This window comes from Flavobacterium sp. 20NA77.7 (genome assembly GCF_031326205.1).
Taxonomy (GTDB): Bacteria; Bacteroidota; Bacteroidia; order Flavobacteriales; family Flavobacteriaceae; genus Flavobacterium; species Flavobacterium nakdongensis.
On the sequence record NZ_CP133721.1, the window covers coordinates 1,441,791 to 1,557,133 of the forward strand.

At 31.8% G+C, this 115,343-nt stretch carries 111 protein-coding genes and 2 tRNA genes (2 of these 113 cut by a window edge); 48 read left to right on the forward strand and 65 right to left on the reverse strand.

The window, feature by feature from the left end; translation table 11 throughout:
• The 3 genes from RF683_RS06395 to RF683_RS06405 form a co-directional block, all read left to right on the forward strand.
• Positions 1 to 196, forward strand: partial view of a hypothetical protein gene (locus RF683_RS06395; RefSeq protein ID WP_309531507.1) — the 3' portion only. It extends 350 nt beyond the left edge of the window; 196 of the gene's 546 nt are visible here — the last part of the coding sequence; its start codon lies beyond the left edge, outside the window; the stop codon is at positions 194 to 196.
• A 443-nt stretch (positions 197 to 639) separates the two neighbouring features.
• Positions 640 to 1,161: a hypothetical protein gene (locus RF683_RS06400; RefSeq protein WP_309531508.1), complete on the forward strand. Its 522-nt coding sequence runs from the start codon at positions 640 to 642 to the stop codon at positions 1,159 to 1,161.
• A gap of 6 nt (positions 1,162 to 1,167) precedes the next feature.
• The gene (locus tag RF683_RS06405) at positions 1,168 to 1,623 is read left to right on the forward strand and encodes a hypothetical protein (RefSeq protein ID WP_309531509.1); all 456 of its coding nucleotides are present in this window, start codon (positions 1,168 to 1,170) and stop codon (positions 1,621 to 1,623) included.
• A 14-nt stretch (positions 1,624 to 1,637) separates the two neighbouring features.
• Here RF683_RS06405 and RF683_RS06410 read toward each other — a convergent pair whose 3' ends face one another.
• The 6 genes from RF683_RS06410 to RF683_RS06435 form a co-directional block, all read right to left on the reverse strand.
• Positions 1,638 to 2,645, reverse strand: coding sequence for a DUF6588 family protein (locus RF683_RS06410; RefSeq protein ID WP_309531510.1), 1,008 nt, complete (start codon positions 2,643 to 2,645; stop codon positions 1,638 to 1,640).
• A gap of 3 nt (positions 2,646 to 2,648) precedes the next feature.
• Entirely contained in the window at positions 2,649 to 4,589 is a 1,941-nt protein-coding gene (gene gyrB / locus RF683_RS06415; protein ID WP_309531511.1) for a DNA topoisomerase (ATP-hydrolyzing) subunit B, read from the reverse strand.
• 164 nt (positions 4,590 to 4,753) lie between these two features.
• Positions 4,754 to 5,218, reverse strand: a complete 465-nt coding sequence (locus RF683_RS06420; RefSeq protein ID WP_309531512.1) for a hypothetical protein — start codon at positions 5,216 to 5,218, stop codon at positions 4,754 to 4,756.
• Entirely contained in the window at positions 5,208 to 6,245 is a 1,038-nt protein-coding gene (locus tag RF683_RS06425) for a carboxypeptidase-like regulatory domain-containing protein (protein WP_309531513.1), read from the reverse strand. The genes RF683_RS06420 and RF683_RS06425 overlap by 11 nt, the downstream gene beginning before the upstream one ends.
• Before the next feature lie 4 nt (positions 6,246 to 6,249).
• On the reverse strand, positions 6,250 to 7,995 hold the full coding sequence (locus RF683_RS06430) for a TonB-dependent receptor (protein ID WP_309531514.1): 1,746 nt from the start codon (positions 7,993 to 7,995) through the stop codon (positions 6,250 to 6,252).
• 47 nt (positions 7,996 to 8,042) lie between these two features.
• Positions 8,043 to 11,057, reverse strand: coding sequence for a tetratricopeptide repeat protein (locus RF683_RS06435; RefSeq protein ID WP_309531515.1), 3,015 nt, complete (start codon positions 11,055 to 11,057; stop codon positions 8,043 to 8,045).
• 157 nt (positions 11,058 to 11,214) lie between these two features.
• Between RF683_RS06435 and RF683_RS06440 the strand changes: the two genes are divergently transcribed.
• The 6 genes from RF683_RS06440 (at position 11,215) to RF683_RS06465 (ending at position 17,748) form a co-directional block, all read left to right on the forward strand.
• Positions 11,215 to 11,898, forward strand: coding sequence for a cell division ATP-binding protein FtsE (locus tag RF683_RS06440; protein ID WP_309531516.1), 684 nt, complete (start codon positions 11,215 to 11,217; stop codon positions 11,896 to 11,898).
• 47 nt (positions 11,899 to 11,945) lie between these two features.
• A complete protein-coding gene (locus RF683_RS06445; protein ID WP_309531517.1) occupies positions 11,946 to 12,470 on the forward strand; it encodes a DUF4199 domain-containing protein in 525 nt (174 codons plus the stop codon).
• The gene (locus RF683_RS06450) at positions 12,470 to 13,423 is read left to right on the forward strand and encodes a glycosyltransferase family 2 protein (RefSeq protein WP_309531518.1); all 954 of its coding nucleotides are present in this window, start codon (positions 12,470 to 12,472) and stop codon (positions 13,421 to 13,423) included. Before RF683_RS06445 ends, RF683_RS06450 begins: the two co-directional genes overlap by 1 nt.
• Positions 13,424 to 13,484: 61 nt before the next feature.
• The gene (locus RF683_RS06455; RefSeq protein ID WP_309531519.1) at positions 13,485 to 15,212 is read left to right on the forward strand and encodes a phospho-sugar mutase; all 1,728 of its coding nucleotides are present in this window, start codon (positions 13,485 to 13,487) and stop codon (positions 15,210 to 15,212) included.
• Positions 15,212 to 17,041 carry an ABC transporter ATP-binding protein gene (locus tag RF683_RS06460; RefSeq protein ID WP_309531520.1) on the forward strand — a complete coding sequence of 610 codons (1,830 nt, stop codon included), beginning with the start codon at positions 15,212 to 15,214 and terminating at the stop codon, positions 17,039 to 17,041. Before RF683_RS06455 ends, RF683_RS06460 begins: the two co-directional genes overlap by 1 nt.
• A 5-nt stretch (positions 17,042 to 17,046) precedes the next feature.
• Positions 17,047 to 17,748, forward strand: a complete 702-nt coding sequence (locus RF683_RS06465) for a hypothetical protein (protein WP_309531521.1) — start codon at positions 17,047 to 17,049, stop codon at positions 17,746 to 17,748.
• A 30-nt stretch (positions 17,749 to 17,778) separates the two neighbouring features.
• Here the strand turns inward: RF683_RS06465 and RF683_RS06470 are convergent, their stop codons facing one another.
• The 3 genes from RF683_RS06470 to RF683_RS06480 all read right to left on the reverse strand — a co-directional run bounded on the left by RF683_RS06470 (position 17,779) and on the right by RF683_RS06480 (position 22,764).
• Positions 17,779 to 18,468, reverse strand: coding sequence for a hypothetical protein (locus RF683_RS06470; RefSeq protein ID WP_309531522.1), 690 nt, complete (start codon positions 18,466 to 18,468; stop codon positions 17,779 to 17,781).
• 137 nt (positions 18,469 to 18,605) lie between these two features.
• Positions 18,606 to 21,074, reverse strand: a complete 2,469-nt coding sequence (locus RF683_RS06475) for a TonB-dependent receptor (protein ID WP_309531523.1) — start codon at positions 21,072 to 21,074, stop codon at positions 18,606 to 18,608.
• Positions 21,075 to 21,078: 4 nt separating this feature from the next.
• Complete coding sequence (locus RF683_RS06480; RefSeq protein ID WP_309531525.1) at positions 21,079 to 22,764, reverse strand: M23 family metallopeptidase; 1,686 nt, start codon at positions 22,762 to 22,764, stop codon at positions 21,079 to 21,081.
• Between the two features lie 246 nt (positions 22,765 to 23,010).
• Here RF683_RS06480 and RF683_RS06485 point away from each other — a divergent pair, with 246 nt between their 5' ends.
• The gene (locus RF683_RS06485; protein ID WP_309531526.1) at positions 23,011 to 23,673 is read left to right on the forward strand and encodes a hypothetical protein; all 663 of its coding nucleotides are present in this window, start codon (positions 23,011 to 23,013) and stop codon (positions 23,671 to 23,673) included.
• A gap of 37 nt (positions 23,674 to 23,710) precedes the next feature.
• Here RF683_RS06485 and RF683_RS06490 read toward each other — a convergent pair whose 3' ends face one another.
• From RF683_RS06490 to RF683_RS06505, 4 genes are read right to left on the reverse strand one after another with little or no spacing between them, the layout of a single operon-like run.
• On the reverse strand, positions 23,711 to 25,180 hold the full coding sequence (locus tag RF683_RS06490; RefSeq protein WP_309531527.1) for a lipopolysaccharide biosynthesis protein: 1,470 nt from the start codon (positions 25,178 to 25,180) through the stop codon (positions 23,711 to 23,713).
• Between the two features lie 19 nt (positions 25,181 to 25,199).
• Positions 25,200 to 26,492, reverse strand: a complete 1,293-nt coding sequence (locus RF683_RS06495; protein ID WP_309531528.1) for a glycosyltransferase family 4 protein — start codon at positions 26,490 to 26,492, stop codon at positions 25,200 to 25,202.
• Positions 26,493 to 26,494: 2 nt separating this feature from the next.
• Positions 26,495 to 28,924: a YfhO family protein gene (locus RF683_RS06500; protein WP_309531530.1), complete on the reverse strand. Its 2,430-nt coding sequence runs from the start codon at positions 28,922 to 28,924 to the stop codon at positions 26,495 to 26,497.
• Between the two features lie 15 nt (positions 28,925 to 28,939).
• Entirely contained in the window at positions 28,940 to 29,185 is a 246-nt protein-coding gene (locus tag RF683_RS06505) for a DUF4834 domain-containing protein (protein ID WP_298656289.1), read from the reverse strand.
• A gap of 93 nt (positions 29,186 to 29,278) precedes the next feature.
• On the opposite strand from RF683_RS06505, the gene RF683_RS06510 reads away from it, so the two are divergent.
• The 3 genes from RF683_RS06510 to RF683_RS06520 are packed head-to-tail and all read left to right on the forward strand — an operon-like array spanning position 29,279 to position 31,691.
• Positions 29,279 to 30,238, forward strand: a complete 960-nt coding sequence (locus tag RF683_RS06510) for a transporter (RefSeq protein ID WP_309531531.1) — start codon at positions 29,279 to 29,281, stop codon at positions 30,236 to 30,238.
• The gene (locus tag RF683_RS06515) at positions 30,238 to 31,356 is read left to right on the forward strand and encodes a GTP cyclohydrolase (RefSeq protein ID WP_309531532.1); all 1,119 of its coding nucleotides are present in this window, start codon (positions 30,238 to 30,240) and stop codon (positions 31,354 to 31,356) included. The genes RF683_RS06510 and RF683_RS06515 overlap by 1 nt, the downstream gene beginning before the upstream one ends.
• Positions 31,357 to 31,367: 11 nt before the next feature.
• Positions 31,368 to 31,691 (forward strand): YbaB/EbfC family nucleoid-associated protein, encoded by a 324-nt coding sequence (locus RF683_RS06520; protein ID WP_309531533.1) that lies wholly within the window; start codon positions 31,368 to 31,370, stop codon positions 31,689 to 31,691.
• Between the two features lie 32 nt (positions 31,692 to 31,723).
• Here the strand turns inward: RF683_RS06520 and RF683_RS06525 are convergent, their stop codons facing one another.
• From RF683_RS06525 to RF683_RS06585, 13 genes are all read right to left on the reverse strand, one after another.
• A complete protein-coding gene (locus RF683_RS06525; RefSeq protein WP_298656301.1) occupies positions 31,724 to 32,422 on the reverse strand; it encodes a response regulator transcription factor in 699 nt (232 codons plus the stop codon).
• Positions 32,423 to 32,424: 2 nt separating this feature from the next.
• Positions 32,425 to 34,008 (reverse strand): sensor histidine kinase, encoded by a 1,584-nt coding sequence (locus RF683_RS06530; RefSeq protein ID WP_309531534.1) that lies wholly within the window; start codon positions 34,006 to 34,008, stop codon positions 32,425 to 32,427.
• Positions 34,009 to 34,067: 59 nt separating this feature from the next.
• Positions 34,068 to 34,667 (reverse strand): dephospho-CoA kinase, encoded by a 600-nt coding sequence (coaE, locus tag RF683_RS06535; protein ID WP_309531535.1) that lies wholly within the window; start codon positions 34,665 to 34,667, stop codon positions 34,068 to 34,070.
• Position 34,668: 1 nt separating this feature from the next.
• Positions 34,669 to 35,664 (reverse strand): glycosyltransferase family 2 protein, encoded by a 996-nt coding sequence (locus RF683_RS06540; protein WP_309531536.1) that lies wholly within the window; start codon positions 35,662 to 35,664, stop codon positions 34,669 to 34,671.
• An 81-nt stretch (positions 35,665 to 35,745) separates the two neighbouring features.
• Positions 35,746 to 39,681 (reverse strand): fibronectin type III domain-containing protein, encoded by a 3,936-nt coding sequence (locus RF683_RS06545; RefSeq protein WP_309531537.1) that lies wholly within the window; start codon positions 39,679 to 39,681, stop codon positions 35,746 to 35,748.
• Positions 39,682 to 39,821: 140 nt separating this feature from the next.
• Entirely contained in the window at positions 39,822 to 41,009 is a 1,188-nt protein-coding gene (fabV, locus tag RF683_RS06550) for an enoyl-ACP reductase FabV (protein ID WP_309531538.1), read from the reverse strand.
• Positions 41,010 to 41,054: 45 nt separating this feature from the next.
• Positions 41,055 to 42,707 carry a DNA repair protein RecN gene (recN, locus tag RF683_RS06555; protein WP_309531539.1) on the reverse strand — a complete coding sequence of 551 codons (1,653 nt, stop codon included), beginning with the start codon at positions 42,705 to 42,707 and terminating at the stop codon, positions 41,055 to 41,057.
• Between the two features lie 3 nt (positions 42,708 to 42,710).
• Positions 42,711 to 43,595, reverse strand: a complete 885-nt coding sequence (gene porD / locus RF683_RS06560; protein ID WP_309531540.1) for a type IX secretion system protein PorD — start codon at positions 43,593 to 43,595, stop codon at positions 42,711 to 42,713.
• On the reverse strand, positions 43,585 to 44,805 hold the full coding sequence (gene coaBC / locus RF683_RS06565; protein WP_309531541.1) for a bifunctional phosphopantothenoylcysteine decarboxylase/phosphopantothenate--cysteine ligase CoaBC: 1,221 nt from the start codon (positions 44,803 to 44,805) through the stop codon (positions 43,585 to 43,587). Before coaBC ends, porD begins: the two co-directional genes overlap by 11 nt.
• A 15-nt stretch (positions 44,806 to 44,820) precedes the next feature.
• A complete protein-coding gene (locus RF683_RS06570; protein WP_298660612.1) occupies positions 44,821 to 45,135 on the reverse strand; it encodes a DNA-directed RNA polymerase subunit omega in 315 nt (104 codons plus the stop codon).
• Between the two features lie 8 nt (positions 45,136 to 45,143).
• Positions 45,144 to 45,950: an outer membrane protein assembly factor BamD gene (locus tag RF683_RS06575; RefSeq protein WP_309531542.1), complete on the reverse strand. Its 807-nt coding sequence runs from the start codon at positions 45,948 to 45,950 to the stop codon at positions 45,144 to 45,146.
• A gap of 89 nt (positions 45,951 to 46,039) precedes the next feature.
• Positions 46,040 to 46,918, reverse strand: a complete 879-nt coding sequence (gene dapA, locus RF683_RS06580) for a 4-hydroxy-tetrahydrodipicolinate synthase (protein ID WP_309531543.1) — start codon at positions 46,916 to 46,918, stop codon at positions 46,040 to 46,042.
• 2 nt (positions 46,919 to 46,920) lie between these two features.
• Positions 46,921 to 47,439, reverse strand: a complete 519-nt coding sequence (locus tag RF683_RS06585; RefSeq protein ID WP_309531544.1) for a DUF6913 domain-containing protein — start codon at positions 47,437 to 47,439, stop codon at positions 46,921 to 46,923.
• Between the two features lie 47 nt (positions 47,440 to 47,486).
• Here RF683_RS06585 and RF683_RS06590 point away from each other — a divergent pair, with 47 nt between their 5' ends.
• Positions 47,487 to 48,269 (forward strand): 5'-nucleotidase, encoded by a 783-nt coding sequence (locus RF683_RS06590; protein WP_309531545.1) that lies wholly within the window; start codon positions 47,487 to 47,489, stop codon positions 48,267 to 48,269.
• Positions 48,270 to 48,289: 20 nt separating this feature from the next.
• Complete coding sequence (locus RF683_RS06595; protein ID WP_309531546.1) at positions 48,290 to 49,204, forward strand: bifunctional metallophosphatase/5'-nucleotidase; 915 nt, start codon at positions 48,290 to 48,292, stop codon at positions 49,202 to 49,204.
• 1 nt (position 49,205) lies between these two features.
• On the opposite strand, the gene RF683_RS06600 is transcribed toward RF683_RS06595, so the two are convergent.
• The 6 genes from RF683_RS06600 to rpsF form a co-directional block, all read right to left on the reverse strand.
• Entirely contained in the window at positions 49,206 to 49,889 is a 684-nt protein-coding gene (locus RF683_RS06600) for a hypothetical protein (protein WP_309531547.1), read from the reverse strand.
• On the reverse strand, positions 49,882 to 51,873 hold the full coding sequence (gene ligA / locus RF683_RS06605) for an NAD-dependent DNA ligase LigA (RefSeq protein ID WP_309531548.1): 1,992 nt from the start codon (positions 51,871 to 51,873) through the stop codon (positions 49,882 to 49,884). Before ligA ends, RF683_RS06600 begins: the two co-directional genes overlap by 8 nt.
• 3 nt (positions 51,874 to 51,876) lie before the next feature.
• On the reverse strand, positions 51,877 to 52,353 hold the full coding sequence (locus RF683_RS06610; RefSeq protein ID WP_309531549.1) for a DUF6495 family protein: 477 nt from the start codon (positions 52,351 to 52,353) through the stop codon (positions 51,877 to 51,879).
• 79 nt (positions 52,354 to 52,432) lie between these two features.
• Positions 52,433 to 52,876 (reverse strand): 50S ribosomal protein L9, encoded by a 444-nt coding sequence (gene rplI / locus RF683_RS06615; protein ID WP_298654943.1) that lies wholly within the window; start codon positions 52,874 to 52,876, stop codon positions 52,433 to 52,435.
• A 62-nt stretch (positions 52,877 to 52,938) separates the two neighbouring features.
• On the reverse strand, positions 52,939 to 53,235 hold the full coding sequence (gene rpsR / locus RF683_RS06620; RefSeq protein WP_041252071.1) for a 30S ribosomal protein S18: 297 nt from the start codon (positions 53,233 to 53,235) through the stop codon (positions 52,939 to 52,941).
• Complete coding sequence (gene rpsF / locus RF683_RS06625; protein WP_298654940.1) at positions 53,235 to 53,576, reverse strand: 30S ribosomal protein S6; 342 nt, start codon at positions 53,574 to 53,576, stop codon at positions 53,235 to 53,237. The genes rpsR and rpsF overlap by 1 nt, the downstream gene beginning before the upstream one ends.
• Before the next feature lie 156 nt (positions 53,577 to 53,732).
• Between rpsF and RF683_RS06630 the strand changes: the two genes are divergently transcribed.
• Positions 53,733 to 54,431 (forward strand): LytR/AlgR family response regulator transcription factor, encoded by a 699-nt coding sequence (locus tag RF683_RS06630; RefSeq protein WP_309531550.1) that lies wholly within the window; start codon positions 53,733 to 53,735, stop codon positions 54,429 to 54,431.
• Here RF683_RS06630 and priA read toward each other — a convergent pair.
• The 11 genes from priA to trxB form a co-directional block, all read right to left on the reverse strand.
• Positions 54,428 to 56,866, reverse strand: coding sequence for a replication restart helicase PriA (priA, locus tag RF683_RS06635; RefSeq protein WP_309531551.1), 2,439 nt, complete (start codon positions 56,864 to 56,866; stop codon positions 54,428 to 54,430). The genes RF683_RS06630 and priA overlap by 4 nt on opposite strands.
• Before the next feature lie 45 nt (positions 56,867 to 56,911).
• Positions 56,912 to 57,907 carry an NAD(P)H-dependent glycerol-3-phosphate dehydrogenase gene (locus RF683_RS06640; protein WP_309531552.1) on the reverse strand — a complete coding sequence of 332 codons (996 nt, stop codon included), beginning with the start codon at positions 57,905 to 57,907 and terminating at the stop codon, positions 56,912 to 56,914.
• 249 nt (positions 57,908 to 58,156) lie between these two features.
• On the reverse strand, positions 58,157 to 59,323 hold the full coding sequence (locus RF683_RS06645; RefSeq protein ID WP_309531553.1) for an iron-containing alcohol dehydrogenase: 1,167 nt from the start codon (positions 59,321 to 59,323) through the stop codon (positions 58,157 to 58,159).
• A 71-nt stretch (positions 59,324 to 59,394) separates the two neighbouring features.
• Positions 59,395 to 59,976, reverse strand: coding sequence for a nicotinate (nicotinamide) nucleotide adenylyltransferase (gene nadD, locus RF683_RS06650; RefSeq protein WP_309531554.1), 582 nt, complete (start codon positions 59,974 to 59,976; stop codon positions 59,395 to 59,397).
• A 25-nt stretch (positions 59,977 to 60,001) separates the two neighbouring features.
• Positions 60,002 to 60,373: a four helix bundle protein gene (locus tag RF683_RS06655; protein WP_309531555.1), complete on the reverse strand. Its 372-nt coding sequence runs from the start codon at positions 60,371 to 60,373 to the stop codon at positions 60,002 to 60,004.
• A gap of 31 nt (positions 60,374 to 60,404) precedes the next feature.
• Positions 60,405 to 60,980: a guanylate kinase gene (gmk, locus tag RF683_RS06660; RefSeq protein WP_309531556.1), complete on the reverse strand. Its 576-nt coding sequence runs from the start codon at positions 60,978 to 60,980 to the stop codon at positions 60,405 to 60,407.
• Between the two features lie 78 nt (positions 60,981 to 61,058).
• A complete protein-coding gene (locus RF683_RS06665) occupies positions 61,059 to 61,919 on the reverse strand; it encodes a YicC/YloC family endoribonuclease (protein ID WP_309531557.1) in 861 nt (286 codons plus the stop codon).
• Positions 61,920 to 62,012: 93 nt separating this feature from the next.
• Positions 62,013 to 62,906, reverse strand: a complete 894-nt coding sequence (locus RF683_RS06670) for a DMT family transporter (protein WP_309531558.1) — start codon at positions 62,904 to 62,906, stop codon at positions 62,013 to 62,015.
• Positions 62,899 to 63,255: an arsenate reductase family protein gene (locus RF683_RS06675; RefSeq protein WP_309531559.1), complete on the reverse strand. Its 357-nt coding sequence runs from the start codon at positions 63,253 to 63,255 to the stop codon at positions 62,899 to 62,901. Before RF683_RS06675 ends, RF683_RS06670 begins: the two co-directional genes overlap by 8 nt.
• 19 nt (positions 63,256 to 63,274) lie before the next feature.
• Entirely contained in the window at positions 63,275 to 64,027 is a 753-nt protein-coding gene (locus tag RF683_RS06680) for a DUF3298 domain-containing protein (RefSeq protein WP_309531560.1), read from the reverse strand.
• Between the two features lie 87 nt (positions 64,028 to 64,114).
• Positions 64,115 to 65,059, reverse strand: a complete 945-nt coding sequence (trxB, locus tag RF683_RS06685) for a thioredoxin-disulfide reductase (RefSeq protein ID WP_309531561.1) — start codon at positions 65,057 to 65,059, stop codon at positions 64,115 to 64,117.
• A gap of 193 nt (positions 65,060 to 65,252) precedes the next feature.
• On the opposite strand from trxB, the gene RF683_RS06690 reads away from it, so the two are divergent.
• From RF683_RS06690 to RF683_RS06750, 13 genes are all read left to right on the forward strand, one after another.
• Positions 65,253 to 65,804, forward strand: a complete 552-nt coding sequence (locus tag RF683_RS06690; protein ID WP_309531562.1) for an IS1096 element passenger TnpR family protein — start codon at positions 65,253 to 65,255, stop codon at positions 65,802 to 65,804.
• Positions 65,805 to 65,816: 12 nt separating this feature from the next.
• Positions 65,817 to 66,875: a nucleoid-associated protein gene (locus RF683_RS06695; RefSeq protein ID WP_309531563.1), complete on the forward strand. Its 1,059-nt coding sequence runs from the start codon at positions 65,817 to 65,819 to the stop codon at positions 66,873 to 66,875.
• A gap of 108 nt (positions 66,876 to 66,983) precedes the next feature.
• Positions 66,984 to 68,246 carry an NRAMP family divalent metal transporter gene (locus RF683_RS06700; protein WP_309531564.1) on the forward strand — a complete coding sequence of 421 codons (1,263 nt, stop codon included), beginning with the start codon at positions 66,984 to 66,986 and terminating at the stop codon, positions 68,244 to 68,246.
• A 105-nt stretch (positions 68,247 to 68,351) separates the two neighbouring features.
• Positions 68,352 to 69,071, forward strand: coding sequence for an SDR family NAD(P)-dependent oxidoreductase (locus RF683_RS06705; RefSeq protein ID WP_309531565.1), 720 nt, complete (start codon positions 68,352 to 68,354; stop codon positions 69,069 to 69,071).
• Positions 69,072 to 69,133: 62 nt separating this feature from the next.
• Positions 69,134 to 70,024 carry an ABC transporter ATP-binding protein gene (locus RF683_RS06710; RefSeq protein WP_309531566.1) on the forward strand — a complete coding sequence of 297 codons (891 nt, stop codon included), beginning with the start codon at positions 69,134 to 69,136 and terminating at the stop codon, positions 70,022 to 70,024.
• A 20-nt stretch (positions 70,025 to 70,044) separates the two neighbouring features.
• Positions 70,045 to 70,881 carry an ABC transporter permease gene (locus tag RF683_RS06715; RefSeq protein ID WP_309531567.1) on the forward strand — a complete coding sequence of 279 codons (837 nt, stop codon included), beginning with the start codon at positions 70,045 to 70,047 and terminating at the stop codon, positions 70,879 to 70,881.
• A 15-nt stretch (positions 70,882 to 70,896) separates the two neighbouring features.
• Positions 70,897 to 72,891, forward strand: a complete 1,995-nt coding sequence (locus RF683_RS06720; RefSeq protein ID WP_309531568.1) for a choice-of-anchor L domain-containing protein — start codon at positions 70,897 to 70,899, stop codon at positions 72,889 to 72,891.
• Between the two features lie 12 nt (positions 72,892 to 72,903).
• On the forward strand, positions 72,904 to 73,272 hold the full coding sequence (crcB, locus tag RF683_RS06725; RefSeq protein WP_309531569.1) for a fluoride efflux transporter CrcB: 369 nt from the start codon (positions 72,904 to 72,906) through the stop codon (positions 73,270 to 73,272).
• Positions 73,272 to 74,285: a DHH family phosphoesterase gene (locus RF683_RS06730; protein ID WP_309531570.1), complete on the forward strand. Its 1,014-nt coding sequence runs from the start codon at positions 73,272 to 73,274 to the stop codon at positions 74,283 to 74,285. The genes crcB and RF683_RS06730 overlap by 1 nt, the downstream gene beginning before the upstream one ends.
• Before the next feature lie 2 nt (positions 74,286 to 74,287).
• Positions 74,288 to 74,839 carry a gliding motility-associated peptidyl-prolyl isomerase GldI gene (gene gldI, locus RF683_RS06735; protein ID WP_309531571.1) on the forward strand — a complete coding sequence of 184 codons (552 nt, stop codon included), beginning with the start codon at positions 74,288 to 74,290 and terminating at the stop codon, positions 74,837 to 74,839.
• Between the two features lie 4 nt (positions 74,840 to 74,843).
• Positions 74,844 to 75,938, forward strand: a complete 1,095-nt coding sequence (locus RF683_RS06740) for a peptidylprolyl isomerase (RefSeq protein WP_309531572.1) — start codon at positions 74,844 to 74,846, stop codon at positions 75,936 to 75,938.
• Positions 75,939 to 75,950: 12 nt separating this feature from the next.
• Positions 75,951 to 76,985 (forward strand): peptidylprolyl isomerase, encoded by a 1,035-nt coding sequence (locus tag RF683_RS06745; RefSeq protein ID WP_309531573.1) that lies wholly within the window; start codon positions 75,951 to 75,953, stop codon positions 76,983 to 76,985.
• Between the two features lie 454 nt (positions 76,986 to 77,439).
• Positions 77,440 to 77,976: a hypothetical protein gene (locus RF683_RS06750; protein ID WP_309531574.1), complete on the forward strand. Its 537-nt coding sequence runs from the start codon at positions 77,440 to 77,442 to the stop codon at positions 77,974 to 77,976.
• Between the two features lie 117 nt (positions 77,977 to 78,093).
• Here RF683_RS06750 and RF683_RS06755 read toward each other — a convergent pair whose 3' ends face one another.
• Positions 78,094 to 78,345 (reverse strand): hypothetical protein, encoded by a 252-nt coding sequence (locus RF683_RS06755; protein WP_309531575.1) that lies wholly within the window; start codon positions 78,343 to 78,345, stop codon positions 78,094 to 78,096.
• 153 nt (positions 78,346 to 78,498) lie between these two features.
• On the opposite strand from RF683_RS06755, the gene RF683_RS06760 reads away from it, so the two are divergent.
• Positions 78,499 to 79,020 carry a hypothetical protein gene (locus RF683_RS06760; protein ID WP_309531576.1) on the forward strand — a complete coding sequence of 174 codons (522 nt, stop codon included), beginning with the start codon at positions 78,499 to 78,501 and terminating at the stop codon, positions 79,018 to 79,020.
• A 194-nt stretch (positions 79,021 to 79,214) separates the two neighbouring features.
• On the opposite strand, the gene RF683_RS06765 is transcribed toward RF683_RS06760, so the two are convergent.
• The 4 genes from RF683_RS06765 to corA form a co-directional block, all read right to left on the reverse strand.
• Positions 79,215 to 79,829: an arsenate-mycothiol transferase ArsC gene (locus RF683_RS06765; RefSeq protein WP_309531577.1), complete on the reverse strand. Its 615-nt coding sequence runs from the start codon at positions 79,827 to 79,829 to the stop codon at positions 79,215 to 79,217.
• A 25-nt stretch (positions 79,830 to 79,854) separates the two neighbouring features.
• A complete protein-coding gene (locus RF683_RS06770; RefSeq protein ID WP_309531578.1) occupies positions 79,855 to 80,331 on the reverse strand; it encodes a DUF6428 family protein in 477 nt (158 codons plus the stop codon).
• A 152-nt stretch (positions 80,332 to 80,483) separates the two neighbouring features.
• Complete coding sequence (locus RF683_RS06775; protein ID WP_309531579.1) at positions 80,484 to 80,807, reverse strand: ArsR/SmtB family transcription factor; 324 nt, start codon at positions 80,805 to 80,807, stop codon at positions 80,484 to 80,486.
• Positions 80,808 to 80,877: 70 nt separating this feature from the next.
• The gene (corA, locus tag RF683_RS06780) at positions 80,878 to 81,948 is read right to left on the reverse strand and encodes a magnesium/cobalt transporter CorA (protein ID WP_309531580.1); all 1,071 of its coding nucleotides are present in this window, start codon (positions 81,946 to 81,948) and stop codon (positions 80,878 to 80,880) included.
• 93 nt (positions 81,949 to 82,041) lie between these two features.
• Here corA and hutI point away from each other — a divergent pair, with 93 nt between their 5' ends.
• The gene (gene hutI / locus RF683_RS06785; protein ID WP_309531581.1) at positions 82,042 to 83,283 is read left to right on the forward strand and encodes an imidazolonepropionase; all 1,242 of its coding nucleotides are present in this window, start codon (positions 82,042 to 82,044) and stop codon (positions 83,281 to 83,283) included.
• A gap of 67 nt (positions 83,284 to 83,350) precedes the next feature.
• Here hutI and RF683_RS06790 read toward each other — a convergent pair whose 3' ends face one another.
• The 4 genes from RF683_RS06790 to RF683_RS06805 all read right to left on the reverse strand — a co-directional run bounded on the left by RF683_RS06790 (position 83,351) and on the right by RF683_RS06805 (position 89,589).
• The gene (locus tag RF683_RS06790; RefSeq protein WP_309531582.1) at positions 83,351 to 85,024 is read right to left on the reverse strand and encodes an RluA family pseudouridine synthase; all 1,674 of its coding nucleotides are present in this window, start codon (positions 85,022 to 85,024) and stop codon (positions 83,351 to 83,353) included.
• An 87-nt stretch (positions 85,025 to 85,111) separates the two neighbouring features.
• Positions 85,112 to 87,283: a S9 family peptidase gene (locus RF683_RS06795; protein WP_309531583.1), complete on the reverse strand. Its 2,172-nt coding sequence runs from the start codon at positions 87,281 to 87,283 to the stop codon at positions 85,112 to 85,114.
• 101 nt (positions 87,284 to 87,384) lie between these two features.
• The gene (locus RF683_RS06800; RefSeq protein ID WP_309531584.1) at positions 87,385 to 88,308 is read right to left on the reverse strand and encodes a T9SS type A sorting domain-containing protein; all 924 of its coding nucleotides are present in this window, start codon (positions 88,306 to 88,308) and stop codon (positions 87,385 to 87,387) included.
• Positions 88,309 to 88,386: 78 nt separating this feature from the next.
• Positions 88,387 to 89,589 carry an aminotransferase class I/II-fold pyridoxal phosphate-dependent enzyme gene (locus RF683_RS06805; RefSeq protein WP_309531585.1) on the reverse strand — a complete coding sequence of 401 codons (1,203 nt, stop codon included), beginning with the start codon at positions 89,587 to 89,589 and terminating at the stop codon, positions 88,387 to 88,389.
• 172 nt (positions 89,590 to 89,761) lie between these two features.
• On the opposite strand from RF683_RS06805, the gene RF683_RS06810 reads away from it, so the two are divergent.
• The 7 genes from RF683_RS06810 (at position 89,762) to RF683_RS10290 (ending at position 94,584) form a co-directional block, all read left to right on the forward strand.
• On the forward strand, positions 89,762 to 90,220 hold the full coding sequence (locus RF683_RS06810) for an Lrp/AsnC family transcriptional regulator (protein ID WP_309531586.1): 459 nt from the start codon (positions 89,762 to 89,764) through the stop codon (positions 90,218 to 90,220).
• A gap of 103 nt (positions 90,221 to 90,323) precedes the next feature.
• A complete protein-coding gene (lpdA, locus tag RF683_RS06815; RefSeq protein WP_309531587.1) occupies positions 90,324 to 91,727 on the forward strand; it encodes a dihydrolipoyl dehydrogenase in 1,404 nt (467 codons plus the stop codon).
• A gap of 23 nt (positions 91,728 to 91,750) precedes the next feature.
• The gene (locus RF683_RS06820; protein ID WP_309531588.1) at positions 91,751 to 92,218 is read left to right on the forward strand and encodes a PEGA domain-containing protein; all 468 of its coding nucleotides are present in this window, start codon (positions 91,751 to 91,753) and stop codon (positions 92,216 to 92,218) included.
• Between the two features lie 124 nt (positions 92,219 to 92,342).
• Positions 92,343 to 93,701 (forward strand): 30S ribosomal protein S6--L-glutamate ligase, encoded by a 1,359-nt coding sequence (rimK, locus tag RF683_RS06825; protein ID WP_309531589.1) that lies wholly within the window; start codon positions 92,343 to 92,345, stop codon positions 93,699 to 93,701.
• A gap of 3 nt (positions 93,702 to 93,704) precedes the next feature.
• Complete coding sequence (locus tag RF683_RS06830; RefSeq protein ID WP_309531590.1) at positions 93,705 to 94,214, forward strand: DUF421 domain-containing protein; 510 nt, start codon at positions 93,705 to 93,707, stop codon at positions 94,212 to 94,214.
• A complete protein-coding gene (locus RF683_RS06835) occupies positions 94,214 to 94,396 on the forward strand; it encodes a GldL-related protein (RefSeq protein WP_309531591.1) in 183 nt (60 codons plus the stop codon). Before RF683_RS06830 ends, RF683_RS06835 begins: the two co-directional genes overlap by 1 nt.
• Positions 94,397 to 94,446: 50 nt before the next feature.
• A complete protein-coding gene (locus tag RF683_RS10290) occupies positions 94,447 to 94,584 on the forward strand; it encodes a DUF1272 domain-containing protein (RefSeq protein ID WP_408733698.1) in 138 nt (45 codons plus the stop codon).
• A gap of 93 nt (positions 94,585 to 94,677) precedes the next feature.
• Here the strand turns inward: RF683_RS10290 and hutH are convergent, their stop codons facing one another.
• On the reverse strand, positions 94,678 to 96,180 hold the full coding sequence (hutH, locus tag RF683_RS06840) for a histidine ammonia-lyase (protein WP_309531592.1): 1,503 nt from the start codon (positions 96,178 to 96,180) through the stop codon (positions 94,678 to 94,680).
• A gap of 184 nt (positions 96,181 to 96,364) precedes the next feature.
• Between hutH and RF683_RS06845 the strand changes: the two genes are divergently transcribed.
• The 4 genes from RF683_RS06845 to RF683_RS06860 all read left to right on the forward strand — a co-directional run bounded on the left by RF683_RS06845 (position 96,365) and on the right by RF683_RS06860 (position 99,102).
• Positions 96,365 to 96,766: a hypothetical protein gene (locus RF683_RS06845; RefSeq protein WP_309531593.1), complete on the forward strand. Its 402-nt coding sequence runs from the start codon at positions 96,365 to 96,367 to the stop codon at positions 96,764 to 96,766.
• Positions 96,767 to 96,833: 67 nt separating this feature from the next.
• Positions 96,834 to 97,337, forward strand: coding sequence for a hypothetical protein (locus tag RF683_RS06850; RefSeq protein WP_309531594.1), 504 nt, complete (start codon positions 96,834 to 96,836; stop codon positions 97,335 to 97,337).
• Between the two features lie 126 nt (positions 97,338 to 97,463).
• Positions 97,464 to 98,546, forward strand: a complete 1,083-nt coding sequence (gene gcvT, locus RF683_RS06855; RefSeq protein ID WP_309531595.1) for a glycine cleavage system aminomethyltransferase GcvT — start codon at positions 97,464 to 97,466, stop codon at positions 98,544 to 98,546.
• Positions 98,547 to 98,565: 19 nt separating this feature from the next.
• Positions 98,566 to 99,102, forward strand: coding sequence for a DUF3575 domain-containing protein (locus RF683_RS06860; protein WP_309531596.1), 537 nt, complete (start codon positions 98,566 to 98,568; stop codon positions 99,100 to 99,102).
• A 51-nt stretch (positions 99,103 to 99,153) separates the two neighbouring features.
• Here RF683_RS06860 and RF683_RS06865 read toward each other — a convergent pair whose 3' ends face one another.
• From RF683_RS06865 to proS, 6 genes are all read right to left on the reverse strand, one after another.
• Positions 99,154 to 99,591, reverse strand: coding sequence for a hypothetical protein (locus RF683_RS06865; protein WP_309531597.1), 438 nt, complete (start codon positions 99,589 to 99,591; stop codon positions 99,154 to 99,156).
• Positions 99,592 to 99,669: 78 nt separating this feature from the next.
• Positions 99,670 to 101,469 (reverse strand): translational GTPase TypA, encoded by a 1,800-nt coding sequence (gene typA / locus RF683_RS06870; RefSeq protein WP_309531598.1) that lies wholly within the window; start codon positions 101,467 to 101,469, stop codon positions 99,670 to 99,672.
• 77 nt (positions 101,470 to 101,546) lie between these two features.
• The gene (gene rpsT / locus RF683_RS06875) at positions 101,547 to 101,798 is read right to left on the reverse strand and encodes a 30S ribosomal protein S20 (RefSeq protein ID WP_309531599.1); all 252 of its coding nucleotides are present in this window, start codon (positions 101,796 to 101,798) and stop codon (positions 101,547 to 101,549) included.
• A 153-nt stretch (positions 101,799 to 101,951) separates the two neighbouring features.
• Positions 101,952 to 102,023 (reverse strand) — tRNA-Glu (locus tag RF683_RS06880).
• Between the two features lie 21 nt (positions 102,024 to 102,044).
• Positions 102,045 to 102,116 (reverse strand) — tRNA-Glu (locus RF683_RS06885).
• Positions 102,117 to 102,392: 276 nt separating this feature from the next.
• Positions 102,393 to 103,871, reverse strand: a complete 1,479-nt coding sequence (gene proS / locus RF683_RS06890) for a proline--tRNA ligase (protein ID WP_309531600.1) — start codon at positions 103,869 to 103,871, stop codon at positions 102,393 to 102,395.
• 96 nt (positions 103,872 to 103,967) lie between these two features.
• Between proS and RF683_RS06895 the strand changes: the two genes are divergently transcribed.
• The 5 genes from RF683_RS06895 (at position 103,968) to RF683_RS06915 (ending at position 109,620) form a co-directional block, all read left to right on the forward strand.
• Positions 103,968 to 105,008 carry a hypothetical protein gene (locus tag RF683_RS06895; protein ID WP_309531601.1) on the forward strand — a complete coding sequence of 347 codons (1,041 nt, stop codon included), beginning with the start codon at positions 103,968 to 103,970 and terminating at the stop codon, positions 105,006 to 105,008.
• A 36-nt stretch (positions 105,009 to 105,044) separates the two neighbouring features.
• Positions 105,045 to 106,583, forward strand: coding sequence for an OmpP1/FadL family transporter (locus RF683_RS06900; RefSeq protein WP_309531602.1), 1,539 nt, complete (start codon positions 105,045 to 105,047; stop codon positions 106,581 to 106,583).
• 250 nt (positions 106,584 to 106,833) lie between these two features.
• On the forward strand, positions 106,834 to 108,144 hold the full coding sequence (rimO, locus tag RF683_RS06905; protein WP_309531603.1) for a 30S ribosomal protein S12 methylthiotransferase RimO: 1,311 nt from the start codon (positions 106,834 to 106,836) through the stop codon (positions 108,142 to 108,144).
• Positions 108,145 to 108,286: 142 nt separating this feature from the next.
• Entirely contained in the window at positions 108,287 to 108,523 is a 237-nt protein-coding gene (locus tag RF683_RS06910; protein ID WP_309531604.1) for a YdcH family protein, read from the forward strand.
• Between the two features lie 95 nt (positions 108,524 to 108,618).
• Positions 108,619 to 109,620: an FAD:protein FMN transferase gene (locus tag RF683_RS06915; RefSeq protein ID WP_309531605.1), complete on the forward strand. Its 1,002-nt coding sequence runs from the start codon at positions 108,619 to 108,621 to the stop codon at positions 109,618 to 109,620.
• A gap of 5 nt (positions 109,621 to 109,625) precedes the next feature.
• Here RF683_RS06915 and RF683_RS06920 read toward each other — a convergent pair whose 3' ends face one another.
• Genes RF683_RS06920 through RF683_RS06940 form a run of 5 tightly spaced genes read right to left on the reverse strand, consistent with a single transcriptional unit; the run spans position 109,626 to position 112,659 of the window.
• The gene (locus RF683_RS06920; protein ID WP_309531606.1) at positions 109,626 to 110,471 is read right to left on the reverse strand and encodes a T9SS type A sorting domain-containing protein; all 846 of its coding nucleotides are present in this window, start codon (positions 110,469 to 110,471) and stop codon (positions 109,626 to 109,628) included.
• A gap of 9 nt (positions 110,472 to 110,480) precedes the next feature.
• A complete protein-coding gene (locus RF683_RS06925; protein ID WP_309531607.1) occupies positions 110,481 to 111,011 on the reverse strand; it encodes a YceI family protein in 531 nt (176 codons plus the stop codon).
• Positions 111,012 to 111,016: 5 nt separating this feature from the next.
• Positions 111,017 to 111,373: a cytochrome c3 family protein gene (locus tag RF683_RS06930; protein ID WP_309531608.1), complete on the reverse strand. Its 357-nt coding sequence runs from the start codon at positions 111,371 to 111,373 to the stop codon at positions 111,017 to 111,019.
• 10 nt (positions 111,374 to 111,383) lie between these two features.
• Complete coding sequence (locus tag RF683_RS06935; protein WP_309531609.1) at positions 111,384 to 112,253, reverse strand: DUF5777 family beta-barrel protein; 870 nt, start codon at positions 112,251 to 112,253, stop codon at positions 111,384 to 111,386.
• Between the two features lie 13 nt (positions 112,254 to 112,266).
• Positions 112,267 to 112,659 (reverse strand): OB-fold protein, encoded by a 393-nt coding sequence (locus RF683_RS06940; RefSeq protein WP_309531610.1) that lies wholly within the window; start codon positions 112,657 to 112,659, stop codon positions 112,267 to 112,269.
• 110 nt (positions 112,660 to 112,769) lie between these two features.
• On the opposite strand from RF683_RS06940, the gene RF683_RS06945 reads away from it, so the two are divergent.
• Positions 112,770 to 113,246 (forward strand): GyrI-like domain-containing protein, encoded by a 477-nt coding sequence (locus RF683_RS06945; protein ID WP_309531611.1) that lies wholly within the window; start codon positions 112,770 to 112,772, stop codon positions 113,244 to 113,246.
• On the opposite strand, the gene RF683_RS06950 is transcribed toward RF683_RS06945, so the two are convergent.
• A protein-coding gene (locus RF683_RS06950) for a B12-binding domain-containing radical SAM protein (protein WP_309531612.1) crosses the window boundary here: on the reverse strand, positions 113,247 to 115,343 show its 3' portion. Its footprint extends 96 nt past the window's final position; 2,097 of the gene's 2,193 nt are visible here — the last part of the coding sequence; the start codon falls outside the window, past its right edge; the stop codon is at positions 113,247 to 113,249.

The following is a 115,343-nucleotide window of genomic DNA, read 5'->3' on the forward strand; positions in this document are numbered from 1 at the left end:
CGAGTTCAAAGACTTTGTAAACTTCTTTGACTGCTGGTATGAAAACGAAGTAACAATTGGTAATAACAAATTTCACAAAGGGACAAATCTATTGGGAAAACCGCATAACATTCCTGTGACATTTGACAAAGAAGCAATTATCAAAGACAATATTGGACAACTTGACTTAGACAACGAAGGAGAAAAAAGTGAATAACGGTACGAATAACATATTGACACTGGGAAGTATTACTACCGCTAACAACCATAACTGTTGCACAACTATCGTTTTCTCAAAACAAAGTACTTAAAAAAAACTGTGGTGTATTTTTTTCTTGCATGAATTAATTTACAAAATATTCTTCAACTATGCATTTTTTTTGTATATTTGAGTTAAGCAACAAGCACAATAATTTTGCGTAAGCAAAAACTAATAAAAAAAGGTGATGCTATATATGAACACTAAAAAATAAATTTTACATATATGAAATCGCCATTAACAATTAGTTTGTTGCAAACAAACATAAATGAAGATAAAGCGCAACCATATGACCAATAAAAAACAAATATTATCTACATATGAAAAAGACATATTTAATTTTAACATTACTTATATCAATTTATAGTTTTGGACAATTGAAATCCGAAAAATTAAATGGATTGAAAATAGCAGAAAACGCAATTAATACAGAAAATGATACAATTATAAAAATCGTATATGTAAATGAAATTAAAAGCAATAAAAAAGCAGCCATTTTCATAAACGAATTACTTGTAAACGAAACTATTCTTAAAACAATAAATCCAAATGACATTGAAAGTGTAAATGTTGAAAAAAATGATTTTGAAATTGAAAATATAAAATATTACGGTAAAATAAAAGTTATTACTAAAAACAAATATAATCCTAAACTTATTTCATTGAACAAATTGAAAAGTAAGTATGTAAAAACGAGAATGGATGATGTAATTTTTAAAATAGACAACGAAATTATAACTGCTGATTATGACAAATATGTAGTTGATGAAAACTACATATTGAAATTAGTAGTTGAAAATTACGAAAAAGAAAAATTGAAAATAAGTTTTATAACTATTATCACAAAAACAGAAGATAATATAAAAAAATCAAAAGAAATTATTCTTCGTGGAAGCGATGAAATAAATATAAATAACAAGTAAACTAATATGAGGCTTCTAATTTCTTTTTTTATTCTTTTCTTTTCTTCAATAAGTGCACAAGAAAATAAAATTAATTATATCCATTTTAAATACGACATTTCAAATGTATTATTTTCAGATGTAGAAATATTTATTGGTGAATCAAACCAACAAAAAAATTATTACAATGTCATAGTAAAGCATTATAAATTTACAAATCAAGTTGAGGAAAAATTAACCATAAATTCTGATGAGTTTAATAAAATACTTACCCAATTTAAAAAAATAAAAAATGATGATTTAATAAATACTTTTGAATCGGGATTAGACGGAGCGGAGACCTCAATTGAGGTAGGTACACTACTTTATAATTCTATAAAATACAAAGTGTGGGGATTAAATAAAAAAGGTTCGAAAGAATTTATTAAAACGGTTCAAATGTTATTAAAAATTGCTAATATAAAAATAGAGGCCTTAAATTAATGAACGAATACAACCTAATTAATCTTATACTGCACACCCATATTTCCATTAATAAACTTACCAAAAGCAAGTGAGGTTAAAATGGAAAATTTGCCCAGTTTATAATTTGCGGCTAGTTCGCCAACATAGTTGTTTTTTCTTTTTTCAATCGTATCTAATAATCTATTCACGATGTCTTGAATTGGGATTGTGTCTTCAATGGCCCCTTTTTCACCAGAAACTTTATAATCAAACGTACTTGAATTGCATATAAAACTACCAATAACTTCTACTTTTTTAAATTGTTTAGAAGCTGAAAATTGAAAATGAAACGTATCTACTAAATTGGTTAACTGGTTCATTCCTAAATTACCAAAAGAAGAATTAATATCTAAAAAGCCAAAACTAATTTCCTCTTTAGAATAAAAGGAAGAAACGGCTAAAAAGATATTCTTCTTTTCTAGCTTAGGAAAATATTGACTTAAATTATGTTTTAAACCAAAACCATATACCTGATAATCGCCATGTTTTAATTTTGTTTTAGATGAAAAGCGCGTTAATAATTCTGTGCCAAAAGGCAATCCAATAGACGCATCTAAATAAGGATAAGTAATGAATTCTTGATTAATTCCTTCTGGCGTTTTTAATCTTACTTGTTGGCCGTCTAAATCGCCTACTAAAAAAATTTGATTATCGTTTCCTAAAGCGGTAGGAACAATTGCCGAAGTAGCACCGTTTTCAATATGGAAAAATTTAAAATCAGAATTTTGAATCGTAAACTCTCTATCTTTTCCTGGAACTTTAAAAACATTAAAATGGAGTCCAGCATTTACTTCCCATAGCTTTCTTTTCTTTGCAGAATGAACCCATGCAGCAGTAGCTTGATATACAGCCGCATCTGTAGCGGGTACAATATAACTTTTGGAATACAAAAGGGCATCTTCTAAAAGATACCCCATTTGTACTATTTGTGTAGCACTTTGTGCTTGACTTGTTAGTGAAAAACCCAATAAAAAGGTTAAAAAGATACTTTTATTAAACATATATTAAGCATCGATTTTTGCATACGCAGCATTTTTCTCAATAAATTCTCTACGAGGTGGAACTTCGTCACCCATTAACATGGAGAACACTCTATCTGCTTCAGATAAGCTATCAATTGTTACTTGTCTTAACGTTCTAAAATCAGGATTCATGGTTGTTTCCCACAATTGTTCCGCGTTCATTTCTCCAAGACCTTTATAACGTTGAACGTTTGTTCCTCCTCCCATATCCATAGACAATCTATCTCGCTGATCATCATTCCAAGCATAAGCTTTTTTATTTCCTTTTTTCACTTGATATAATGGTGGTGCTGCAATATAAACATGCCCGCCTTCAATCAATTCTTTCATGTATCTAAAGAAGAACGTTAAAATAAGCGTAGAAATATGCGACCCGTCGACATCGGCATCACACATTATTACTACTTTGTGGTATCTTAGTTTGGAAAGATTTAACGCTTTACTATCTTCTTCAGTTCCTACAGTAACGCCTAAAGCTGTAAATATATTTCGAATTTCTTCATTCTCAAATACTTTGTGTTGCATCGCTTTTTCCACGTTTAAGATTTTTCCACGTAAAGGTAAAATCGCTTGGAAAAAACGGTCACGTCCTTGTTTAGCTGTTCCACCCGCCGAATCTCCCTCTACTAGGAAAATTTCACATTTTGCAGGATCTTGTTCTGAACAATCGGATAATTTACCTGGCAATCCTCCGCCGCCCATAACGGTTTTACGTTGAACCATTTCACGGGCTTTTTTAGCCGCATGACGTGCTTGAGCTGCTAAGATTACTTTTTGAACGATAATTTTGGCATCATTTGGATTTTCTTCCAAATAATTTTCTAGCATTTCAGCAACAGCCTGTGAAACTGGAGAAACAACTTCTCTATTTCCTAATTTCGTTTTGGTTTGCCCTTCAAATTGAGGCTCTGCAACTTTTACGGAAATAATAGCTGTTAATCCTTCACGGAAATCATCTCCAGATATTTCAAATTTTAATTTTTCTAATAAACCTGAAGCGTCTGCATATTTTTTCAACGTACGTGTTAATCCCATACGGAAACCTTGCAAATGCGTACCTCCTTCATGGGTATTAATGTTATTTACGTAAGAAAAAATGTTTTCGGTATAACTTTCATTATAAATTAAAGCTACTTCAACAGGGATTTCACCTTTGTCATTTTCCATTGAAATAACATGCCCAATGATTGGCACACGGTTTCCGTCTAAAAACTTAACAAATTCCTTTAAACCTTCTTTTGAATGGAACGTTTCTGTTCTTACTTCTCCTTTATCATCAATATCACGCTTATCGGTTAAAGTAATTGTAATTCCTTTATTTAAGAATGATAATTCACGTAAACGAGCCGCTAACGTATCATAAGAATATTCTAAAGTTTGTGTAAAAATCGTCCCGTCTGGTTTAAAAGTAACGATAGTACCTCTTTTATCAGTAGTTCCTACTTGTTTTACAGGGTATAAAGCTTTCCCTTTTTCGTATTCTTGTTCATAAATTTTTCCATCTCTATGAACTACTGCTCTTAAGTGATCTGAAAGCGCATTTACACAAGAAACACCTACACCATGTAATCCTCCAGATACTTTATACGAATCTTTATCAAATTTACCTCCTGCCCCAATTTTAGTCATTACAACTTCTAAGGCTGAAACACCTTCTTTCTTGTGAAGGTCAACAGGAATACCACGTCCATTATCTTCTACGGAAATGGAATTATCTTCATTTATTATAACATAAATAGTATCACAATGCCCAGCTAAAGCCTCATCAATTGAGTTATCAACTACTTCATAAACTAAATGATGTAAACCTCTTACTCCAGTATCTCCAATGTACATTGATGGTCGCATACGTACATGCTCCATTCCTTCTAACGCCTGAATACTGTCTGCTGAATAATTGTTATTCTTTACTTCTTCGCTCATAATAATAATTCTAAAATGTATTTTTTTGTCTAACGAGCAAATATAAGCAAAACAGACCTATTTTCTAAATAAATCAACAGGTAATAAGGATAAGTTTTCAACAAAATTAGTATAGATTATAAACAAGATAAAGCATCATGTGTTTTGGGAGCTTTTAAATGTTCTTAAATAATTGTTTCTATGGTGTAAGAAACTTGGTTGACTTGAAAAATAGCACGAGTGGTCTTTCCCATCAACTGAACTCCTAAGGGAGATTGAGGTGATATGGCGAACACGGATTGATTATTGACTGTAATTTTAGGCAAAGCTGTACAAATTAAAACGGTCACATGGTTTGTAACCACTAAACTTCCATTTACCACTTGATTTGCTTTTTTTGAGGCATCAATTTTGTTAATTTGTTGCAATTGAACATAAGCTTCTTTAAGTTTTATAGCAATTTTTTCTTGTTCAATATGTAGTTTTGACAAAGTAGTTTCGTGCTTATCTCCTGCCGAACTTTTAGCATCATTTTGTGCATCTGTAGTTAAAGAATCTAATAAACTTTCATATACATCAATTTTATCTTGAAGTACTAATTTAAATGCATCAATTACATTTATTTTAAATTCATGTGCGTTATTCTGCATCGGTGGGTTCAAAGTTAAGTGGCAACATATTTCCAATTTTTTGAGTGCCTAAATCTCCTCCAAAAATAATTTGATCTCTATGCGTATTATTCCCAAATGTATCTACAAAAAATTCATCTGTATTAAATACAATTTTAGATTGATTTGTTTTATTATAAAGTAAATTGTAGGCAGCAAAAAAACGATTTGTAGTTAATTCGTTTGTTTTCATATAATTTCCAGTCACCTTCACTTTATAAAAATCATTTTCTTGAGTAATTTCAAAATAATCTTTTCCAATAACAGGAAAACTACCTTGATATAATACAAAAGATTTGGCATCCCAATTCTGTGTAATTATCGTTTTAAATAAATGCATTTGAGAACCAAAATAAACTTTGTTTCTATTTTTTCTTTGTATTTCTTTTGTCGAAGTGTCATAATATTTAGAAGTCCCTAAAAACATACTTTGCACTACATCGTGTTCAGAAATACTTTTTCTACCAAATTTTATATAAAAATCATAGATATCAAATTCTATTTTGTAGCCTAAATACGCATTTTCAATTTGTATAGGCTCATAACTCTTTGCAATAAACATATTTTGTTTTTTATCATATTCTAGCACCAATGCATCTTCATTCAGAATTTTACATTGCTTACCTGCTTTGGTAGTCCCTAAAAACTGTTTTCTAAAAATTTCTAATTTACTTTTTCTTGAAAAACCATCATCTACAATTGTTACTGCTTCAATTTCATTTTCTTTAACAGCCATCGTAATATCAAAAAATTTAGCTTGATAAGGATTTGAAATTAAAACATCTTCATATCCCATAAATCTGACAATTAAAGAGGTATTAAATTTTGTTGTGGCAGTAATTTTAAAATATCCTTCCTCATTTGTACTTGTTCCAATAGAAGTCCCATCAAGATAAACGGAAACACCATTTAGGGGTTTTCCATATTGGTTACTCACTTTTCCTTCAATATTTTGAGCTATTGAAAGAATTGTAAAAAAAAAGGAAAATACTAAAGTAAGAAATCGCATAGTTTTAAAAGTCAAACTTATAACTAGCTCCTAAAACTACTTGAATACCTTGTACCGGAAAGTTTGCCCAACTTTGATACGCTTGATTGGCTAAATTATTTCCTTTTAAAAAGGCAGTTAATCGCTTGTTGTATTTATAGCCTACGTGTGCATTTAGATCAAAATAACTATCCAATGTTTGTACTTCTTGAGAAAATTGCGGTGGAAAAATGGTAAGTAACGATTGTGTTGAAATCATATCTTTACGTTCTCCTACAAAAAATAACTGCAAGCCAGCATACCATTTATCGGTAAATTCTGTCTCAAATGAAGTACCTAGTTTTAAAGTAGGTAAATTCCAAGCATAAGCAGCTTTTGAAGTAGTATAATTAAAAAACGTGCCTTGAATGGCAAATGAAGTTGTTTTAGAAAAATCGGCCTTTAACTCTCCGAATAGCGATAAAGTTTTGATATCATCATAACTAACTTGAAACGAATTTGAATAAGCATATGGGCTTGGATTACTATAAAAATTAAACGTATTAGACGTAAAAAGTGGTTTATTTTTTTCATTAATTATGGCCCCACGAACATTAAATGAAACCGAATTAGCAAGTTTTCCTTTCATTCCCACATATAAATCATAAGATTGATCTGTTGGAGCGATAAACAAGGTTGGTGACACAAATGGATTTAATGACACGAAATCAGCATATGAATTTTGATGTAAATTTCCCTCTGCTCCTGCATAAGCAATCATTAAATCACCTACTAAACGATACGACGCTTTTATATTTGGATATACAAAAAGTTTTCCTTCTTTCTGCAAATCATTAGTTTGGCTAACATAAAAAACACCTGCACCAATTTGAATTGACAAATCTTCTTGTTTGTACATAAAACTAGGCTTTGTCCCAAAAATCAATGTATTGTACTTTATAGCTTGAGGAGTCAATGCATTTTTTTCGAAACTACCTCCAACATAATCTATGATAAAATCCGCTTTTATTTTTTGATCAAAAAGAGCTACATCAATTTGAGGTTTTACATAAAATCTATTTTCTCCTGAGCCAAATTTATCTGAAAAACGTTTAAATTGAAATTGTCCTGACGACAATAAACCATCTTTAGCCTCCATTCTAACCCCTAAAGTCAAACTAGTATAACTCTGTTTTGGCTGAATTGCTGCTATCATTTCGTCTGTAAAAATTGCTGTTTGCAACGGCAATCCGTACCAATTTATAATTTGATTTTTAACACCTAAGTCTATATTCCATTGCCCGTTACGTGTTCTATTTCCATAAGTTCCATCGAAAGACGTTGTGCCAAAATTAGAATCTAGCGGTGTGTTTTTTATATTACCCTGAGAAGATAAATGTCTAACTAAACCGCCTACATAATTTGTACGATTTAATTGCTGTGTAACAAAAACCTCTGCATTAAGCGTGCCGTAATTTCCCCCGCCTAACAACGCATAATTAGTGAATCCCTTTTCGAATTGTGTTTGATCTACGGCTGCTGCCTTTCCTTTTGAAGGTACAAAAGTAGAAGCAACTGGGAAAGAGAAAATCTGATACAAAATTGGCAACTTTGGCTCTGCTATTTCTTTATCCAAAGAAGGAGTTTCCTTTACCTTGAATGCATCAGAAATGGTAGGTGTATAAGGCTTCACAATATTTACTACCTCGTCACCAATATTTTCATCTTTCTTTTGAGAAAATCCTTGTTGAAAGACAGTTAATAGCAATATATTTAAAATTATTTTTTTCATCTTGTTTGATTTTAGTCTTTAAAAAAATAGAACAAAAAACGGATTTATTATTCTGTTATTGACGAATTTCTTTTTGCTTCTTCTTCTTTAATTTTATCTAATTCTGTTTGAGCTTCTGTAACTACATCTTGAAACTCAGTATAATTATCAATTACGCTTTTTAGTATCTCCGTAGCTTGAAAACTATCTTGTAAGGCATAATAATTTTTAGCCATTACAAGTAATGCTTTTGCAGCAAAATATTTATACCCTGAATACATGGCCGCGTATTTCTCTATGGTTTTATTAGATGCATCGTATTTTGCTTCTTTGTTTTTAAAATAAGCTTCATAATACAAAGCTTCCGCCGCTAATTCGCCTTTAGCTATTTTTTGAAGTTTAGCATAGGCTTCTTTTGCTCCTGCTTCATTATTTGTTTTTATAGCAGAACGGGCAATAATTATTTGCGCATCACTTTTAATAATATCTTCTGTTTTTGGGTTTTTCAATACTTTATCAGCATAAATTTCTGAATTTACATAATCTTGTTTCGCATAATAACATTTCATCAAATTTGCTTGTGCAAAAGTCTTGTTTTGAGGATATTCCGCTTGGATTTCAAGATTAGTTAAAACCAAAATCGCTGCTTCTGTATTTTTTGCTTTTAAATAAATTTCAGACAAACGAACTAAAGCTTGTTCTGTATATAAATTTCTAGATTGGTTCGCCACATATTCATAATGCGGTATGGCATTTGACTCTAATTTATCTGCAAAATACAACTGTGCCAAATAAAAATGAACTTTTAAAGCATGTTTACCATTTGGAAATTGACTTAAATAACTTGTAAATCCAGCTATAGCCTGTTTGGGATTATTAGCCACATATTTTTTTTCTGCCGCTTCATACATGTCATCATCTAATTCGGCATCAGAAACATTTACAAAAGTTAATGTTTTAACCCAAATAGCATATTCATCCACTTTACCATTACTCACATAAATACTTCTTGCCGTTGCTACTGCTTCAATAGATTCAGGTGAATTTGGGAAATCGGCTACTAATTTTTTTAATTTTACAATAGCGGCCTCATCTTTGTCGGTATTGTAATAAATTAAACCTTGTTTCAATAAAGCTTTTGGCAAGTATGAACTGTTTTTATGATTAGCAACTAATGCGTCAAACGTGGCTATGGCTTTATCATTTTGCTCTTCCGCTTCGTAAGTTGCGCCCAATTCATACAGCGCATCGTCTAAATATTGGGATGACTTATAGGTTTGAACAAACTTGCTTAAGTCTTCAATTTTTCTATCATTTTTATTTACAAATCCATAGCTCATTCCTTTTTGAAACGCAGCATAATCGGCATCTACACATTTCAATTCAATAGCTTTATTGTAAGCGTCCATTGCTGGCCAATATTTTGAGGAAATAAAATTACAATCTGCCATTCTTAAATAAGCGTCTGTCAATCTACTTTTATCTTCTTTATTTTGATTAATAAAAGCTAAAAAATAGGGAATTGCATTTTCATATTCTTTAATTTTGAAATAGGCATAAGCCAAATTGTAGTTTGCGTTTTTATATTCTGGTGTAGCTAAAGCTTCGGATTGTGATAAAAATTGTTTGTACGTTAATAGTGCTTCAGAAAATTGATCTAAACTGTATTCACACTCCGCTTTCCAAAAAGTAGCTCTAGCAGTAATTTTTGTGTCTTTATTTTCAGAAAGCGACTTTTTAAATAAATTGTATGCTTCTTGATAATTTCCATCTATAAATACCTCTAAACCTCTATAAAATGTAACTTTTTGATACGCTCCCTTGTTCTCGGGACTTCTATTTTTTTCTAACAATACTAAAGCTTCGGTGTAATTTTTAGACGTTATATAAGAATTAATGAGTAATTCTTTTAGTTCGGCTACTGCTGCATTTGTAGGGTACTTTTCTAGAAATGCCTTAATCACTTCAGGTGTAGCTAAGTAAGGATTACCAATTTCATAACTCAACTTCACATAATTTAAGTGTGCATCTTCCTGAATTTTTGCATCAAAAGTCATTTCAGATGTGGTTTTAAAAGCATTTAAAGCTTGTTGTTTTTTATCTGTTTTTAAATAACTTTCAGCCAAATGGTAATACGCATTTTGGGCAATAAAATCATTGCCTTCAATTATTTTATTAAATTGACTAATTGCATTTTCATAGTCTTTTTGTTGGTAATACGTGTAGCCCAATTGATAAAAATCTGTGTTTGACCATTTGCCATTTTTACCTTTGTAAGCAAGTAAATAGGGCAATGCTTTATCATATTTTTTAAGGTTAAAATAACTTTCGCCAATTATTTTTGACAATTCGCTTTTTTCAATTGCATTTGATTTTTTTAATTGAGGTTCCGCTAAATCAATAGCTTTTTGAAAATTACCCAATTTAAAATTCATATCGGCTTGAAAGTAGCCCATTTTTTCTTTGTATTTTTCTTGGTCTGTAACTTGTCCAAAAAAATCATTAGCTTGCTCATAATTGTTTTCATCATAAGCTATATAGCCTAAATAATACTTCGCTTGACTACCATATTCTGGAGAATTAGAAACTTTACTTAAATATTTTTTCGCTTCCTTCGAATTTTTAATTGCAAAATTAGCATATCCTTTTTGGAAGTTAATTTTATCTAACTCACTCTTTGTCAGATATTCTTCGCTACTTTTCTCATACCATTTCAACGATTGAGAATAATTTCCTTCGGCAAAATAATAATGGGCTACACCTAGATAAGCTTCATTTTGTTTTGTACTTGTAGGATGATTTTCAATGAAACGCTCCATCAACGCATCCGCTCCCACTTGATTGGTTCTAATGGCGCAATTTGCAATGTAAAAATCACAATCAGTGACTAATTCTTGATTGGTTGCATGCGTTTTTACTTGATCAAAAAGAATTTGAGCTGCTTGAAATTGTTTTTCTTTATATAACAAAACTGCTTTATTAAAATCCTGATTTTCATTTGAATATACAGCTGTTTGCTGTGCACTAGTCCAAGTAGTAACTAGAACTAAAAGTAATGTATTTAATCTAAAAAAAGACATCATAATCTTGCTGGTTTAAAGTTCCAAATATATCAAATTACTAGCATTTTTAACGCAAAAAAAACAGGAAATATTGTTTAGTTAGAAGTTAAATATTTATACGAATTATTTTGTTTAGCGAGTAATTGTTTATATTTTTACACATTAATTAAATTTCATTATGAGTCAAACGATTTTATCTTTAAAAGACGTTTCAATATATCAAGATTCAAATCTTGTATTAGCCGACATCAATTTAGATGTTCATAAGGGCGATTTTATTTATTTCATTGGAAAAACAGGTTCAGGAAAAAGTAGTTTCTTGAAAATTTTATATGCAGACATTCCTTTACGAGAAGGAACGGGAACTATTGTAGATTATGATTTAAACACGTTACAAGAAAAAGACATTCCGTTTCTAAGAAGAAAAATTGGTGTCGTTTTTCAAGATTTTAAATTATTACCAGACAGAACGGTTAAAGATAATTTATTGTTTGTTTTAAAAGCCACAGGTTGGACAGACAAAGAAGCAATAAACGGAAAAATAGAAGAAGTGTTAGAAAAAGTAGGTATGGCGAATTATGCGTCAAAAATGCCTCACCAATTATCGGGTGGCGAACAACAACGCGTTGGTATTGCACGCGCCTTACTTAATGATCCAGAACTTATTTTAGCAGACGAGCCAACAGGAAACTTAGATCCTCAAACGAGTATTGAAGTTATGGAAGTATTAAAAAGTATCAATCAAAATGGAAAAACCATCATTATGGCCACACACGATTATGCTTTATTATTAAAATACCCTTACAAAACACTTAAATTTGAAGACGGTAAAGTCTATGAAGTTGTTCAAAAAACGGTGTAACATTTTATAAAAAATCTTACTAATCAATAAACTAAAAAAATAAAACTATGAACGAAATCATCAAAAAAAACGGAATTAAATTTGGAATTTTATTAGGATTAGCTGGAATTTTATCTCAACTAGTTATTTATTTAAGTGGAGGCACTGAATTAATTGCAACCGTAACTGGTATTGTGTTTTGGGTTATTTATTTAGTTATTAGAATTTTTCAACTTATTTATACCAAAAAGGAACTTAATAATACTATAACTTTCAAAGAAGCATTTACAACACTATTTATTTGTATTTTAAATGGTATTCTTATTTCTCAACTTTTCACATATCTTCTAATGAATCATATTGATATTGAATATGGAAAAAATTTAAATGAATTTATGATTACAAAACAAGTTGAAGCTTCAAAATTGTTAGGAGCAAAAAGTAGTGATCTCAAAGAGATTGCATCAATGGATAATTTTTCAATTTCAAATTTATTAAAAGGCACAGCAATGTCATTGATTATATCATCTATAATGAATTTAATCCTAGCCGCTATTTTCAAATCAAAAACTAATTCGCCATTTAACGAATAATGAATATATCAGTCGTAATACCTTTATTAAACGAACAAGAATCGTTACCAGAATTATGTAAATGGATAGAAAAAGTTATGAGTACTCATAACTTTTCTTATGAAATCCTTTTTGTAGATGATGGTAGCACTGATGCCTCTTGGGAAACTATTCAATCGCTTTCAAAGGATAACAATGCTATTAAAGGCATTCGATTTCTTAGAAACTATGGAAAAAGTCAAGGACTTCATGCAGGCTTTGCCAAAGCACAAGGCGATGTCGTTATTACTATGGATGCCGATTTACAAGATAGCCCAGATGAAATTCCAGATTTATACGATATGATTATGAATCAGGGCTATGACTTGGTTTCAGGTTGGAAGAAAAAAAGATATGATTCTGTTGTAGCAAAAAATTTACCTTCAAAATTATTTAATTGGGCTGCTAGAAAAATTTCTGGTGTAAAATTAAATGACTTCAATTGTGGATTAAAAGCCTATAAAAATGTGGTCATTAAAAACATCGAAGTGTCGGGTGAAATGCATCGTTATATTCCTGTATTGGCTAAAAATGCTGGTTTTTCAACTATTGGAGAAAAAATAGTGATTCATCAAGCCAGAAAATATGGAAGCTCAAAATTTGGAATGGATCGTTTTGTAAATGGTTTTTTAGATTTGATTACGATTTGGTTTATATCAAAATTTGGCAAACGTCCTATGCATTTTTTCGGATTATTAGGAACATTAATGTTCATAATTGGATTTGGTTTTGCTTTATACTTAGGTGTTGACAAATTATTTATTCATACTAAAGCGCGTTTAATTACTGAAAGACCACAATTCTATATTGCCTTAACTTCTATGATTATTGGGACACAATTATTTCTAGCTGGATTTTTAGGTGAAATTATTTTACGCACTAAAAACAATGAAGAACGCTATAAGATAAGTGAGGAGTTGGGAGTTGGGAGTTAAAAAAACATTACACTAAAAAACACAAAATAACAGACCTAAAATAGGTTTTAAAAGTTAGAATATGCATATTGATCAATCTATTTTAAACCGAGCAAACGAGTGGATGACGCCCACATTTGACAGCCAAACACAGCAAGAAATTGAACGAATGATTACTTCTGCTCCAAAAGAATTAGAAGACTCATTTTATAAAAATTTAGAGTTTGGCACGGGTGGTATGCGAGGGATTATGGGTGTAGGAACGAATAGAATAAATAAATATACATTAGGAAAAAACACCCAAGGTTTAGCTAATTATTTAAAAAAATGTTTTCCTAATAAACCTTTGAAAACAGTTATTGCATACGATTGTCGTCATAACAGTGATACACTTGCAAAAACAGTAGCTGATGTGTTTTCAGCAAATGGTATTAAAGTATATTTATTTTCAGAATTACGTCCTACTCCAGAATTATCATTTGCAGTCAAACACCTTCATTGCCAAGTAGGCATTGTTTTAACAGCCTCACACAATCCCCCAGAATATAATGGGTATAAAGTCTATTGGCAAGATGGTGGTCAAATTGTTCCGCCACAAGATGGAGAAATTATTAAAGAAATTGAATCACTACGCTATGAGGAAATTAATTTTGAAGCTAATAAAGAATTAATCACTTATATTGATGCTGAAATTGATACTGCTTTTATAAATTCTACCATTGAAAATGCTAGTTTTTCAACACCAAAGGAAGCAAAAGAGAATTTAAAAATAGTATATACTTCTCTGCATGGAACATCTATTAAGTCCATACCTGCCGTATTAACAAAGGCAGGATATACAAATTTAAATATTGTAGCAGCACAAGAAATTCCTGATGGAAATTTTCCCACCGTAAAATCACCAAACCCTGAAGAACCTGAAGCCTTAACAATGGCATTAGAGTTAGCTAAAAAAATTGATGCGGATATTGTTGTCGGGACAGATCCAGATTCGGACAGATTAGGTGTGGCCGTAAAAGATTTATCAGGCAAACATATTTTATTAAACGGAAATCAAACCATGGTTGTGATGACTGCTTTTTTATTGGAACAATGGAAAAGAGCAGGAAAAATAACTGGGAAAGAATTTATTGGTTCTACAATTGTGTCCACACCTATGATGCTAGAATTAGCCGAAGCATATGGGGTAGAATGTAAAGTGGGGCTCACAGGATTCAAATGGATTGCAAAAATGATTAAAGATTTTCCAAATCAGAAATTTATTGGAGGTGGTGAAGAAAGTTTTGGTTTTATGGTAGGTGATGCGGTTAGAGATAAAGATGCTGTAGGTGCTACCCTACTCGTCTGTGAAATAGCTGCTCAGGCAAAAGCAAATGGAAAATCATTATATGAAGAACTACTTAACTTATATCTGGATTTTGGTTTATACAAAGAACATTTAATTTCTATTACTAAAAAAGGAATGGATGGAGCGAATGAAATTAAACAAATGATGATTGACTTACGCGAAAATCCGTTAAAAGTAATCAACGGACAACGTGTGATTTGCATTGAAGATTATCAACAGTCAACAGCTCGAGATTTAATAAACAATGAAACCTTTGAATTAGATATTCCAAAATCTAATGTATTAATATATTATTTAGAAAATGGAAGTAAAATTTGTGCACGACCAAGTGGAACAGAACCTAAAATTAAATTTTACATTAGTGTACAAACAGACTTACTCTCTTTAAAAGAATTAACAGAAAAAGAAGAAGAATTGGGTCACAAAATTCAATGTATAATTAGTGAAATGAAATTAAACTAATGGACAACAACTTAAAAAAATTAATTCCGTTTGCCTTAAAATATAAAAGCAACATTTTAGCAAATATTGTTTTTAATATTTTTTATGCATTCTTTTCTACCTTATTAATGGTTTCCATGATTCCTACACTTAATGTGTTATTTGGAATCAATGAAAAAATAACAAAAGAACCTGTATATAAAGGGATTTCAGAAATCAAGACCTATCTAGAAGAATATTTAAGTTACAAAGTAACTACATTGACAGAAGAAAGCGGCTTCAAATATGCACTTCTATTTGTCATTTCAATTGTCATAATAACTGCTTTTTTAAAAAATATTACCAATTATTTTGCTTCCTATCACGTAACACAATTACGAAACGGGGTATTGAAAGATATCCGTGAAAAACTATACAAAAAGATTATACATTTACCTGTTTCTTATTATTCCGAAACAAGAAAAGGTGATGTCATGGCAAGAATGTTAGGTGATATAGGTGAAGTACAAAATTCTTTTTTTCAAGTACTTGAATTAGTCGTAAGAGAGCCGCTAACAATTTTATTCTCGATTGTTACCATGTTCATGATAAGTGCTAAACTTACCCTTTTTGTATTTGTTTTTATTCCCGTTTCAGGATTTATTATATCTCGAATTGGAAAAAATTTAAAATCTAAATCCACTAGAGCGCAACAAGAAAACGGCATTTTTATTTCGGTTCTAGATGAAACTTTAACTGGACTAAAAGTGGTAAAAGGATTTAATGCTGAAACTATTTTTATAAAAAAATTCAATGATTCCATACAGCGATTATTAAAATTAAGTAATAGTATAGCTAATAAAAACAATTTAGCCTCGCCATTAAGTGAATTCTTAGGAATTGTAACAATTGGCACATTGCTTTGGTATGGTGGGCAATTAGTTGTGGTTGAACATTCGCTTAAAGCAACTACCTTTATTGGTTATATAGCCTTAGCTTATACAATTTTAACACCTGCAAAATCTATTTCTAAAGCATCATATCAAGTGAAAAGTGGTTTGGCAGCTGCGGAAAGAGTCTTTACCTTATTAGAACAAGAAAATCATATTGAAAACAAAAACGAGGCATTTGTAAAAACATCATTTGATCATTCTATTTCTATAAAAAACATAAGTTTTGCTTACCAAGAAGAAAATGTGCTAAAAAACTTTTCTATAGAAATTCCTAAAGGAAAAACAATTGCATTAGTAGGGCAATCTGGCAGTGGAAAAAGTACAATTGCAAACTTGCTAACACGTTTTTATGATGTTCAAAAAGGCAGCATAACCATTGACCATGTCGCTATTGAAAATTGGAATATGCATGCCTTAAGAGATTTAATCGGGTTAGTTACTCAGGATTCCATTTTATTTAATGACAGTATAAAAAATAACTTATTAATTGGAAACCCTGCTGCAACCGATGCAGAAATCATAGAAGCACTTAAGATTGCTAATGCTTATGAATTTGTAAAAGACCTTCCATTAGGCATCGAAACACATATTGGTGATGCGGGAGGAAAACTATCGGGAGGACAAAAACAAAGGCTTTCCATTGCGCGTGCAGTACTAAAAAATCCGCCAATTATGATTTTAGATGAAGCGACTTCCGCTTTAGATACAGAAAGTGAAAAATTGGTTCAAGATGCTTTAGAAAAAATGATGCAAAACCGTACATCAATTGTTATTGCACACCGCCTATCTACTATTCAAAAAGCAGATGTAATTGTTGTTATGCAAAAAGGCGAAATTGTAGAGCAAGGTAGTCATGCTGAATTATTAGCTAAAAATGGAACCTATGCCAATTTAGTCAACTTACAATCTTTTGAATAATTTGTATGTATGTAACAAATCCAAATATCAGCTTACCTGAAAATCCAGACACGATTGTTTGGAAGTATTTGGATTTGTCTAAGTTTTTAGATTTATTGCTTTCTAAAAAATTATTCATGTCGCGCTCAGATAAGTTTGAAGACCAATATGAAGGCACATTTAGCGAACCAACATTTGAAGAAATCAGAAAACTATCTGAAAATAATCCTGAATTTCTTAACTATTACAAATCACACAGAGAAAAAGTAGTTGTAAGCAGTTGGCACATAAACGAATATGAATCTTTTGCTATGTGGCAAATATTTACTCAAAACAGTGAAGGTTTAGCAATACAATCAACCACAGGAAGGCTACAAAAAGCATTAGAAGCAGAAAAAAAATCAAAACAATATATTGGTTCGGTAAAATACATTGATTACAAAAAAGAGTATATCCCTTTTGACGATATGTTCTTCCCTTTTATGTTTAAACGAAAAAGTTTTCAGTATGAAAGGGAAATACGCATTATTTCTGATTTATCAGATAGTCAACTTTCTATTAATGATGGTGTGAAAATAGATGTTGATATTGATCACTTAATCGAAAAAATTTATATCCATCCGAAAAGCGAAAACTGGTATAAAAAGTTGGTTATTGAACTCGTTTCAAAATTAGGATACCAAATTGAAATAGAAAAATCAGATTTAGAAAGTGATATTTTAATATAGCTAATGTAAAAATCACTTTTAGTTGGTGCTTTACATGATTTTATATTCGACAGCTTGCTTATCTTTAAATCCAAAATAAAAATAATGTACCCTATCAGCCTTATCAAGTTGTCCATTTTTATTAGCATCATCTAACGTTCTGAAAAATATTTTATTTGTAGCTTCTTCATATTTCCAGTCAATAATTTCATGTAAATCGGGAGATATTTTCATGAAATTAGTTCCAAATGCATCACTTACATACAACACTTTTATATCATTTAAATCAATAGTAGCATCTTGATTTGTATCCTTATCCGAAAGTGTATAAACAAAAGCTTTTTTAGATTTTATAAACGTAATATTTTCAATCAACACTAATTTATCGGTTAACGCATGTAGGGAGTCTTGTCCAATTACTTGAAATTTAATATTTCTAATATATCCTGTAATTTCATTTTCCATAGAATTTGAAACTTTAAAATTTGGCAAGTTATCATCATTCGATTTTACAGATTCATAGCTTCCTTTTTTCATAGTTCCTACCGTTAATTCACCTATTGGAAAAACCAAAACCTCTGAACCTTCAAAATGAATAGGCAAATCTGCAATACCTACTTTAGAAGTATCTACTTTAACTTCATTTTGTACCTTATCATATTTTACTTTTGGAGTAATAGTTTCTTTTCTACAAGAGACTAAAAGAAGGGCTATAATTATAGAAATATATAACGTTTTCATATGAGGATAATTAGTTGTTTTTTAAAGGTCATATGGAATTTCCTTTAAATCTATTAGTATTTGTTTGTATAAACGTATTATTTATGGCGTCATATGCCTATGATTTGTCTATCAAATATAAGAATATATTTTATGCCTTACAACCTAGCCGTCAATTTAATATTAAATGTTCTGGTAGTCATATAATTAGGAACCCCATATTGTGATTTAGTATAGACATCTCTAACCCAAGTATTTGTAATTGAATTTTGATTATTGAACATATTATAAATTTCAAAACCAAGTGTTAATTCGGAAAAAGCATTAAGCCATTTTTTTTCATACCCTAATTTTGCATCTTTGAAAACATATGAAAAACCTATATCTGCCCTTCTATAATCTTTTAAACGGAGTTGATAATTATAGACATCTGCATAAGATGGAGAGCCTCCTGGTAAACCTGTATTATAAACCAAATTCAAATACATTTTTACAGCTGGAATATTTGGCATATAATCTTGGAATAAGACCGCAAATTTTAATCTTTGATCGGTTGGTCGAGCAATAAAGCCTCTATCGTTTTGATTTTCTTCTGTTTTTAAAAACCCTACCGTAAACCACGACTCAACCCCTGGCACAAACTCACCATTTAGTCTAGCATCAAAACCATAGACATAAGCCGTTGCCTCGTTATTGGCTCTATACCTTATTCTTACATTGTCAATGGTATATGTATTTACATCGCTAATCGATTTATAATACAACTCTGAAACTAACTTAAATGGCCTTGTCCACATGGTAAAACTATAATCATGTCCGAAAACAAAATGTATTGATTTTTGCTCTTTTACATTTTCATTTATAGAACCATCAAATCTGCGTAATTCTCGGTAAAATGGTGGCTGATTATACATCCCTGTTGAAAAACGGAAGACCATATCTTTTTCCCATTTTGGTCTAAAGACAAATTGAAGTCGAGGTGAAAACGTCATTTGATTAGCTCCAGTATTCCCATCACTAAATACTTGCCATGATTGGCTTCTTACCCCTGCATTGATATAATAAGTATGTGCTCCCCATTTCCCTTCATGATTCCAATTTAGATACCCTAGTAATCTGTTTATTCTTGTTTGATGTGTTGCTCTTACATTTTGATACGGCGCTAAAGGTCCCGTATAAGGATTATAAGGTTGATCATTGATATAATCTAAGTCTGGATTTGGTAAAGAAAACCCTGCGGAATCTACAACTTCCCATTCTACTACTCTATCTCTGATGTCTTCAAGCGTATGTTTAAAACTCCATTCTAATTGATTCCCTTTGTTTAACTTATGCTGTCCTTTCACCTCATTTGAAACAATCAAGGCATCTAAATTATTTCTTGCATGATTTAATTGAGAACCAATACCTCTAGAATATACTACATCTCCAAAAGTTTCTGAACCAATATTAGAATCCACCTCACCTAACCGATATTGAGCTAAAATATCATAATACTCTTGTTCTACTGTATGGTAAGCCGAAGCAATATATTTTATTTTGGTTGAAGAATTAGGTTCAAAAACGGCCTTTAAAGCACCAAAATAGGTTTGATATTTATCTTTTTCTTGCCCGTCATACGTAATAAGCAACGCAATAGGGTCGCTAATTGTTCCAAAATTTGTTTGTCGAGATGTTGGTATATAATTGTAATTATTTTGTGCGATAGAACCTAAAAAACTCCAATTCCACTTGGTTGATGGTCGAAAATTAAATAAGGATTGAACATCTAAAAATGAAGGTCTATAATTAGTCTGTACTTCCTGACTTTTAACTAACAAACTATTATTTCTATATCTAACACCTGTAACATTAGACCATTTTTGATTAGCAGAAACACCTTCTGCAAAAATACTTCCTCCTAATAAACTTGCTTCTAAACCTGCTTTAAAAGACTTTGGATTGCGATAAGAAATATCGAGAACAGACGCTAATTTGTCACCATATTTAGCTTGAAATCCACCTGCATAAAAATCTACATTTTCAACTAAATCTGTATTGGTAAAACTAAGTCCTTCTTGTTGTCCTGAACGCACTAAAAAAGGTCGGTAAACTTCAATTTCATTTACATATACTAAATTTTCATCATAATTTCCTCCTCTAACTGCATATGTAGTACTCAATTCATTATTAGAATATACTCCAGGTAAAGTTTTAATTATGTTTTCTATACCCGCATTGGCTCCTGGAATTCTTCTTATGACTACAGGTGAAACACTTGTTCCTCCATCAATTTTCTTTTTATTTTTTGAAGTAATAACAATGACTTCAATAGTATCTTCTTTCGTATTTAATTTAGGATGCCATTCAAAATCCTCATTGGGTTTTAAATGAACAGTATAAGTGGATTTTTTATAAGAGATATGAGAAAAAACTATGGTTACATCTCTATTAGCATCTATTTCAATACTATAAAAACCATTATTATTGGTAACCGTGTTTCCTGATAATGAGGCAACTGTTACATTAGCAATAGGCTGATTTTGTTCATTTAATACAATTCCTTTTACACGTGCTTTTTGAGCCCATACAAAACTGACTAAAAATAAACAAACAACAATATAAAATGGTTGAGATTTCTTATACATTAATTTAATAAATAAAATTTGAAGTAAATGTAGTTGAATTATTTAATTTATCCGAAACTATAATTTTGATTTCATTCGTTCCAGGTTTTACTTTTCCATCGGCAAAATTATATGTCAATTTTTTTGTTTTATAATCATATTCCATCAAAATCCATTCTCCATTCACATAAGCATTAAACGAATCAATACCCGATAATGCATCTACTATAGAAACACTTAACGTAGAAAGTTTAGAAATAGTACTTCCCTCAACAAAATTAGGATTGTAAATTCTAGGTGGAACACTATCTAGTACTACTTTATATTTTCCAAACGATTTCACTTTGGCAACAAGTGCATCTCCTCTTCTATAAGAGGAATTATAGTCAATAATATAGCCATTTAACGAAGCAACGAAAGCCTTCTTTTGTTCCTCTGGTGTAAGTTTTGAGATATCAAACGATACAGACATATTCCCTTGAAAAGCTTCAAAATTATTTTCTAGATTTAATATTCCGTCTTTTTCATCTGCATTCAAATAGAAATTTTCATAAAAAGTATTAGGTGGTAAATAAATCGTTGTCTGTCCTAATTCAAAATTATATTCATTTTTTGCTTTCACAAAATACTTTCCTTGACTAATTTTCTTTGTACTACTAATTATATCTTGTTTGTATTCAATTGGAATTGTAACAATAGATTTATTTTCATGGTAATCACTTACCTCAATTCGATATACATAAGCGGTTTTAGGCTGTACTTGAATACTCCCATTTTTTCGGTTATGCTGAATAAGTGATAATGGATAAGGTTCTTTTATAAATAATTTTTGAAAACGCTGTTTAAGTTGTTTAAACTTTTTAAAATCTAAAAAATAATTGATGTGTTTTGATTCATCAAAAGAAAATGTATCAAATGTATAATTAAAATAGGGCGCTCCATTCAAAAATGCCTGTACTTTATAAATACCATTTTTATTATAAAAATTAGTCAACAAATCATATGAATTAAGCGCAAATCCTATAGTTCCATTGGTACTAACTTTATTTGCTAACAGAGTCCCATCAGGTTGTCTTAATAACGTAAGCGCAATTGGGGTGTTGCCTTTATTTACAAAAGTAGAGTCATTTAGAGGATAGACAATTACACTTTGAATTTCAGGTTTTTTATCGTCTTTAATTAATTTATTTAATCCAAAAGCCATTGGATTAATGATTTTTTCAGATTGTGTATCTCTAATTTCGTAATGCAAATGTGGTCCTGCACTGCCTCCAGTATTTCCAGTATATGCAATTATATCTCCACTTTTTAGTTGCAAAACTTCGGGAGTTAGATAGGTCTCAATTTCATACTTTTTTTGGGCGTATTGCAGCTTTTTCACATACTCTTCAATTTTGTCTGCATAGCGCTGTAAATGAGCATACACGGTAGTATAACCATTGGGATGTATAATATAAAGTGCTTTACCGTAACCAAAGACAGATACTTTAATTCGTGCCACATAGCCATCGGCAGTAGCATATACTGGTAAACCTTCTTGTTCATTTGTTCGAATATCTAAACCTGAATGAAAATGATTTGTGCGTAATTCACCAAAAGTACCCGACACGTTTAGTGGAATATCTAATGGTGACCTAAAATAATCTTTGGGGTATTGAGCAAAAACTAATGTAGTGGCAAATAAAATTAATATGTAAAGTCTTTTCTTCATTCAGTTGTGTTTGATGCTAATATACAAATTTCGATTACATCAGCAAAATACAATTAAGAAATCCATTTATGAATATAAAACACAATTTAAGACTAAAATAAAAACTTAATTTTCAAACACTTAGAAATCATTAACAAGTCATTAGCATATTATTATCAAGGCATATTTACTTTTTGGCACATGAGTTGAACTATTTATATCATCAAAAACTAATCAAAATGTGTTTAACCATTAAATTTTAAGATCATGAAAAAAATTACATTTTTAGTTGCAAGTTTATTTTTAGTATGTAACGCAACACAAGCTCAAGAAACCGAAAGAGGAAGAAGACCAAGAATGACTCGTCCTGATTTTTATGCTATTGATTATAGAGAGGCTACACCAATATTTTTTTTAGAAAAAGGTATTGAATTTTATGTATTTCCTACAGGAGATTTTGATTTTAATGCTTTACCACTAGAACCACCTAGACACACTACACATGAAAACTATGGTTACTCAAATTATGATAATGGAAGACCTCGAGGGATTCGTATTGAACATGATAATTATGGAAGGGTAAAACGCGTAGGAAATGTGTTTATAAACTATGACTATTTTGGACGCGTAAAAAGAATTGGTTCTGTATTCATGAGTTACAATAGTTTTGCGCTAACAAAAATTGGCGGAATGCGTATATTCTACAATCATCATGGTCAAATTATTGGTGTGCGTGGTTTTGTAAATGGTTTTTCTAGTTACCCTTATTATCCTTGCCCTAATGGATATAATGGCGGAACAAATTATGGCAATCAGACGTATGAAAATGAAGATGACTTTTATTACTACAAAAAAGACGGTACAAAAGAAAAAATGAATAAAGATGATATTGATGCTATAAAAAAAGATGCCATAGAAAATAAAGGCTAATTTTAAAATCCTGCGGCGTTTTTACAAAGCAGGATTTTTATTTTACAATCTTTTTAAGTGTACTTTTGATAACAAAATTAATATCAGACGAAATGTTTAAATAAAAATTAACTGCCAAATAAAAAATAGTTACTAAAACAGATTTTAACCCAATACTTACTACTGGATGAAAAGTAAATTCCCAGTAATAGAAAAGAAAAAAGGTCACCAATGTAACTAGTAAAGAAACTAAGTTTTTGCTAGTAAATGGAAACAATTTCATTTTAAAAACTACAAAAAATAACTTCGCTAAACTATATAATGTAATAGCTATCAATGTAGCAATTGCGGCTCCATTTAATCCAAATGCAGGAATAAAATACATATTTAATAGCACAATCACAATGACTAATAAAACACCTAAGGTTAAAACTGTACGGTAATATTTTGAATTAAAAATGATAGCATTATTAATCCCTAATAGTAAATCAAAATACTTAGACAACCCAATAATAAATACCACAAAAATTCCTTGTCTATAACCATCATCAGGTAATAAATTGTACAATTGATTTAAATTTACTACTATGCCAACATAAATTAAACCACCAATAACCTGTAAGCTAATTGATGATTTCTTGTACAATGTATTCAGTTCTTCCCACTTATGCTCACTCATTAACTTTGCAGTAATAGGATAGGTAATTTGGTGCATGGCACGCATGGGGACAGAAATAACTAAGGCAATAAAAATAGCTACATTATAAAAAGCAATGTTGTCAATTTTTAAATACTTATTAATCATATATTTATCTATATCTAACAACATATTCGCTACACTTGCAGATAATATAATAAATACTGTATACGTCAATATAGATTTACTATTTTGTGGCACTTTAAAATGTAATCGAATGACTTTGACTTTGTTCGCATAATACGCAATTAGTAACAAACTTATACCATATACGACTAGTAAGGAATAGATGAATTGAGATTCAGAAATATAATCAAAGTAAACTGCAAAAAGTAAAATTGTAATTAGAATACGTACAAAAACTTCTTTTACAAATGAACCAAAAACTGATTTCATGTGCGCGCGTAACCAGGCATAAAAAATTTCGAAATACCCCATAAACAATCCGATAATGGGAATAACCCAAACAAAATCGTACACAATAGAATTTTCTTTCGATTCATACGCCGCAATATAATCGTAAAATCCATAGAAGAAAATTAGGGCAGGTATAACAAACAACAAAGGAACAACCAGCATGTAAGTCATGTATTTGTTTAAATCTTCTTCTGTTTTATTGTGCTCATTGAAAAACTTAATTAATGTGTTTTGAATACCAAAAGACATTAGGGGATATAAAATATTAGCCGTTGACAACACATAACCCGTTAAACCCACATAATCTTTACCTAAAAAATAAGGATACATAAACAATACATTAGCTGCACCCAATGCAAAACCAATAAAAGTAATGATGGTGTTTTTAATAGATTGTTTAATAACTATACCCATATAAAGTTATAAATTAGAATTAGAAAGTTAAAAGTTTTACTAATTGGGCTGTCAAATTTTTTCTGCTGTATTGTTGTAATCCAACGGCATGAACGCTCAAATTATTTTGTAAATACTGCTCAAATTGAGCTAATATAGTCGATTTTAATGCTTCTTTTTCGTGATACTGAAAGAAAACACCTGTATTTGTGGTTTTTATAATTGATTCAAAATCAGAATCCGCGGGGCCAATAGCTAGTATTGGTCGTTCTGAAACCATATATTCAAATAATTTCCCAGGAATAATACATTTCGTTTCTTCTGAATCTATTTCGATTAATAACAAAACTTGAGAAGTTCGTTGATGCGTTAACGCTTCTTCATGTGAAACATAGCCTAAATTTTGAACAAAAGCTTGAAGACCAAAATTTTCTATTGATTGTAGCACTTCTTTACTTACGGCACCTATTACTTTCAACTTAAAATATTGAGCAAAAAGTTTATTTTCTTCTGTTAATTCTGCCAAAGATTCCCATAAAATTTGTGGATTTCGTTGCGATAAAAAGGAACCTATATGCGCTAGAGTAAAGTCGATATCCAAGGGCTTTTTCTCTATTTTTTCTACATCATAACCATTTGTAATTACTTCAATAGGTTTTGAAGTAAGTGCTTGAAATTCTTTTTTTGTTGTGGGTGAAGTTACGATTACTGTATCGCAAGAATTCAACACATCAAATTCATATTGTTTATGCTTTTTGGCTGCCCAATTACTCAATTTTAGTTCTTTATGATAGCCAATGGTCGTCCATGGATCTCTAAAATCGGCAATCCAATTGATAGTAAGTTGCTTTTTTAAACGTAAACCAATCAAATGTAAACTGTGTGGCGGACCTGTGGTGATAACCGTTTCTATATTATTTTCTTGAATATATTCTTTTAAATAGTTAACCGAAGGTTTTACCCAAAAAACACGTGCATCTGGTATAAAAAGATTTCCTCTAACCCAAAGCATTAGCTTTTCAACTACAGATTGTTTTTTGTTTTTAGTAATGATACCCGCACTAATTTTTTTTGTTTTATTTTTTGAAAATACCGAAGCAAAAGCATACGGTTCAAAAATTTTATGTTTTAAAATAATAGCTTGTGGATGTACATCTTGAACCAATTTCTCATCTATTAAAGGATAATTTGGGTTTTCAGGAATATATACTATAGGCTGCACACCAAATTCTGGTAAATACTTAACAAACTTTAACCATCGCTGCACACCCGGACCTCCTGCTGGTGGCCAGTAATAAGATATGATTAATACTTTGTTTATTGGTTTTTCCACTACTAACTCTTTTTATCCGTGGAAGTTTGTTTTTTCCACGTAAAAATACCAAAACCAATCAATAGTAAAATAAGTATGGAACTTACTAATGAAATCATACTTCCTGTTTTTACTACTTGAGGTTCAAATTTAAATTCAATGGTATGCTTTCCTGTGGGAATTTGTAGTCCTCTTAACACATAATTGACATTGTAAATTTCTGATTCTTTACCATCAATTGTAGCTATCCATCCTTTTGGGTAATAAATCTCTGAAAAAACGCCAAAACCAGCTTGCGAATTCGTTGAAACGTATTTCAAATGATTCGGCTTATATGAAACTAATTGAATAGTCGCTGTTGAATCTTTTCCTGCACTGAAGTTAAATGCTTTTTTTACTAATTTTGGTTTTACGAAGGTTGCTTCTTCCTTCGTTTTCAACGAATCTAAAGCCTTCATTTCTTCATCAGCTGTATTGAAGATTTTTACCTTTGAAACAAACCAAGCATTGCCATTCGCACTTGGATTTTGTAAGGCCATAGGCATACCCTGCTCATTAGACTGAATAACATATTTCGCATTCAACATATTCAATGCTTCAATATTATTTTTAGTAATTTGATAGTCAAATAACTCTTGAACTTTTTTAGGTTTTGCAGCATGATAGCCTCCTATTGATTGATGAAAAAAGGAAGTACGGGCACTGTTCATATTTCCATCCATTTCAAATACTCTAAAATGAGTAGTATCTTCTAATATTTTTGTATCGGCTTCTGTTTGTTCAAAAGGACGTTCAATTTGACTTTTAGATACAAAATCATCTGCTTTTACATAATTTTTGGCAACAAAAAATAAATCAAAGACCATAATAAAGCCTACAATCAAAATAGTATTAAACTGTGAAAATATTTTCTTTGTATACAAGAATAAAAGACCGAAAACAACCACTAAAAACCCTAGTGAACGGTAAATGGTTGAAAAATACATATTTCTTCTATCTTCTCTTAATACATCCATAAAATTAGGTCCATATTGTTTTGAGTAATACGCATCATTTAAGCTTGTAAATGAAAAAGTACTACTACATAAAACTAACAGCGCTAATATTCCAGCAACAATTCCTCCAGAAATAAATAATCCTTTGTTTCTTTCTTTTTCTTCACTTGTAAAAAATGCTGTTAAGCCTAAAATAGCTAAAACAGGCATACATAATTCTAACAGCACCTGAATAGAAGAAACGGCTCTAAATTTATTATACAAAGGCACATAATTAATAAAGAAATCAGTCAATGGTGCAAAATGTTTCCCCCAAGATAGTGTTAATGCTAACAAGGAACCGAGCACCAATGCGTATTTTATTTTTCTTTTTTCTAAAAACAGGGCTAAAACGGCTAAAAAGAATACTACAATTCCTATATAAGCAGGAGCGGCAACGATAGGTTGTTCGCCCCAATAGGTAGGCATGTGTTTTACTAAATTTTCGGCTTCACTTTCAGGAACATTTTGAGAAACGATGAATTGATACATAGCTGATTCTTTTCCTAAATCTTCAGAATTTGATCCTCCGAATAATTTAGGTGCAATCAAATTCAAACTTTCGCCTACACCATAGCTATATTCTGTTATGTATTCATAACTCATAGCATTTGTATTTTCTTTTTTCTTTCCGTCAGGTTTGAATGTTAACTCACTATCACTTCTTGTAGAATATTTTGCATATTCAGAAGTTGCTAAAAGACTGGTCGCATTTGCACCTATTGCTAATAGGGCACTTCCCATAAAAACACCAACTGATTTTAGAATATGGCTATACTCTTTATTTTTAACAGCCTCAAGTACAAAATATAACCCTACAATACCTGCTAAAAATAAAAAATAATAGGTCATTTGAGGATGGTTGGCCTGCAATTCAAGCGCTGCTGCTACTACCGTTACGCATCCACCAAGAATGTATCGCTTTTGAAACACCCATAAAATCCCAGCTAAAAGTAAAGGCAAATAAGCTATGGCATGTGCTTTGGCATTGTGTCCTACACCTAATATGATAATTAAATAGGTAGAAAAACCAAAGGCTAAGGCGCCAAAAAAAGCATGTAACGGTTTTATCCTAAAACTTAATAGTAAGACATAAAAACAAGCAAAATATAAAAATAAATAATCGGCAGGACGGGGTAAAAACCGAAAAACCGAATCTAAATCCTTAACATAATTATGTGGGTATTTGGCTCCTAATTGATAGGTAGGCATTCCTCCAAAAGCACTATTTGTCCAATACGGTTCTTCATTATACTCTTTCCTGAAATCAATTTGCTCTTTTGCCATGCCTGTATATTGAGCAATATCAGATTGAAAGAGTTGCTTTCCTTGTAAAGTAGGATAAAAATAAAGTAAGGCAATACAAATAAAGCCAACTAGTGCATATATATGTGGTAAATACTTATTCCAATTTTTCATTTTAGTCTGTTTTTATTATTCAACTTCTTCATAATCAATATAGTCACCTACTTCTTTTTTAGGTTTTGGTGTCTCTTTTTGTGCTTGATTTTGTTGAGCTTGTTGTTGTTCAAATTGTTTTTTTAGATGTTCTTCCGCTTTTTTTGCCATTTGTTGTACCAAATAAGGTGCTAACAATCGCATTAAAAATTTAAGTAAATAATATACTAATATAATTGTAACTATCGTTCTTACAACACTTTGTAAACTTGCTGTATCCATTTCTTATTTTTTTCCAAAAATAAACATTATTCCTTCAAATGCTACTTAAAATTAGTATAAAATATTTACATTTGAATTTTAAAATTAGCACCTATGATTTGTTTCAAAAAAATTGCTTTGTGTTGTACTTTAATTTTAGTTTTTAAAGCGCAAGCTCAATTCACAGATCAAATTAATTCAAATAGACCTGGAAAATCCATGATGGCATTTGCAGTAGGAAAAAGCATCATACAAACAGAAACGGGAATTAATTACTTTAAAGAAGAGCACAATCTAATGAACTACACTGCAAAGGGATTTACAGGCGACCTAGCAATAAGATGGGGACTTTTTAAAGAAGAATTAGAATTACTCGCAGAAATTCAATACCAGAAAGACACTTATGAATCATTAGCTAGTTCTATGACAAGAAGTGCTGTAAGACAAACAACTTTTGGAGCTAAATATTTGGTTTATGATCCTTTTAAAAATTATGAAGAAAAAGTAAATGTGTATAGCTGGAAAGCGAATCATCGATTTAAATGGAGACAATTCATACCCGCTGTTGCAGGATATGCAGGAATTAATTTGAATTTTTCTGAAAATGTGGTATTCCAAAATTCTGGAATTCCTGAAGAAAAAATCAGCCCAAAAGCGATGTTAATTGCGCAAAATCATTTTGGAACGCGTTGGGTATTAGTTACAAATTTAATTTATAATAAAATTGGCACTGAATATGCTAGTAAAGATTATGTTATTACACTTACCCGAGGTATCAATAAAAATTTATCAATATTTGCTGAAAATCAAGGCTATATGGGTAAGTATTATAGCGATGGAATTGTACGATTAGGTGCTGCCTATTTATTAAATGACGATATGCAAATTGATGGCTCTTTTGGAACAAATATCAAAAATACTCCTAGTATTTTTTACGGGGGAATTGGTTTCTCTTGGCGTTTTAGAAACAACTATAAAGAAGTAAAACTTCCAAAACCTGGGACACAGAGCAAGATGGACAAAAAAATGGATAAAGCTTTAGACAAAAAGAAAAGAAAAGACGCTGTTGAATAATGATAGAAATTAGAGAAGTTACCACAAAAGCCCAAATGAAAGATTTTGTCATGTTTTCATTTGAGCTATATAAAGATAACCCCTATTGGGTCCCCCCCCTTATTAAAGAAGAATTAGAAAGTTTTGATAAAACAAAAAATCCAGCTTTTTTAAGTGCTGATGCTCATTTTTATTTAGCTTACAAAGACAATAAAATTGTAGGTAAAGTTGTCGCTATTATTAATTGGGATGAAGTAAACAAATTAGGTAAAAAAAAAGTAAGATTTGGTTGGTTTGATGTTATTGACGATATCAACGTCACTCAAGCACTATTAGAAAAAGTAGAACGTTTTGGTCGCGAACATAACATGGAACATATGGAAGGACCAATTGGATTTTCTAATTTAGATAAAGTTGGCGTGCTAACAGAAGGGTTTGAAGAGCAAGGATTAATGATTACTTGGTATAACTTTCCTTATTACAAAACACACTTTGAATTACTAGGTTTAACTGAAGAAAAAAAATATATAGAAAGTAGATTTCCTTTTAAAAATGTGGACGCTGTAACCTTCTCAAAGGCTGCAGAATTAATAAAAAAGAGGTACGAACTCACACCTTTAAATTTCACAAATTCAAAAGACATCATGCCTCTTGTAGATAAAATGTTTGATTTATTTAATGAATCTTATGCCAAATTACAATCTTTTGTAGCGATAAACGACATACAAATTGACTACTTTAAGAAAAAATATATCAGTTTTATTAATCCAGAATACATTAAATTTATTATGGATAAAAAAGGAAATATGATAGCTTTTAGTATTGTCATGCCCGATTTTTCAGATGCACTCATTAAAGCAAAAGGAAAATTATTCCCCTTTGGCTTTTACCATCTTTTAAGGGCCCGAAAAAATAGCAAAAAAACGGTATTTTATTTAATTGGCATAGTACCCGAATATCAAAGTAAGGGTGTAACTGCAATTGTTTTTGATGAATATGCTAAAACATTTGAAAAATTTGGAATTGAAACTTGTATACGAACACCTGAACTAGAAGAAAATACAGCAATTCAAAATCTTTGGAAGCATTTTAACCCAGAAGTATATAAAAAGAGAAGTACCTATTCTAAAAATTTATAAAAAAATAAAATATGTTTGGAGATATGATGAACATGATGGGTAAATTAAAAGAGACCCAACAGAAAGTAGAAGAAACAAAAAAACGATTGGATTTTGTATTAATCGATGAAAAAAGCAGTGATGGTTTACTAGAAGTAACACTAACGGCAAACAGATCTATTAAAAGCATTACTATTCATGACGAATTGTTTAATGATAAAGAAATGCTCGAAGATTACTTAATCACTACACTAAATAAAGCAATTTCTAGAGCAACGAATGTAAATGAAACAGAAATTGCCGCTGTAGCAAAGGAAGGCCTACCAAACATTCCAGGAATGGATAGGTTTAAATAAAAAAAGGAGCTTTAATAAAGCTCCTTTTTTTATTACGAATTAATAACTAATCTAAATCCTTCTCCATGGATATTTAAAATTTCGACACGTTCGTCTTTTTTCAAATATTTTCTCAATTTAGCAATGTACACATCCATACTTCTAGATGTGAAATAATTATCATCTCTCCAAATTTTTGTCAATGCTAATTCTCTTGGCATTAAATCATTAACATGTAATGCTAACATTTTTAACAATTCAGATTCTTTTGGCGACAATTTTATAGGTTCTTCATTTTCAAACGTTAAAAATCTCAATTTAGAATTCAAATGAAATTTTCCAATTTGAAATTCAAAAAGAGTTGAATCAGGTTTTGCATCAGAAGCTTTTCTTTGCATGATTGCTTTAATTTTCATCAATAACACTTCTGAATCAAATGGCTTATTTAAATAGTCATCTGCGCCAACTTTATACCCTTTTAATACATCTTCTTTCAATGTTTTAGCTGTTAAGAAAATAATAGGCACTTCTTGATTTTTTTCTCTTATTTCTCTAGCTAAGGTATAACCATCTTTGTAGGGCATCATTACATCTAAAATACATAAGTCGTAAGTACCTTTTTTGAATTTTTCAAATCCTTCCATGCCATTTTTAGCAAGGACTACTTCAAAATCATTGATTACTAAATAATCTCTCAAAACAGATCCAAAATTTGGGTCGTCTTCAACTAATAATATTTTCTTTGTTTCCATATTTAATTTATTAAGGGCAATTTTATAATAAACGTACTTCCTTTTCCTTTCTCACTCTCTACAAAAACCTGGCCATTATGATCATCGACAATTTGTTTTACATAAGCTAAACCTAAACCATGCCCCTTAACATTGTGTAAATCACCAGTATGCTCTCTAAAAAACTTTTCAAAAACTTTTTTCTGAGCTGCCTTAGACATACCAATTCCATTGTCTTGTATTTTAATAACTACAAAATCTTTAATGTTTTCTGTAGAAATAGTGATGACAGGTTTTTCCATCGAATATTTCATAGCATTATCTAGGATATTAACCAAAACATTTGTAAAATGAACGTCATTTAGTAGTACTGTATTTCTTGTTGCATTAAAATGCGTTTGAACTTCTCCTCCCCTATCTTCTAAAATCAAACTCACATGATCAATAGCTTCTTGTATAAAATCATTTATTTGATGTGGTTCTTTCTTTATTTCTAACTCATTTCGTTCTAATTTTGAAATGCGCAATACATTTTCAACTTGTGCATGCATGCGTTTATTTTCATCTTTAATCATTTGAAGATACTTTTGTACTTTTTCTTTATCATCAATGATTTTAGGATTTTTAATAGCATCTAAAGCTAAATTTATAGTAGCAATAGGTGTTTTAAACTCATGCGTCATATTATTGATGAAATCTGTTTTGATTTCAGAGATTTGTTTTTGTGTAATTAACTGTTTTAGGGCACTAGAATAGGTTATAATAATAATTAACGTGAATAATAGTGACAATATTGTCATGGGCATTAACTCAGAAAAAACATAATTTGTTTTATTCGGAAAACGCACCAACAGTTGATACTTTGTATTTCCGTCTGCATCCATTAATATTGGCATGCCATACGTGGTACATTTATCATACCTAAACTCTTCTGATTTAATTTTTGTGGCTAATCCATTACTATAAATAGCAAACTCATACGGTGTTTTAATTTCAGCCTTATGTAATTCAAAATTTAAAATACTATTAATTAATTTAGGCGAAATTCTTCTGTGTATAGGTCTTTGGGAAACAATATCTCTAAAGGCAACATAAAATTGTACACGATCTAAAATTTCTAAATTGCCCGATTTTTCAATAGTAACATTTGGCTTCGCTTCTAGTTTAATAGTATTTCCTTCTAATGAATTACCTTTATAAATTTGCGTTTTACGATTTGAAATATAATTTTTAATTCCAATAGGATATGCATTTTTATTAAAAAAAGCACCATTTACGCCAAAATCTTGTGGGAGAATTGTATTAGAATAAATTAATGTCTCGTTTGTTTTAGTATCCTTATCGTAAAAATAAATCTTGCGCAATTGTTCTCTTTTTGGCGCTCTACCTAAACTATCAGTAATTTGAAAATAACGCTTATAAAAATCAATAACTTCTTTATCATCAAGCTTTTTTGCAACATTATTAAGAACTTGTTGGGTGTGATGTTTAAACTGTTCGTCGTTTTTTATAAATGAGCTATTAATCCAATATAACTGAACTAAAATAATTCCAATCATGGAAATACTCATTAAAAAAACTAATATCCTAAACCTTGTTTTATTCATTCATTACAAATTTACAATGTAATATGTAAGCAATCAGAAGATTAACCAAACATTAACATTTATGTTAATTTATAGCGGTTTTTAAAATTTTGAAGAAGTATTTCAAGCTCTTCATGCATTTTATCCAAATTATCATTAGAAATCACATAAGTTGCTAATTTTTCTTTTTCTTCTTCAGGCAGTTGATTTTGGATAATTTGCAGTACTTCATCCTTTGACTTATTGTCTCTCTTCATTACTCTAGAAATTCTATTTTCTAATGATGCCTTTATGAGAATCGTAGCTTCACATTGTAAATGCCCTTTAGTTTCAAACAATATTGCAACTTCCTTAATGATAAAAGGAAATTGAGAATGATGCTGAAGCCATTGATTAAAATGCTCACGCACTATGGGATGGACAATCGCATTTAACTCTTTTAATTTAATGGGGTTATCAAAAACCAATTGACTAATTAATTTTCTATCAAGTTGACCTGTTGGTAACTTAATATTTTGGCTAAAAAGGGCTTGAATTTCGTTAATAACGTTTTCTTGCTGCATAATTTTTTTAGCTGCTTCGTCAGCAATATATACTGGGATGCCGTGTTTCTCAAAAAAACGTACTGCAGTAGATTTTCCACTACCAATTCCTCCAGTAAGTCCAATTACCTTAGTCATATTAGTTTTTAAAAAACAGTTTAGGAAATGCCTTTTGAGGGATTTTATTTCTTAGTTGTATCGCGTAATAAGACTGCAAAAAACCTTTTCCATAGCCAAAAAACTGAATACTAGCCGCTACTATGGAATAACTTCCTATTTTTATACTTCTATTTTGAACACTAGAAACTACGCCTAAACTAAAAAAGTAACTTATATAACAAATAAGTAGATATGGAAAAGATACTACTAACAGAACTAATGATAAACAAAAACCTAATAAAAATAAAGACGGAAACCAAAACGTAAATTTAGCATATTCGGGGTACCATTTATTTAAAATAGGTCTTGCTAATCCAAATTTTGTAACTTGTATGTAAAATTTATTCCAATCTATACGACGTTTATGGTATACAAAAGCAGATGTAATTAATTTTGTTTTAAACCCTAATTTCCATAATCTTATAGATAAATCAGGATCTTCTCCAGGATGAATATTCCCAAAACCTTGAGAAGCCTCAAAGGCCTTTTTAGATAAACCCATATTAAAACTTCGCGGTTGAAATTGAGTTAACTTTTCACTTCCTCCTCTAATTCCTCCTGTAGTTAAAAAAGAAGTCATCGTAAAATTAATTGCTTTTTGAATAGACGAAAAACTAGCTAAGGCGCTATCAGGCCCTCCAAAACAATCAACATATTCGTTTGTTAATGCTTTTTCTACTTCAGCCAAATATGTACTTGGAATAATACAATCTGAATCTAAAATAATAAAATACTCCCCTTTAGCCACTTTCATTCCATAATTACGTGAGTCACCTGGACCTGAATTTGTTTTATAATGGTATGAAATTGTTAAAGATGTATATTTTTCAACAATAGTTTTACAATCAATTGTTGAACCATCTTCAATAATAACGATTTCATAGTCTTTTGTATACTCCTGAATGGTTAAACTTTGTAATAACTCATCAATTTCATCAGGTCTATTGTATACTGGAATAATTAAAGAAAAATACATTTTGTTTTTTTGCAAAGATACGTAATAAAACAAAAAAGTCCCGATTACTCGGGACTTTTAAACTAGAAGTTGTATTAAACCTTATTGTTTAATTACTTTTATAGTATGAATTGTATCTTCAACAGTAATGTTTACAATGTAAGCACCCGCTGCTAAATCAGACATATTCACTTGAACATCTTTATCATTAGTAGTTTTATTGATTACTTGTTGACCTAAAAGGTTAACTACTTTAACATTACTAATTGTTGATGTGTAAGACAAATTTAACACATCTTTTACAGGGTTTGGATAAGCTACGAAGCTTGATGTGTCAAATGTATCATTTGATAAAGCAGCATCATAAGCCGAAACTTTAAAAGTACCGAAAGCATTATTTCCATATTCCCAAACTCTTACATATAATGTTTGACCTGCTATAATATTATTTGCTGAAGTTAAAGTAACCATAGAGAAGTTTCCATCTGTACTTGCATCATCATCACAACCGATTTGAGTTAATGAACCACAAGTTCCAGAATAAACTGATAATACTGTATCAGTAATATTACTTCCTGTATTACTATTTGTTTCAATAGTAATACTACCTGTTGCTGGTACAACTACAGAGTACCAAACATCTCCACCCGTATAAAGAGTATCACACGTTGGAACAGATACACCTGCAGAAGCAGTAGCTCCTACATTTGTACCAACAACTGGATTGGTAGCAAAAGCTACACCAGGTGTAAGGGCCACGGCCGTAGCACAATTATCATTTACTGGAGGAGTAGCTACAGTGGTAAAAGTAACTGTTGACCATGTACTGTAAGTTCCAGTACTACATACTGAACGAATATGAAAATAGTATGTTGTAGTTTGTGTTAATCCAGTAGCAGCATAAGATGTAGTGGTAAGTGAAGTACCTGAACTCGTTGGATCTGTAGCGGTAGTATTTAACACATACTCGTATCCAACAGCTGCACTTGGTACTGCTGTCCATGAAATAGTAGCAGTAGTATCAGTTATACCCGAAACCGAAGCATTAGGAGTTGGACACGCTGGTGATAATTTTAATTCAAAATCATCAAATGAAACATACCAAGGACCACCTGTTGGCTCATTAACACGTACTGCAAAATAATATGTCCCTGTAGTTGAAGGAACAAATGAACGTGTAATTTTATTGTAGGCCTGAGCGCTATAGGTTGAATTATCACCTGGTACATTATAAGACGCACCTAATTGAGTAGCTCCAGTAGAAACTTGATTTGTATTCACAAAATAATCAACAACCCATGAATTACCATTGTCTCCTTGAACATAAGACGAAAAATCATACGATGTTCCTGCTGTTAATTGGAAACCTGGTGTCCACATGTATTCGTTTGTAGCAGTCCATGAATCTCTAATATAATTTGTCCCTGTATTAGATGTACTCCAAGTTCCATTGGTGTTTTGTGATGACCAATCTCCATTTTCTTTAAACCAACACGAAGGGAAATTTGTTGTACCAACAGTTGTTAGTCCTTCAAATCCTTCTGTCCATGGCAATGAAGTTACAGGTACACATGCAGTCATAAATGAAACAGGTCCAATCCAAGGACTAGCATCTGTTGGATTAACTGTACAAATTGCTCTTACATAAATATAATAAGTTGTTGATGGTGTTAAGCCTGTAACACTAACATAAGGATTAGAAACAGAAGTACCTGAAGCAGTTGGCGCAGTAGCGGTTGTTGACACTACATATTGGTAACCATTTGCAGGTGCTGTAGTCGGTGCTGTCCAAGAAACATCAACTCCTGAAGAAGTTATATTAGCATATACTAATGCCGATGGCTCAACACAAGTTGGTATAGCTTCCCACACCACATCGTCAATTAATAAACTATTTCCAGGACTACCAGTATGTCTGAATGCAGGATAATCTGAATAAGAACCCGCAGGCGGTGCATACATGAAATTCTGATACGTTAATGATGAAGCTGTCATAGTAGTTAATGATACAAAAGTAGTAGCATCCATTGGATTTGTTAAATATCCGAACTCTACAATTCCTCCAACTGTAAAATTAGCTCTCATTTTAAATTTCAATCTATGTGTTCCAGCACCTAAATTTGAAACAGGTTGCATTTTAACAACAGCTAAACTAGTTGTTGAAAAAGCATACATATATAATGTATTAGGTGAAGAATTTGAACTTGAAGACTGAGTATTTGCAGTACCACCTGTCCCTACTTTTTCCCAACAAACCGGGAAAGCTGGTGTAGTTACTGTATCAAAATTTTGTATAAAACTAGTAACTGATGCGCAAGCGGTTGTGAATGTAGCTGATGCTGACCATGGACTATATGAGTTTGAACCGCAATTTGCTCTAACAAAAACATAATAGGTAGTGGCAGGTGTTAACCCTGTCAATGAAGCATAAATATTTGTAGTTGCTGTTCCTGCAACTGTAGGGGTTGTATTTGTGGTAGAAACAACATATTCATAACCCGAAGCTGGTACTGGATTTGTAGCATCCCATGAAATAGCAGCACCTGTCGATGTAATAGATGATGAAACTATATTTAATGGTTCAATACAAGATGGTGTTAACCTAATTTGAAAATTGTCCACAAAAAACTGTAAATCTGCAGCTCCATCATTTGACCCTTCAACTACTCTATAGGCAAAACGAACTGTTTGTCCTGCATAAGCATCAAGATCTATTATGTTAGGCGTGGCTGTTGGTCCAGGAACATTTGAATCGCCATAAGTATATAAAACAGTCCAATTTGTAGTTCCTGTTGAACTAACTAAAACTTCTACAAAGTCATCACTTTCCCAGTTTGTAACCGCTGTAGTAGCACCATAATTAGTAGCTGCAGCATCGAATTTTAATTCATATCCAGATGCTGGGATTGTATATTCAGGTGAGATTATCCAATCATTTGCTGAAGCCAACCAAATATTATATGTAATTGCTCCTGTAGTTCCTACATTGCCAAAACCATCTGCAAACCAACTATTTGATCCTGTGGTAGCAGGTCCAGCTGTTAAGTCTCCATTATCTCCTTTTATCCAACATGTATTTGGTAAAAACGTGTTAAAAGGTTCTAAAACAGGAAAAGTAGTAATTGGCGCACAAGCTGTAGTAAAAGTAAATGGTCCATTCCATGAACTATACTGACCTGAACCACAATTAGTTCTCACAAAAATATAATATTGTGTGATAGGTAATAAATTAGACAAGCTAGCAAAAATATTTGTTGTTGCAGTTCCTGCTCCTGTAGGAGCAACATTAGAAGTTGACACTACATATTCATAACCAATTGTTGACCCTGACGAAGAAGCGTCCCAAGAAACATCAGCACTAAAAGCCGTAACATTTGCACTTACAATATTTAACGGCGCTAAACAACTTGCTGTTGAGCCTGTGGCAACTAACATTGGACGAGATGTTGATACTCCCCCTTCAAATGTTGGTATTGTTGCAGTAGTACAAGGTGCTGTAGCTGTATCACTTCTATAATATGCCGAACCATTATAAGTTAATGTAGAATTAGCACATTGAACATTTTCTGTGTAGGCTCCAGATGCATTTCCTGCACAAACTTCAATAATAATATTTGAAGTACCATCCCAAACAAATGGAGTAGTTAAGGTAAATACAACATTTCCTGTCGCACTTGGCGTATAATCCGTTGGACCATAAACTAAAGTAGCTCCGGTTTCAAAGGTTGTAGTTAATGCTGTTGCAGTGGTTGATTTCATAGATATACTATATCCTTCTTGAAGTCCAGCAGTACCTATTGAAGTTACTACCCAACCAATTTCAGTAATATTACCAGCAACTAACCCCGCTGAAGATAATTCCGCAGCTGTATACAAAAACTGAGCGCGTCCCGTTTTGTAATAGTCTTGTAAAGGGCATGGATACTCAGTAGTCCCATTAGGTGTTCCGTCATTAACCCCAACTACAACCGTCCCTGTTTGAGCAGAGAGCTGTAAAAATGTAATTAATGCAAAAAACAAAAACGTAATTTTTTTCATTATTTATATGTTAATTAGTTAAACAAATGCTAATATAAATAAAAAATCAATAACTTTTTCATAATACACATAAAAATGTTATAAAAAATAAAAAAAACACCCGAACTATGTCGGGTATTTTAAAATATTATTTCTATTAATTAAATACTTGGCACGAGTACCATTTCATTTGTATCTTTTAAGTAATCAACACCTGTAAAACCAAATCCAAATAAATTTAAAAAATCTTGCTTGTAACCTTCTAAATCTCCTATTTCAGAAAGATTTTCTGTAGTAGCTTGTTTCCAAAATGCAGCTACTTTTTCTTGAACATCTGCACGCATTTCCCAATCATCAATTCGAATTCTGCCTTGTTCGTCTGTAGGAATATTTTGTTCATTATATAATCTATCCGCATACAAACGCTGCATTTGTTCAATACACCCTTCATGTATCCCTTCTTCTTTCATTATTTTATACAACAATGAAATGTATAATGGTATAACCGGTATAGCAGAACTTGCTTGTGTAACTAACGCTTTATTTACAGAAACAAAGGCTTTACCTCCAATTGATGTTAAAGCATCTGTTATTTCAAAAGCCGTAGCTTCTAAATGATCTTTAGCTCTTCCTATAGTCCCTTTTCTATAAACCGGCTCGGTTACTTCTGGCCCTATATACGAATAAGCAACAGTCATTGCTCCCTGCGCTAGAACACCTGCCTCTTTTAAATCATTCATCCACATCGCCCAATCTTCTCCCCCCATAACCACTACGGTATTGTCAATGTCCTCTTGTACAGCAGGTTCAATGGAAACTTCTGAGACTATACCTGTATGAAAATCAACTGTTTTATTTGTAAATTTTGCTCCAATTGGTTTTAAAGTAGAACGGTGCAATACGCCTGTTGTAGGATGTAAACGCACGGGTGAAGCTAAACTATAAATAACCAAATCTACCTGACCTAAATCTTGTTTAATCAAATCAATGGTTTGTTGCTTCACTTCATTAGAAAATGCGTCTCCATTGATACTTTTGGCATATAATCCTGCTTGAGCAGCCTCTTTTTCAAATGCAGCAGAATTATACCAACCCGGAGAAGCTGTTTTTCCTTCAGCAGGGCCTTTTTCAAAAAACACACCAATTGTTGCCGCATCACAACCAAAAGCACTTGTTATTCTTGAGGCTAAACCAAATCCTGTTGAAGCACCTATTACTAATACGTTTTTTGCTCCGTTAATTTTACCTTTTGATTTTACATATTCTATTTGATTTTTTACGTTTTGCGCACAACCTTCAGGATGAGCTGTCAAACATATAAATCCACGCATTCTAGGTTCAATAATCATAATTTTTATTTTTATTTTGTTATAGGATGTATGCAAAAATACAAATTAATTTAATAATGTTTTTGCATGTGTAATGGCTGATTCTGTATAATTTTTTCCTGCCAACATTTCAGCGAGTTCATGAATACGCGCTTCAGATGCTAATTTTTCAATTTTTGACAAGGTCGTTTCACCTTGAATAAATTTAGAAACTTTGTAATGTTGATTTCCTTTAGCCGCAATTTGAGGCAAATGCGTAATAGCGAACACTTGTCGTTTTTGACTCATCTGTTTCATTATTTCTGCCATTTTTAAAGCGATTTCACCCGAGACACCCGTATCAATTTCATCAAAAACGATAGTAGGTAACTGCGTAAAATCAGCAAGAATAGATTTAATCGCTAACATAATACGCGACATTTCTCCTCCAGATGCTACTTTTTTCAGCGTTCCAAAATTTGATCCTTTATTAGCAGAAAAAAGAAGTTGCAATTCATCTTTTCCACTAGTTAAAAAAGATATTGAAGGTATTAAATTTATTTGAAATGCAGCGTTTGGTATTCCCAACTCCTTTAATATCACTTCGGCTTTTGAACTAAAATCAGGAATCGCTTTAGCACGATTATTCGAAAGAATAGTAGCTAAATTAATTACTTGTTTTTCTTGCGATTCTATTTTTTCAGACAACGCTTGTATTTCGTCTCCTAAACCAGTAACACGACCTACTTTTATGGTTAAACTCGCTTGAATTTCTAACAATTCACTTACTGTTTGCACGTAATGTTTTTTTTGCAAATCGTAAATAAGTTGTAAACGAGAAGTTAACCAATTCATTCGCTCAGGATCAAAAATAACTTTTTCTACATATTCGGCACATAAATCTGAAACGTCTTCTAATTCTATAATTACCGATTGTATACGTGCTACTAATTCTTCGTATTTTGAGGAGAAAGAAGCAATTTTTTGTAACGCATTTTTTGATTCTTTTAATGTGTTTAAAAAACCTATTTGCTCTTCCTGACTCAATGCTATTGTTTTGGCTAAATTTTCATGTATTACTTCAACATTATTAAGAGTTTCTAGCTCTTCTTCTAAAATTTCTTGTTCGTCATTTTTTAGATTAGCAGCTTCTAATTCTTGTAACAAGAATATATTATATTCCTCTTCTTTACTACTTTGGCGTTGTTCTTCTTTTAAGATTTCTAGTTGCTTGACTAATGATTTATAAGTTGACAACTGTGCTGTATACTCTTTTAATACTTCTACATTGTTGCCCATAGCATCTAAAATAGACAACTGATACTCTTGTTGTTCTAATTCTTTGGTATCATGCTGTGAATGAATATCAATTAAATAGGCTGTTAACAATTGTAATTCAGCTAAATTAGTAGGGGTGTCATTAACAAAAGCCCTTGATTTACCAGAAGGTAAAATTTCTCTTCTGATAATGGTTGTAGCTTCATAATCTAAATCATTATCAGCAAAAAGTTGCTGTAAGTTGTAAGCCTCAATTTTAAAGGTAGCTTCAACAATGCATTTTTTTTCTTTATCTTTCAAAGCAGACAAATCGGCTCTATTTCCCATAATTAAACCGAGTGCACCTAATAATATTGACTTACCCGCCCCTGTTTCTCCTGTAATAGTAGAAAAATTAGCAGAAAAATCAATTTCTAAATGCTCAATAAGGGCATAATTTTGAACAGATAAAGACAACAACATAGCTTACTTTATTTTATTCCATTTAGATGAATTTAACGGCGAGATAGTTTGTAAGGCATCTATTAGTTTTGACGTATCAACTGGAGGACCTCCACCAAAAATAGTAACTATTTCATCTGTTTTTGCATCAAAAAAAGTTCGAGCTAATAAGGAATTAGGACGTACTTTATGTAGCTGTAGCAATGTATCAATAGCGCTGCTTATACCTAATTTTCCTGCTTTAACATTCCCTGCCATGATATCTAAACCTTTAATATGATAAGCATACATGGTTTCTCTATAAGGGTCGAAAGTAGGTGACATTAAATCAGAAATAAGATTATATCTAGTTGGATTTTTTCCCGTTTGCACCCAACCAGCATATCCACTAGATTGTGCCATATTTGAAACCGTAAGTGCTTTTTCATAGGCCTCTGTTCCACCTTTACTAGCAAACGTATCTGCATCTGCACCAATAATTACATGGGCATAAAATGACAATATAGAGACTAAATTTGACGTAAATGCATTTTGATCATATATAAAATTTTCAAACTCTACATATTTAAATTGAACGTCTTTATCATTCAAATTTAAAACAGGTGTAGTGTAGGTTGCATTATGCACTGGACGTGAAGAATTTACTTGTAATGTTGCATTAAAATTATTACTATCAAATGAATTGATAATGAAGAAAAAAGCACAATTAATGCGTTCATTATTTTTGAATTCTTTTTCTGTAAACTTAGTGTTGTTTAAAAAATCACTTATTTGCTTTTCTAATGTTTTAAAAATTTGTGGATTAACATTGGTTACTTTATCATAATTAAGCGTAGCCGTACATCTTAATTCTTGTGCTTGACTTATACAAACTAAAAATAAGCATATCAAAAACAATCTAAACTTCATATTTTTTCACAATTAAGTTGACTATATCTTCAGCTACTAATTCTTTAGATTTTAATTCCTGTTCAAAACAATTAAACTCTTTATCTATAAAAGTAACTTTATTTGTTGGTGTTCCAAAGCCCGCACCTTTATCATTTAATGAATTAAGCACAATATAATCTAACTTCTTTTTGAGAATTTTAGCTTTGGCATTTTCAATTTCATTTTCCGTTTCTAACGCAAAACCTATTAAAAACTGACTTTTTTTATTTTGACCTAAAGATAACAAAATATCTTTGTTTTTTTCTAATTCAATAGAAAACGTATCTTCACTCTTTTTTATTTTATGTGTTGCCATTTTTTTTGGCTTGTAATCCGCTACAGCGGCCGCAGCAATAACAGCATCAACCGCATCATAATTAGCAAAACAAGCCTCGTACATTTCATCTGCTGAAACAACCGAAACAATTTCTACATTGGTATGCTTCAAACAAAGATGTGTAGGACCTGTAATCAAGACTACTTCTGCCCCTTTTTCTGCTGCTTTAAGCGCTATATCAAAGCCCATTTTTCCACTAGCGTGGTTTCCTATAAAACGAACGGGATCAATAGCTTCGTAGGTTGGACCAGCAGTTACCATAATTTTTTTTCCTTTTAGTGGCAACTTACTTTCTAAATCTTTTTCAAGAAATGAAATAATGTTTTCGGGTTCTGCCATTCTACCTTCACCCTGTAAACCACTTGCTAATTCTCCAGTTTCTGCTGGAATCATGATATTACCAAATGATTGCAAGGTGGTAAAATTTGCAAGTGTACTTGAATGTTTATACATATCTAAATCCATGGCTGGCGCAAAATAAACAGGGCATTTTGCAGAAAGATACGTTGCTAATACTAAATTATCACACGTTCCTGAAGCCATTTTTGAAAGCGTATTAGCTGTTGCTGGTGCTATAACTATCATGTCTGCCCAAAGTGCTAATTCTACATGATTATTCCATACCCCTTCTGCATTTGTATCATCAGGTTCGTTATAGAAAGAAGAATAAACTGGATTTTTAGATAATGTTGCTAGGGTAAGTGGTGTAACAAAATCTTTAGAAGCAGGTGTCATTACAACTTGTACTTGAGCACCTGCTTTTATGAATAGTCTGACTAATGTGGCCGTTTTATAAGCAGCAATTCCACCAGAAACACCCAGTAAGATTTTTTTACCACTTAAAACAGACATCAAACTGTATTTTAGTTATTTAGAATTCTTGTAGTATGTTTTACCGTCTAACCATTCTTGCACGGCTAAAGCGTGAGGTTTAGGTAATTTTTCATAAAATTTAGAAACTTCAATTTGTTCTTTATTTTCAAAAATCTCTTCTAAACTATCATTATACGTAGCAAATTCGTCTAATTTATCTAATAATTCTTTTTTAATTTCAGAATTAATTTGATTTGCTCTTCTAGCCATAATTGTAATGGCTTCATACACATTTCCTGTTGGTTCTTCGATTACACTTTTATTATATGTAATTGTGTTTACAGGGGCATTGGTTTTCTTTAAATCCATGATAATGATTAATTTGTATATTGTTTTAATTCTCTATCTAATGTTTCTGCCATTTTAGTAGCTTCAGCTAAAAATTTAGTATCTGGTTTAAATTTAACTAAATTAGTATATAATTCTTTAGCATCATTTAATCGTTCTTGTTTTTTTGCAGGAACAGATAAAATAGCTATTTGATACGCTGAACCAAATTTATAAAACAAAGCATCTTCTTTAAATTTTGTTCCTGGATAATCTAAAATAAAATTATCAAGTGCTTTAATTGCTGTATTATAATTGTGAAAATATTCTCCAGTTGTATAATATTGTTTTGCGATTTCAAATGCTTTCAACTCTAACTTTTCATTCATTGTTTTCACTAAAGCATTAGCCTGTGGTAAAAATTCAGAGTTTGGATATTTATCTACAAATGCTTGAAGTTTGTCTAATGCTTTATAGGTATCCACTTGATCTAAACTATACATAGGCGACAATCTTGAATAGCATTCTGCACTCAAAAAAGCAGCTTCGGGTGTATGTATACTACGAGGGTAATTTGCTGCAAAACTTTCAAACTGATACCCTGCAGAGTAATATTCTTTATTCAAATATAAAGCTTTTGAATATTTATAAAATACCTCTTCTGCTTTTGGATTGGCACGCATAGCTGTTGCATACATGTCAAACAATCGTATTGCCTTAGTATATTTTTTTTTTTCATATAACTTTAGAAATACGTTGTTTTTAAACTCAACGTCTTCTGATTTAAGTGCTTTTTGGTATTCGCTACATGAAGCCAAAACCATTATGCTGAAAAAGATATAGATATATTTACTCATAAATGTTTTACATTTTTACCTATCTAACCCATAGATAAATAAGCAACCGCAAAGGTAGCTATATTTTTATGGATTTCAAAAAGATTTTTTTAATTCAGTTTTTTAATAAAATCACCTATTCTATTTGATAGATTTTCATCTACATTAACTAACGGCAAACGAACTGTGTTTTCTGACAAACCAAGATGTTTAAAGACTTCTTTAATTCCTCCTGGATTTCCTTGTTCAAAAATCATATCAATAGCATCTGCTAATTTATAATGCAATTGATACGCTTCTTCTACTTTTCTATTTAATCCTAATCGAACCATTTCGGAAAATTCTTTTGGAAACCCTTCGCCAATAACAGAAATAACACCTGCTCCACCTGCTAATACCATAGGTAACGTAACCATATCATCACCTGAAATCACTAAAAATCCTTCTGGTTTATGTTGAATCAATTTCATAGCTTGAACAATATCGCCAGCAGCTTCTTTAATCGCAATTACATTTTTAAAATCATTTGCTAATCTAATTACAGTTGAAGGTAACATATTACTAGAGGTTCTACCTGGAACATTATATAATATAACAGGAAGTGGAGAAGCTTCTGCAACTGCTTTAAAATGCTGATAAATTCCTTCTTGTGTGGGCTTATTATAATAAGGCGAAACAGATAAAATAGCAGAAAAACCTGTGAAATCTCTAGTTTTCAATTCTTCCACTACCTTGTGGGTATTATTCCCTCCTACTCCTAACACAATAGGTACTCGGTTTTTATTTGCTGCGGAGATAGTAGCTATTACAAGCTCTTTTTCTTCCGAACTTAATGTCGCCGATTCTGCAGTTGTACCTAAAACCACTAAGTATTCTACACCGCCATCAATGACATAATCTACAATTCTGGTTAAGGCTTCTGTATCAACAGAAAAATCTTTTTTAAATGGTGTTACTAATGCCACACCTGTTCCTATTAATGATTGCATTTTTAGATTTTATTTATTATTTTTAAATATTTGAACACTTCCGAAATAAATGTTTTGTAATTTTCTGCAAATTCATTTACTACTAAATGATTTACTTTTTTATGTATGGTTTGAAAACCTATTTTAAATTTGGCTTTTGAAAGAAAAGAAACTGCCAATAATGGGGCTTTTTCAATATCATAATAACTAATTAACAAATCAAACGATTTGGCTGTAAAATTTAGTACTTCTGCATTTTTCACAGTACCTGACCATGCTATGTCTTTGTAAGTAAAATACAATTTATTTTCAGCACTTCCTTTCTTTTTTTTATCTACAAAACAAAGCAATTCTATTTGACTTGGTTGAAATCCAAAAGCACAAATTTCTTCAATCAATTGGGCTGTATAAAGGAAGTAAGATTCATCAACTAGTAACCCAATCGATGCTATTTTAGAATCCGAATGAGGTAAGGTAAATGACTCTATTTTTTTATAAATTTTTCTTTTTAGAAAAAAGTTTTTAATAATTCTTGAAAACATTGTATTTTTACTTCCTTATACAAATTTAACGTAAACAATTGGAAAATATGTTATCCAAAAATAAAAATACTATTTCATTTGACACTTTTTTTGTTACAATTTTAACATTAAGTGTTTTTATTTCTTGTAAACCAACTAGTTACACAAACTATAAAATTGAAGGAAAAAAAATCCCAATTACAAATGAATTTAAAACTGATCCAACAATTGATGCGTATGTTGAACCCTATAGAGCTCATATAAACAAGGATTTAGACAGTGTTTTATCATTTTGCCCTGTTACTTTAGACAAATTTAAAGGCGAATACCAAACAAATATTGGTGATTTTATTGCCGATGCTTGTGTAGAATTAGCTAACCCTATTTTTTACAAAAGAGAACAAAAAAATATTGATGGAGCTATCTTTAATCATGGTGGTATTAGAACAATAATTCCTCAAGGAAACGTAACAAAACGCACTGCCTATGAAGTGATGCCGTTTGAAAACACACTTATTGTTGTAGCTTTAAAAGGAAGTCAATTACAAGATATTGCTTCTTACTTTATGAAAGAAAAAAAGCCACACCCTCTTTATGGATTCCACATTTATTTAAACGATAAATTAGAAGTAACAAAAATGACGGTTAACAACCAACCTATTGAAGCTTCAAAAACATATTACGTTTTGACTTCTGATTATTTATCAAATGGAGGTGACAACATGACTTTCTTTTTAAAAAATGAAGGCAAGTATGATTTAAATTATAAAATGCGAAATGTTCTTATTGATTACTTCGCTAGTCATAAATCTATTGAAGCCTTACCAAAATCAAGAGTCACTAAAGAATAATTTGCCTTATACAATTCATCATGAAAAGAAGAACATTTTTAAAAAATACAGCAGCAAGTACAACATTTATTGGATTGGGAGGCATTTCTCTAAGTAGCTTTTCCTCAGTAGACGAAAAAAAAATCACTATTTTACATACAAATGACGTACACAGTCATATAGATCCTTTTCCGGCAGATCATCCTAGAAATCCAAACATGGGAGGAGCAGCTAGAAGAGCAAGTATCATTGAGCAAATTAGAAAAGAAGAAAAAAATGTATTGCTTTTAGACGCTGGTGATATTTTTCAAGGTACTCCTTATTTCAATTATTATGGAGGTGAATTAGAATTTAAAATCATGAGCATGATGCAATATGATTTAGCTACAATGGGTAATCATGATTTTGACAATGGATTAGAAGGCTTTTATGCACAATTACCTCACGCAAAATTTGAATTTGTATCTGCTAATTATGATTTTAAAAACACCTTATTAGATGCTATAGTAAAGCCCTATAAAATTTTTACTAAAGACTCCGTTAAAATTGGAATTTTCGGCTTAGGCGTTGAACTTGAAGGCCTTGTAGATAAACAAAATTATAAAGAAACCATTTATCACAATCCTATTGAAGTAGCAAAAGATGTTACAAAAAAATTGAAAGAAGAAGAAAAATGCGACTTAATTATTTGCCTGTCGCACTTAGGGTTTAACAATAAAAATGAACCTGAAAAACCTTGCGATGTTAAATTAGCTCAAGAAACCAAAGACATTGACATTATCATTGGTGGTCATTCACATACATTTTTAGACAAACCTGTGATTTATAAAAATACTGAAGGAAAAAATGTGGTTATTAATCAAGTTGGCGCTTATGGCATCAACTTAGGAAGAATTGATTTTTACTTAAGTTCGGATAAGAAATACATTGGTCAAGAAAAAAACATTGTTGTATAATTTATCTTTTTTCTGATTTCAATATAAAATATTTCATATAGAAAAAATAAGATACTACCTGAGCAATTGTATTTAAAAACAAAAAAATTACATTGGTATCAATTTTTTTATTAAAAATAAAAAACAGGTCAGATACAACAAATGTAATAACGGCCAGCATCATATAAACATTCGATTTAGAATCATTAAACATGAATAATAGTGTGGAAATGATAGCTAAAAAAACTAATGTTAACCCAAATACATAAATAATATATTGTTCTACAACATCTCGAATCGTAAGTAAATTGACTACGCTAAAAAACAAATAGAACAAGAGAACTATAGTAACTAATACAGAAAAATTTAGAATAGACCATTTATATTGCTTAACTAACTTTATAAAATCTTTAACCAACTTATTTAATAGTAACATATAAGGTATCAGTAAAAAAAATAAACTTTGAATATAGTAATCTTCTTCACTTACTAAACTTAACATATCCCCAATAAAAAAAAGACATACAGAAAACAATACAAACTGTGATGGTTTTACCTTAATTTCTTCCATATAATAAAAATAGATTACAGGAAGTAAAGCGGGCTCACTAAGTAATTTTAAGTTCTCAATATGCCATAAGGAAGCAATTACATATACAATTGCAATTAAAAAATAAATTTGAACTAAGGTTAGCTTATTACTCATGTATCATATCTCGAAATTGATATTCCGTAATAATTTCAACTTTTAATTGATTAGCTTTTTCTAATTTTGAAGGCCCCATGTTAGCTCCAGCAATTACATAATTAGTTTTTGCAGAAATAGAACTTCCTACTTTTCCGCCATTGTCTTCAATAGCTTTTTTAAGCTCATCCCTAGAAAATAATTCAAAAACACCTGAAACCACAAATATCTTTCCATCTAACACGTTAGAAACCATAGTGTTTATTTCTTGTAACTCAAATTGAAGACCATATTCTTTTAAACGAGTAATATTTTCAATATTGCTTTGTTTTTGGAAAAAATCAAGCACACTTTGGGCAATACGCTCCCCTATTTCATCAACAGTAATTAAATCAATTAAAGTGGCTTGAGCTAAAGCATCAATCGTTTTATAATGTTTGGCCAATTTTTTTGCCACAGTTTCCCCAACATAACGAATACCTAAGGCATATAATACTCTATCAAAAGAAATAGTTTTAGATTGTTCAATTCCGTTCAATAAATTATCTGCAGATTTATCAGCCATTCTATCTAGAATAACAATGTCATTCTTTTTTAATGTATACAAATCTGCATAATTTTTGATCAATCCAGCATTGTACAATAAAGCTACTGTTTCACCACCTAAACCATCTATATCCATGGCTTTTCGGGTAATAAAATGTTGAATTCTACCGATGATTTGCGGTGGACAGCCATAAAAATTAGGACAATAATGCTGTGCTTCTCCTTCATTTCTGATAAGTTGTGTATGGCATTCTGGGCAATGGGTAATATAAACAGTGGGGTCTAATTGATTTCTTCTTTTGGCTACACCAATAATTTTGGGAATAATTTCGCCTCCTTTTTCCACATACACCTCATCACCAATTCTTATATCTAATTTTTGAATTTGGTCCGCATTATGTAATGAAGCTCTTTTCACAATAGTTCCTGCAAGTTGAACGGGCTCTAAATTTGCGACAGGCGTTATAGCCCCTGTACGTCCCACTTGATAAGAAATAGAATTTAAAACGGTACTTACTTGTTCGGCTTTAAACTTATATGCAATCGCCCAACGCGGTGATTTTGCCGTATATCCTAACTCTTCTTGGTAATGTAAATTATTTATTTTAACCACCACCCCATCTGTCTCATAAGGCAAGGTATGACGGTGTGTATCCCAATACTCTATAAATTCAAAAACCTGTTCGATAGAATTGACACATTTGCTTTGTTTTGGCACTTTAAATCCCCATTCGGTAGCTTTTTTCAATCCTTCAAATTGTGACGAAAATCCTAAATTATTTCCTATTAACCCATATAACAAACAATCTAAAGGACGTTTTGCCACCTCAGCACTATCTTGTAATTTTAAACTTCCTGATGCTGTGTTTCTTGGATTTGAATAAGGTGTTTCTCCAATTTCTATCAATTCTTGATTCATTTTTTCAAATCCTTCTAAAGGCAAAATAATTTCTCCTCTAATATCAAATTTTGAAGGATAATTTCCTTTTAAAACTAAGGGAATCGATTTAATTGTTTTAATGTTATTTGTTACATCATCGCCTTGAAATCCATCACCTCGAGTCAAAGCGCGTTTCAACTTACCATTTTCATAGGTAATACTAATAGAAGCACCATCATATTTGAGTTCACAAGTAAACTCTAAATCAACATTCCCTAATATTTTTTGACAACGATTTACCCAATCTAGTACATCCTCACGAGAATAAGAATTATCTAACGAATACATTCTATATTCGTGAGCAATGGTTTCAAAATTTTTTGTAATCGTTCCTCCTACGCGTTGAGTTGGCGAACTTTCGTCAAAAAAGTCGGGATTTTGAGATTCTAAATCTTGAAGTTGTTTTAACTTTATATCAAATTCATAATCTGAAATAGTAGGATTATCAAGCACATAATAATTATAATTATGTTGATTTAATTCTTCTCTTAACGCTTTAATAGTTTCTAAAAGATTCATCGATTAAGCAAGATTTAATAAAGTAATTAATTTGGAAAACAAGTCGCCCTTACTAATAACACCTCCATTTTGAATAATTTCAAAAATGGATTCATTACGTAATTCATTAACTGTCTTTTTCCCTTTTTGAATTTCAATTGCATCTGTAAATATATTTTCACTCAACCATTCTATTCCTTCTGAGGTAAAAAAGTCTACCTCTGGATTAGAGGTTTTAACTACTAATGACTCTAAATAATCGTCATAGCATTTAAACAAAAATATGTGATTTTTTGAAAAATGATCTACAAATTTGACATTTGTTAATGCTCTGTCCCAAATCAAATCTGAAAAAACATCTATTTCTTGTAAAGCAACTTCGGGCTTATTGTTTTTCAATTCATCCCATTCTTTTTTATCTATTGATTGTGTAGCTAAAAAATTGGTGAATTCTGGATGTAATTCTTCTAATTGTTCTTTTGTTAATCGAGCGTACTTCATGCCATCAATTTTATGATGGGTAAATATAAAAAAAGTCCCGAAAATATCGGGACTTTTAGTGTTGTATTTTAGAAATTAATTATGCTTTTTCAGCAACAATTTCATATGGTAATTCAACGATTACTTCTCTGTGTAAACGGATAGTTGCGTTATATTTACCTGTTCTTTTTACTAATCCACTAGTAATGAATTTTCTATCGATTGCATGTCCATTAGCTTCTAATGCAGTAGCAATATCCGCGTTTGATACCGAACCAAATAATTTTTCACCACCAGCTTTTGCAGTAATTTTGATATCTAAAGCTTTTAATGCATCAGCGATAGCTTTTGCATCAGCAACAATTTTTGCTTCTTTGTGTGCTTTTTGTTTCAAATTTTCAGCTAATACTTTTTTAGCAGAAGGTGTAGCTAAAATAGCAAAACCTTGTGGGATTAAATAATTACGTCCATAACCATTTTTAACAGTTACTACATCATCTTTAAACCCTAAATTTTGAACGTCTTGTTTTAAAATTAGTTCCATGTTGTTGTCCTTTTTTAAGAAGTTAGGTTCCTCATTGGGAAACCAACAACTTTGTTTTTAAATTATTTTAATAAATCCGCTACGTATGGCATTAATGCTAAGTGACGTGCTCTTTTAACTGCTACAGAAACTTTTCTTTGATATTTCAATGAAGTACCTGTAAGTCTTCTTGGTAAAATTTTACCTTGTTCGTTTACAAACTTTAGCAAGAAATCTGGATCTTTATAATCCACATATTTAATACCCGATTTTTTAAAACGACAGTATTTTTTTTGCTTATTTGTATCAATATTTAAAGGGGTAAGATATCTGATATCTCCTTCTTTTTTACCTTTTGCAGATTGTTCTATTGACATAATTAGTTTGCTTTAGTTTTTAATTTTTCTCTTCTTCTTTCAGCCCAAGATACAGCATGTTTATCTAAACTAACCGTTAAGAATCTCATGATGCGCTCGTCTCTTCTGAATTCAGTCTCTAAAGAAATGATTAATTCAGCAGGTGCTTTGTATTCAAATAAATGGTAAAAACCACTTTTTTTGTTTTGGATTTCATAAGCTAATTTTTTTAAGCCCCAATCCTCTTTAGCTACCATTTGAGCCCCTTTAGACGTAAGAAAATCTTCAAATTTGCTTACTGTTTCCTTTACCTGTTGCTCAGATAAAACGGGATTCAAAATGAAAACAGTTTCATAATTTTTCATAATTATTATTTTTAAATTGCGTGCAAAGATACAGTTTTTTATTTAATCTCCAAACGTACAATAACTAAAAGTTTTATAAAGAATTGAGATGGTTTTTATTTTTTTTCCTATATTTAGCATTTGAAAAACAAATTTGAGTAAAAACATCTCTAAACCATGAAGTTAAATACAATAGTTGTTGATGATAGCTCTATTCAAAGGATGACTATTGCCAAATTAATTAAAGAACACATACATCTTAAATTAAGTGGTGATTTTTCCAATGCTTTAGACGCTAAAAACTACATTTCTAATCATCTTGTAGATTTAATTTTTCTAGATATTGAAATGCCACACATTACTGGTTTTGATTTACTAGATGGCTTAAAAGTAAAACCACAAATCATTTTTGTTACTTCAAAAGCAGATTATGCTGTAAAAGCATTTGATTATGCTGCCGTAGATTTTCTACAAAAACCTATCAAAAAAGAACGCTTTTTAATTTCCGTAAAAAAAGCAGTTGAAATGTACCACTTAAAACGGGATGTTACTAATGACGATCACGGGCCACATATAATTATTAAAAGTAATTTAAAAAAAATAAAAGTTTTTACTTCTAAAATTAAATGGGTAGAAGCTTTTGGAGATTACATTAAAGTCGTTACGTATGACGAAACACACCTCGTTTTATCTACAATGAAAGCTTTTGAGAGTGAATTACCTAAAGAACATTTCTTACGAATTCATAAATCTTATATTGTTAATTTAGATAAAGTAGAACGGTTTAACAGTAAACATATAGAAATAGACGGAGAGAAAATACCACTGAGCCGAAACAAGAAAGAGGAAATTGTAACTATTTTAGAAAATTATTAATAGTCTACTTGAATTGTAACTTTTATAGCTCTATACTGTGGAACTGCTTCAAAACTAGTTAATACTTTTTTGAGTACAAGCTTAGTAGCTGATAAATTACTCGTGTTAGGAATTTTAATGAGTATTGTTCGTATGTATTCATTTCTAATTCTATTTACAGCAGGCTCTTCTGGACCTAATATAGGTAGCTTCATCGTTTGTGAAAGCACATTATATAACCACATACTACCTTCTTTTAATTTTGCGTATTCTTTGTGACGCAATTTGAGTTGAACTAACCGGTAAAAAGGAGGATATTTAAAATTTCTTCTTTCATAAATTTGCTCCTCATACATGGCTACATAGTTTCCATTAACAACTTGCTGAATCGTATTATGCAATGGATTGTAGGTTTGAATAACTACACTACCTAATTTATCTTTTCTTCCTGCCCTACCCGAAACTTGCATCATCATTTGAAATGCTCTTTCATAAGCCTTATAATAAGGCTGATTTAAAAGATTATCTGCATTGAGTATACCAACTAAAGTTACATGTTCAAAATCCAATCCTTTGGCTAACATTTGAGTACCAATTAAAATATCAATTTCTTGATTCTTAAATGCATCTAGCAATTTTTCAAAAGCAAATTTTCCTCGGGTAGTATCTTGATCCATACGGGCAATTTGTTTATCTGGAAACAACTTTTTTAATTCAAGTTCCACTTGTTCAGTTCCAAAACCTTTTGTAGACAAATCTAACGAATGACATTGATGACAATGGGTAGGTTTTGCCATACTGTATCCACAATAATGACAAGACAAAGTATTTTTGTATTTATAATACGTCAAACTCACATCACAACTTGGACATTGCGGCACATGACCACACGTCATACATTCAATATAAGGTGAATACCCTCTTCTATTTTGAAATAATAAGATTTGTTCACCATTAGCTAATGTTTCATGCATTCGAGAGAGAAGCTCATCAGAAAAATGACCATCCATGCGCTTTCTAAAATACTTATCTTTTAAATCAATAAGATGCACCTCAGGTAAGGCTGTGTCGTTGTATCTTTTAGTTAAAGTTACCAATCCATATTTTCCGCTTTGGGCGTTGTAATATGATTCAATACTTGGTGTAGCACTCCCTAAAACAACTTTCGCTTGATGCAATTTAGCTAATACAATTGCAGCATCTCTAGCATGATATCGGGGCGCAGGATCTTGTTGTTTATAAGTAGCCTCATGCTCTTCATCAACCACAATTAATCCCAAATTTGTAAAAGGTAAAAATAACGCGCTTCTAACGCCTAATACTATTTTAGTTGAACTATTTGTTTTTAGTAATTTTTGCCAAACTTCAATACGTTCATTTGTATTGTATTTAGAATGAAAAACTGCTATTTGATTACCAAAATAAGCAGCTAAACGTTGGACTAACTGCGTTGTTAAAGCGATTTCTGGCAAAAGCAATAGAACTTGTTCTCCCTTATTAATTGTTTCTTCAATTAATTTAATATAAATTTCTGTTTTTCCAGAAGCCGTAACACCGTGAAACAAACAAACTTCGTGAGAAACTAATTGCTCTCTAATAGATAAGAAAGTTTCCTGTTGCGCTTCACTCAATTGTATCTCATAACCTTCCTCTTTTTCAAAAACGATTCGCTCGTGATTAAGGTAGTAAACTTCAAAAATAGCCTTCTCTAACAATCCTTTTAAAACCGCATCAGACAACCCTGCTTTTTCAAGAAAATATTTGGTAGATATAGGTTTTTTTTCAACAGCTTGCAATTGAAAATAATGCAGTATTGCTTCTTTTTGTTTAGGGGCTTTATTTAGTGTTGCAAGTAATTCTTGTAGTGTTTCAGGTGTTGAAAAACTGTTACTTAATTTAATATACTTAACCAATTTTGGTTTATACACTTCTTGTACTTCTTCTTGAATTTGAAGCAGTCCTTTTTGCAGTAAATCTTGAACTAATGCGACGATTTTTTTCTTTGGAATAAATTTTTCAATTTCGGCTAAAGAGATTGACGTTTGATGCTGTAATGCTTCCAAAATAAGATATTGGTCGTCTGAAACATTAGTTGTTTCAACCGTTTTTTCATTCGCACTAAGTATGGTTTCGCTCTCTAAAATTAGCCCTGAAGGCAAGGCTGCTTTATATACTTCACCGATGGTACATAAATAATAAGACGCCAACCAAAACCAATGCTCTATTTGGATACTTGTAACAATAGGTGATTCATCTATAAGTTGAAGAATTTCTTTAGCCTCATATAAAGTTGGTGGATTTTGGTGCTTTTCTACTACCAAAGCGGTGTAATGTTTACTTTTCCCAAAGGGCACTACCACCCGCATACCTGGAACAATAAATTTATACTCCTCTTCATTTACCAAATAAGTAAATGTTTTATCTAAAGCAAGAGGCAGTATAACATTTATGTACATAATTTAGAAGTAATAAATTGAATGAATTACAAAGTATTTTGTGAGTTAATTCAATTTATCAGTTAATTTTTTAAATACGTCTTTAGCTTCTTTTCCGCCATATAATATTTGGTAAACTGCATCAATAATAGGTGTTTTAGCTTGATACATTTGGTTCAATTTATAAGCACTTTTTACCGCATAATATCCTTCTGCAACCATACTCATTTCCATTTGTGCAGATTTTACAGTATAGCCTTTTCCTATCATATTTCCAAACATCCTATTTCTTGAAAACACAGAATAGCCTGTAACTAACAAATCTCCTAAATAGGCCGAATTATTGATATTTCGTTTCATTTTATGAACTTGCTTAATAAAACGTTTCATCTCTCTAATTGCGTTACTCATCAATACGGCTTGAAAGTTATCTCCATATCCTAATCCATGTGCCATACCTGCAGCAATTGCATAAATATTTTTTAATACAGCTGCATATTCTGTACCAATAATATCATCTGTAATTTTTGCTTTGATGTAGTAACTACTTACATTTTTGGCTACATATTTTGCCATTTCTCTATCCGAACAAGCAATAGTCAAGTAAGATAATCGTTCCATAGCAACTTCTTCTGCATGACAAGGACCTGTAATTACACCAATTTTATCATACGGAATAGAATAGGTTTTATGAAAATGTTCGCCTACTATAAGACTTGTTTCGGGAACAATTCCTTTGATAGCAGAAAATATCGTTTTACCTTCTAATGAAACCGTCATTTTTAGTAATTCATCACTTAAAAAAGCGGAAGGAATGGCAAAAATAACAACATCAGCATATGCTATTGCTTCATTAATATCATCTGTAAGTACTAATTTTTCCGTATTAAAAGCTACTGAACTCAGGTAATTTGGATTGTGCTTTTGTTCTTTTAAATGTTGTAAAGCATTAACATTTCTCATGTACCAAGCTATTTGCTCTTGATTTTCACATAACATTTTTGCAATGGCTGTTGCCCAACTTCCTCCTCCTATTACTGCAAATTTTCGTTTGTTTTCCATAATTTAAAAAAATGAACTTCAAAAGTACACTTTTCTACTAATTGGGACAAATTCAACAGCATAAATCATAAATTTTTCTTAAAAAATTATATTTATAAGATTTTGGCACAATTTATGAAAACATCTAATCGTTATCCTATTTATAGAATAGTATAAAAATTGAAGTAATTTTTTAAATAGTTTTAGTTTAGTTAGTTTGTAAAAAAAGCCCCAAATTGGGGCTTTTTTATTGGATTGAATATATCAATTTTAATAACTCATTTCAACAATTTCTCTAACTTTATCCAAAGTAATGTTTTGTTTTTCGCCCAAAGCTAACCAACCTCGTTCTTGAAAACGTTGAACTATACTATCGGCTGTTTTTTCAATGTCTTGTGCATTTTCAGATAATTTTGTTTTCATACCCATAGTATGTAAAAAATCAATCGTTTTTTCAATTGCTTTTTCGGCTATTTCATCCGTTGATGAACCGTTCAAATTCCAAACACGTTGGCCGTATTGTGCTAATTTATCTTTCTTAGTTTCAAACATAACTTTATATAAGTTAGGTCCAATAATCGCTAACGTTCTCGCATGATCAATTTCGTATAAAGCCGTTAGTTCATGCCCTATCATATGTGTAGCCCAATCTGAAGGAACTCCTTTTTGAATCAATCCATTCAAGGCCATTGTAGCACACCATACAAAATTTGATGCTAATTTATAATTTGTTGGTTCTTCTACTACTTTAGGGCCAATCTCAATTAACGTTTGCAAAATACTTTCCGCAAGTCTATCTTGCAATAAAGCGTCATGCTGATAGGTTAAATATTGTTCCATAACATGTGTAAAAGCATCAACTACACCATTTTGCAATTGTCTTTTAGGTAATGATTCAATACATGTTGGATCTACAATGGAAAATTTTGGAAACAAAGCCGAACCTCCTAAGGTCAACTTTTCTTGTGTCGCTTCAATAGAAACTACTGCCCCCGAATTCATTTCTGAACCTGTTGCAGGTAACGTAAGTACTGTTCCAAAAGGAATCACAGCACTTGTATCTTTAAACAAAATTCTTTTTCTTAAAATTTCGATAGCATCTCCTTCATAAGTTACAGCTGCCGAAATAAACTTTGCACCATCAATTACACTTCCGCCACCAACAGCTAAAATAAAACCTATTTTTTCTGCTCGAATAATTTCAACTGCTTTCATCAAGGTTTCATAACGTGGATTAGGTTCAATACCCCCAAATTCGACAATATCAAAACCAGAAAGTGCCGTTTTTACTTGGTCATAAATTCCGTTTTTAAAAATACTTCCTCCTCCATAAGCAAGAAGAATTTTTGTATGCGTTGGAACCAATTCATTTAGTTTTGCTATTTGTCCTTTTCCAAAGACATAATTTACAGGATTGTATAATTCGAAGTTTGTCATTATTTTATTTTTTTAAGTGGGTAAAGTTAGGTAAAGTCAAGGAAAACGATTGGTAAAGTAATGTTAAGAAATTACTTTTTATAAAAATTATTATGCGCCACATATTCCGCAACTTTATTGGGCAACATAGGAACTACATTTTTACCTTTTTTAATGCTTTCACGAATAAAGGTGGAAGACAATTCAATTACAGGCGCACCAACTCTGTGGATTTTCGGATGATTTACAAATTGCTCATCAATTTCACCTGAATTCACTCGTGGATAGACATAAATTTCGTGGTCTTGCAAAATCGCTTCATAGTTTTTCCATTTATGCAATGAATTCAAATTGTCTTCACCCATAATCAAGGAAAATTCATGCTTCGGAAATTTTTCTTGTAAATGTGCTAAAGTATTAACGGTATAATTGGGTTGCGCTAATTTGAATTCAATATCCGAAGGCTTTATTTTTGGAAAATCTTCTGTTGCCAAATGTACCATGTGCAATCTATGATAATCATCCAGTAAAGTGCTTTTCTTCTTATGCGGATTGTGTGGCGTAACCACCATCCAAATTTGATCCAAATCAGAATGCTCTGCCATGTGATTGGCAATAATTAAATGACCAATGTGAATGGGATTAAACGTTCCGAAATACAATCCGATTTTCATCTTTTTAGTGATTAGTAAACAGTGATTAGTGATTAGCTTTAAGTGTTTTAGAAAAAGCGTTAATCATTTTTGACTCTTCTTCAATTTGATTTAATAATTCTTGAAATAATTCCAAATTAGTAATAAAGTCTAATTCTTTCGCTATAATCAATTGAGTTTCAATTTCAAATAAAGAACCTCTAGCAATATCTAAAAAGTGACTAAATGATTTATCTGTATTTCTACCAAAGCCTTCAGCAATATTTGAAGAAATTGATATAGAAGCTCTTTTTAATTGACTTGAAAGCGCATACATTTCTTCTTGAGGAAAAGTTTTTACAAGTTGATAAACTAATTTTACAATTGTAATTCCTTTTTTCCAGATTAATAAATCTTTGTAGGATTTTATTTCATTCATGTTAAGCTAATTACTAGTCACTTTTTACTAATTACTCTTTACTAATAAAATCCTTTACCAATTTATAGGCATCTTCTTTTGCCACGTCTAAATCATAATTTTTAATGATGATATCAAATTGTGGTGCAGTAGCTAATTCAACAGAAGCTTTTGCGATACGCATGTTAATTTTGTCTTCACTTTCGGTCGAACGTTGTTTTAATCGGCGTTTTAGTTCGTCAACACTAGGTGGTTTTACAAATACAGCTAACGTTTCATTGGGAAATTTATGTTTTATTCGCAAACCTCCGGCTACATCTATGTCAAAAATTACGTGTTTTCCTAAAGCCCAGATGCGCTCTACTTCGGCTTTTAAAGTGCCGTAGAAATTATCGGTATATACTTCTTCCCATTCTACAAAATCTTCTGCCTTGATGTGCTTTTTAAATTCGTCCCAAGAAATGAAATAATAATCTTTTCCATGAACTTCTTCTCCACGTGGTTCGCGCGTTGTACAAGAAATAGAGAATTCTAAATTCAAATCGGGCTGGGCTAATAAATGCCTTACTATAGTTGTTTTTCCTGAACCTGATGGCGCAGAGAATACAAGTAATTTTCCTTTATTCATTGTGTTGTTGTTTTTGCCACGGATTAAGCGATTATAACGATTTTAATCCGTGAAAATTTGTGAAATCTGTGGCTTAAACTATAAAACGTTTAAAACTTGCTCCTTAATTTTTTCTAATTCGTCTTTCATCATTACTACCAATTTTTGCATTTCGGTATGGTTTGATTTTGATCCCATAGTGTTGATTTCTCTTCCCATTTCTTGGGTAATGAAACCTAATTTTCTACCATTAGCTTCTGTTCCATTTAAGGTTTCTAAGAAATAATTCAAATGGTTTCCCAAACGCACTTTTTCTTCGGTAATATCATATTTTTCTAAATAGAAAATCAATTCTTGTTCAAAACGATTTTCATCAACATTCACTTTTAGTTCATCTAAGGCCGTGCGTAAACGCGTTTTTACGGTTTCTACGCGCTCGGCATCATATGAAACCGCTTCGTTCATTAATTTTTCAATATTAGCAATTCTTAATTGAAACTCTTTCTCTAAAGATGCACCTTCATCTTTTCTAAAATTCGCAATATTTTCCAACGCTTCATCAATCACGCTTTGGATTTGTTTCCATTCGTTTGCATCGATTTCGTCACGCTCGGTTTTTAAAGCATCAGGCATACGAACGGCCATTTTTAATAATTCCGTTTCATCAGCATTTGGTAGTACGGCTTTCATTTGGTTCATGTAGCCATTTACAATTGGCACATTAATTTTTGAAGACGTTTCTTCGCCTGTAACTTCCACATAAAGCGAAAAATCTACCTTTCCACGTTCTAAACGTTGCGAAATTTGATTGCGTAAGCCCAGTTCCATTTCACGAAAAACAGAAGGCATACGTGTATTTAAGTCTAAACCTTTACTATTTAGCGATTTGATTTCTACGGTAATTTTTTTGGTTGGTAATTGCAAAGATGCTTTCCCAAAACCCGTCATGGAGTGTATCATAATTATATAAAATGTCGTCAAAGATATGAAAAGTTCTTAGTAATTAGTGAATAGTGAATAGTGATTAGTCTTTTCAAAAATGCTAATTACTAATTACTTGTCACTAGTCACTTTTTTCTGCGTTACCAAATAAACCCCAACAAATATTAACACCGCCGAAATCAATTTCACCAAACTCAAATCGTCTTTTCCTAAGCTTACTGCGAAAACAGTCGCAAATAATGGTTGTAAATAAATAAAAACCGCAACGGTTGTGGGTTTAAGTTCACGCATAGAAATTAAATTAAGCAAATAGGTTAAGAAGGTTGAAAACACGACTACAAAACCAATTTTCCAGAAAATATCCGTGGGTAAATGAGCAAAATCTATCGCTTGAAATTCGTTCCAACCAAAAGGTAGTACCATCAAAAACCCAAATGTATAAATCCATTTTACAAACGTAAATGCGTTGTATTTATCCATTAATTTTTTGACGATAATCAGATAAAATGCATAGGAAACTGCATTGATAAATACCAATACATTTCCTAATGAAGCATTTGTCGCATTTGCCATAGATTTTCCGTACAAAATTAACGTTATGGTTCCTGCTAAGCCTAAAATGATGCCCAACACTTTTCTGTTTTCCATGCGTTCTTTTATAATGAATGCAGATAAAACGAGTACAATCATCGGTGTGGTGACCATTAAAACGGCTCCCATAATGGGCGAAGTATAACTCAATCCTTTAAAAAAAGTAAGCATGTTTAAAGCTACGCCAAAAAATGCTGCTGCTATAATGCGAGAAAAATCTTGTTTGTCAATTTTTTCTTTGGGTCCGAAAAAGGAAATCAACCAAAATAACAGAACCGATCCCCCCACCCGCATGACAATAAATCCAAACGCGTCTACATATTTTGGCATAACATCTTTAGCAATCGTAAAAGTTACACCATAAATAATGGAAACTAAGGTAGCGGCAACTAAAGCCCAGCTTCTCTTACTCATTAGCTAAAAATTCAATGGCTTTTTGGACTACCTTCGGGCTATTTCCTACAAAAATAGAAGGATTAATAATGATTACGGGACGAGCTAGAAAAGTATAGTGTTCTAAAATAAATCTTTTAAAATCGGCTTCAGATAATTTTTCGTCTTTTAAACCCATTTCTTTATATAACTTAGCTTTTTTACTGAAAAGAATTTCATAACTTCCTGTCAAGGCATACATTTCTTCTAACTGTTTGACTGAAATAGGCTCTTCTTTTATATCTTGAAATATAAAACCCTCTGTTTTAGGTAATGATTTAATGATTTTTTTACACGTATCGCACGTTTTTAAGTAATATATTTTTCGCATGGTCAATTTAAGTGAGAGTCTATTTAATAAGTAAATAATTATCTAATTCATCATAACTCATAAAAACTTCATAATGTCCTTTTTCAAATGAAGCTATCTCGTTTAGGTTATAATAAAAAGTAATTCCTTCAATAGTAAATAAAAGGGTATTAGCTAATTTAAATCTGTTGTTGGGAAAACAAAAACCTTGTGCATTGTAAGAAAGCGAAGGATTAATACCGTATTTTGCTCTAAATTTTAATTCTACTAATTGAGTAATCTTAAAAATAGAACTAAAAATATCTTCTGTTTTTAATTGTTTTCCTGAAATTTTATCAAATACAAGTGCTCTTTTATCTGCAAATCCATTAGATTCGCCGTAGGAAGAATAATAATTGATAACAATATTTACGAAATCTTCTGTTTCATATTCAACATTGGTTTCTAAATGGTATTCCCAGCTTTTTAACTTATCATTAGGCACTTGTTTTTTCACATCTTTATAGGAAGTGATAAAACTTGTAGTTAGGTCGTTGTAGTTACGTATTGTAAAATTATTATTTTCTATAAAACTTGAAATTTCTTTGATGTTTTCGAATATAATTTTATTTATACTGTCTGCATTTTTAGCTTCGACAACTTCCATTTGAATATTTGCAGAATTATAGTCTGAAGTTAATTTAGACGGATAATATGACGTATACGCTTTTCGTTCAAAAATAATTTTATTTGAACAACTCCAAAAGGAAATTACAAACAAGACAAGTACTGAATAAGAAGTATATTTTTTCATGATTATCCGCAACATGTTACCTAAATTATTTCATAGCAAAAATCAAGCCAAATAAATAAAAATCGGGGCAAACCCCGATTAGTATAATTATTCTTGACTAGCTAAATAACGCTCTGCGTCTAAAGCGGCCATACAACCTGTTCCAGCAGCTGTAATGGCTTGACGATACACATGATCTGCAGCATCTCCCGCTACAAAGACACCTGCTACATTCGTCTTAGACGTACCTGGAACATTTACTATATAACCTGTTTCGTCTAACGTAATAAAATCTTTAAAAATTGCGGTATTTGGTTGGTGTCCAATAGCTACAAAGAAACCCGTTGCAGGAATATCATGTTCTGCACTAGTTACTGAATTTTTAACTCTTACACCTGTCACAACTTGACCATCACCTAAAACCTCAACAGTAGAAGTATTGGTTAAAATTTCAATATTTTCTGTTTTTCTAACACGCTCTTCCATAATTCTTGAAGCACGGAATTTATCTGTTCGAACCAGCATAGTCACTTTCTTACACATTTTTGATAAATAATGTGCTTCTTCACAAGCACTGTCTCCCGCTCCTACAATAACCACTTCTTGATTGCGATAGAAAAAACCATCACAAACAGCACAAGCAGAAACACCACCGCCTAATTTTAAGTAATGCTGTTCTGAATCTAATCCTAAATATTTGGCAGAGGCGCCTGTAGAAATAATAATTGTTTGGGCGTGAATTTCCTTTTCATCATTAACCCAAACTTTATGAATAGGTCCCGAAAAATCGACTTTAGTTACCCAACCATCTCGAATATCCGCATTAAATCGTTGTGCCTGAGCCTGCAATTGCACCATCATTTCGGGCCCGCTTATTCCGTCTGGATAACCCGGGAAATTTTCCACTTCATTTGTAGTTGTTAACTGTCCTCCTGGCTGTGTTCCTTGATACAAAACAGGATTCATACTTGCTCTGGCTGCATAAATAGCTGCTGTGTAACCTGCAGGACCTGAGCCTATTATTAAGCATTTTACTTCTTCTATTGTTGACATAAGATTGGTGTTATTTTGGGCAAATATAAAACAATAAAACCCTAAATACAACTAAGAGAAATTCATTTTTCTAATGTTAAAATAGGTAAACCCTATGAGTCAATATATGCAATAATATTATAAAAAAAACTTTTTAACAATTGGCTAACCAAAACTAATTAATATGTACTTTTGTGTCATTAAAAATTCATTTATGATATACAAGTTTAGAGTTATCCTTGATGCCGAAGAAGACATTTTTAGAGACTTAGCGATAGAGTGCCATTCAACATTAGAAGATTTACACAATGCTATCGTCAATGCATTTGGCTTTGATGGCACAGAAACAGGTTCTTTTTTTACATGTGAAGACGATTGGACTTGGAACGAAGAAGACGAAATCCCTATGTTTGATACTGGTGATGTTCCGGGTGAAATCAAAACAATGGCCGATTTTGCTATTGATGACTTAATGCATCAAGACAATACAAAAATGGTTTATGTATATGATTTTTTCAATATGTGGACATTTTTCTTAGAATTAGCTGCAATTGAAACTCCCGAAGAAGGCGAAACCTACCCTACTTTACTTTTTGCTCATGGCGAATTACCAGCCGAAGCTATACAAAGTGGTTTTAGAGGCGGTGAAGTAACTGATGAGGATTTATATGGAGATTTTGAAGATGATTTAGACGAAGAAGACTATGATCTTTTTGAAGGTGATGATAGTTTTGAAGATATGGGATTTGAAGAAAACTGGAACTAATTAATATACACAATGATCAATTTATTTAATGCACACATTGAAAACCTATCCATTCATAGAGTAGGAAATAAAAGCCGAAACGAATCTATTTTTTTATCTGCCCAGCCTTATACGTTGAATGACGAAATAATGCCTCTTCTTAAAGAATACTTTTTTAAAGCGTTCAGAGAGAAAGAAGAAAACTATTATCAATTTGCACACGAAGTTGATTTAGAATATAACGAGTTATATAACTTTGCTACCGAAATTTTTGCAAATCCAACTCAAATCCACGAGGTTTCTAAAAAAATTACCACTCATTTATTTGAGCAATCTAATCACCCACATATAAAAAACGGAGAAGTTTATGTAGCGTATTTCACGAACACATCTATACAAAACAATGTAGTTGATGCTGTCGGTATTTTCAAAAGTGAAATCAAAACTGATTTTTTACAGTTTGAAGAACAAGAAGATAATTTAGAAATGGTATTACAACAAGGTATTAATTTAAATAAGTTAGATAAAGGTTGCATTATTTTTAATTTCAAAAAAGAAGAAGGTTACAAAATTTTATCTGTTGATAGCAATCGTTATGATTCAAAATACTGGTTAGAACACTTCTTAAATGTTGATGTTTTTCAAGACGAAACGTTCATGACCAAAAAATATTTACAATTTTGCAAAGACTTTGCTAAAGAAGTAGTACTCCCTGCAGAAGACAAAAAAGAAGAAGTATTGTTTATGAATCGTGCGGTAAATCATTTTGCTAAAAATGACGCTTTTGAAGAAACAGCTTTCTTAAATGAAGTGTTAGACAATCCAGATTTAATTCCTGAATTCAAAAATTACAAAGTAGATAGAGGTGCCAAATACAGCATTGAAGACGTATCTAGTTTTCCTATTGCAAACGCTGCCGTTACAGACATTCGTAAAAAATTACGAAATGTAATTGAATTAGACACCAATATTCAAATTAAACTTGATTTTGTTAACCCTGAAAGTGCCGAAAAATTTGTTGAAAAAGGTTGGGACGAAGAAAAACAAATGTACTATTATTTAGTTTATTTCAATAAAGAGCAAAAATCATAAGACAGTACTATTTTATATAAAACTATTTTAAATTCCTCAGCATAATGTGTTGGGGAATTTTTGTTTTAATTACGTATATTTGTGTAACAACTTATCTACTACATTATTATGATTCATAAAAAAAGTATAGTATCAAGACTCAAACGCTTTTGGAAAATCCTTGGTCCTGGTCTAGTAACAGGTGCTAGTGATGATGACCCTTCTGGAATTGCTACCTATTCTCAAGCCGGAGCAGCCTATGGACTAACAACTCTTTGGACTTCAATTGTAGCTTTTCCGCTCATGGCTGCTATCCAACAAATGTGTGCGAGAATAGGTGTTGTTACCACTCAAGGATTAACTGGCACCTTAAAAAAACACTATCCCAAACCTATTTTATATACTATGCTAATTTTTAGCTTTCCCGCAATAGTTATGAATATCGGGGCCGATATAGCAGGCATGGGGGCGGTAGGCAATTTATTATTTCCGAATATAGACGCTTCATTTTTTAGTGTATTTTTTACTATTTTACTATTAGGACTTATTATTTATTTACCCTATCAAAAAATAGCCTCAGCTCTAAAATACTTATGCATTGTAATGTTAGTCTATTTTATAGTTCCTTTTTTATACAAGCAAGATTTTAAAGAAATACTGAGCGCGACATTTATCCCTAAACTAACATTTGATAAAGAATTTGTTGCCATTTTAGTTGGTATTTTAGGGACTACTATCTCACCCTATCTCTTTTTTTGGCAAGCTTCTGTGGAGGTGGAAGAAATGAAAAACAAGAAAAAGCATATTGTTGTAAATAAAAAAATCATTCACGACATCAATCAAGATGTAGATTTTGGCATGACTTTTTCTGGATTTGTGATGTACTTCATTATTTTAACTACTGGAACGGTTTTATTCAAAGCAGGCATTCATCAAATAGACACTGTTGAACAAGCTGCTTTAGCTTTAAAACCATTAGCAGGCGATTTAGCCTACTTACTTTTCGCTGTGGGAATTATTGGAACGGGCTTAATAGCTATACCTGTTTTAAGCGGATCGCTTTCTTATATTTTTACTGAAACATTCGGTTGGGAACAAGGACTCGATAAAAAATTTCATGAAGCAAAAGGTTTTTATCTAATTATTGCTATTTCGCTAATTTTAGGATTATCACTTAATTATGTCGGTATATCTCCAATAAAAGCATTGATTTATACCGCCATTCTTTATGGTATTACCGCACCAGTACTCATTGCTATCATTCTACATATTTCAAATAACAAACAAATTATGGGTAAAAATGTAAATGATTTAAAAACTAATATTCTAGGATTTACCGCTTTAATAATTATGACAATTGCGGCTGGACTACTTCTTTATTTACAATTTTAAAAAATAAAAATTAACATTTGTTCGACATGTTTATCAATAAGATATCACGAAATTTAATTTAATACCTAAATCAATCATCTGTATTATCAACCAAATCTATTCGCTATGAAAAAAGCAATTGTTATAGGAGCTACTTCTGGTATTGGAAAAGCTTTGGCACGAGTATTAGCAAAAGAAAATTACAGTGTAGGTATTACAGGTAGGCGAACTCACCTATTACAAGAATTGAAAAATGAAAATCCAAGTGCTTTCTTTGATTACACTATAGATAATTCAGATTTAACAACTGTTAAAGAAAAACTTGAATCATTACAACAACAATTAGGCGAAATAGATTTAATTGTTCTCTCGGCTGGGGTAGGTTTTGAAAATCCAGATTTTGAGTTCGAAAAAGAAACACAAACCATTCAAACCAATGTTTTAGGTTTTACAGCTGTTGCAGAATGGGCGTATTCTTTATTTACAAAACAAAAAAAAGGGCACTTAGTCGTGATTTCTTCTATAGCAGGTTTAAGAGGAAATCCTGATGCTACAAGCTATTTCGCCTCAAAAGCCTACCAAATAAACTTTACGGAAGGCCTACAAAAAAAAGCAATTCTATCAAAATTACCAATTACAATAACAGACTGTAGACCTGGCTTCGTAGCTACTAAGATGGCACTAGGAGATGGTATTTTTTGGATGGCTTCACCAGAAAGAGCAGCACATCAAATTTATACAGCTATAAAAAGTAAACGAAAAGTTGCCTATATTACTAAACGTTGGTATTTAATTGCATTACTTTTAAAATGTGCACCAAAATTTCTGTATGCTAAATATAATTAACATAAATTTTGTAACATTCTATTTCCTTTGTAGTCTAATTCTGTAATCAAATTAAACATACCTTGGAAACAATATTAAAAATTTCAAACCTTCACAAGAAATACAAAAATGTTCATGCGGTTAACAACGTTTCGTTAGAAATTCACAAAGGCAATGTATACGGCATCTTAGGACCTAATGGCTCTGGAAAATCTACCACGTTAGGAATTGTCCTAAATGTAGTAAACAAAACTTCTGGCGACTTTGAATGGTTTGATGGAAAAAGCAGCACCCATGATGCCTTAAAAAAAGTGGGCGCTATCATTGAACGTCCAAATTTTTACCCGTATATGACCGCTGGTGAAAACTTAAAACTAGTTTGCAAAATTAAAGATATTCCGTTTACAAAAATTAATGAAAAACTAGAATTGGTAGGCCTTTTAGACAGAAAAGACAGCAAATTTAAAACGTTTTCATTAGGCATGAAACAACGTTTAGCAATTGCATCTGCCTTGTTAAATGATCCCGAAATATTAATTTTAGACGAACCCACAAATGGTTTAGACCCTCAAGGAATAAGACAAATTAGAGATTTAATTAATCTAATAGCACAACAAGGAACCACTATATTACTAGCTTCGCATTTACTGGATGAGGTAGAAAAAGTTTGCTCTCATGTCATTGTGCTTCGCTACGGCGTTACACTTTACCAAGGAACGGTTGATGGAATGCTTGCCAATGAAGGGTATTTTGAATTAGAAGCAGCAAATCAAGAAAAACTTATACAAGTTATTACAGCACATCCCGCGGTTGAAAAAACAGTACAACAAGATACTAAAGTATTAGTTTACTTAAAAAGTCCATTAGAAGCAGAAGAGTTAAACACGTATCTTTTTAATAAACAAGTTGTACTCTCGCATTTAGCTAAACGTAAAACAAGTTTAGAAGAACAATTTTTAAAATTAACAAACTAATTCGTAAAACCATAATTTAGATGAAACGGTTACTTAGCATAGAATTACAAAAAATTTGGCAAAATAGATCTAGTAAAATATTAGTTATACTCTATTTTGCTGTATTAAGCTTTATTGCACTTATTGCTTCTATTGAAATTGAAATAGGCCCCATAAAATTGTATTTTGCCGATATGGGCATTTTTAACTTTCCTTATATTTGGCATTTCAACACTTATATTGCTGCTTTTTTTAAAATATTTTTAGCGGTAGTAATTGTTTCCATGATGGCTAATGAGTACAGCTATGGCACCCTTAAGCAAAATTTAATTGATGGCATGAGTAAAAAAGAATTCATTTTATCAAAATTCTATACAATCTTATTTTTTGCGTTCATATCTACTGCCTTTGTTTTTAGTATGAGTCTGCTATTAGGATATTCTTTTTCTGCTTTTAACGAAATTGGAATTGTCTTTTCTGACTTAAGTTATCTAGTTGCCTATTTTATAAAACTAACTGCTTTCTTCACCTTTTGTTTATTTTTAGGTCTATTAATTAGAAAATCTGCCTTTGCGCTTGGTTTCTTATTTGTTTGGTTTATAGGTGAAAACATATCCTATGGTATTTTAGGAAGATTTGTTTTCAATGATTTTGATACAGCTTATCAAATTAAACGTTTTTACCCGCTTGAAGCCATGAATAACCTTATTGTTGAACCTTGGACACGATTAAAAGCAGTAAAAACATTAAGTTCTCAAATTGGAGAAGAAATCACCAAGCAATATAACGTTACATTTACTAATGTACTCATTGTAATTGGTTGGACGCTCATTTTCTTATTTTTATCTTATTATATCGTTAAAAAAAGAGATTTATAGTATCTTTGCGATGCTATGAAAAAAATAGTTTCCCTTATTCTCGTTTGTAGTTTTACAGCCGTTTTTGGACAACAAATAACTGTATCATCAAGCTATACCGCACAACAATTAGTGGAAAATATATTGATTAATAATCCATGTATTCAAGTATCTAATGTTTCTGTAAGTGGTGGAAATTTTACTACCGGAGAAAAAAGTTATGGCTATTTTAATGCTAACTCCACTATTCTTCCGTTTCAAGAAGGTGTTTTACTTACTACAGGAAAACTAAATAATGCTGTGGGCCCTAATTCAAATTTTGCTGATGACGGTGGAAGTATGGGATGGAATGGTGATTCAGATCTGAATACGGCACTAAATTTATCTAACACATTTAATGCAACAGTACTTGAATTTGATTTTGTGTCTTTAGCTAACAACATTCGTTTTGAATATATTTTTGCCTCCGAACAATATTTATCTAATCCATCACCCAATCAATGTAATTATACTGATGGTTTTGCTTTTTTACTAAAAGAAGCGACCGCTTCAACCTACCAAAACCTAGCGGTAATACCTAACACCGCAATACCTGTAAAAGTAAACACCGTTAGAGGAAATGGAACAATTTGTCCTGCAGCCAATTCGGCTTATTTTGACGCTTTTAATAATGGAAGTTACCCCACTACATTTGATGGACAAACAAAAATACTTACGGCACAAGCAACTGTTATACCTAACACGCCATACCATATTAAATTAGTAATTGCAGATGAAGGCAATTACAGATATGATTCAGGTATATTTTTACGAGCAGGCAGTTTTGATGCTACAAAATATCTAGGTGAAAACAGATTACTTGCAACCAATAATCCTTTGTGCGCAAATGAAACGCTTATACTTGACGCCACAGAAACAGCAGCCACAAATTACCAATGGTTTTTAAATGGCACAGCTATTAGCGGCGCTAACAACCCTACCTATACAGTAACACAAACTGGTATTTATAGTGTTGAAATAACTGTAAATACTACTTGTATAATTACGGGGCAAATTGAAATTGAAACTGCACCCAATTTAATACTAAATCAAACTTCTTTTTCGGTATGTGATACAGACACTGACGGAGTAGCGCCCTTTGATTTGAATGTAATAAAAAATCAACTGTTTACCAATTTACCAAGCAATATAAATATAGATTTTTACATTGTACCAAATGGATCAACACCACTTCCAATTACATTTACAAATACCGTCCCTTTTCAACAAACCATTTATGCGCTTATTACCAATTATCCTTCATGTTATACACCATATCCTATTCAACTAACCGTACATACATTTAGCACTTTATTTCCAACAGAAGTTAAATTAGTGTGCAACAATCAACCCATAGAATTAGTTGCTCCTTCAGGCTATTCAAATTACAATTGGAACACCAATCCACCTCAACAAAGTACTTCTATTTTTGTTTCAAATGCAGGAACTTATATGGTGAATTTTACAAATAGTAATGGTTGTTCGCAATCAAAAACCTATCTTGTTGAAACTTCAGAAATCGCTTTAATAGAAGATATTGAAACGACTGACTTTGAAGATGTTACACAAGCAATGATACGTGTTTCGGGAAATGGCATTTATGAATATGCGATTAACGGAAGTCCATTTCAAAACACCCCGTTTTTTACACTAACCGAACCTGGAGAATACACTGCCATAGTGAATGATACAAGAGGATGCGGAAGTGTGTCAAAAACGTTTTATGTATTAAATTATCCTAAATTTTTTACCCCAAACGGAGACAGTTACAATGATTTATGGCAAATTAAAAATTTAGACAAAAAAGGATGGGGTTCTAGTAAAATTTATATTTTTGATAGATACGGTAAATTACTCAAACAGTTAAAACCGGCAGAAGACGGTTGGGATGGTACATTCAACAACCATAACCTTCCCGCAACTGACTATTGGTTTGTGTTAGCCTTACCAAATGGCAAAACAATACGAAGTCATTTTACCTTAAAACGTTAAAATAAAAACCAAATGAGAAACGTATTTTTTATTTTTATTGGAGGAGGCCTTGGAAGTACACTTCGGTATGCTATTAGTTATTTTTTTGCTAAAAATCAAGGAAATCAATTTCCTTGGGCTACCTTTGTAGCAAATGGATTAGGCTGTTTAGTAATTGGTCTCCTTTTTGGATACTTCCAAAAAAATAATGTACAAAACGACAGCTTAAAATTATTTTTAACCGTTGGTTTTTGCGGTGGATTTACTACGTTTTCGGCCTTAAGTCTAGAAAATTTCCAATTCATTCAAAATCAACACTATAATTTAGCAACAATCTATACAACAACCTCATTAGTTATTGGCTTACTAGCCGTTTACGCAGGTTTTAAACTATCAAATTAATGTTAGAATCACATCAAATAAGCACACTCAAGTCACTTTTAGAAACACCTAAACGTATTAGTATTATTCCGCACAGAAATGTGGATGGTGATGCTATGGGTTCAACTCTTGGACTTTACAACATTCTCAAACAACTCAACCATCAAGTTACTGTAGTGGTGCCAAACGACATTCCTGAATACTTAAAGTGGCTTCCAGGAACAGACAATACAATTGTATTTGAAGGGAACGAAACAAACAACGCGACTAGAATTTTAGAAGAAAGCGAACTCATTTTTACGTTAGATTTTAATGCATTGCATAGAACAGGAGAGCAAATGGAACGTGTTTTAAAAACACTACCCGCTACTTTTGTAATGATTGATCATCATGAAAAACCAGATACCTATGCCGCATTTACATTTTCGAGCACCACGTATGGTTCAACGTGTCAAATGGTATATGACTTTATCCAAGATTTAAACCTAAGCCACTACATAAACAAAGACGTGGCAAATTGTCTATATACAGGAATTGCAACAGATTCTGGCGGATTTAGATTTCCAAGAACAACAGGCGACACGCATCGTATTGTAGCAGATTTAATTGACAAAGGTGCCGAAAACACCCAAATCTACATTAACTTGTATGACAATTCTAACTACAATCGCTTACAATTATTAGGTCGTGCTTTACAAAACCTACGTGTATTACCTCAATACAACACCAGCTATATTGCGCTTTCACAAGATGATTTAGACGAATTCAACTATGAAAAAGGCGATACGGAAGGTATTGTAAATTATGGTTTAACAATAAAAGATGTTGATTTTACTGCTTTTTTCTCTGAAAATAAAGATGAAAAAATAATTAAAATATCGTTCCGCTCACAAGGCGACTTTGATGTAAACCAACTTGCACGTAAACACTTTAATGGTGGCGGGCACATAAATGCAGCAGGTGGCAAATCTTTTGACACTTTAGAAGAAACAATCAATAAATTTATTGCTATTTTAGCAACTGAAAAAAAATAACTATGTTTTTAAAAAACTATTTTACTTTATTCCTTTTGGGAATAGCACTTACAGGCTGTTCAGAGCAACAAGCCCGTAAACCTATTTCACAATCTACAGGAACTTTTATGAAAGAATCTATCAAGAGAAATAAAAAATTGGTAGCTAATGAAGAAGATTTAATTAAAAAAGAAATTAAAAAAGATACAGCACACGCCTATATTGCCTCTGAAAAAGGATATTGGTACACTTACGAAACCTTAGGAGAAGGCAAAACAGCTCCTGTTAGAGGAGATATTGCTTATTTTGATTATGAAATTACAGATTTGTATGGAAATGTAATTTATTCAAAAGAAGAATTAAAACCACAAACCTACTACGTAGACAAAGAAAATATCATGATTGGTTTAAGACACGGTATTAAACTGATGCACAAAGGCGATAAAGTGAAATTCTACTTTACTTCGCATTTAGCGTATGGCTATCATGGTGACAACGATAAAATTGGCACTAACCAACCGATAATTTGTATTGTAAGTTTAACAGATATTAAAAAAGACGAATCACAACCTTAACATTATGCGTAACTTAATTAAAATTACTAGTTTATTTACAGTAATAAGTATGTTGTTCAGTAGCTGTAAATCAGACACAAAAGAAACCAATCTTTCTGATGGAATTTATGCTGTGATTGAAACCTCTAAAGGTGACATTACAGCCCGATTAGAGTATGAAAAAACACCTTACACAGTAGCCAACTTCATTACCTTAGCAGAAGGAAAAAATGAATTTGTGGAGTCTAAATTCAAAGGTATTCATTATTATGACGGACTTACCTTTCACCGCGTGGAAATGAATCCACCCGTAATACAAGGAGGAGATCCTAATGGTAACGGGAGTGGTGGCCCAGGGTATAAATTTAAAGACGAATTTCACCCAAGTTTAAAACATTCAAAAATTGGGATGTTATCAATGGCAAATGCGGGACCTAACACAAATGGTTCACAATTTTTTATTTCGTTAGATGAAATTCCTTATTTAGATGGTGCACACAGCGTTTTTGGCGAAGTAGTGGAAGGATTAGATGTTTTACCAACCATTACGGTAGGTGATGAAATTATAGCTGTAAATATCATTCGAAAAGGAACAAAAGCAAAGAAATTTGATGCCGTAAAAACATTTAATAAGTACTTTAAAAAAGAACAAGAAGCCCAAAAAGAAATAGAACAACAAGTAGCCGAAATTAAAACTAAAAAAGCGGCCTTGTTCCAAGATGTACAAAAAACAGGGACTAAAACCAAATCAGGTTTAATCTATAAAATAATTCAAAAAGGTACAGCCAAAAAACCCGTATATGGCAATGAAGTATTCGTTAATTATGCAGGATTTTTTGAAGATGGCAGGCTATTTGATACTAATATTGAAGGTGTTGCCTCACAATTTGGTAAACTAGACCCAAGACGAGCGGCTCAAAAAGGATATGCGCCTATGGCAGTATTAATAGGAGACCAAACAGCTATGATTCCTGGCTTTATTGAAGCTATAGAAGTATTAAAGTTTGGTGAAAAGATGGTTGCCATTATCCCAAGCCACATAGGGTATGGTAAAAGCGGTGCAGGAGAAATACCGCCAAACACCACCCTTTATTTTGAAATTGAATTAATAAACAAGTAAATCTCACGTCATATGAACTTAAAAAATTTATTTTTAACCTTAGTAACTGTAGGTATCGCATTTGGACAAACCAAAAAACCTGCCCCTGCTCCACTTCCTTATACAAAAGTACCGGGATTGTATGCAGAACTTCATACCAACAAAGGTAAAATTGCACTGCAATTAGAATACACAAAAACACCTGTAACCGTTGCAAATTTTGTAAGTTTAGCGGAAGGTAAAAACCCTTTTGTTGCAAACGAATTAAAAGGAAAACCGTATTATAACGGACTTAAGTTTCACCGCGTTATTCCTAACTTTATGATTCAAGGAGGTGACCCAAAAGGCGATGGCTCTGGCGGACCAGGATACAGCTTCAAAGATGAGTTTGACCCTAGTTTAAAACACGACAAACCAGGAATTTTATCTATGGCAAATGCAGGACCAAAAACCAATGGTTCACAATTTTTTATTACCCATAAAGACACCCCTTGGTTAGACAACAAACACAGTGTATTTGGCCATGTTGTAGAAGGACAAAAAATCGTTGATGCTATTGCACAAAATGATATTATTGAAAAAGTAGTCATTGTAAGAGTAGGTAAAGAAGCTAAAGCGTTTGATGCTGCAAAAACCTTTTCAGACTACTATAATGCAAAAGCAGAAGAAGATAAAAAAGAAGCTGCTGCCAAAGAAGCTTTAAAAGCACAAGCCTTAAAAGAATTTGAAAACGCAGCTACAACACCAAGTGGCTTAAAATACATTGTGCTAAAAGAAGGAACAGGTGCTATGCCTTTGGCTACAAGCAATGTAAAAGTACATTACACAGGCATGCTACTTGACGGTAAAGTATTTGACAGCAGTGTGCAACGTGGCGAACCAATTGATTTCCTTTTAAACCAAGTGATTAAAGGCTGGACAGAAGGTGTACAATTAATGAAAGAAGGTGCAAAATACAAATTTTATATCCCATCAAATTTAGCCTATGGCGAAAGAGGCGCTGGTGGTGTTATTCCTCCAAATGCCGATTTAATTTTTGAAGTTGAACTATTAAAAATTAACCAATAAGCCTAAAAAACACATTATACATGCCTGTTTCATTTTTTGGAGCAGGCTTTTTTAGTGCTATACAAAACCTGTCCCGCTGTACGCAGTACTCGGTACTTCGCTCCCATCGGGGCTAGAATACACGTATCGTTTTCATAACACTTTTTTTTATTTGAAAATGAGACAATGTGCCAATTTGAAAATTCCTAATTCCTAATTCCTAAATTTAAAACTTTTCACATTCAACCATCAACATTCAGACTTTAGATTTTTTTTACTTTTTACTTTCTCCCATAACCCATAATCCATCACCTTACTGTCAAAATTTTCTTGTATTTATAAAAAATATAATTAAATTTGTGTTAGAGCAGAGACAACTTAACTAAATTCTCCTTCGGAGAACTTCGTCAAGCCGCCTCTGCGTTAGCCGTCAGTTTACCGCAACCGCAAAAAAACAACGAAATAAAGACTATTAATGAAACTTAAAATCATAATTTCCTTTTTATTTATTTTATCAAATCAACTTTTTTTTGGACAAAATAAAGTTGTTGATAGCTGTGATTTAAATTCTAAAAATATTCAATGGAAAGCTTCTTTTGAAAATGAAGCAACATTAGAATTAAAATTGAAACTAATTCGTGAAAAAATTATTTCTGATTCAATTTACAGAGAATACAAACCAAAAATAATTACAAAATGTACTCCGACATTATATTCTGAATCAATTGACAGAAATGGAAACAATTGTGGCGTGAAAATACTTTTTGTCTTGAAATATATAAAAAAGAAATCTATAATTTTAGACTTAAACAAAAATCCTGAATACTTATTAATTGTAGAAAAACTAAATGGAGTTTATATCAATAAAATTTATTCGATTTTTGATAATAGTGCTCAAGTTTTATATGGAATTTATGGAAAGTCAGGCGTTGTAATTTTAACAACTGAAAATAGACAACTCGCAAAAGAGATTAAAAAACTTATAAATAAAACAGAAAAAGAAAAGAAATAATAAAATCGAACGGCTAACACAAGTTTTGTTAGCGGTCATGCTGGAAAAACCCTTTTAATTTGACACTTAAAACAATTTAGTTTTGATGAAAAAAATTTCATTTACGAAAATATCATTTTACTTTTCGATAGCAATTTTAAGCTGTTTCGTTTTAATGTTTTTACTAATAACTATTTTCCCTTCACCGGCAGTTTGCGAAGGATTAGCAGATTTGTTCACAATCGTTGGCGGAATTATAGGAGTATTGGGTTTTTCATTTGCAATTGCAGGTATCAAAGAACCAAATTCAATAAAGAAGTGGATTGGAATAATTGTTAACGCAATCATGGCATTTGTTTTAATACAATATTTACTGATTAGTAACGCCATCAGCTAACAACGATTTGCTTCAATGGCTACTTTCGGATTTTCCGTAGGAAAATCCGCTGCTGAATGGAATGTTTTGTTATATTTGTAATGGTTTGGTGTTGGTGAAACACCACTTCATAAAGCCAAAAAGATTATTCACTTCTAATTAAAATCATGAAAAAATTAAGTTTCTTATTCTTATTTGTTTTTTTAATTACAGCTAATCAAAAGTTACAATCTCAAAATTTAGAAAATGAATTTAAATTATCGAGTTCAGAGTTTCAAATATTATCATTTGATAAAAATTGGAATTGGATTTTTGAAAACGGAACACCAACATCTATCGATAATAATGAGCTAATTAAAATAGAGAATATTCTAAACGATATTGTGAAAGAACATAATAAGAAAGAAAGATTGGTGTTAAACGAACACAATAAAAAATTTCCAAATAATTTCAAGAAACAAACAGGTTACGAAATCAGTTTAGAAAATAAAATGCGACAATATGTACCAATTTTAAATGAAAAAGGAGAAAAAGAAATTTGGATAAATTTTTTTTGTGATAAACCAAGAAATGATGAATGGAAAACTTTTCCTAGACAAGTTAAAGATGGAGGAAATTGTTATTTTAGTGTGAAAATAAATCTAACTCAAAATACATTTAAAGAATTAATTATTAATGACTATTCCTAATCTAGTCGATATACAACAGCCGTAACTATTGCACAATCACCTTTTTTCTTTAAATCCTTATATCCTTTTAAACAAATAACCAAATCATATTGATTAAACAAAACTTAGGATCAAAACCCCAAATAAGTTGTAAGATAATGACAGCTGTGGTTATGATAATTGGTTTTTTATATTTTATTACAATTTCCTTCATTTCAGTTCGTTTTTAGTTGAGAAAAAACATAATACATTTCAGAAGCAATCTGTAAACTGCGTTCCGCGTATTTTTCGTTCATGAGTTCGGTACCGTCAAAGGCTTTTGGGTCATCGTATTTGATGGGAAAACGGGCCTCAGCACCAAAAACCATAGGACAACCTTTATCGGCATTGTTACATGTCATGATAGCTGCAAAATTCTTTTTCGGGTTAAAATCATCAAAATAAACTTTTGAAAAACAGATGATGGGATGTTGGTTCGCAGCAAATTTTATCGCGTAAACTGGATTTTGCTCTTCGCTTACCTTCTGAATTTCAAAACCTTGATTGAATAATATTTCAGCTACTTTTGGAAATAGTGCTGTTGCTTCGGTTCCACCAGAATAACAAAAAACATTCTTAATTCCAAAATGAAATGCCATTGTTTGTGCCCAAATTTGTGCCAAATGACTTCTTCGTGAATTGTGCGTACAAATGAAATTTAATCGGATTTCTTCGCTTAAATTGATTTTGTTTTGAATGTAGTCAATCAATGGAAGTAACACTTCTTTGCGTGATTCTGAAATTGAAATTTCTGAAATAAATTTGATGGTTATTGACAACTTTTCAAGCATTTTTAACTCATATTAATAATAAAATTTAACAACAGCTTGTATTAGGAGAACAACAAGGGGTTTCTTTTGGTTTCCACTCGCCCGTTACTGGTTCCATTTTATCAGCTGGAATTCCACAATGATCTTGTGCCAAACAAGTAGTTTGCTTTGAAGTTAAATAAAAAATCCCATTTTGGAATTCAATACCAAATTTACCAATCGTTTGAGTATCTTGATACTCTACTTCCAATTCAAAATCAGCATTCTCAAATAATTTTTCAGAAGCACGAATGATTTTATGTACTTTTTCAGATGTTAATCGGTGTTCTAGATCGCCTGCAAACCAGACTTGAAATGTGATTACTTTTTCCTCACGCACTACATTCCCGCAATCAATAATTTTTTTGGTCAACAAACCCATTTCGGTAATATGAAAATGAGGCGGTACAAAAGTGCCATTAGGCAACTGAATTGTAAATTCTTGAACCGAATTGATACTTGTTATAAATTGAGATAGTTTCATATATGTAAAAGTTAATTTGTTAGCGGTCATATATGTTATGCTTCGCCAGTTCGACTTCGTCTCGAGTCGCCTTTTATTTATTGGTATTTGCTTACGCAAACTAGTTGTTTATGGCGATTTCATTTTTTTAGGTAATTAAATTAGTGAGAGTGTTAACAACATTTGTTTTTGAGCTTATGGCGAATTATTCCAAAGTGATTTTCTATTTTATCAATCGTTTCTAGATTAATGCAATAGCAAATAGATTTTCCTTCAATAGTTCCCTGAATAATGTTGGCATTTTTTAATTCTTTCAAATGTTGAGAAATAGTTGGTTGTGCTAACGGCAACTCATTCACAATATCGCCACAAATACAAGTATCAACCTTAACTAAATATTGAATAATAGCTATTCGAGCAGGGTGTGCGAGTGCTTTAAACATTTGAGCCAATTCATTTTGCTCGTCAGTAAAAAAATCTGATTTGGTGATTCCCATGTTTTATATTTTAATATTGCAATATTACGATAATAAGTTAAATAAAAAAACGATTTATATAAAAATGTTTTTAATACCATTTACGTTTTTTGAAATAAATAACCATGGCTATTAAAAGCAACGTCATCAAGCTCATAATGATGAAATAGCCGTATTTCCAATGGAGTTCGGGCATATTGTCAAAATTCATTCCATATACACCAACGATAAAAGTCAATGGCATAAAAAACACAGAAACCACCGTTAGCGTTTTCATGACTTCATTCATTTTATGGCTTTGCATCGAAAAATAGAAGTTTGAAGCTGCATCTAGGGCATACAAATCGCCCTCAATTTGATCTAATAATTCTAAACATTTTTGATGTAAACGGGCAAAAAAGGTATAATTTTCAGAGGCAATGGCATTAAACACATCGTCATCTTTCATACTTTTAATCGAATATAACGAATCGCGCAGGGGCACAATAGAACGCTTTAAAAAATTTAAATTGTCTCTATGTGTTTCAATATCTTCTAAAATATTTTTTGTGGAAGTTGTTTTGGCTAAATCAATAATCTTATCAATTTTATGTTCTTCATTTTCTATCGTGATGAAAAAGTTTTCCATAACAGCATCAAGTAATAAATACAATAGATAATCTGCTTTTCTTGTACGTACGATTCCCGAACTTTGTCTTAATCGTTCTCGAATGTGTACAAAAAAGCTGCTTGGCTTTTCTTGAAATGAAAACAACATGCCGTCTCTCAATATAAAACTAACTTGTTCTACATCAATTGAATTAGTATTATTTATTGGCAATAAAGATTTGATCGTAAAAAATAACGAATGCGGATATTCGTCTATTTTAGAACGTTTTAAAATATTTAAAATGTCACTTAAAATAAAATCATCAATATTAAACTTCTGTCCAATTTCTTTAATCAGTGTAATATCTGCCAAACCATGAACATTGAACCAATTGGTTTTAGATTGATCTAAATATTTATCAATTTGACTTAACTTAATATCGTGGTATTCGGCAAGTGTATGCGCATCATAAACAAATAATTGCATAGCCGATTTTTCATCTTTATGCTTTCCTGTATATTCCACTAATGACGGAAGGACTTTTCTTCCTTTTTTATAGATTAATTTTCGCACTTCGTCTAAAATAGTTACTTTTATGCTTTACAAATATAACGAAAAAGACGACATGGCAATTCGTCTTAATGTTGTTGTATCAAAATTTTTATCATGCAAACACTCATCATCAATATCAAGCAACTACTTCAAGTACGAGAATCGGGTATTTCAAAAGTTTCTGGGGCTGAAATGGCAGTGCTTCCACACATCGAAAATGCTTTTTTACTTATCAAAGACGACAAAATAAGCGCTTATGGAAAAATGGAAGATTGCCCTAAAGAAACGAATTGCACTGTTATTGATGCTTCAGGTAAAATTGTATTACCCTCGTTTTGTGACAGCCATACCCATATTGTGTATGCAGGGAATCGAAGCGGTGAATTTGTAGACCGAATTAACGGATTATCCTATGAAGAAATTGCCGCTCGAGGTGGTGGTATTTTAAATTCGGCTAAAAAACTAAATGAAACTTCTGAAGAGGAAATCTATGAGCAATCAAAAAAACGTTTAGAAGAAGTAATGTTGCAAGGTACAGGTGCCGTAGAAATAAAATCAGGGTATGGTTTAACTGTCGAAGGCGAATTGAAAATGTTGCGCGTAATTAAAAGATTAAAAGAAAACTATCCCATAGCAATTAAGGCTACCTTTTTAGGTGCACATGCTTTTCCCAAGGAATATAAAGAAAATCATGAAGCCTACATTGATTTAATTTGCAACGACATGCTTCCTAAAATTGCAAAAGAAAATTTAGCTGATTACATTGATGCCTTTTTAGAAACAGGTTATTTCAGTGTAGCAGAAACCATTAAAATTATGGAAGCGGGAAAGAAATATGGATTAAAACCTAAAATTCATGTCAATCAATTTACAGCTATTGGCGGAATTAAAGCTTGTGTGAATCAGAGCGCTTTAAGTGTTGATCATCTTGAACTTGTTACAGATGAAGATATTGAAGCATTACAAGATAGCGATTGTATGCCAGTTGCACTTCCTAGCTGTTCTTATTTTATTAGCATTCCTTATACACCCGCCCGACAATTACTTAATGCTGGCTTACCTTTAGCTTTAGCTTCTGATTTTAATCCAGGAACCAGCCCAACTGGAAATATGCATTTTGTAGTAGCAACTGCTTGTATTAAAATGAAAATGACTCCTGAAGAAGCTATCAGTGCAGCAACGATTAACGGTGCTTATGCCATGGGATTGAACGATACTCACGGTAGCATTACAGTAGGTAAAAAAGCGAACTTTATCATCACAAAACCGTTGCATAGTTTTTATGAAATACCGTATTGCTTTGCCACAAATTTGATTGACAGTGTATGGGTTAATGGGGAACAATTTAACCGCTAAGTTCGTAAAGTATACAAAAACATAGCTAACCTTACGTAATCTTTGCCTCTTTGCGGTAAAAACAAAATCAAAAATCAGCTTCTACTAAAAATTCTATTTGTTTTCCAGTTATAGGATGGGCAAACTGAATCCACTCGGCATGAAGATGCAACCGATTTGCTTTTGTGCCATATAAATCATCACCCACAATAGGAATGTTTAATCCAGAAGCATGTGAAGCATGAACACGCAATTGATGGGTACGTCCAGTAATGGGGTAAAAATGAATGCGCGTTTGTTTATTTTTTATAGAAAGCACTTCAAAATGCGTTTGTGCGTGTTTACCGTGTTCGTAACAAACCAATTGTCGGGGTCTGTCGTCTAAATCTACTCTAAGCGGTAAATCAATAGTTCCTTTTGGTTGTTTTACAATACCATCAAGCAAGGCTACATATCTTTTTTTAATCGTTCGGTCAATAAATTGACGTTGTAATTTTACATACGTTTCTTCATCTTTAGCTACCAACATAATACCCGAAGTAGACATATCTAATCGATGTACAATTAAGGGTCCTGTAGCATCTGGATGGCTGTCTCTTATCCTTTGATATACAGAATCAGCTATTGTTTTTCCTGGTACTGATAAAAATTCTGCTGGCTTATTTATGATAAGTAATGCGTCATCTTCATACACAATTTCAAGTTGCTTACCCGCTGCAGGATTTTCCATTAATGGATTAGCTTCTAATGCTAAGCCTTTTAGCATGTGCCCCATTAAAATAGGTTCGCACTTACTTTTACAAGAAGGATAAAATTGTTTATGTTTTCTTATTTCAGATTTTGGCGATTGCCCCCACCAAAACTCAGCCATCGATATGGGTTTCAAATCATGTTGAAAAGCATAATGCAACAATTTTGGTGCGGCACACTCCCCTGCTCCAGCGGGCGGATTATCATTAAAAATTCCACCTAAGCTTTTTGTCTCTTTATTTTTATTTAAAAAAGCATATTCGGCAAACAATAAGTGTTGTAAAGCCGCTGACTTTTGTTTTCTTAGCTCTTTTAATTTGTTGATTTCATTGACAAATTGCTCATACTTGTTTTTCAATTCTTGTAAACGATAGTCCCAGTATTTTGTCATGTTTTTCAACAAGACTTTTTCTTTAATGCTTTCATTACTCCAACTTACTTGCATGATATGAAACAAAAGTGGCTGTGCCAACCTATCAAATAGTGCTCTATTTTCATCACGTGTTTTTTTCTGTTGTTGAATTTTTTGTTTTTGCTCATCTATACAAATAGTAGCCAAATTTGTTTCTCTTTCAAATTTCTTTTTACACAGCAAAAAATTAGGGTCTTGTTCTAACGTTTCAATTTGTAAATTAATTGCACTAATTATTTCTTCTTCTTTTTTAAAGAATCCTTTTTCGTCTAACATATCAAATACCGTAGGAACAAAATAAGGCAAATGATTTGATGCTGCTAATTTTCCAGAAAAAGCCCATAAATAGCCTATTTCTCCTTCTTTATTTTGGCACACCAAAACACCAAACATTTTACCTATTACCAAGCCTTTTTGCTCTTCAACTAAGCCAAAATTATGTTCGAAATCAGTTTGTGTTTCTAAAAAGTCTTGCAGTGCTTTTGAGGCAATCAAACTTAGTTCATGAGGTTGATAATAAAAGGGAAAGGTAAATTTTTCGGGTAATGAAATTCCTGAAATATCCGTTTTAAAAGGTTGGAAAAGTGGTGGCATCTGCATGGCGCAAAATTAACCATTATATATGAGAATAAAAAAATCCGTTTACTTTTCAGCAAACGGATTTCTATAATTAGTAAAGATGTCAAATTATTTCTTCAAATGTGTATCAAAATAATCAGCAATTTTAGCATACATATGAATTCTATCTTTTCCACTTACATTGTGCTCGTGATTTGGGTACAAGAAATAATCTACTTGTTTACCTGCTTTAATACATGCTTCAATAAAATTCATACTATTTTGCTGTACCACAACAGGGTCTTGCGCACCGTGAATAACCAATAAACGACCTTTTAAATTTTTAGCTTTATCGATTAAAGAAGCCTTCGCATATCCTTCAGGGTTTTCTTGTGGTGTATCCATATAACGTTCTCCATACATGATTTCATAATATTTCCAATCAATTACTGGTCCGCCAGCAACACCTACCTTAAACGTATCTGCTTGACTTGTCATTAAAGTAGTTGACATGAAGCCGCCAAAACTCCAACCAAAAACACCTATTTTATCAGTATCTACAAACGTTTTAGATTTTAAAAACTTAATACCTTCCATTTGGTCTGCCATTTCATTTACTCCTAATTGTCTATGATTTACTTCACAGAATTTTTTACCACGAGCATCACTTCCTCTGTTATCCATTGTAAACACAATGTAACCTTGCTGAGCCATATATAAATCGAAATAACCCGCACCAGACAACCATCTGTTTGTTACTAATTGGGCATGAGACCCGCCATATAAATATACCATCACAGGATATTTTTTTGTGGCGTCAAAATTTGATGGATAAATAATTCTTCCATTTAAAGGTGTTTTTCCATCTGCAGAAGTCAATGTAACTAATTCAATTTTTGGCAAGTCAATTTTTCCAACAAAAGGATTTTCAGCCTTTACTAAGGTCGTATTAACCATTTTATTTTTGATATTCAAAATTGAAATTTCATTTGGCGTAGTAGCATTGCTATATTGGTCTAAAACCATTGTTCCGTCTGAGGATACAGAAGAATTATGTATTCCAGATACCGAAGTCAATTGTATTGATTTCCCCGATTTTAGATCTACTTGATACAATTGTCTGTCTAAACCATTGTTAGCTGTTCCTATGTAATTTAGTTTAGTATTTGTAGCTTCAAATCCTAGTACATTGGTAACTACTACGTCTTTAAACCCTAAATTTTTAAGCAATTTACCCTCTGTAGTGTATAGATACATTTGGTTATACCCATAAAAATCGGTTTGGTAAATAAATTGTGTTGGATTGTTTGGCACAAACATTAATGCATGCTGAGGTTCTACCCATGTTGTAGCTTTTTCTTCAAACAACGTTTTTACAAATGCACCTGTTTGCGCATCATATTTATTTAATTTTAAATGATTTTGCTCTCTATTTAAAACCCCAACGTAAATAAATTTACCTGAAGGATCCCAAGTAACCATTGTTAAATATTGCTCTTTAGACTCACCTGTTTGAAGCGTTACTTTTTTACCAGAAGCTATATCATAAATAACAAGCGTTACGTGTTCGCTTGTCATTCCCGCCATAGGATACTTACCATTTTTATTTATTGCCTCGCGCTCATTCCAATTAATTATTGGATAATCACCTACCATTGTTTCATCTTTACGATAATACGCTAATTTTGAGCCTGTTTCATTCCACCACATGCCGCTATGAATCCCAAACTCTTGACGGTGTACGTAGTCAGAACCATTTACGATAGCTTTATTTTCATCATTAGTAACTTCTATAACTTTTCCTTGTGCTAAAGAAATTCTAATGTTATTATCTTTTAGCCAAGCTACTTGATTGTTTTTAGTATATTTTGCCTGACTACCTTCAGCTGGATAACTGATAACGTTAGTTATTTGCTTAAGGGCAACATCAAAAGAAATTTTATAATTAGAAGTTTTACCCGAAATTTCTGTTTCAAAAATCGTATTTGTTATCCAAGAAATTGTAGTGGGAAACGTGCGTAATGAAAATTCATCTGTTGGAAATTTTGATTTTAAAGCAGTTTCTAATTCTGATTTTGTTAAAAGCACAGATTCTTTCCACGCATTTGAAGCGTTTTTTTCAATTAAATTAGAATAATCTGAACTTATGTATGTAATAGCCTTACTATCTTTTTTCCATTGATGTGCAATTAAAGTTGTAGGTGCATATTTTCTTGGTCCCATAACCGTTTCATCTATGGTGAACTTCTGAGCAAAAGCAAAACTTCCTACTAGAAGCAAGCTCCAAACATATTTTTTCATAGTTTAATTATATTTGTTAATCTATATTAGAATTAAAAAGTACATTTTTGTTACAAAAAAATCCGATTCATTTTGGAATCGGATTTTAAATTAGTGCTATTTTATTTTATAAAATTTTTGCGAAATTTTCCTTCATTAGAAATAAATTCTATATGATAATAACCTGCATTAAAATCAGATAAATCAATTGATAATTTTGGGGCTATAAATTGTTTAATAACTTGTCCTAAAGAGTTGTATATGATAATTTTATCAATACATACCCATTTATTAAATGAAAAATTTAATTCGTTTTTTACTGGATTCGGAAACAAAGTAACTTCATCATTTGCAAAGCTATCTGAACTTAAATTGCAATCTGAATTTGTACTAAATTGAACATTATTTTGTGGAGGTCCCGAAAAAAAACCCATATTTTCATTATCGTCTAAACAAACCATTTGTAAAGCAGGGCAACCTAAAAACATAACACAAGTATAATCACTTCCAGGAAATGGAAAAACAAGACACATATTTAACACATTATTTCTTAAATTGATGAATTGTAAATTTGGATTGTTACTAAAATTGCCTTGCACAAAACCCGTTGTACTCAAATCCAAGGATTGTATAAGATTGTAAGAGCAATTAACTTCGGTTAAACTTGGTAAATTGTTTAAAGTCAAATTAATAATTTGATTTGAATTACACAATAAAGATGTTAGTGTATTATTGTTTTGAAAGCTTAACGTTGTTAAATTATTGCTACTACAATTCAGTTTTTGAAGATTTGTAAAATTTTCAATGCCATTTAAACTATTTATATTTTGATTAAAAACTAAAAGTCTGATGACATTTTGTGCTTCCATTAATTCAATTTCATTATCATTATTTACGTCCGCATCTGCTTCACCAATACTATTATTATCATTATCTACACAATTGGTGTTAACTAAAGCATTTTTGAAATTAGTATCTGAAAATGTAATGATTTGAGCATTTACAAAAGAGGTGGCAAGGATTAAAAGAAAAATGTATTTTTTCATAGTAAATATGTTTTAATCAAATTTATAAAAAAATCCGACTTATTTCTAAATCGGATTTTAAAGTAGCATTATTTTATTTTATAAAACACCTATTTCTTTCATACATGTTTTCATGCTATGATAGGTTCGTTCTATATCATTATCTAAGCCAATTGACATTCTTATCAATCCGTCAGTTAAGCCCATTTCTTTTTGTTCGTCTAGCGGAATTTCAGATGAAGTTGATGTACCTGGCGCACTAAAAAGTGTTTTATAAAATCCTAAACTTACAGCTAAATAGCCAAGGTTTTTATTTTGCATCAACTCCATCAATTCATTTGCTTTATCAAGGGTACCAACATCAATCGTCATCATGCCTCCAAAACCATATTCTGAATTAATCATACCTTTATATAAATTATGACTTGGGTGACTAGCTAATCCTGGATAGACTACTTTTAACCCATCTTGTTCAAATTTTTGTGCCAAATACATTGCATTATGACTATGCTGTTTCATACGAATATGTAGAGTTCGTAAATTTTTTAAAATACTTGCCGAGCGTAAACTATCCATTGTAGGACCTAACAACATACTCGCGCCATTATTCACATTTCTCAAATCATCGATAAATTGTTGCGTACCACAAATAACCCCTCCAACTGTATCGCTACTTCCGTTAATAAATTTAGTTAAACTATGAATTACCACATCTGCACCTAATTGAACAGGCGCGACAGATAAAGGCGAAAACGTATTATCTACAACCAATTTTAAGTTGTATTTTTTAGCAATTTGAGCCAAACCTTCTATATCTGCTACTTCTAATAAGGGATTGCTAACTGTTTCACAATATAAAACTTTGGTAGCAGGTGTAATGGAGGCTTCCACTACGTCTAATTTGGTAATATCTACAAATGAAGTGTGTATATTAAATTTTGGGGTGAAATTTTTCAAAAAAGCATATGTACCTCCATAAATCGTTCTACTGGAAACAACATGATCTCCTGCTCCACAAAATTGTAATAAAACAGGTGTAATAGCACCCATTCCAGATGCAGCAACATTTGCAGCTTCTGTTCCTTCCATAGCCGCTAAAGCTTGTCCTAAATATAAATTCATTGGAGAAGAATGACGCGAATACAAATAGCATCCTTCTGCGTTGCCTTCAAATGTATCAAACATGGTTTTGGCAGACAGAAATGTATAAGTCGAACTATCAGAAATAGAAGGATTCACACCTCCAAATTCACCAAAATATTGCAAATCTTGTATTTTATCTGCAGGATTAAATGTACTCATAATTAATTATATTTTTATTCAAATATCTATATTTATAAACTTATTTTCAATATTTTAAACTAAATTTAGATTTTTATTCTACACTAATTCAATAAAACATTATTTTTAACACTTTATACTAAAATAGTATGTTTTTTTTAGTTAATTTTACCAAACCTAAATACACAGAGTTATGAATTTTGACAACATAGACAAAAAATTATTAGAGCTGCTTCAAGCAGATGCCAAAAAAACAACAAAAGAATTATCGCAAAAATTAAACTTGTCGGTTACCGCTGTTTATGAGCGTATAAAAAAACTAGAGCGAGAAGGTGTTATTTCTAGTTATGTTGCCTTGCTAAATAGAGCAAAAATTGATAAAAATTTTGTAGTCCTTTGTCATGTCAAACTAGTAAAACACAATAAAGAATTAATCGCACAATTTGAAAATGAAATTGTAAAATTAACCGAAGTATTAGAATGTTTTCACGTTAGCGGAGATTATGATTATATACTAAAAATCTGTGTAAAAGACATGGAAGCCTATCGCGAATTTATGGTAACTAAACTAACCTCTATTGAGCATATTGTGAGCACACACAGCACCTTCATGATAGGTGAAGTAAAAAACACAACAGCCTACAAACTTTAATTTTTCAGCTATATCATTTTATCAATAATCTTAAAAATATTTAGCGAAAAAGACTTACTTTTGTATCAATTTAATAACAACAATTTTTAGAATATAAATAGTTATGAGTCAATTTGATGTGACCATTATAGGTTCTGGGCCTGGCGGATATGTTTCTGCTATTAGATGTGCTCAATTAGGATTTAAAACAGCCATTATTGAAAAATATTCCACTTTAGGAGGCACATGCTTAAATGTAGGATGTATACCTTCGAAAGCATTACTTGCCTCTTCGCATCATTTTGAAGAGTTGCAACACTTTGCTGACCATGGGATTGAAGTGCCAGGTGATGTAAAAGTGAATTTAACCAAAATGATAGAACGTAAACAAGCTGTAGTGGATCAAACTAGTGGCGGTGTTAAGTTCTTAATGGATAAAAATAACATTACCGTTTTTGAAGGCGTGGGTTCTTTTGAAAGTGCGACAACTATCAAAATAACTAAAAAAGACGGCTCTTCGGAATTAATAGAATCTAAAAATACTATAATTGCTACAGGATCAAAACCTTCCTCGTTACCTTTTATCAAACTAGATAAAGAACGAATCATTACTTCAACTGAAGCTTTAAAACTAAAAGAAGTGCCTAAGCATTTGGTGATTATTGGCGGAGGTGTAATTGGTATTGAATTAGGTCAAGTATACTTACGATTAGGGGCACAAGTTTCTGTAGTAGAATTTATGGATAGAATTATTCCTGGTATGGATGGCGCTTTATCTAAAGAATTAACTAAAGTATTGAAGAAACAAGGCATGAAGTTCTACACCTCTCATAAAGTACAATCTGTTGAGAGAAATGGAAATGCTGTAGTAGTTAAGGCTGAAAATGCAAAAGGTGAAATCATAACTCTTGAAGGTGATTATTCATTAGTTTCTGTAGGACGTCGCCCTTACACAGAAGGGTTACAAGCTGAAAAAGCAGGCGTAAAACTAACCGAAAGAGGGCAAATTGAAGTAAATGAGCATTTACAAACAAGCACTTCAAATATCTATGCTATTGGAGATGTGGTACGTGGTGCTATGTTAGCGCATAAGGCGGAGGAAGAAGGTGTACTAGTTGCCGAAATTTTAGCAGGTCAAAAACCACATATCGATTACAATTTAATTCCTGGAGTAGTTTACACTTGGCCTGAAGTGGCTGCTGTAGGAAAAACAGAAGAGCAATTAAAAGAAGCAGGCATAGCGTATAAAGCGGGAAGCTTTCCTTTTAGAGCATTAGGTCGAGCTAGAGCAGGCGGAGACATTGACGGTTTTGTAAAAATCTTAGCTGATGCTAAAACAGATGAAGTTTTAGGTGTTCACATGATTGGAGCGCGTTGTGCCGATTTAATTGCAGAAGCAGTAACCGCAATGGAATTTAGAGCAAGTGCAGAAGACATTGCAAGAATGTCTCATGCACACCCTACATTTGCGGAAGCTACTAAAGAAGCAGCCTTAGCAGCAACGGCAAACAGAGCATTACACGTTTAAATTTAACTAAAAACCAAATACTTATGAAAAAAAAAATTTTATTTTTAATTGTAGCGTTTACATTAATTGCTTCTGGTTGTGCATCAATTGTTTCTGGATCTAAACAGCGAGTTAGTGTTACAACAACACCAGCAAATGCAAAAGTACTAATAAATGGTAATTACGTTGGTGCCACTCCATTAGTAACCTATTTAAAACGTTCTGAAAAAACTCACAGTATAACTATAGAATTAGAAGGTTATAAACCCTATAACACCACACTAAAGAGAAAACTAAATGGTTGGGTATTTGGAAATATTATTTTTGGCGGATTAATAGGAGTTATTATAGATGCTAGTACAGGTGCTATGTACCGTGTTTCGGAAAACGAACTTCTAATTGGACTTGAAAATAATGTTTCCCTAAAAAAAACTAAAGAAGGTATTTATGTTGCTGTTGTTATGGAAGCCAATGAAAATTGGGAAAAAATTGGAACATTAACGAAGAATTAATTTAAAAATTAATTTTTATAACAAAAAAGGCTGAATTATTTATTCAGTCTTTTTTTATTTTTGTCACATATAATACATTTAATAAAAAAATAGTACTTTAGTCTCAAATTATTCCAGATTCCAGATGCAAGAAAAAATAATTATTGGCAGTGAAGAATGGTGTGCATTCCCACAACTTGGTATTCCTGCGATTAAAGCACGTGTAGATTCAGGCGCAAAAACTTCGGCATTACATGCTATTAATATCAAAACATTTCAAAAAAATAACGAAAATTGGTTGCGATTTGATATTAATCCGATTCAAAATAATTCTAAATTTATTATCCATTGCGAAGCGCAACTCATCGACCAGCGCATTGTAAAAAGTTCGAGTGGCACGAGAGAAAAACGTTATGTAATTCGCACAGAAGTTGAATTAGGCCCGCACAAATGGAGTGTAGAAGTCACGCTTACAAATAGAGACTCTATGGGATATCGTATGCTGTTAGGAAGAGAAGCTATGGTAGGTAAACTAATTGTTGACCCCGAAAGAAAATTTGAATTAGGACAACCTTCATCTGATAAATTAAAAGAATATTATTATAAAGATACAGAAAAAAAAGGGCTCAAAATTGGTGTTTTAGCAAGTAATCCTGATTTATATAGTAATAAAAGAATTATAGAAGCTGGCGAAATGCGTGGACACGAAATGCATTTCTTAAACATTAAGTATTGTTACATGAAATTAAGTGCTTCTAATCCAGAAATACACTATCGTGGTGGATTAATACTCAATGATTTTGATGCTATTATCCCAAGAATAAGACCAAGTATGACTTATTATGGTTGTGCCTTGACACGACAATTTGAGGCCTTAAAAGTATATGTATTAAACAATGCTTCTGCCATTACACAATCAAGAGATAAATTGTTTTCTTTACAGTTGCTACTTAATAATGGCGTAGATATCCCCACAACAGGCTTTGCCAACTCACCATTAGACACAGACGACTTAATTAAAATGGTAGGAGGCTCACCTTTAATCGTAAAACTCCTTGAAGGAACTCAAGGAAAAGGCGTGGTTTTAGCTGAAACCAAAAAAGCGGCTGAATCTGTTATTAATGCGTTTAAAAGTTTAAATGCTAATATTTTAGTTCAAGAATTCATTAAGGAAGCGAATGGTAAAGATTTACGCTTATTTGTAGTGGATGGAAAAGTGGTAGCAGCTATGCAACGGGAAGCTGCTCCAGGCGAATTTAGAGCTAATATCCACATGGGCGGCTCGGCTTCTGTTGTAAAAGTAACCGCCGAAGAAAAACGCATTGCCATAAAGGCAGCTAAGGCTATGAATTTGAAAGTAGCAGGGGTTGATATTATTCGTTCAAGTAAAGGGCCTTTATTGTTAGAAGTAAATTCGTCCCCAGGACTTGAAGGTATTGAAGGTGCTACTCAAAAAGACATCGCAGGCGAAATGATAAAAGCCATTGAAAAAAATTTTAAATAACTCATGAATCTTTATTTAGACATTATCATTAGAAGTGTTTCCGTGTATTTTTTCATGGTTATAGCGCTACGCATTTTTGGAAAAAGAGAACTATCTCAACTTAATTCAGCAGACATTGTTCTTATTTTATTGATAAGTAATTCGGTGCAAAATGCTATGGTAGGCAGCGATACCTCTCTTGAAGGCGGAATCATTGCAGCCTTTGTTCTTTTTTTGACCAATTTTATTTTAAAAAAAGTCATAGACAAATCGCCCTTTATTAAAGAGCTAGTTGTAAGTAAGCCTCAGGTCCTCATTCATAATGGAAAAATTGAGTTCAAGACATTAGCTAAATTAAGTATTACCTCAGATGAATTAGACGAAGCAATTAGAGAACATGGTGTTGAAAACTATAAAGCAGTCAAACTTGCCATGCTCGAAATTGACGGAAACATCAGTATCATTTCTGGCGAATCTGCCTTAAAGCAAACGCATCACAAAAGAAAAATTCACAAAACCTTAAACGAATTGTAATGAATAAATTTACTAAAACTGCCTTAACAATAATCGCCGTAGCTAGTGTGTTGATTTTAGTAGGTGCTTTTTTCAAGATTATGCATTGGACAGGAGGAGAAACTATTTTAGCCATTTCTTTACTTACAGAATTACTTGCTGGAGGCGCACTTTTAATTCATCTTATTAGAACTAAAAATTAATGGCGTTAGCATACAAACCAAATTGCGAGAAATGTAATAAAACATTAACCATGCAATCAGAAGCGTGTATATGCAGTTATGAATGTACTTTTTGCGAATCTTGTTCAGAAGAAATGCATTTTTGTTGTCCAAATTGCCAAGGTGAACTTGTGAAAAGACCTAAACGAAAACCAATAGAAAATAATTAAATTTAAAAAATCTAAAACTTGATCTACCAATTCCTCAGCCCACGTTTAGAAATTTTCACTTCAGACTTTAGACTTTAGACTTTAGATTAATTACTACTTAATCTCTTCTACTTGAAAACTTTTCAAAAAATGAATTGATTTTTCAATGTCATAATGTAAAATTCTGTCTTCCGTTACAAAAGAAACTTCTTCACGATAGGCTTTTACAAATAGTTCTATAAAATCACTGGATTTTAATGGCCTTCTAAATTCTAATGCTTGTGCAGCATTAAATAATTCGATAGCAAGGATTCGTTCCACATTTTCAACTATTTTCAATGCTTTAGTAGCTGCATTAGCCCCCATACTCACATGATCTTCTTGCCCATTACTAGACACAATACTGTCAATACTTGCAGGAGTGGCCAATTGTTTATTTTGACTCACAATACTCGCTGCCGTATATTGCGGAATCATAAATCCTGAATTTAATCCTGGATTCTGAACCAAAAAAGCAGGTAAACCACGTAATCCAGAAATCAATTGATAGGTTCTTCGTTCAGAAATATTTCCTAATTCGGCTAGTGCAATACCTAAATAATCTAAAGCTAATGCCAAAGGTTGGCCATGGAAATTTCCTCCCGATATAATTAAATCTTCACCCACAAAAATATTTGGATTATCGGTTACCGAATTAATTTCTGTCGTAAACACTTTTTTGACAAAATCAAGCGTATCTTTTGTTGCACCATGCACTTGCGGAATACATCTAAACGAATATGGATCTTGCACATGCGCTTTTGGTTGCGCTATAATTTCACTATCTTCCAGCAAAGACAACATTCGAGCAGCCGTATTTACTTGCCCTTTATGCGGACGAACTAAATGAATCAAATCTGTAAACGGCTCCTTTCTTCCATCAAAGCCTTCTAAGGAAACAGCACTAATTACATCGGCTAAATAGGCTAATTTTTCGGCTTGCAATAAATTATACACACCATAAGCGCTCATAAATTGTGTGCCATTTAACAAAGCCAAACCTTCTTTGGATTGCAATACAATAGGAGCTAATTTTAATTTCCCCAAAACTTTATGTGCAGGTTGTCTAAATCCGTCGTAATACACCTCCCCTTCCCCTATTAAAGGCAAACACAAATGAGCCAAGGGAGACAAATCACCCGAAGCACCTAATGAACCTTGTGTGTACACGACAGGCAAAATATCATAATTGTAAAAATCAATTAAGCGCTCTACGGTTTGCAATTGCACCCCAGAATGTCCATAACTAAGCGATTGAATTTTTAAAAACAACATAATTTTTACCACCTCATGCGGCACTTCATCACCCGTTCCACAAGCATGTGATTTCATTAAGTTTTCCTGTAATTGCGATAAGTTTTCATTGGAAATTTTCACATTACACAACGAACCAAAACCTGTATTGATACCATAAATAGGGGTTTCATTAGCCTGCATTTTAGCATTTAAATAACTTCTACATTTTTCAATATTGGAGATAGCTTCCTCAGAAAGGGCTAGTTTTTTACCTTGAAAAATGATTTCGTTTACGTGCGCTAGGGTAAGTAAATTTGAACTGATATAATGTATTGTTTCCATGAGCCTGATTAAAGTGTCAAAATTCTACAAACAAATATTAAAAAGCAACTTTTTTAAAAGCTATTTTCAGGAGATAACCATTTTGCTTATTTATTTTTTTATATTTACGATTGATTCGATTTTTTATCTAAAACAAGTATAAAGAAGAGTTAATGGCAAGTTATTTCATCGAAAACTAAAAATTATGAAAAAATTTATAATCCGTATTATTATCCGTGTTTCAACCATTATCATTGGAGGTTTTGCGTTTATTTTATATAGCTTTTATTTAATGGACATAGAAGATCGCTATGGAGATTTACAACAATTATATTTTGACTCAAAATCTGGAGATATAATCATTAATAATATGAATGGAAATATTGGACTGATAGAATTTAATAAAAGACGAGTATTTGTGAATACCGGAAAAAAGACTTTACATATTGATGAATGGCTTGATCCTCAGAATAAATACATTATTAATACCGATATTTATCGACCAAAATTCGGAAGAGAATATCTAAATTTAAAGAGAAATGAGATTGAAAAAAAACTTAAATCAGAAAATTTAGAGTCGATTTCGCATCTAGAAATTAAATATTAAATCAGTGACCAAAGATTTTTGTTAACAAAATATGTGGATATAATAACTTAATCCAAATTTTTTAGATATGAAAAAGAAAATAATGTTATTAGCTATATCAGTAATAATCATTTTACTTGCTTATTCTTTTTTTACTTTTCCCAATAAAGAAAAAATCAAAAATAATCTAATAAATAAATATTCAGAAAGCGTTACACCTGACAAAAAGAATTTTGATAGTTTAGTAAAAATTGAATTAAACCAAAATCAATCAATACTTATAAATGAAACAAAAACAGCTAAAATATACAATAATTTATTACCCTTATTTTATCATAAATTTGAATTGAATGAAACAGAAAAAATTTTAAAAATCATTTGTGATTCAACAAATTATAAATGGGGTGAAATTGGAACTCCTTTTTATGACGAAACGATAATTCTTTTTGATAAAAATGAAAATGAAATTGGTTATATAGATATTAGTTTAGACGGTCAAATCAATATGTTTCCAAATTTAGCAATTACAAAATGGGGATTATTAACTGATAAAGGTTTTAAAGAATTAGTCATAGCTACTAGAAGTAAATAAAAAAGCTAATTACTTTTACCAAAAACGTATAACATGTACACAATCCCAAAAAACACCCCCATTTTACATTTATAATTATCAAAAAAATAGTACTTTAGCGCTTTAATATTCAATGAAATTAGTAATATGAAAAATACAGCTTTAACAGCTATTCACGAAAAATTAGGTGCAAAGATGGTGCCCTTTGCAGGATACAACATGCCCGTACAATATGAAGGCGTAAATGTAGAACACGAAACCGTTAGAAATGGTGTAGGCGTTTTTGATGTGTCGCACATGGGTGAGTTCTTTTTAAAGGGCGAAAATGCGTTAGCCTTAATTCAGAAAGCAACCTCTAATGATGCTTCTAAATTAGTAAACGGTAAAGCACAATATTCTTGCTTGCCTAACAACGAGGGCGGTATTGTAGACGACTTAATTGTGTATAAAATAGAAGACAATCATTATTTATTAGTGGTAAATGCTTCTAATATTGAAAAAGACTGGAACTGGATCAGTTCTCACAACGATTTAGGTGTAGAAATGGTGAATGCATCAGATGCTTATTCTTTATTAGCTATTCAAGGACCAAAAGCTGCGGATGCTATGCAATCGTTAACTTCTATTGATTTAGCCAATATGGGCTATTACACGTTTCAAATTGGGGATTTCGCCGGAAAAAGCGATGTAATTGTTTCGGCTACAGGCTATACCGGTTCGGGTGGTTTTGAAATTTATTTTAAAAACGAAGACGCCGAATATATTTGGAACAAAGTTTTTGAAGCAGGAACAGCTTTCGGAATCAAACCTATTGGTTTAGCGGCTCGCGACACCTTACGTTTAGAAATGGGATTCTGTTTATATGGTAATGATATCAACGAGACGACTTCTCCTTTAGAAGCAGGTTTAGGCTGGATAACCAAATTTGACAAAACATTTACCAATTCAGAAAACTTAAAACAACAAAAAGAATTAGGTGTTTCACGTAAATTAGTTGGTTTTGAAATGGTAGAAAGAGGTATTCCTCGTCACGATTATGAAATTTGTGATGCCAACGGTAATGTCGTAGGAATCGTAACTTCGGGAACACAATCACCATCATTAGGAATTGCAATTGGGATGGGCTATGTTCCTACAGAATTAGCAACTGTAGATTCAGAAATTTATATTCGCATTCGAAACAAAGACATTAAAGCTAAAGTGGTTAAAATGCCTTTTTACAAAAAATAATTATTATCTTTTTTACGATATGAAAAAATTTATACACCTATTTTTACTTTGTTGCGGTCTAGGATTTGCTCAAAATCACGCTATTAAATTTAATCCTGCTGGTTTCATTTACAAAGGTTTTGAAATTAGCTATGAAACAAAAGCTGAAAATAATAATAGTTTTGAAATCATACTTGCTCATAGTAAGTTTGACATGAATGATCCCTATGGTGATTTAAGCTTTTATGGCGCTGAATTCAAGTACAAGTTTTTTACCTCTAAAAATAGAAAAACATTTGAAGGTTTTTACATTGCTCCCGTAGGAACGTATGGAGAAGCTAATCGAACCGTTGCTTTAAATGGATATACTATTAGAAAAGACAAAGCTAATGTAGCGGGGTTTGGAGCTATTATAGGCAACCAATGGATTTTTCAACAATCAAAAACACATGGCTTTCTATTAGACTTAAACGCAGGATTTTCAAACTATTTTACAAATGCAACACCGGGTTTAGATGCTTCAGGTGTAAAAGGATTTAAAGTAAGACTAGGTATTGCACTAGGTTATGCCTTTTAATTTAGCGCAATCTAATAAAAAAGGTCTGACTAAATAGTCAGACCTTTTTTATTACTCATTAAACTTCCAACTAAATTCGTCTTTATCATTAATCACAGCCCCTAATTCTACTCTTACCACCTCATCATATTCTACAAATAGTAGTAACCAATTGTCTTCATTAAAATACATCGTTACACCGTCTTCGTCTGTAGCTTCAAATTTGGTAATTTTTTGCAATGCCAAATTACCATTCACCATGTCCCAGGGTTGATGTACAATTTTGTTAGCAAAAAGAGTCAACTCAGGATTAGACATCGTCATATACCCTAAACGGAAATCTTCTTGTGCATAAAACGTAAGCTTCATTTTTTCTTTATTGTACACGTAAACAATATTATCTTCGTCATCTTTAAACGTACTATTTGGCTTGCCACATAATGCTTCAACATATTTTTGTGTCATTCCAAAGAGTAACCTGTCTATTCCGTGTTGTAAATGTAATTCCATCCTAATTTTATTTGAAACAAAGGTAAACTAAAAAACCACGAAATTTTCGTGGTTTTTTAAAATTATTTATACACTAATTTAGTCTATTTTATAACGTTTTCTGTCATTCTCGTTTAAGTAAATTTTACGTAGACGTAATGATTTTGGTGTTACTTCAACATATTCGTCTTTTTGAATATATTCTAAAGCTTCTTCTAACGAAAACTTGATAGCTGGAATAATTCTAGCCTTATCATCAGCTCCTGATGAACGTACGTTAGTCAATTTTTTAGTTTTTGTAACGTTAACTACCATATCATCTCCACGAGAATTTTCACCAATTACTTGTCCTTCATAAATATCTTCATTAGGATCAACAAAGAATTTACCACGTTCTTGTAATTTATCAATCGAATAAGGAATTGCTTTACCGTTCTCCATAGAAATTAAAGAACCACTTAAACGACCTGGAATTTCGCCTTTAAAAGGTTGATATTCTAAGAAACGGTGTGACATAATCGCTTCACCCGCCGTTGCAGTTAGCAATTGATTTCTTAAACCAATAATTCCTCTCGATGGAATATTAAATTTTATAATCATACGTTCTCCTTTAGGCTCCATGCTTAACATTTCTCCTTTACGAACGGTAACAAATTCTACAGCTCTACCTGAAACATTTTCTGGTAAATCAATAGTTAATTCTTCGATTGGTTCACATTTTTGACCATCAATCTCTTTGATGATTACTTGAGGCTGACCAATTTGCAATTCATAGCCTTCACGACGCATGGTTTCTATTAATACAGATAAGTGTAATACACCACGTCCGAATACCATAAATTTATCTGCTGAATCTGTTTCATTCACACGTAAAGCTAAGTTTTTTTCTAATTCTTTAGTCAAACGATCTTTAATGTGACGAGACGTAACAAATTTTCCTTCTTTACCAAAAAATGGTGAATCATTAATCGTAAACAACATACTCATTGTTGGCTCATCAATAGCAATGGACTGTAACGCTTCTGGATTTTCAAAGTCGGCAATTGTATCACCAATCTCAAATCCTTCAATACCTACTACCGCACATATATCTCCAGCAATAACGCTTTCAACTTTTTTACGACCTAACCCATCAAAAATATGTAACTCTTTAATTCTTGATTTGATCACTTTTCCGTCTCTTTTTACCAAAGAGATATTTTGATTTTCTTTAAGCTCTCCACGTTGTAAACGTCCAATAGCAATACGTCCTGTAAAACTTGAAAAATCTAATGATGTAATTAACATTTGTGGTGTTCCTTCAGAAACTTTTGGTGCTGGTACATGAGCTAATACCATGTCTAATAAAGGCTCAATGCTTTCAGTTTGATTTCTAAAATCTTGAGACATCCAATTGTTCTTAGCAGAACCATAAACAGTTGGAAAATCTAATTGCCATTCTTCCGCACCTAATTCAAACATTAAATCAAACACTTTTTCATGCACTTCTTCTGGTGTACAGTTTTCTTTATCTACTTTATTAATAACCACACACGGTTTTAAGCCTAAATCAATGGCTTTTTGTAGTACAAAACGCGTTTGTGGCATAGGCCCTTCAAAGGCATCTACTAACAAAAGTACTCCATCAGCCATATTTAATACACGCTCTACCTCTCCACCAAAATCGGCGTGACCAGGTGTGTCAATAATGTTAATTTTTGTTCCTTTATAAATAACCGAAACGTTTTTAGACACAATTGTAATGCCTCTTTCTCTTTCAAGATCGTTGTTATCTAAAATTAAATCACCTGTATTTTCATTTTCACGAAACAATTGACAGTGGTACATAATTTTATCAACCAAAGTCGTTTTACCGTGGTCAACGTGAGCAATAATTGCGATATTTCTAATTGGAGTCATATTCTTTTTTTTAAAATATATATAAAATATAAAAAAAGCTCTCAAATGAGAGCTCTAATTATCTTTTGCTTTTGGTATTATAAAGCGTTAACGTGTCTTGTCAATTTTGACTTTAAGTTTGAAGCTTTATTACCATGAATAATATTCTTCTTAGCTAATTTATCAATCATACCAATAACGATTGGTAATTTTGCAGCAGCATCAACTTTATCAGTAGCTAAACGTATTGCTTTGATAGCATTACGTGTAGTTTTGTGCTGATATCTGTTTAACACTCTTTTTTTCTCGTTGCTTCTAATTCTTTTTAAAGCTGACTTATGATTTGCCATTTTCTTTTAATTTAATTGTAATAATTTATATAAACTATTAGTTAAAAAAGAAAAACCTCCCACAATTATAAAAATCACTTTGGTTTTAACTAATAAAATAAAAAATTGAGACACTAACTTCTTATTTTATAAAACTATTTTACAACTAATTTGTAGCCCGTAGGGGAATCGAACCCCTCTTACCAGGATGAAAACCTGGCGTCCTAACCGATAGACGAACGGGCCATTTGACCTGTTGTTTTATTGTAGCCCGTAGGGGAATCGAACCCCTCTTACCAGGATGAAAACCTGGCGTCCTAACCGATAGACGAACGGGCCATTACATATTTTTTGTAATGCGAGTGCAAAAATACAACTATTTTTTATTTCTGCAAGGCCTAATGTGAAAATTTTCAGTTTTTTTGAAAACCTCCGCTTAATGATATATTTATATGCCTTTTTTTGATTTCAGCAATCTTCAAATTCTTAATCTCGAATTCGTCAATTTCTTTCATCCCCAAACTGATTAGCTATATCACAAAACATACAAAATTTCCACAAAGTTTCGCAAAGCAAATCTATTCATCACATTGAATTTTCAAATCTTCAAATTTCTTAATACGCTTTAGCAAACAAAACTCTACCCTTTGAAGGCGCTCCAGTGAAGACACATTTACCTACTTCTTCTACTCTATCCAAAGGAATACAACGAATGGTTGCCTTTGTCAATTCTTTAATTTTTTCTTCTGTTTCTGCAGTACCATCCCAATGCGCTGAGAGGAATCCGGTTTTCGTTTCTAATACTGAAGTAAATTCATCCCAACTATTTACTTCTGTAATATGTGTATTTCTGTAATCAAATGCTCTTTGGTACAAATCTGTTTGTATTTGTGCTAATAAATTTTGTAAATAAAGAACAATACCTTCTTTTGAAACAACCTCTTTAGATAAATTATCCCTTCTTGCTACTTCATAGGTACCATTTTCTAAATCATTTGGACCAATAGCAATTCGAACAGGAACTCCTTTTAATTCCCATTCTGCAAATTTAAATCCAGGTTTGTGTGTATCTCTATTGTCATATTTAACAGACACTCCTACTTTGCGTAAATCGGCCATTAAATCATTTATTTGGGAAGAAATAGCTTCTAATTGTTCGTCTGTTTTATGAATAGGCACAATCACAACTTGTATAGGTGCTAAATTTGGAGGCAATACTAATCCATTATCATCAGAATGTGTCATTACTAAAGCGCCCATCAATCGCGTAGAAACACCCCAAGATGTACCCCAAACAAATTCTTGTTTTCCTTCTTTATTTGCAAATTTTACATCAAAAGCCTTTGCAAAATTTTGACCTAAAAAATGAGATGTTCCTGCTTGTAACGCTTTTCCGTCTTGCATCAATGCTTCTATACAATAGGTTTCTTCTGCACCGGCAAAACGTTCTGTTTGGGTTTTCAATCCTTTTACTACAGGAATTGCCATAAAATTTTCAACAAAATCAGCATATACGTGCATCATTTTTTCAGATTCTTCAATAGCTTCTTGACGTGTAGCATGAGCCGTATGTCCTTCTTGCCATAAAAACTCTGCCGTTCTCAAAAATAAACGCGTACGCATTTCCCATCGCACTACATTCGCCCATTGATTAATTAATAACGGTAAATCTCTATAAGATTGCACCCAACCTTTGTATGTGGACCAAATAATGGCTTCACTAGTAGGACGAACAATAAGTTCTTCTTCTAGTTTAGCATTTGGATCCACCATTAATTTTCCTGGATTTAATTCATCATTTTTTAAACGATAATGAGTTACAATTGCACATTCTTTTGCAAAACCTTCAGCATTTTTCTCTTCTGCTTCAAACATGCTTTTAGGAACAAAAAGAGGAAAATACGCGTTACTATGTCCTGTTTCTTTGAACATTTTATCTAATTGGGCTTGCATTTTTTCCCAAATTGCGTATCCGTAAGGCTTAATAACCATACACCCTCTTACTCCAGAATTTTCAGCTAAATCTGCTTTAACCACTAATTCGTTATACCATTTGGAATAATCTTCTGTTCTAGATGTTAATTTTTTACTCATTATTGTTAATTTGGCACAAAAATTGTTTAATTTGTATTAATTTAGTCCGACAAAACTAATTAATTTTGCAATGACCAACAATAAAAAATTGTATATATGATGACAAATTACCTTTCAACCCTAAAAACGAATAGATTTTTAATGCTATTTGTTGGTTCTATCGCACTGTATTCGTGTGGTTCATACCAAAATTCATCTTATTATGATAATGATGGCGTTTATGGCGCAGATACATCTAAAAAAGTAGTTTATCAAGAGCAAACTGCAAATACAAGTAAGTATGCTGCACAATTTCAATCGATGCGAGAAGAATATACTACAAATGAAACTTTTACTGATGTAAACAACTATTCTACTCCTGTAGATACTGTAAAAACACAAACACAGAATTACGCAGGTTGGGGAAACAATCAAAGTAATGTGGTAGTTAACGTATATAATAACAATCCATATTGGGGTTGGGGCGGATACTACAATTCTTGGGGCTGGAATAATTGGTATGGTGGTTATTATGGCAACAATTGGGGTTGGGGCTGGAATAACTGGTATGGCGGCTATTATGGCAACAATTGGGGCTGGGGTTGGAACAATTGGTATGGTGGCTATTATGGCTATTATGGTCCTTATAACAACTGGGGGTGGAATGGTTGGTATGGCGGCTATGGATATGGCGGAAACCACATTGCATACAACCACGGAAGAAGAGGAAGTGTTAGCGGCTTTGCAAATGGATCAGATTATTCTTCAGGCAGACAGTATAATGGAGGTGGAAGAAGAAGTGGTACAAGCGTTATGGAACCACCAAGAAGAGACACTGGCACACCAAGACCTGTAACTATTGGACAACCTAGAAGTACAACAATTGGAGAGCCTAGATCCACACAGCCTAGAGTTTATTCTCATGATACGAATGGAACGGGAACACCTCGTCCAAACACAACCACCCAACCGAGAACAGTTGAACCAAGAACAACAAGTCAACCAAGAACCGTTGAACCGAGAACTAATACTTATCCTTCAACACCTAGAAACTCTGATTATGGAGGTGGAGGTAGATCTGGAGGTTTCGGAGGCGGAGGCGGTTTCGGAGGCGGAGGAAGATCTGGCGGCGGAGGCGGCGGAGGTCGTAGAGGTTAATTTGGAATATAAGCATGTCAAACTAATAGCAAAAAAATGAAAAAAACAATATTATCATTTATCTTCTTAGGATCATTAACTGGTTACGCACAAGAAACAACAATAGCTGATGCTTTACGTTATAGCGTAGAAAATTTAAATGGCTCAGCTCGTTTTAGAGCAATGGGAGGTGCATTTGGAGCTGTGGGAGGTGATTTATCTGCTATCAATGTCAATCCAGCAGGTTCTTCTATATTTAACCACAATCAAGCTTCCTTATCGTTAAGTAGTTTTAATGTAAGTAACACCGCTACCTATTTTGGTAGAACAGCCAAAAAAAATGACAATACACTTGACATTAATCAAATAGGAGCTGTTTTTGTTTTTAATGATTATTCTAAAAAATCAGGATGGAATAAACTTACATTAGGATTAAATTATGAAAATGCAAATAATCTTGACAACTACCTTGTAAGCGAAGGTTTAAACCCTACCAACTCAATTGGCGCTTATTTTTTAGATAAGGCACAAGGAATTGATGTTAGTTACTTAGCTTTACAATCCGGAGAAACCATTAGTGACTTGTATGCTTACTTGGGAGAAGAAGGGCAGTTTAACGCACAACAGGCAATGTTAGGCTACCAAGGCTATATGTTTGACGAAAATACATCTACAAGCGCAACAAATGACTATATGACAAATGTTCCTATTGGAGGAAACTACTTCCACAGAAATACTATTTCTTCTAAAGGCTATAATGGTAAATTTACTGCCAATTTTTCAGGAGCCTATGAAGATAAATTGTATTTAGGAATGAATTTGAATTTCATGTTTTCTGATTACACTAGAAAGTCTTCTTTATATGAAAGCAATACAAATCCAGTTTATACTAGCGGTTCAACAGTTAGAGCCGCAAGATTTGATAATCAATTGTACACATATGGGTCAGGGTTTTCTATTAATCTAGGTGCAATATACAAAGTACAAAAAAATGCCAGAATTGGTTTATCTTATGAAAGTCCTACTTGGTACCGCTTTACCGATGAATTAACACAACGTCTACAAACAGAGGTAATAAATGCCAATGTTATATCTACTTACGATATTAATCCAGGTATTGTAAATATCTATCCAGTATATAAAATACAATCACCTAGTAAAGTAACCGGAAGTTTTGCTTACATTTTTGGCAAATCTGGTTTATTGAGTGTTGATTATACCTATAAAAATTATGAGAACACTAAATTTAAACCTAAAAACGATGAGTTATACAGCGCTTTAAACAACCAAATGCGCACTGTATTATCTAGTACTTATGAATTAAGAATAGGTGGAGAATATAAAATTAAACAATGGAGTGTAAGAGGAGGTTATCGTTTTGAACAAAGTCCATTTAAAAACAAAACTACCATTGGTGATTTGACAAGTTATTCTGGTGGATTAGGTTATAATTTTGGAGATTCTAGATTAGATATTTCTTATACAAACAGCAAAAGAAGCAGTACAGAGGCATTATTAACTTCAGGCTTAAATGATAGAGCAGCTATTAATAGCTTAAATAACAATGTAACATTAACCTATGTGATTAATTTTTAACTAATTAATTCAAAGTATATTTTTAACGCTTACAATTAATTTGTAAGCGTTTTTCGTTTTACTATTTATCATATAAAAACACAAAAGTCATAACTAGCCGCGGGAGTAGCGACATCAAAAAAGACATGTCAATGGTCTTTTTTATAGAGCGAATGACGCGACAGGAAGCCTGTAAATAAAAAAGTTTGTGCTACTAATCAAAAAGAAAATTGTAATTTTGCAGTCATTTTTAAGAAAAAAATAAAATCATATGAGAACAAAATCTTTAAAAAGCAATAAAATTAATGTGATTACATTAGGTTGTTCAAAAAATGTATATGATAGCGAAATATTAATGGGACAATTGAAAGCAAATGGCAAGGAAGTTACTCACGAAGCTTTAGAAGATGAAGGAAATATTATAGTTATTAATACCTGTGGTTTTATTGATAATGCAAAAGAAGAATCGGTAAATATGATTTTAGAATATGCAGAAAAAAAAGAACAAGGTTTAGTAGATAAGTTGTTTGTTACAGGTTGTTTATCTGAGCGTTATCGACCTGATTTAGAAAAAGAAATTTCGAATGTAGATCAATTTTTTGGAACAACAGAATTACCCTTATTATTAAAAGCATTAGGCGCAGATTATAAACATGAATTAATAGGCGAACGTTTAACTACAACTCCAAAAAACTATGCTTATTTAAAAATTGCTGAAGGTTGCGACCGTCCTTGCAGTTTTTGTGCGATTCCATTAATGCGAGGTAAACACGTGTCTACACCTATTGAAAATTTAGTGATTGAGGCTGAAAAGTTAGCCAAAAACGGCGTTAAAGAATTAATTTTAATCGCGCAAGATTTAACCTATTACGGTTTAGATTTATACAAAAAAAGAAATTTAGCCGAATTACTTGAAGCTTTAGTAAAAGTAGAAGGTATAGAATGGATACGCTTACATTATGCCTTTCCTTCAGGTTTTCCAATGGATGTATTAGAATTAATGAAACGGGAACCAAAAATTTGCAATTATATTGATATACCTCTGCAACATATCTCAGATAACGTTTTAAAATCGATGCGTCGTGGTACAACCTATGAAAAAACAACTCAATTATTACACGATTTTAGAAAAGCAGTCCCGGGAATGGCAATTAGAACGACCTTAATTGTAGGCTATCCTGGAGAAACAGAGGAAGATTTTGAATTATTAAAAAATTGGGTGACGGAAATGCGTTTTGAACGATTAGGCTGTTTTACTTATTCACATGAAGAAAACACACATGCTTATCTTTTAGAAGATAATGTACCTGAAGAAGTAAAGCAAGCTAGAGCAAATGAAATTATGGAAATTCAGGCACAAATTTCATGGGAATTAAATCAAGAAAAAATTGGACAAACTTTTACCTGTGTGATTGACAGAAAAGAAGGTCAATACTTCATAGGCAGAACAGAATTTGACAGTCCTGATGTGGATAATGAAGTTTTGGTAGATGCATCAAAATATTATTTAAAAACCGGCGATTTTGTGCAATTAAAAATTACAGATGCTACAGAATTTGATTTGTATGCTGAACCAATTTAAATGAAAAATATATTTTCAAATTGAATTTTCATAAAAATCAACAAACTACTTAATAAAGATTTTTTAGTTGAAATGACATTTGTCATATCGAAAGCGTTTTTTTGATTGTAATTTTGAGTATAGCAATTTAAACTCAAAACAAATGATTACAAAGCACATCTTAACACAAGAATTTCCTGAATTTGAGGGAAAAATAAATACCTTAAAAACAGAAAACACACACTTTAAAAAATTATTTCATGATTTTGATGAATTAGAACATGAAATATTTAGAGTAGAAAGTGATTCTGAACCAGCTTCAGACGAAGCATTACACGAATTAAGAGTGAAACGTGTTCATTTAAAAGATGAAATATATCAATTTTTAGTCGCTCACTAGTATTGGCATTCATTTTAGTTTTAGTTAAAATCCTTTTATAGCATTATAAAAGGATTTTTTTTATATTTGATAATCTTAACTGTATATTATGTAACATGAAGAACAGCCCATTCCATATCCTAATCATTTCACTGTTTTTTTATTCTACTATCGCACAAAATAATTTAATAAAAATTGAGGGGTTTACACAAGGAACTACCTACCACATCAGTTATTATGATAAAAAAAATCGAAATTTTAAAGCTGAAATTGAAAAAATACTATTAGATTTTGACTTTTCTGTTTCTACTTATAATCCTAACTCTATTATTTCAAAAATAAACACAAACCAAACAGTAGATGTAGATGACTATTTTATTACCTGTTTTAAAAAAGCCAAAAAAATTTGGAAACAAACAGAAGGTGCTTTTGACCCTACAGTTCAACCCCTTGTGAGTTATTGGGGATTTTGGAAGAATAAAAGAGAAAAAATAGATTCTAAAAAAATAGATTCCATTTTAAAATTTGTTGACTTTAAATTAATTGAGCTAAAAGGACATAAAATAATTAAAAAAGACCCTAGAGTTTCATTAGATTTTAATGCTTTTGCGCAAGGATATTCTGTAGATGTAATTTCAAATTTCTTAAAAAAGAAAAAATGCAAATCCTTTATTGTTGAAATTGGCGGTGAAGTGTATGCAAAAGGGAAAAAGAAAAATAGAGATTATTGGAAAATAGGAATTGAAGAACCTATTGATAATTCTACTAGTAACAATCCATTAAAAGCAATTATTAAATTAAAAAATATGGCTATTGCAACATCTGGAAATTATCGCAAATATTTTGAAGAAAACGGCATTAAATATGCACATCACATAGATCCAAAAACGGGATATCCAACTAAAAATAATTTATTAAGTGCTACCATACTCTCAAAAAAAGGCATTACCTCAGATGCTACCGCCACTGGAATATTAGTAATGGGATTAGAAAAAGCAAAGTTATTTTTGGCAAAAAATAAAAAAATAAAAGCCTATCTCATTTATTCGGATGAAATAGGCAATTTTACTATTTATAAATCTTCTCAAATCAACAAATGGCTTGAATTTGAAAATTAATTATTTTACTTTTTTATTATTTCATAACTTGAAGTTCCTTTTGCATTAGAAACAGAAACAACATAATTTCCTGACTCTAAATTAGATAAATCAATTTGTTTTGTTTCATTTACTATTGCTTTAATTTCTTCAAAATAAACCAACTTACCAGACAAATCAAATATTTTAATGGTATCAATTTCATTTTTAACATCCATACTTAACAAGCCAGTTGTTGGAACAGGATAAAACACAGCAAAGGGTTGAGCATCATTAAAGGTTTCAGCAGTCATTAAAGAGGGTGCCCAGTCTAATACAACGTTATTAATATAAGTATCACCAGTAGGCGTTAAATGAACAGCTGTTGGACCTTTAGTAAAAGAAAAACTAATTAATTCATTATGATTATTACTTCCAGAATCTACCCAAGAACTTTCTATCCAAATTTTATATATTCCGTCCGCAACAGTAGTTCCATTTACAGTACCAACTACATTTTTACCATCCCAAGTAATTGATCTTGCTCCAAATGCTGGTGGAGTAGATGAAGATGTTAATGTAGCGCCTGAAGTAGCATCGGTAACATTGCATGCGGCAGCTAGTGCATTTGACAATGTACCTCCCGACTTAACAGCCCATGTTGGCAAGTGATCTTTTGTACTTGTACCAATATTTCTTCGTTTCGTTTTAACAAAATTACCTGCATTATCTTCAATCCATATTCCTAACACACACTTTATACCAGCATTTGGAGCAGGACTTGTAGGTTGAGGTTGGTTAAATGAAAAAGTTAAGATACCATCTGTTTGTGCGTAATTAATATTATGAATTAACAATAATGCTATTATTTTAAAAATTATATTTTTTTTCATCGGATAATCTTATTTTGCTTGTAAATCAAAATCTAGTACAATCTTAATATTCTGTGCGATTTTATTTTTCACTAAACTAGGAATTTCAATACCATAATCCTGTGGTTTTACGGAAAACGAACAACTCATTTTCTTATTAGCATTGGTAAAACTTACTTTAGATTTAATTTTCTTTGTTACTCCATGTATGGTTAAATCACCTTCTACATCATAGGTGCCAGAAGTTTTAGAAGCATCAAAACTTAACACTTTTCCTTTAAAAGTAGCTTTAGGAAACTTATCACTTTCCATATAATTTTCATTAAAATGCTCTTCCATTAGTGGGGACTTAAATTTAAATCCTTTAATCAATGCTAAAACAGCTATATCTCCTGTAGACTTATCAAAAATACAAGATGCCGTATTGTTTGTTCCTGAAATTTCTTCAAAAGTTGGCATTGAAGCTTCAAATTTAATCTCTCCGTTTCTAGTGATAAGTTTTTGAGCTGAAGCAACACTTAAATTTAGTAGTATAAATACTATCGATACTATTTTTCTCATCTTATTTATTGATTTAAATATCCATTAATGGCCCATAAATTAATCATATCTATTGTTGTTTGAGGCATTCTGCCTGATGGAGGCATGATGTTATTTCCATAAAAACAACTTGAAGGATTATCTATAATACACAACAAAACCCCATTTTGAGTAGCATCTTTAACTTCAGCATATGAAGTAAGATAGGGTTGTTGAGTACCTGAAGGACTATGACAACTTGTACATTTTGAATCCATTACTGGCTTAATATTTGCTTCGTATTTAGGATTTGTTACTTTAGAAATTTCATCATAAGTCTTAGACTCACATGAAACAAAAATTGTTGCTAAAACAATTATATTTAATAGTACTTTCTTTTTCATCTTATTTAAATTAAAAAACTCTATACATGTTAAAACCAAAAAACATTCCTCTATCAAACCATTTACCAGTAGCATTTGAATAATATGATACATCATTCATAGCTTGGCTATTTGAGAACACCAATTGAAATATGTGACCTCCAGTTTCAATATCTAAACCAAAAGTTAGGGGATTATGATAAGGAGAATTAAAATCTTCTGGCAGGTTTAATCTTGCAGCATAATCAACGTTTAAACTAATTCTTCTAGACAGTTTATATCTTGCCCCTGCCCCCATTAAAAATAAATCTTTTTGATCTAAAATACCATCATATAAATTTTTATGAACATATATTGGTGCTAATTCTAACGAGAATTTTTCAGAAAATTTTCTTGAAACTAGCAACTGAGTGGTGTAAGCTAATCTATTTGTGAATTGTAAATCTGGGCTTGTAGCTTTTTTTAAATCACTATTAATATCCATGGTATTATAGCCTACAATTGTAAATGGAAAACCGTTATTTATTTGATTTGACAACTTGTATTTAGCTGAAATTTCATATGTTTTGTTAAATGTATGCCTAGAAATACCTAATGATAACCAATTTGTTACCCCATAAATCCCTGAAATTTTTGTCAAGGCGTTGTCTAGTCCAAAAAAGTTTTGAAATCCATTTGAAAGATCTCCAAAACGATGGGATACCAAAAAGTAAAATTCTCCTTTAACTGGGAGTTTTGTTGACTGAATATTACAAATTTGCAGCCCCTTAAATGTAGCTGATTCAATTTGTTTTTGGTTTGTCTGAACTGAATCAAGTTGATTCAATAAATCGTCTTGAGCACTAACAAAATTACTAGCTAAAAAGAATAGTAAAATTGATAAAAATTTAATTAATTTCATTTTATAATTATATTTAGTTTATTACACATTCATCTAATTTGATTTCTTCCATCAAATCATCAAACCCAATTATTCTTCCTTTCACGCTAACACTTTTTCCTACAGTTGAAGAAGATTTGCTTATTTCTTTCATCTTACATATAACACTTTCATCAATAGAAACAAGACTGTCATTTACGCTTGTAATAACTCCTTTTATCTCAATAGACTTGTCAATATACTTTTTTGTAGCCGCATTTGTGTTTTTAGAAAATTCTTCAATGATAGCTTTAGAAGAAACGTTGTAAGCAGACTCTTCTTTTTGAATATCGCGTGCACCACCATACATAATATAGTTAAAAGAAAAATAACCTAAAACTACAGAAAGGGCAATAAAAACAATAATAAGTTTCGTTTTATTTGTCATAATTTATTTTTATTCAAATATAAATATATTTTATAACTATCAAAATAAAAAAAACATTTTTGATTTTTTTACGCAAAGCTTTATTACATTTGAAGTTAAAATATATTTTCATGTTACCAAAAATCATTGAACAACCGGCTAAAAAATTAATTGGATTTTATATAGAAATGTCCTTAGTAGAAAATAAAACGCAAGAAATCTGGAAACAATTAATGCCCCGATTAAATGAAGTTCAACAAGTTGTTAGTGCTGACTTATTCTCTTTACAAATTTACCCAGAAGACTATTTTAGCAATTTCACACCCTTTACACCCTTTACAAAATGGGCAGCTGTAGAAGTGAAAAATTTTGACACAATCCCTGAGGGGTTTCAAAAAATTGAAATTCCGGCTGGAAAATATGCCGTATTTTTACACAAAGGAACTACCGAAATGTTTGTACAAACTGCTCAATATATTTATGGTGAATGGCTTCCAAAATCAGGCTACCAACTAGAAAATAGACCCCATTTTGAAGTATTAGGAGATGCCTATTTAGGCCATGAAAATCCAGATTCAGAAGAAGAAGTTTGGATACCTATAATTTAATTAAACTGTCAACAAACCTATTTGTCGCAATTGTATTATAGGCTTTGAGAACCAAAACAATTCAAAATCTTCAAACTGTTCTTCATAACTCACCTTCAACTCTTGCAAAGTAATTAGTTTGTCTATGTTTGAATTCATTTTAACTAATTGTTTTAGAAGCCACTCCCCTTTGGTAAGTTCTAAATCTATACTAATATTTTGTGTTTTAAAATGAAAATCTAACTGCATTAATTCCCATGTATTTCCTTTTTTAGATTTTGAATAGATGTGCACTTTTGGCATAGAACCCAACCAAACTATTTTAGCATTGGGTTTCATTTTAAAATCCGCTTGTTCTTCTATACAAGATTGAATATAAAAAGATGAAACAGTTGTTTTAGGTACTTTAAAATCAAACCACTGCTGCAAGTCAAAGTCAAAACCAATTCCATGCATATAATTAAACAATGCTTTTTTTAGTCCGTAACTAAATTGGTCATGATTAATCCCTGTTGTATCTTTAAATTGAATGTCATTATTAGCAAATGTTATGGACTTATATTCTGGTAAAACACCAAATGCTTCTGGGTTTAAACCAACAGGGGCATGTGCCGTCATGGCAAATTGATGCCAAAAACCCGATTGCACAACCCCAAGTTCGAAAAGTTGACGTACCATTTCTAAACTATCAATAGTTTCTTGCGTTGTTTGAGAAGGAAAACCATACATTAAATAAGCGTGAACGAGAATGCCGCTTTCGGTAAAATTTTTAGTTACTTGAGCAACTTGAGCAACTGTCACTCCTTTTTGTATTAATTGCAATAATCGATCTGAGGCGACTTCTAAACCACCCGAAACAGCAATACAACCCGAAGCTTTTAAAAGCATGCACAAATCGGGAGTGAAACTTTTCTCAAATCGAATATTTGTCCACCACGTTACCACTAAATTTCGCTTTATAATTTCTAGCGCTATTTCTTTCATTAAAGCGGGTGGCGCGGCTTCATCTACAAAATGGAAACCTGTTTCTCCTGTTTGTGCTATTAATTGCTCCATTCTATCTACTATCAATGTAGCATGAATGGGTTCGTAAATTTTAATATAATCCAATGAAATATCACAAAAAGTACATTTACCCCAATAACAACCATGAGCCATAGTCAATTTATTCCAACGACCATCACTCCACATGCTGTGCATAGGATTAGCCATTTCAATAACAGAAATATAAGCATCTAATAGTAAATCTGAGTAATCAGGTGTGCCTACTTCACTTTGTTTGTAATCAGGACGAATCGAATTATTCTTATAAACTACTTCATCATTTTCTAATAAAAAAGTACGTTTAAATTCTTTGGAATTTGGATTTTGAATATTAGAAATCAAAAGTTCCACTGGCAATTCGCCATCATCTAACGTAATGAAATCAAAAAATTCAAATACTCTTTTGTCTTTAATTTCTCTAAGCTCCGTATTTGCAAAACCGCCACCCATAGCAATTTTGATTGCAGGATACTTACTTTTTATGAATTGGGCACAGCGAAAAGCACTATACAAATTACCTGGAAAAGGCACAGAAAAACAAACCAATTTAGGTTGTACTAATTCAATTTTTTGTTTTAGTAATTCTAAGGTAATTTCGTCTATATACGTAGGCGTTTCTTGCAAATAGGCATACAATTCATCAAAAGAATTGGCACTTCTTCCTAAACGTTCTGCATAACGACTAAAACCAAAATTTTCGTCTATACATTCAACAATAAAATCTGAAATATCTTCTAAATAAAGCGTTGCCAAATGCTTTGCTTTATCTTGTAAACCCATTGCGCCAAATGCCCATTCCATGTCATCTACTTGTTCAAATCGTGAAGCCTCCGGTAAAAAATTACCACTGCAAATTTGACGTGCTAATGAAGAATTTTTTCCTTGAAGAAATGCAATCACAGCATCAATGGTTGCAATATAATCCTTACGCAAGGCAAAAATTCGTTCTGAATTATGCGATGGGAATTGAAAATTTGCAACCGTTTTTATTTCATCAAAAATAGAAGCTAATCCTCTTTTTGAAAATAATTCTAAAATTACTTCTATCCCTAAATCAGCCTGAAAAGCAGTAAT

What these genes read in the sequence shown, in the direction of transcription:
- RF683_RS06430 (WP_309531514.1), bottom strand. Translation starts at nt 7,995, where the DNA reads ATGAAAAAAATAATTTTAAATATATTGCTATTAACTGTCTTTCAACAA.
- rplI (WP_298654943.1), bottom strand. Translation starts at nt 52,876, where the DNA reads ATGGAACTAATTTTAAAACAAGACGTTCAAAATTTAGGGTTTAAAGAT.
- RF683_RS06640 (WP_309531552.1), bottom strand. Translation starts at nt 57,907, where the DNA reads ATGGAAAACAAACGAAAATTTGCAGTAATAGGAGGAGGAAGTTGGGCA.
- porD (WP_309531540.1), bottom strand. Translation starts at nt 43,595, where the DNA reads ATGAAGTTTAGATTGTTTTTGATATGCTTATTTTTAGTTTGTATAAGT.
- dapA (WP_309531543.1), bottom strand. Translation starts at nt 46,918, where the DNA reads ATGCAATCATTAATAGGAACAGGTGTGGCATTAGTAACACCATTTAAA.
- RF683_RS06645 (WP_309531553.1), bottom strand. Translation starts at nt 59,323, where the DNA reads ATGACAAACTTCGAATTATACAATCCTGTAAATTATGTCTTTGGAAAA.
- RF683_RS06655 (WP_309531555.1), bottom strand. Translation starts at nt 60,373, where the DNA reads ATGAATGAAATAAAATCCTACAAAGATTTATTAATCTGGAAAAAAGGA.
- RF683_RS06770 (WP_309531578.1), bottom strand. Translation starts at nt 80,331, where the DNA reads ATGAAACTATCTCAATTTATAACAAGTATCAATTCGGTTCAAGAATTT.
- RF683_RS06465 (WP_309531521.1), top strand. Translation starts at nt 17,047, where the DNA reads ATGTATGTAACAAATCCAAATATCAGCTTACCTGAAAATCCAGACACG.
- typA (WP_309531598.1), bottom strand. Translation starts at nt 101,469, where the DNA reads ATGACTCCAATTAGAAATATCGCAATTATTGCTCACGTTGACCACGGT.
- RF683_RS06410 (WP_309531510.1), bottom strand. Translation starts at nt 2,645, where the DNA reads ATGTTTAATAAAAGTATCTTTTTAACCTTTTTATTGGGTTTTTCACTA.
- RF683_RS06860 (WP_309531596.1), top strand. Translation starts at nt 98,566, where the DNA reads ATGAAAAAATTTATACACCTATTTTTACTTTGTTGCGGTCTAGGATTT.
- RF683_RS06575 (WP_309531542.1), bottom strand. Translation starts at nt 45,950, where the DNA reads ATGAGTAAATATATCTATATCTTTTTCAGCATAATGGTTTTGGCTTCA.
- RF683_RS06450 (WP_309531518.1), top strand. Translation starts at nt 12,470, where the DNA reads ATGAATATATCAGTCGTAATACCTTTATTAAACGAACAAGAATCGTTA.
- RF683_RS06745 (WP_309531573.1), top strand. Translation starts at nt 75,951, where the DNA reads ATGAACTTAAAAAATTTATTTTTAACCTTAGTAACTGTAGGTATCGCA.
- hutI (WP_309531581.1), top strand. Translation starts at nt 82,042, where the DNA reads ATGCAAACACTCATCATCAATATCAAGCAACTACTTCAAGTACGAGAA.
- rimO (WP_309531603.1), top strand. Translation starts at nt 106,834, where the DNA reads ATGAGAACAAAATCTTTAAAAAGCAATAAAATTAATGTGATTACATTA.
- RF683_RS06405 (WP_309531509.1), top strand. Translation starts at nt 1,168, where the DNA reads ATGAGGCTTCTAATTTCTTTTTTTATTCTTTTCTTTTCTTCAATAAGT.
- RF683_RS06680 (WP_309531560.1), bottom strand. Translation starts at nt 64,027, where the DNA reads ATGAAAAAATATACTTCTTATTCAGTACTTGTCTTGTTTGTAATTTCC.
- RF683_RS10290 (WP_408733698.1), top strand. Translation starts at nt 94,447, where the DNA reads ATGCAATCAGAAGCGTGTATATGCAGTTATGAATGTACTTTTTGCGAA.
- RF683_RS06925 (WP_309531607.1), bottom strand. Translation starts at nt 111,011, where the DNA reads ATGAGAAAAATAGTATCGATAGTATTTATACTACTAAATTTAAGTGTT.
- RF683_RS06670 (WP_309531558.1), bottom strand. Translation starts at nt 62,906, where the DNA reads ATGAGTAAGAGAAGCTGGGCTTTAGTTGCCGCTACCTTAGTTTCCATT.
- RF683_RS06420 (WP_309531512.1), bottom strand. Translation starts at nt 5,218, where the DNA reads ATGCAGAATAACGCACATGAATTTAAAATAAATGTAATTGATGCATTT.
- RF683_RS06505 (WP_298656289.1), bottom strand. Translation starts at nt 29,185, where the DNA reads ATGGATACAGCAAGTTTACAAAGTGTTGTAAGAACGATAGTTACAATT.
- RF683_RS06490 (WP_309531527.1), bottom strand. Translation starts at nt 25,180, where the DNA reads ATGGGTATAGTTATTAAACAATCTATTAAAAACACCATCATTACTTTT.
- RF683_RS06510 (WP_309531531.1), top strand. Translation starts at nt 29,279, where the DNA reads ATGATTTGTTTCAAAAAAATTGCTTTGTGTTGTACTTTAATTTTAGTT.
- RF683_RS06590 (WP_309531545.1), top strand. Translation starts at nt 47,487, where the DNA reads ATGTTATCCAAAAATAAAAATACTATTTCATTTGACACTTTTTTTGTT.
- RF683_RS06945 (WP_309531611.1), top strand. Translation starts at nt 112,770, where the DNA reads ATGTTACCAAAAATCATTGAACAACCGGCTAAAAAATTAATTGGATTT.
- RF683_RS06775 (WP_309531579.1), bottom strand. Translation starts at nt 80,807, where the DNA reads ATGGGAATCACCAAATCAGATTTTTTTACTGACGAGCAAAATGAATTG.
- RF683_RS06695 (WP_309531563.1), top strand. Translation starts at nt 65,817, where the DNA reads ATGATCAATTTATTTAATGCACACATTGAAAACCTATCCATTCATAGA.
- RF683_RS06600 (WP_309531547.1), bottom strand. Translation starts at nt 49,889, where the DNA reads ATGAGTAATAAGCTAACCTTAGTTCAAATTTATTTTTTAATTGCAATT.
- coaE (WP_309531535.1), bottom strand. Translation starts at nt 34,667, where the DNA reads ATGACTAAGGTAATTGGACTTACTGGAGGAATTGGTAGTGGAAAATCT.
- recN (WP_309531539.1), bottom strand. Translation starts at nt 42,707, where the DNA reads ATGTTGTTGTCTTTATCTGTTCAAAATTATGCCCTTATTGAGCATTTA.
- RF683_RS06530 (WP_309531534.1), bottom strand. Translation starts at nt 34,008, where the DNA reads ATGAATAAAACAAGGTTTAGGATATTAGTTTTTTTAATGAGTATTTCC.
- RF683_RS06765 (WP_309531577.1), bottom strand. Translation starts at nt 79,829, where the DNA reads ATGCTTGAAAAGTTGTCAATAACCATCAAATTTATTTCAGAAATTTCA.
- RF683_RS06850 (WP_309531594.1), top strand. Translation starts at nt 96,834, where the DNA reads ATGAAAAAGAAAATAATGTTATTAGCTATATCAGTAATAATCATTTTA.
- RF683_RS06440 (WP_309531516.1), top strand. Translation starts at nt 11,215, where the DNA reads ATGAGTCAAACGATTTTATCTTTAAAAGACGTTTCAATATATCAAGAT.
- RF683_RS06935 (WP_309531609.1), bottom strand. Translation starts at nt 112,253, where the DNA reads ATGAAATTAATTAAATTTTTATCAATTTTACTATTCTTTTTAGCTAGT.
- RF683_RS06910 (WP_309531604.1), top strand. Translation starts at nt 108,287, where the DNA reads ATGATTACAAAGCACATCTTAACACAAGAATTTCCTGAATTTGAGGGA.
- RF683_RS06630 (WP_309531550.1), top strand. Translation starts at nt 53,733, where the DNA reads ATGAAGTTAAATACAATAGTTGTTGATGATAGCTCTATTCAAAGGATG.
- RF683_RS06900 (WP_309531602.1), top strand. Translation starts at nt 105,045, where the DNA reads ATGAAAAAAACAATATTATCATTTATCTTCTTAGGATCATTAACTGGT.
- ligA (WP_309531548.1), bottom strand. Translation starts at nt 51,873, where the DNA reads ATGAATCTTTTAGAAACTATTAAAGCGTTAAGAGAAGAATTAAATCAA.
- RF683_RS06445 (WP_309531517.1), top strand. Translation starts at nt 11,946, where the DNA reads ATGAACGAAATCATCAAAAAAAACGGAATTAAATTTGGAATTTTATTA.
- RF683_RS06485 (WP_309531526.1), top strand. Translation starts at nt 23,011, where the DNA reads ATGAAAAAAATTACATTTTTAGTTGCAAGTTTATTTTTAGTATGTAAC.
- RF683_RS06610 (WP_309531549.1), bottom strand. Translation starts at nt 52,353, where the DNA reads ATGAAGTACGCTCGATTAACAAAAGAACAATTAGAAGAATTACATCCA.
- RF683_RS06805 (WP_309531585.1), bottom strand. Translation starts at nt 89,589, where the DNA reads ATGAGTACATTTAATCCTGCAGATAAAATACAAGATTTGCAATATTTT.
- RF683_RS06920 (WP_309531606.1), bottom strand. Translation starts at nt 110,471, where the DNA reads ATGAAAAAAAATATAATTTTTAAAATAATAGCATTATTGTTAATTCAT.
- RF683_RS06545 (WP_309531537.1), bottom strand. Translation starts at nt 39,681, where the DNA reads ATGAAAAAAATTACGTTTTTGTTTTTTGCATTAATTACATTTTTACAG.
- gmk (WP_309531556.1), bottom strand. Translation starts at nt 60,980, where the DNA reads ATGAATAAAGGAAAATTACTTGTATTCTCTGCGCCATCAGGTTCAGGA.
- RF683_RS06520 (WP_309531533.1), top strand. Translation starts at nt 31,368, where the DNA reads ATGTTTGGAGATATGATGAACATGATGGGTAAATTAAAAGAGACCCAA.
- RF683_RS06675 (WP_309531559.1), bottom strand. Translation starts at nt 63,255, where the DNA reads ATGCGAAAAATATATTACTTAAAAACGTGCGATACGTGTAAAAAAATC.
- RF683_RS06730 (WP_309531570.1), top strand. Translation starts at nt 73,272, where the DNA reads ATGTTAGAATCACATCAAATAAGCACACTCAAGTCACTTTTAGAAACA.
- RF683_RS06740 (WP_309531572.1), top strand. Translation starts at nt 74,844, where the DNA reads ATGCGTAACTTAATTAAAATTACTAGTTTATTTACAGTAATAAGTATG.
- RF683_RS06705 (WP_309531565.1), top strand. Translation starts at nt 68,352, where the DNA reads ATGAAAAAAGCAATTGTTATAGGAGCTACTTCTGGTATTGGAAAAGCT.
- RF683_RS06665 (WP_309531557.1), bottom strand. Translation starts at nt 61,919, where the DNA reads ATGATACACTCCATGACGGGTTTTGGGAAAGCATCTTTGCAATTACCA.
- gldI (WP_309531571.1), top strand. Translation starts at nt 74,288, where the DNA reads ATGTTTTTAAAAAACTATTTTACTTTATTCCTTTTGGGAATAGCACTT.
- RF683_RS06715 (WP_309531567.1), top strand. Translation starts at nt 70,045, where the DNA reads ATGAAACGGTTACTTAGCATAGAATTACAAAAAATTTGGCAAAATAGA.
- RF683_RS06845 (WP_309531593.1), top strand. Translation starts at nt 96,365, where the DNA reads ATGAAAAAATTTATAATCCGTATTATTATCCGTGTTTCAACCATTATC.
- RF683_RS06800 (WP_309531584.1), bottom strand. Translation starts at nt 88,308, where the DNA reads ATGAAAAAATACATTTTTCTTTTAATCCTTGCCACCTCTTTTGTAAAT.
- lpdA (WP_309531587.1), top strand. Translation starts at nt 90,324, where the DNA reads ATGAGTCAATTTGATGTGACCATTATAGGTTCTGGGCCTGGCGGATAT.
- rpsF (WP_298654940.1), bottom strand. Translation starts at nt 53,576, where the DNA reads ATGAAAAATTATGAAACTGTTTTCATTTTGAATCCCGTTTTATCTGAG.
- RF683_RS06820 (WP_309531588.1), top strand. Translation starts at nt 91,751, where the DNA reads ATGAAAAAAAAAATTTTATTTTTAATTGTAGCGTTTACATTAATTGCT.
- RF683_RS06435 (WP_309531515.1), bottom strand. Translation starts at nt 11,057, where the DNA reads ATGATGTCTTTTTTTAGATTAAATACATTACTTTTAGTTCTAGTTACT.
- RF683_RS06480 (WP_309531525.1), bottom strand. Translation starts at nt 22,764, where the DNA reads ATGAAGAAAAGACTTTACATATTAATTTTATTTGCCACTACATTAGTT.
- RF683_RS06425 (WP_309531513.1), bottom strand. Translation starts at nt 6,245, where the DNA reads ATGCGATTTCTTACTTTAGTATTTTCCTTTTTTTTTACAATTCTTTCA.
- RF683_RS06585 (WP_309531544.1), bottom strand. Translation starts at nt 47,439, where the DNA reads ATGTTTTCAAGAATTATTAAAAACTTTTTTCTAAAAAGAAAAATTTAT.
- RF683_RS06570 (WP_298660612.1), bottom strand. Translation starts at nt 45,135, where the DNA reads ATGGATTTAAAGAAAACCAATGCCCCTGTAAACACAATTACATATAAT.
- RF683_RS06915 (WP_309531605.1), top strand. Translation starts at nt 108,619, where the DNA reads ATGAAGAACAGCCCATTCCATATCCTAATCATTTCACTGTTTTTTTAT.
- crcB (WP_309531569.1), top strand. Translation starts at nt 72,904, where the DNA reads ATGAGAAACGTATTTTTTATTTTTATTGGAGGAGGCCTTGGAAGTACA.
- RF683_RS06500 (WP_309531530.1), bottom strand. Translation starts at nt 28,924, where the DNA reads ATGAAAAATTGGAATAAGTATTTACCACATATATATGCACTAGTTGGC.
- gcvT (WP_309531595.1), top strand. Translation starts at nt 97,464, where the DNA reads ATGAAAAATACAGCTTTAACAGCTATTCACGAAAAATTAGGTGCAAAG.
- RF683_RS06515 (WP_309531532.1), top strand. Translation starts at nt 30,238, where the DNA reads ATGATAGAAATTAGAGAAGTTACCACAAAAGCCCAAATGAAAGATTTT.
- hutH (WP_309531592.1), bottom strand. Translation starts at nt 96,180, where the DNA reads ATGGAAACAATACATTATATCAGTTCAAATTTACTTACCCTAGCGCAC.
- RF683_RS06795 (WP_309531583.1), bottom strand. Translation starts at nt 87,283, where the DNA reads ATGAAAAAATATGTTTGGAGCTTGCTTCTAGTAGGAAGTTTTGCTTTT.
- RF683_RS06940 (WP_309531610.1), bottom strand. Translation starts at nt 112,659, where the DNA reads ATGACAAATAAAACGAAACTTATTATTGTTTTTATTGCCCTTTCTGTA.
- RF683_RS06750 (WP_309531574.1), top strand. Translation starts at nt 77,440, where the DNA reads ATGAAACTTAAAATCATAATTTCCTTTTTATTTATTTTATCAAATCAA.
- RF683_RS06835 (WP_309531591.1), top strand. Translation starts at nt 94,214, where the DNA reads ATGAATAAATTTACTAAAACTGCCTTAACAATAATCGCCGTAGCTAGT.
- RF683_RS06865 (WP_309531597.1), bottom strand. Translation starts at nt 99,591, where the DNA reads ATGGAATTACATTTACAACACGGAATAGACAGGTTACTCTTTGGAATG.
- RF683_RS06525 (WP_298656301.1), bottom strand. Translation starts at nt 32,422, where the DNA reads ATGGAAACAAAGAAAATATTATTAGTTGAAGACGACCCAAATTTTGGA.
- coaBC (WP_309531541.1), bottom strand. Translation starts at nt 44,805, where the DNA reads ATGTCTGTTTTAAGTGGTAAAAAAATCTTACTGGGTGTTTCTGGTGGA.
- RF683_RS06690 (WP_309531562.1), top strand. Translation starts at nt 65,253, where the DNA reads ATGATATACAAGTTTAGAGTTATCCTTGATGCCGAAGAAGACATTTTT.
- rimK (WP_309531589.1), top strand. Translation starts at nt 92,343, where the DNA reads ATGCAAGAAAAAATAATTATTGGCAGTGAAGAATGGTGTGCATTCCCA.
- rpsT (WP_309531599.1), bottom strand. Translation starts at nt 101,798, where the DNA reads ATGGCAAATCATAAGTCAGCTTTAAAAAGAATTAGAAGCAACGAGAAA.
- RF683_RS06595 (WP_309531546.1), top strand. Translation starts at nt 48,290, where the DNA reads ATGAAAAGAAGAACATTTTTAAAAAATACAGCAGCAAGTACAACATTT.
- RF683_RS06720 (WP_309531568.1), top strand. Translation starts at nt 70,897, where the DNA reads ATGAAAAAAATAGTTTCCCTTATTCTCGTTTGTAGTTTTACAGCCGTT.
- RF683_RS06790 (WP_309531582.1), bottom strand. Translation starts at nt 85,024, where the DNA reads ATGCAGATGCCACCACTTTTCCAACCTTTTAAAACGGATATTTCAGGA.
- RF683_RS06830 (WP_309531590.1), top strand. Translation starts at nt 93,705, where the DNA reads ATGAATCTTTATTTAGACATTATCATTAGAAGTGTTTCCGTGTATTTT.
- RF683_RS06755 (WP_309531575.1), bottom strand. Translation starts at nt 78,345, where the DNA reads ATGGCGTTACTAATCAGTAAATATTGTATTAAAACAAATGCCATGATT.
- RF683_RS06470 (WP_309531522.1), bottom strand. Translation starts at nt 18,468, where the DNA reads ATGAAAACGTTATATATTTCTATAATTATAGCCCTTCTTTTAGTCTCT.
- RF683_RS06810 (WP_309531586.1), top strand. Translation starts at nt 89,762, where the DNA reads ATGAATTTTGACAACATAGACAAAAAATTATTAGAGCTGCTTCAAGCA.
- nadD (WP_309531554.1), bottom strand. Translation starts at nt 59,976, where the DNA reads ATGAAAATCGGATTGTATTTCGGAACGTTTAATCCCATTCACATTGGT.
- priA (WP_309531551.1), bottom strand. Translation starts at nt 56,866, where the DNA reads ATGTACATAAATGTTATACTGCCTCTTGCTTTAGATAAAACATTTACT.
- fabV (WP_309531538.1), bottom strand. Translation starts at nt 41,009, where the DNA reads ATGATTATTGAACCTAGAATGCGTGGATTTATATGTTTGACAGCTCAT.
- RF683_RS06540 (WP_309531536.1), bottom strand. Translation starts at nt 35,664, where the DNA reads ATGTATTTTTCTTTAATTATTCCAGTATACAATAGACCTGATGAAATT.
- gyrB (WP_309531511.1), bottom strand. Translation starts at nt 4,589, where the DNA reads ATGAGCGAAGAAGTAAAGAATAACAATTATTCAGCAGACAGTATTCAG.
- proS (WP_309531600.1), bottom strand. Translation starts at nt 103,871, where the DNA reads ATGAGTAAAAAATTAACATCTAGAACAGAAGATTATTCCAAATGGTAT.
- RF683_RS06475 (WP_309531523.1), bottom strand. Translation starts at nt 21,074, where the DNA reads ATGTATAAGAAATCTCAACCATTTTATATTGTTGTTTGTTTATTTTTA.
- RF683_RS06460 (WP_309531520.1), top strand. Translation starts at nt 15,212, where the DNA reads ATGGACAACAACTTAAAAAAATTAATTCCGTTTGCCTTAAAATATAAA.
- RF683_RS06930 (WP_309531608.1), bottom strand. Translation starts at nt 111,373, where the DNA reads ATGAAAAAGAAAGTACTATTAAATATAATTGTTTTAGCAACAATTTTT.
- RF683_RS06895 (WP_309531601.1), top strand. Translation starts at nt 103,968, where the DNA reads ATGATGACAAATTACCTTTCAACCCTAAAAACGAATAGATTTTTAATG.
- trxB (WP_309531561.1), bottom strand. Translation starts at nt 65,059, where the DNA reads ATGTCAACAATAGAAGAAGTAAAATGCTTAATAATAGGCTCAGGTCCT.
- RF683_RS06700 (WP_309531564.1), top strand. Translation starts at nt 66,984, where the DNA reads ATGATTCATAAAAAAAGTATAGTATCAAGACTCAAACGCTTTTGGAAA.
- RF683_RS06760 (WP_309531576.1), top strand. Translation starts at nt 78,499, where the DNA reads ATGAAAAAATTAAGTTTCTTATTCTTATTTGTTTTTTTAATTACAGCT.
- RF683_RS06455 (WP_309531519.1), top strand. Translation starts at nt 13,485, where the DNA reads ATGCATATTGATCAATCTATTTTAAACCGAGCAAACGAGTGGATGACG.